The 115,343-nt window shown below is 37.2% G+C and carries 110 protein-coding genes, 3 tRNA genes, 1 pseudogene, 1 riboswitch and 1 other annotated feature (1 of these 116 only partly in view); of the genes and pseudogenes, 99 read left to right on the top strand and 15 right to left on the bottom strand.

Annotated elements, in window-relative coordinates:
- Positions 1-263 precede the first annotated feature (263 nt).
- The 44 genes from FGL89_RS01900 (at position 264) to FGL89_RS01685 (ending at position 48,527) form a co-directional block, all read left to right on the top strand.
- The gene (locus tag FGL89_RS01900) at positions 264-941 is read left to right on the top strand and encodes a VTT domain-containing protein (protein WP_041773145.1); all 678 of its coding nucleotides are present in this window, start codon (positions 264-266) and stop codon (positions 939-941) included.
- Between the two features lie 37 nt (positions 942-978).
- Positions 979-1,530, top strand: coding sequence for a hypothetical protein (locus FGL89_RS01895; RefSeq protein ID WP_014974097.1), 552 nt, complete (start codon positions 979-981; stop codon positions 1,528-1,530).
- Complete coding sequence (locus tag FGL89_RS01890) at positions 1,523-2,905, top strand: nicotinate phosphoribosyltransferase (RefSeq protein ID WP_014974098.1); 1,383 nt, start codon at positions 1,523-1,525, stop codon at positions 2,903-2,905. Before FGL89_RS01895 ends, FGL89_RS01890 begins: the two co-directional genes overlap by 8 nt.
- A 2-nt stretch (positions 2,906-2,907) precedes the next feature.
- Positions 2,908-3,243, top strand: coding sequence for a hypothetical protein (locus FGL89_RS01885; protein WP_041773146.1), 336 nt, complete (start codon positions 2,908-2,910; stop codon positions 3,241-3,243).
- A 57-nt stretch (positions 3,244-3,300) separates the two neighbouring features.
- Positions 3,301-3,476, top strand: a riboswitch (Lysine riboswitch).
- Between the two features lie 81 nt (positions 3,477-3,557).
- Positions 3,558-4,859, top strand: a complete 1,302-nt coding sequence (lysA, locus tag FGL89_RS01880) for a diaminopimelate decarboxylase (protein WP_014974100.1) — start codon at positions 3,558-3,560, stop codon at positions 4,857-4,859.
- A 73-nt stretch (positions 4,860-4,932) separates the two neighbouring features.
- Positions 4,933-5,640: a 2,3,4,5-tetrahydropyridine-2,6-dicarboxylate N-acetyltransferase gene (dapD, locus tag FGL89_RS01875; RefSeq protein ID WP_014974101.1), complete on the top strand. Its 708-nt coding sequence runs from the start codon at positions 4,933-4,935 to the stop codon at positions 5,638-5,640.
- Complete coding sequence (locus FGL89_RS01870; RefSeq protein WP_014974102.1) at positions 5,640-6,800, top strand: N-acetyldiaminopimelate deacetylase; 1,161 nt, start codon at positions 5,640-5,642, stop codon at positions 6,798-6,800. The genes dapD and FGL89_RS01870 overlap by 1 nt, the downstream gene beginning before the upstream one ends.
- Complete coding sequence (gene dapA / locus FGL89_RS01865; RefSeq protein ID WP_014974103.1) at positions 6,793-7,665, top strand: 4-hydroxy-tetrahydrodipicolinate synthase; 873 nt, start codon at positions 6,793-6,795, stop codon at positions 7,663-7,665. Before FGL89_RS01870 ends, dapA begins: the two co-directional genes overlap by 8 nt.
- Positions 7,666-7,667: 2 nt before the next feature.
- Positions 7,668-8,393: a 4-hydroxy-tetrahydrodipicolinate reductase gene (gene dapB, locus FGL89_RS01860; RefSeq protein WP_014974104.1), complete on the top strand. Its 726-nt coding sequence runs from the start codon at positions 7,668-7,670 to the stop codon at positions 8,391-8,393.
- Positions 8,394-8,452: 59 nt separating this feature from the next.
- Positions 8,453-9,253 carry a recombination regulator RecX gene (gene recX / locus FGL89_RS01855; protein ID WP_014974105.1) on the top strand — a complete coding sequence of 267 codons (801 nt, stop codon included), beginning with the start codon at positions 8,453-8,455 and terminating at the stop codon, positions 9,251-9,253.
- On the top strand, positions 9,253-9,531 hold the full coding sequence (locus tag FGL89_RS01850) for a hypothetical protein (RefSeq protein ID WP_014974106.1): 279 nt from the start codon (positions 9,253-9,255) through the stop codon (positions 9,529-9,531). Before recX ends, FGL89_RS01850 begins: the two co-directional genes overlap by 1 nt.
- Before the next feature lie 67 nt (positions 9,532-9,598).
- Positions 9,599-10,168, top strand: coding sequence for a nucleoside tri-diphosphate phosphatase (gene ntdP / locus FGL89_RS01845; RefSeq protein ID WP_014974107.1), 570 nt, complete (start codon positions 9,599-9,601; stop codon positions 10,166-10,168).
- A 126-nt stretch (positions 10,169-10,294) separates the two neighbouring features.
- Positions 10,295-13,807: a PD-(D/E)XK nuclease family protein gene (locus tag FGL89_RS01840; protein ID WP_014974108.1), complete on the top strand. Its 3,513-nt coding sequence runs from the start codon at positions 10,295-10,297 to the stop codon at positions 13,805-13,807.
- Positions 13,807-17,520 (top strand): helicase-exonuclease AddAB subunit AddA, encoded by a 3,714-nt coding sequence (gene addA, locus FGL89_RS01835; protein WP_135197275.1) that lies wholly within the window; start codon positions 13,807-13,809, stop codon positions 17,518-17,520. The genes FGL89_RS01840 and addA overlap by 1 nt, the downstream gene beginning before the upstream one ends.
- 69 nt (positions 17,521-17,589) lie before the next feature.
- Positions 17,590-18,279 (top strand): rhomboid family intramembrane serine protease, encoded by a 690-nt coding sequence (locus tag FGL89_RS01830; RefSeq protein WP_135198295.1) that lies wholly within the window; start codon positions 17,590-17,592, stop codon positions 18,277-18,279.
- The gene (locus FGL89_RS01825; protein ID WP_014974111.1) at positions 18,276-18,482 is read left to right on the top strand and encodes a YqgQ family protein; all 207 of its coding nucleotides are present in this window, start codon (positions 18,276-18,278) and stop codon (positions 18,480-18,482) included. Before FGL89_RS01830 ends, FGL89_RS01825 begins: the two co-directional genes overlap by 4 nt.
- 181 nt (positions 18,483-18,663) lie before the next feature.
- A complete protein-coding gene (locus tag FGL89_RS01820) occupies positions 18,664-19,623 on the top strand; it encodes an ROK family glucokinase (RefSeq protein ID WP_014974112.1) in 960 nt (319 codons plus the stop codon).
- 195 nt (positions 19,624-19,818) lie between these two features.
- Complete coding sequence (map, locus tag FGL89_RS01815; protein WP_014974113.1) at positions 19,819-20,607, top strand: type I methionyl aminopeptidase; 789 nt, start codon at positions 19,819-19,821, stop codon at positions 20,605-20,607.
- A gap of 16 nt (positions 20,608-20,623) precedes the next feature.
- Positions 20,624-21,259, top strand: a complete 636-nt coding sequence (locus tag FGL89_RS01810) for a sugar transferase (protein ID WP_014974114.1) — start codon at positions 20,624-20,626, stop codon at positions 21,257-21,259.
- Between the two features lie 2 nt (positions 21,260-21,261).
- Entirely contained in the window at positions 21,262-22,245 is a 984-nt protein-coding gene (locus tag FGL89_RS01805; RefSeq protein ID WP_014974115.1) for an ABC transporter ATP-binding protein, read from the top strand.
- A gap of 3 nt (positions 22,246-22,248) precedes the next feature.
- Positions 22,249-23,064 (top strand): ABC transporter permease, encoded by an 816-nt coding sequence (locus FGL89_RS01800; protein ID WP_014974116.1) that lies wholly within the window; start codon positions 22,249-22,251, stop codon positions 23,062-23,064.
- Between the two features lie 3 nt (positions 23,065-23,067).
- Positions 23,068-23,844, top strand: coding sequence for a DUF4422 domain-containing protein (locus FGL89_RS01795; RefSeq protein WP_014974117.1), 777 nt, complete (start codon positions 23,068-23,070; stop codon positions 23,842-23,844).
- 155 nt (positions 23,845-23,999) lie between these two features.
- Positions 24,000-25,574: a teichoic acid glycosyl transferase gene (locus tag FGL89_RS01790; RefSeq protein WP_147000319.1), complete on the top strand. Its 1,575-nt coding sequence runs from the start codon at positions 24,000-24,002 to the stop codon at positions 25,572-25,574.
- A gap of 175 nt (positions 25,575-25,749) precedes the next feature.
- Positions 25,750-28,863 carry a bifunctional glycosyltransferase/CDP-glycerol:glycerophosphate glycerophosphotransferase gene (locus FGL89_RS01785; RefSeq protein WP_147000317.1) on the top strand — a complete coding sequence of 1,038 codons (3,114 nt, stop codon included), beginning with the start codon at positions 25,750-25,752 and terminating at the stop codon, positions 28,861-28,863.
- Between the two features lie 54 nt (positions 28,864-28,917).
- Positions 28,918-30,105, top strand: coding sequence for a UDP-galactopyranose mutase (glf, locus tag FGL89_RS01780; protein ID WP_135197277.1), 1,188 nt, complete (start codon positions 28,918-28,920; stop codon positions 30,103-30,105).
- Positions 30,106-30,137: 32 nt separating this feature from the next.
- On the top strand, positions 30,138-31,097 hold the full coding sequence (locus tag FGL89_RS01775; protein WP_041773147.1) for a glycosyltransferase family 2 protein: 960 nt from the start codon (positions 30,138-30,140) through the stop codon (positions 31,095-31,097).
- A 13-nt stretch (positions 31,098-31,110) separates the two neighbouring features.
- Complete coding sequence (gene tagD, locus FGL89_RS01770) at positions 31,111-31,542, top strand: glycerol-3-phosphate cytidylyltransferase (protein WP_014974121.1); 432 nt, start codon at positions 31,111-31,113, stop codon at positions 31,540-31,542.
- 43 nt (positions 31,543-31,585) lie between these two features.
- Entirely contained in the window at positions 31,586-33,334 is a 1,749-nt protein-coding gene (locus FGL89_RS01765) for a CDP-glycerol glycerophosphotransferase family protein (protein ID WP_135197279.1), read from the top strand.
- Positions 33,331-34,239, top strand: a complete 909-nt coding sequence (locus FGL89_RS01760) for a glycosyltransferase family 2 protein (protein ID WP_135197280.1) — start codon at positions 33,331-33,333, stop codon at positions 34,237-34,239. Before FGL89_RS01765 ends, FGL89_RS01760 begins: the two co-directional genes overlap by 4 nt.
- Before the next feature lie 36 nt (positions 34,240-34,275).
- On the top strand, positions 34,276-36,003 hold the full coding sequence (locus tag FGL89_RS01755) for a putative glycosyltransferase family protein (RefSeq protein ID WP_147000316.1): 1,728 nt from the start codon (positions 34,276-34,278) through the stop codon (positions 36,001-36,003).
- A gap of 124 nt (positions 36,004-36,127) precedes the next feature.
- Positions 36,128-37,576: an NCS2 family permease gene (locus FGL89_RS01750; protein ID WP_014974126.1), complete on the top strand. Its 1,449-nt coding sequence runs from the start codon at positions 36,128-36,130 to the stop codon at positions 37,574-37,576.
- A gap of 74 nt (positions 37,577-37,650) precedes the next feature.
- A complete protein-coding gene (locus FGL89_RS01745) occupies positions 37,651-37,875 on the top strand; it encodes a cold-shock protein (protein WP_014974127.1) in 225 nt (74 codons plus the stop codon).
- Positions 37,875-38,426: an NUDIX hydrolase gene (locus FGL89_RS01740; RefSeq protein ID WP_135197282.1), complete on the top strand. Its 552-nt coding sequence runs from the start codon at positions 37,875-37,877 to the stop codon at positions 38,424-38,426. The genes FGL89_RS01745 and FGL89_RS01740 overlap by 1 nt, the downstream gene beginning before the upstream one ends.
- A gap of 1 nt (position 38,427) precedes the next feature.
- Complete coding sequence (locus tag FGL89_RS01735) at positions 38,428-38,736, top strand: hypothetical protein (RefSeq protein WP_135197283.1); 309 nt, start codon at positions 38,428-38,430, stop codon at positions 38,734-38,736.
- Positions 38,737-38,818: 82 nt separating this feature from the next.
- Positions 38,819-39,493 carry a 5'-methylthioadenosine/adenosylhomocysteine nucleosidase gene (locus FGL89_RS01730; protein ID WP_147000315.1) on the top strand — a complete coding sequence of 225 codons (675 nt, stop codon included), beginning with the start codon at positions 38,819-38,821 and terminating at the stop codon, positions 39,491-39,493.
- A gap of 81 nt (positions 39,494-39,574) precedes the next feature.
- Positions 39,575-40,231, top strand: coding sequence for a YtpR family tRNA-binding protein (ytpR, locus tag FGL89_RS01725; protein ID WP_147000314.1), 657 nt, complete (start codon positions 39,575-39,577; stop codon positions 40,229-40,231).
- 1 nt (position 40,232) lies between these two features.
- The gene (locus FGL89_RS01720) at positions 40,233-40,376 is read left to right on the top strand and encodes a hypothetical protein (protein WP_014974132.1); all 144 of its coding nucleotides are present in this window, start codon (positions 40,233-40,235) and stop codon (positions 40,374-40,376) included.
- A complete protein-coding gene (gene murC, locus FGL89_RS01715) occupies positions 40,376-41,710 on the top strand; it encodes a UDP-N-acetylmuramate--L-alanine ligase (RefSeq protein WP_014974133.1) in 1,335 nt (444 codons plus the stop codon). The genes FGL89_RS01720 and murC overlap by 1 nt, the downstream gene beginning before the upstream one ends.
- Positions 41,711-41,851: 141 nt before the next feature.
- Positions 41,852-42,565 (top strand): Bax inhibitor-1/YccA family protein, encoded by a 714-nt coding sequence (locus FGL89_RS01710; RefSeq protein WP_014974134.1) that lies wholly within the window; start codon positions 41,852-41,854, stop codon positions 42,563-42,565.
- Between the two features lie 70 nt (positions 42,566-42,635).
- The gene (gene polA / locus FGL89_RS01705) at positions 42,636-45,317 is read left to right on the top strand and encodes a DNA polymerase I (protein ID WP_147000313.1); all 2,682 of its coding nucleotides are present in this window, start codon (positions 42,636-42,638) and stop codon (positions 45,315-45,317) included.
- A 104-nt stretch (positions 45,318-45,421) separates the two neighbouring features.
- Positions 45,422-45,757: a MerR family transcriptional regulator gene (locus FGL89_RS01700; protein ID WP_014974136.1), complete on the top strand. Its 336-nt coding sequence runs from the start codon at positions 45,422-45,424 to the stop codon at positions 45,755-45,757.
- 52 nt (positions 45,758-45,809) lie between these two features.
- Positions 45,810-47,156 carry a type I glutamate--ammonia ligase gene (gene glnA / locus FGL89_RS01695; protein WP_014974137.1) on the top strand — a complete coding sequence of 449 codons (1,347 nt, stop codon included), beginning with the start codon at positions 45,810-45,812 and terminating at the stop codon, positions 47,154-47,156.
- Positions 47,157-47,342: 186 nt separating this feature from the next.
- Complete coding sequence (locus tag FGL89_RS01690) at positions 47,343-48,323, top strand: YitT family protein (RefSeq protein WP_135197288.1); 981 nt, start codon at positions 47,343-47,345, stop codon at positions 48,321-48,323.
- 18 nt (positions 48,324-48,341) lie between these two features.
- Positions 48,342-48,527 carry a 2-hydroxymuconate tautomerase gene (locus FGL89_RS01685; protein ID WP_014974139.1) on the top strand — a complete coding sequence of 62 codons (186 nt, stop codon included), beginning with the start codon at positions 48,342-48,344 and terminating at the stop codon, positions 48,525-48,527.
- 55 nt (positions 48,528-48,582) lie between these two features.
- Here FGL89_RS01685 and FGL89_RS01680 read toward each other — a convergent pair whose 3' ends face one another.
- On the bottom strand, positions 48,583-49,551 hold the full coding sequence (locus FGL89_RS01680; RefSeq protein ID WP_135197289.1) for a LacI family DNA-binding transcriptional regulator: 969 nt from the start codon (positions 49,549-49,551) through the stop codon (positions 48,583-48,585).
- A gap of 189 nt (positions 49,552-49,740) precedes the next feature.
- Here FGL89_RS01680 and FGL89_RS01675 point away from each other — a divergent pair, with 189 nt between their 5' ends.
- The 3 genes and pseudogenes from FGL89_RS01675 to FGL89_RS01665 form a co-directional block, all read left to right on the top strand.
- Complete coding sequence (locus tag FGL89_RS01675) at positions 49,741-51,705, top strand: sucrose-specific PTS transporter subunit IIBC (RefSeq protein WP_135197290.1); 1,965 nt, start codon at positions 49,741-49,743, stop codon at positions 51,703-51,705.
- A 9-nt stretch (positions 51,706-51,714) separates the two neighbouring features.
- Positions 51,715-52,980: a glycoside hydrolase family 32 protein gene (locus tag FGL89_RS01670; RefSeq protein WP_135197291.1), complete on the top strand. Its 1,266-nt coding sequence runs from the start codon at positions 51,715-51,717 to the stop codon at positions 52,978-52,980.
- A gap of 49 nt (positions 52,981-53,029) precedes the next feature.
- A pseudogene (locus FGL89_RS01665) lies at positions 53,030-53,156 on the top strand (fructokinase); the annotation flags it as partial.
- 74 nt (positions 53,157-53,230) lie between these two features.
- Here the strand turns inward: FGL89_RS01665 and FGL89_RS01660 are convergent.
- On the bottom strand, positions 53,231-53,620 hold the full coding sequence (locus tag FGL89_RS01660) for a ribonuclease HI family protein (protein ID WP_135197292.1): 390 nt from the start codon (positions 53,618-53,620) through the stop codon (positions 53,231-53,233).
- A gap of 216 nt (positions 53,621-53,836) precedes the next feature.
- Between FGL89_RS01660 and FGL89_RS01655 the strand changes: the two genes are divergently transcribed.
- From FGL89_RS01655 to FGL89_RS01630, 6 genes are all read left to right on the top strand, one after another.
- On the top strand, positions 53,837-54,238 hold the full coding sequence (locus FGL89_RS01655; RefSeq protein WP_135197293.1) for an EbsA family protein: 402 nt from the start codon (positions 53,837-53,839) through the stop codon (positions 54,236-54,238).
- Positions 54,216-55,130 carry an RluA family pseudouridine synthase gene (locus FGL89_RS01650; RefSeq protein WP_135197294.1) on the top strand — a complete coding sequence of 305 codons (915 nt, stop codon included), beginning with the start codon at positions 54,216-54,218 and terminating at the stop codon, positions 55,128-55,130. Before FGL89_RS01655 ends, FGL89_RS01650 begins: the two co-directional genes overlap by 23 nt.
- 53 nt (positions 55,131-55,183) lie before the next feature.
- The gene (gene pyrR, locus FGL89_RS01645; RefSeq protein WP_014974147.1) at positions 55,184-55,711 is read left to right on the top strand and encodes a bifunctional pyr operon transcriptional regulator/uracil phosphoribosyltransferase PyrR; all 528 of its coding nucleotides are present in this window, start codon (positions 55,184-55,186) and stop codon (positions 55,709-55,711) included.
- Positions 55,712-55,779: 68 nt separating this feature from the next.
- Positions 55,780-56,865 carry a carbamoyl phosphate synthase small subunit gene (locus FGL89_RS01640; protein ID WP_014974148.1) on the top strand — a complete coding sequence of 362 codons (1,086 nt, stop codon included), beginning with the start codon at positions 55,780-55,782 and terminating at the stop codon, positions 56,863-56,865.
- A complete protein-coding gene (locus FGL89_RS01635) occupies positions 56,840-59,353 on the top strand; it encodes a carbamoyl phosphate synthase preATP-grasp domain-containing protein (RefSeq protein ID WP_147000311.1) in 2,514 nt (837 codons plus the stop codon). Before FGL89_RS01640 ends, FGL89_RS01635 begins: the two co-directional genes overlap by 26 nt.
- Positions 59,346-59,639: a DUF7671 family protein gene (locus FGL89_RS01630; RefSeq protein ID WP_014974150.1), complete on the top strand. Its 294-nt coding sequence runs from the start codon at positions 59,346-59,348 to the stop codon at positions 59,637-59,639. Before FGL89_RS01635 ends, FGL89_RS01630 begins: the two co-directional genes overlap by 8 nt.
- A gap of 50 nt (positions 59,640-59,689) precedes the next feature.
- On the opposite strand, the gene FGL89_RS01625 is transcribed toward FGL89_RS01630, so the two are convergent.
- On the bottom strand, positions 59,690-60,916 hold the full coding sequence (locus tag FGL89_RS01625; RefSeq protein ID WP_135197296.1) for an MFS transporter: 1,227 nt from the start codon (positions 60,914-60,916) through the stop codon (positions 59,690-59,692).
- A 295-nt stretch (positions 60,917-61,211) separates the two neighbouring features.
- On the opposite strand from FGL89_RS01625, the gene FGL89_RS01620 reads away from it, so the two are divergent.
- Positions 61,212-63,449, top strand: a complete 2,238-nt coding sequence (locus FGL89_RS01620; RefSeq protein ID WP_147000310.1) for a RelA/SpoT family protein — start codon at positions 61,212-61,214, stop codon at positions 63,447-63,449.
- 22 nt (positions 63,450-63,471) lie between these two features.
- Positions 63,472-63,918, top strand: coding sequence for a D-aminoacyl-tRNA deacylase (dtd, locus tag FGL89_RS01615; RefSeq protein ID WP_147000309.1), 447 nt, complete (start codon positions 63,472-63,474; stop codon positions 63,916-63,918).
- Positions 63,919-63,960: 42 nt separating this feature from the next.
- Here dtd and plsY read toward each other — a convergent pair whose 3' ends face one another.
- Entirely contained in the window at positions 63,961-64,575 is a 615-nt protein-coding gene (gene plsY / locus FGL89_RS01610; RefSeq protein ID WP_135197299.1) for a glycerol-3-phosphate 1-O-acyltransferase PlsY, read from the bottom strand.
- 205 nt (positions 64,576-64,780) lie between these two features.
- Between plsY and parE the strand changes: the two genes are divergently transcribed.
- The 19 genes from parE to FGL89_RS01515 all read left to right on the top strand — a co-directional run bounded on the left by parE (position 64,781) and on the right by FGL89_RS01515 (position 85,068).
- Positions 64,781-66,880: a DNA topoisomerase IV subunit B gene (gene parE / locus FGL89_RS01605; protein WP_147000308.1), complete on the top strand. Its 2,100-nt coding sequence runs from the start codon at positions 64,781-64,783 to the stop codon at positions 66,878-66,880.
- 137 nt (positions 66,881-67,017) lie between these two features.
- A complete protein-coding gene (gene parC, locus FGL89_RS01600) occupies positions 67,018-69,456 on the top strand; it encodes a DNA topoisomerase IV subunit A (protein WP_147000306.1) in 2,439 nt (812 codons plus the stop codon).
- A gap of 49 nt (positions 69,457-69,505) precedes the next feature.
- Positions 69,506-70,411 carry a manganese-dependent inorganic pyrophosphatase gene (locus FGL89_RS01595; protein WP_147000305.1) on the top strand — a complete coding sequence of 302 codons (906 nt, stop codon included), beginning with the start codon at positions 69,506-69,508 and terminating at the stop codon, positions 70,409-70,411.
- A gap of 161 nt (positions 70,412-70,572) precedes the next feature.
- On the top strand, positions 70,573-70,722 hold the full coding sequence (rpmG, locus tag FGL89_RS01590; RefSeq protein WP_002815032.1) for a 50S ribosomal protein L33: 150 nt from the start codon (positions 70,573-70,575) through the stop codon (positions 70,720-70,722).
- Between the two features lies 1 nt (position 70,723).
- Positions 70,724-70,993 carry a 30S ribosomal protein S14 gene (gene rpsN / locus FGL89_RS01585; RefSeq protein ID WP_014974158.1) on the top strand — a complete coding sequence of 90 codons (270 nt, stop codon included), beginning with the start codon at positions 70,724-70,726 and terminating at the stop codon, positions 70,991-70,993.
- 349 nt (positions 70,994-71,342) lie between these two features.
- Complete coding sequence (gene rimP / locus FGL89_RS01580) at positions 71,343-71,819, top strand: ribosome maturation factor RimP (protein ID WP_147000304.1); 477 nt, start codon at positions 71,343-71,345, stop codon at positions 71,817-71,819.
- A gap of 124 nt (positions 71,820-71,943) precedes the next feature.
- Positions 71,944-73,047 carry a transcription termination factor NusA gene (nusA, locus tag FGL89_RS01575; protein WP_014974160.1) on the top strand — a complete coding sequence of 368 codons (1,104 nt, stop codon included), beginning with the start codon at positions 71,944-71,946 and terminating at the stop codon, positions 73,045-73,047.
- Positions 73,048-73,163: 116 nt separating this feature from the next.
- Entirely contained in the window at positions 73,164-73,460 is a 297-nt protein-coding gene (gene rnpM, locus FGL89_RS01570; RefSeq protein ID WP_014974161.1) for an RNase P modulator RnpM, read from the top strand.
- Entirely contained in the window at positions 73,450-73,770 is a 321-nt protein-coding gene (locus tag FGL89_RS01565; RefSeq protein WP_135197305.1) for a L7Ae/L30e/S12e/Gadd45 family ribosomal protein, read from the top strand. Before rnpM ends, FGL89_RS01565 begins: the two co-directional genes overlap by 11 nt.
- Positions 73,771-76,296 (top strand): translation initiation factor IF-2, encoded by a 2,526-nt coding sequence (gene infB, locus FGL89_RS01560; RefSeq protein WP_147000303.1) that lies wholly within the window; start codon positions 73,771-73,773, stop codon positions 76,294-76,296.
- Between the two features lie 95 nt (positions 76,297-76,391).
- Positions 76,392-76,745 (top strand): 30S ribosome-binding factor RbfA, encoded by a 354-nt coding sequence (gene rbfA / locus FGL89_RS01555; protein WP_014974164.1) that lies wholly within the window; start codon positions 76,392-76,394, stop codon positions 76,743-76,745.
- A gap of 97 nt (positions 76,746-76,842) precedes the next feature.
- Positions 76,843-78,024 (top strand): aminotransferase class I/II-fold pyridoxal phosphate-dependent enzyme, encoded by a 1,182-nt coding sequence (locus FGL89_RS01550; RefSeq protein ID WP_147000302.1) that lies wholly within the window; start codon positions 76,843-76,845, stop codon positions 78,022-78,024.
- Positions 78,025-78,033: 9 nt separating this feature from the next.
- Complete coding sequence (locus tag FGL89_RS01545; RefSeq protein ID WP_014974166.1) at positions 78,034-78,549, top strand: PTS sugar transporter subunit IIA; 516 nt, start codon at positions 78,034-78,036, stop codon at positions 78,547-78,549.
- Complete coding sequence (truB, locus tag FGL89_RS01540; protein WP_147000301.1) at positions 78,536-79,444, top strand: tRNA pseudouridine(55) synthase TruB; 909 nt, start codon at positions 78,536-78,538, stop codon at positions 79,442-79,444. The genes FGL89_RS01545 and truB overlap by 14 nt, the downstream gene beginning before the upstream one ends.
- Before the next feature lie 2 nt (positions 79,445-79,446).
- Complete coding sequence (gene ribF, locus FGL89_RS01535; RefSeq protein ID WP_147000300.1) at positions 79,447-80,394, top strand: riboflavin biosynthesis protein RibF; 948 nt, start codon at positions 79,447-79,449, stop codon at positions 80,392-80,394.
- Positions 80,395-80,525: 131 nt separating this feature from the next.
- Positions 80,526-81,554, top strand: a complete 1,029-nt coding sequence (gene hrcA, locus FGL89_RS01530) for a heat-inducible transcriptional repressor HrcA (RefSeq protein WP_014974169.1) — start codon at positions 80,526-80,528, stop codon at positions 81,552-81,554.
- Positions 81,555-81,595: 41 nt separating this feature from the next.
- On the top strand, positions 81,596-82,135 hold the full coding sequence (grpE, locus tag FGL89_RS01525; RefSeq protein ID WP_420844349.1) for a nucleotide exchange factor GrpE: 540 nt from the start codon (positions 81,596-81,598) through the stop codon (positions 82,133-82,135).
- Between the two features lie 101 nt (positions 82,136-82,236).
- The gene (gene dnaK, locus FGL89_RS01520) at positions 82,237-84,081 is read left to right on the top strand and encodes a molecular chaperone DnaK (protein WP_147000298.1); all 1,845 of its coding nucleotides are present in this window, start codon (positions 82,237-82,239) and stop codon (positions 84,079-84,081) included.
- A 78-nt stretch (positions 84,082-84,159) separates the two neighbouring features.
- Positions 84,160-85,068: a DnaJ C-terminal domain-containing protein gene (locus tag FGL89_RS01515; protein WP_147000297.1), complete on the top strand. Its 909-nt coding sequence runs from the start codon at positions 84,160-84,162 to the stop codon at positions 85,066-85,068.
- 157 nt (positions 85,069-85,225) lie between these two features.
- Here the strand turns inward: FGL89_RS01515 and def are convergent, their stop codons facing one another.
- Positions 85,226-85,807, bottom strand: coding sequence for a peptide deformylase (gene def / locus FGL89_RS01510; RefSeq protein WP_014974173.1), 582 nt, complete (start codon positions 85,805-85,807; stop codon positions 85,226-85,228).
- A gap of 58 nt (positions 85,808-85,865) precedes the next feature.
- Here def and FGL89_RS01505 point away from each other — a divergent pair, with 58 nt between their 5' ends.
- The 5 genes from FGL89_RS01505 to FGL89_RS01485 all read left to right on the top strand — a co-directional run bounded on the left by FGL89_RS01505 (position 85,866) and on the right by FGL89_RS01485 (position 89,764).
- On the top strand, positions 85,866-86,138 hold the full coding sequence (locus FGL89_RS01505) for a UPF0223 family protein (protein ID WP_135197311.1): 273 nt from the start codon (positions 85,866-85,868) through the stop codon (positions 86,136-86,138).
- Positions 86,135-86,920, top strand: coding sequence for an inositol monophosphatase family protein (locus FGL89_RS01500; RefSeq protein WP_014974175.1), 786 nt, complete (start codon positions 86,135-86,137; stop codon positions 86,918-86,920). Before FGL89_RS01505 ends, FGL89_RS01500 begins: the two co-directional genes overlap by 4 nt.
- 64 nt (positions 86,921-86,984) lie before the next feature.
- Positions 86,985-88,823, top strand: a complete 1,839-nt coding sequence (typA, locus tag FGL89_RS01495) for a translational GTPase TypA (protein ID WP_014974176.1) — start codon at positions 86,985-86,987, stop codon at positions 88,821-88,823.
- 39 nt (positions 88,824-88,862) lie between these two features.
- Positions 88,863-88,951, top strand: a tRNA-Ser gene (locus FGL89_RS01490).
- 183 nt (positions 88,952-89,134) lie between these two features.
- The gene (locus tag FGL89_RS01485) at positions 89,135-89,764 is read left to right on the top strand and encodes a pyridoxamine 5'-phosphate oxidase family protein (RefSeq protein WP_147000296.1); all 630 of its coding nucleotides are present in this window, start codon (positions 89,135-89,137) and stop codon (positions 89,762-89,764) included.
- Between the two features lie 543 nt (positions 89,765-90,307).
- On the opposite strand, the gene FGL89_RS01480 is transcribed toward FGL89_RS01485, so the two are convergent.
- Positions 90,308-91,339 carry a lactonase family protein gene (locus tag FGL89_RS01480; protein ID WP_147000295.1) on the bottom strand — a complete coding sequence of 344 codons (1,032 nt, stop codon included), beginning with the start codon at positions 91,337-91,339 and terminating at the stop codon, positions 90,308-90,310.
- Positions 91,340-91,469: 130 nt separating this feature from the next.
- On the opposite strand from FGL89_RS01480, the gene FGL89_RS01475 reads away from it, so the two are divergent.
- Genes FGL89_RS01475 through FGL89_RS01465 form a run of 3 tightly spaced genes read left to right on the top strand, consistent with a single transcriptional unit; the run spans position 91,470 to position 95,959 of the window.
- On the top strand, positions 91,470-92,642 hold the full coding sequence (locus FGL89_RS01475) for a metallophosphoesterase family protein (protein ID WP_147000294.1): 1,173 nt from the start codon (positions 91,470-91,472) through the stop codon (positions 92,640-92,642).
- Complete coding sequence (locus FGL89_RS01470; RefSeq protein WP_147000293.1) at positions 92,642-94,999, top strand: ATP-binding protein; 2,358 nt, start codon at positions 92,642-92,644, stop codon at positions 94,997-94,999. The genes FGL89_RS01475 and FGL89_RS01470 overlap by 1 nt, the downstream gene beginning before the upstream one ends.
- A gap of 12 nt (positions 95,000-95,011) precedes the next feature.
- Positions 95,012-95,959 (top strand): 3'-5' exoribonuclease YhaM family protein, encoded by a 948-nt coding sequence (locus FGL89_RS01465; protein ID WP_147000292.1) that lies wholly within the window; start codon positions 95,012-95,014, stop codon positions 95,957-95,959.
- A gap of 42 nt (positions 95,960-96,001) precedes the next feature.
- Here the strand turns inward: FGL89_RS01465 and FGL89_RS01460 are convergent, their stop codons facing one another.
- The 3 genes from FGL89_RS01460 to FGL89_RS01450 are packed head-to-tail and all read right to left on the bottom strand — an operon-like array spanning position 96,002 to position 97,643.
- Positions 96,002-96,913: a peptidyl-prolyl cis-trans isomerase gene (locus FGL89_RS01460; protein WP_147000291.1), complete on the bottom strand. Its 912-nt coding sequence runs from the start codon at positions 96,911-96,913 to the stop codon at positions 96,002-96,004.
- 54 nt (positions 96,914-96,967) lie between these two features.
- Positions 96,968-97,207 carry a hypothetical protein gene (locus FGL89_RS01455; protein ID WP_014974183.1) on the bottom strand — a complete coding sequence of 80 codons (240 nt, stop codon included), beginning with the start codon at positions 97,205-97,207 and terminating at the stop codon, positions 96,968-96,970.
- 13 nt (positions 97,208-97,220) lie between these two features.
- Positions 97,221-97,643, bottom strand: coding sequence for an HIT family protein (locus FGL89_RS01450; RefSeq protein WP_014974184.1), 423 nt, complete (start codon positions 97,641-97,643; stop codon positions 97,221-97,223).
- A 73-nt stretch (positions 97,644-97,716) separates the two neighbouring features.
- On the opposite strand from FGL89_RS01450, the gene FGL89_RS01445 reads away from it, so the two are divergent.
- The 3 genes from FGL89_RS01445 (at position 97,717) to trmB (ending at position 100,507) form a co-directional block, all read left to right on the top strand.
- Positions 97,717-98,460: an ABC transporter ATP-binding protein gene (locus FGL89_RS01445; RefSeq protein WP_147000290.1), complete on the top strand. Its 744-nt coding sequence runs from the start codon at positions 97,717-97,719 to the stop codon at positions 98,458-98,460.
- The gene (locus FGL89_RS01440; RefSeq protein WP_147000289.1) at positions 98,447-99,736 is read left to right on the top strand and encodes an ABC transporter permease; all 1,290 of its coding nucleotides are present in this window, start codon (positions 98,447-98,449) and stop codon (positions 99,734-99,736) included. Before FGL89_RS01445 ends, FGL89_RS01440 begins: the two co-directional genes overlap by 14 nt.
- Before the next feature lie 111 nt (positions 99,737-99,847).
- Entirely contained in the window at positions 99,848-100,507 is a 660-nt protein-coding gene (gene trmB, locus FGL89_RS01435; protein ID WP_147000288.1) for a tRNA (guanosine(46)-N7)-methyltransferase TrmB, read from the top strand.
- A gap of 163 nt (positions 100,508-100,670) precedes the next feature.
- Here trmB and FGL89_RS08595 read toward each other — a convergent pair whose 3' ends face one another.
- Both FGL89_RS08595 and FGL89_RS01430 read right to left on the bottom strand, forming a co-directional pair.
- Entirely contained in the window at positions 100,671-100,841 is a 171-nt protein-coding gene (locus tag FGL89_RS08595; RefSeq protein ID WP_019040266.1) for a hypothetical protein, read from the bottom strand.
- Positions 100,842-100,984: 143 nt separating this feature from the next.
- Positions 100,985-101,650 carry a DUF4767 domain-containing protein gene (locus FGL89_RS01430; protein WP_147000287.1) on the bottom strand — a complete coding sequence of 222 codons (666 nt, stop codon included), beginning with the start codon at positions 101,648-101,650 and terminating at the stop codon, positions 100,985-100,987.
- A gap of 330 nt (positions 101,651-101,980) precedes the next feature.
- On the opposite strand from FGL89_RS01430, the gene FGL89_RS08590 reads away from it, so the two are divergent.
- Entirely contained in the window at positions 101,981-102,136 is a 156-nt protein-coding gene (locus FGL89_RS08590) for a hypothetical protein (protein WP_186727197.1), read from the top strand.
- A 580-nt stretch (positions 102,137-102,716) separates the two neighbouring features.
- Here the strand turns inward: FGL89_RS08590 and FGL89_RS01425 are convergent.
- Positions 102,717-102,790 (bottom strand) — tRNA-Arg (locus FGL89_RS01425).
- 117 nt (positions 102,791-102,907) lie between these two features.
- On the opposite strand from FGL89_RS01425, the gene FGL89_RS01420 reads away from it, so the two are divergent.
- The 9 genes from FGL89_RS01420 (at position 102,908) to FGL89_RS01380 (ending at position 109,137) form a co-directional block, all read left to right on the top strand.
- A complete protein-coding gene (locus tag FGL89_RS01420; RefSeq protein WP_147000286.1) occupies positions 102,908-103,426 on the top strand; it encodes a molecular chaperone in 519 nt (172 codons plus the stop codon).
- A 38-nt stretch (positions 103,427-103,464) separates the two neighbouring features.
- A complete protein-coding gene (locus FGL89_RS01415; RefSeq protein WP_014974190.1) occupies positions 103,465-104,046 on the top strand; it encodes a TetR/AcrR family transcriptional regulator in 582 nt (193 codons plus the stop codon).
- A 53-nt stretch (positions 104,047-104,099) separates the two neighbouring features.
- Positions 104,100-104,183 (top strand) — a sequence feature (ribosomal protein L21 leader region).
- Positions 104,184-104,194: 11 nt separating this feature from the next.
- On the top strand, positions 104,195-104,494 hold the full coding sequence (gene rplU, locus FGL89_RS01410; protein WP_014974191.1) for a 50S ribosomal protein L21: 300 nt from the start codon (positions 104,195-104,197) through the stop codon (positions 104,492-104,494).
- A gap of 27 nt (positions 104,495-104,521) precedes the next feature.
- The gene (gene rpmA / locus FGL89_RS01405) at positions 104,522-104,839 is read left to right on the top strand and encodes a 50S ribosomal protein L27 (RefSeq protein WP_014974192.1); all 318 of its coding nucleotides are present in this window, start codon (positions 104,522-104,524) and stop codon (positions 104,837-104,839) included.
- Positions 104,840-104,969: 130 nt separating this feature from the next.
- On the top strand, positions 104,970-106,064 hold the full coding sequence (locus FGL89_RS01400; RefSeq protein WP_147000285.1) for an aminopeptidase P family protein: 1,095 nt from the start codon (positions 104,970-104,972) through the stop codon (positions 106,062-106,064).
- Between the two features lies 1 nt (position 106,065).
- Complete coding sequence (locus FGL89_RS01395) at positions 106,066-106,512, top strand: hypothetical protein (RefSeq protein WP_014974194.1); 447 nt, start codon at positions 106,066-106,068, stop codon at positions 106,510-106,512.
- A 66-nt stretch (positions 106,513-106,578) separates the two neighbouring features.
- A complete protein-coding gene (locus tag FGL89_RS01390) occupies positions 106,579-107,196 on the top strand; it encodes a metallophosphoesterase family protein (protein WP_147000284.1) in 618 nt (205 codons plus the stop codon).
- 41 nt (positions 107,197-107,237) lie between these two features.
- Positions 107,238-108,614 (top strand): bifunctional metallophosphatase/5'-nucleotidase, encoded by a 1,377-nt coding sequence (locus FGL89_RS01385; protein ID WP_147000283.1) that lies wholly within the window; start codon positions 107,238-107,240, stop codon positions 108,612-108,614.
- Between the two features lie 4 nt (positions 108,615-108,618).
- A complete protein-coding gene (locus FGL89_RS01380) occupies positions 108,619-109,137 on the top strand; it encodes a YutD family protein (protein ID WP_147000282.1) in 519 nt (172 codons plus the stop codon).
- 89 nt (positions 109,138-109,226) lie between these two features.
- On the opposite strand, the gene FGL89_RS01375 is transcribed toward FGL89_RS01380, so the two are convergent.
- The 3 genes from FGL89_RS01375 to FGL89_RS01365 all read right to left on the bottom strand — a co-directional run bounded on the left by FGL89_RS01375 (position 109,227) and on the right by FGL89_RS01365 (position 111,649).
- A tRNA-Glu gene (locus FGL89_RS01375) sits at positions 109,227-109,298 on the bottom strand.
- 122 nt (positions 109,299-109,420) lie between these two features.
- The gene (locus FGL89_RS01370) at positions 109,421-110,461 is read right to left on the bottom strand and encodes a branched-chain amino acid aminotransferase (protein ID WP_014974198.1); all 1,041 of its coding nucleotides are present in this window, start codon (positions 110,459-110,461) and stop codon (positions 109,421-109,423) included.
- A gap of 54 nt (positions 110,462-110,515) precedes the next feature.
- Positions 110,516-111,649, bottom strand: coding sequence for a PTS sugar transporter subunit IIC (locus tag FGL89_RS01365; protein ID WP_135197352.1), 1,134 nt, complete (start codon positions 111,647-111,649; stop codon positions 110,516-110,518).
- 414 nt (positions 111,650-112,063) lie between these two features.
- Here FGL89_RS01365 and FGL89_RS01360 point away from each other — a divergent pair, with 414 nt between their 5' ends.
- The 4 genes from FGL89_RS01360 to FGL89_RS01345 all read left to right on the top strand — a co-directional run.
- Complete coding sequence (locus FGL89_RS01360) at positions 112,064-113,005, top strand: NAD(P)-dependent oxidoreductase (RefSeq protein WP_135198106.1); 942 nt, start codon at positions 112,064-112,066, stop codon at positions 113,003-113,005.
- A gap of 35 nt (positions 113,006-113,040) precedes the next feature.
- Entirely contained in the window at positions 113,041-113,748 is a 708-nt protein-coding gene (locus tag FGL89_RS01355) for a glycerophosphodiester phosphodiesterase family protein (RefSeq protein WP_147000281.1), read from the top strand.
- Between the two features lie 112 nt (positions 113,749-113,860).
- Complete coding sequence (locus FGL89_RS01350) at positions 113,861-115,186, top strand: bifunctional folylpolyglutamate synthase/dihydrofolate synthase (RefSeq protein WP_147000485.1); 1,326 nt, start codon at positions 113,861-113,863, stop codon at positions 115,184-115,186.
- On the top strand, positions 115,186-115,343 hold the start of the coding sequence (locus tag FGL89_RS01345; RefSeq protein WP_147000280.1) for a non-canonical purine NTP pyrophosphatase. The gene runs 430 nt beyond the window's last position; the window shows 158 of its 588 coding nt (coding positions 1-158); its start codon is at positions 115,186-115,188; its stop codon lies beyond the right edge, outside the window. Before FGL89_RS01350 ends, FGL89_RS01345 begins: the two co-directional genes overlap by 1 nt.

The raw sequence follows: 115,343 nt of genomic DNA, 5'->3' as shown, positions 1-115,343 counted from the left end.
CTCCTTAATTTATGTCTATAATAACTTTACAACAGATTGTTTTTAATATGTTGTAATTTTAATACAAAGACAATTTTTGTCTAGTAGTAGTTCATCTGATAGTCAGTTTGAAAAAGAGATGGTAAAGTTTGTTGCAGAGATAGCAGTGGGGAACAAGTTATTTTCTAATAAATGGGCAATATGTGTTAAAATTAAGCTATTGTAAAAAATAAGTTAGGAGAACCGTACGTGCGAGTTTAAACACTAACACGTACCTTAATCATATGTTTTTAATTGACTTCATTCTTCATATTGATGCCCATATTGCGACACTAGTATCTCAGTTCGGACCATGGACATATCTCATTTTGTTTTTAATCATCTTCATTGAAACAGGTATTGTCATTATGCCATTCTTGCCAGGAGATTCATTGTTGTTTGCAGCTGGGGCTGTGGCAGCAACTCCTGCGGGTATCCATGCTGGACTAAATCATTGGGTATTTATGTTACTTTTTTTCTTTGCCGCGACCATTGGTGATTCACTTAATTTTTGGATAGGGCGCACTGGTGGCTATAAGTTAGTACGACATCCATTAGTTGGTCGATTTATTAAGGAAGAACATATTCGTGAAGCAGAAGGCTTTTTTGAAAAGCGAGGGGCGTTAGCTATCATCATTGGTCGTTACATGCCAATTGTTAGAACATTTGTGCCTTTTGTTGCGGGAATTAGTCAGTTTTCGTACGGTCATTTCTTGCGAAACAATATTATTGCTGCTTTTTCATGGAGTTTGATAGCAACTGGCGCCGGTTATTTATTTGGTAATATTCCTTTTGTTAAAGCTCATTTTTCAATTATCATACTAGGCATTGCGTTGGTGACATTGATGCCAACCTTTATTGGTATTTTCCGTTCAGTGATAGTCAATCGACGTGCTAAAAAAATAACTCAGAATATAAAGTAAAGCTGCCTTCAGGCAGCTTTTTTAGTATAATAGAATTATGAATAATTTAATTATATTACAACAGTTAACGGAAATAACAACAGAAGAAATTGCACAAGCACTGGATGCTGAGGTATCGTTGGTAAAATCTTGGCAAAATGAAGAGGCGATGCCAACAATTGCTGAATTTGAAGCCCTAAGTGGTATCTTTTCAAGCCAATTGGATGCTAAAGGCATTGAAGCGCAAACTGCAAACCATCCAATACATATTCGTTTATCAATGGATTACCTGATGAATTTAGGCCTGACAGTTTCTGATTGGATTTCATTAAAGTGGGCTTCCGAGGGTGAATGGCAAGGCGACAAATTAGCTGTGGGCTTTTTTGACCAAGGAAAGCTCACACGTGTAGCAGAATCGAGTGACGAATTTGTTGCAGCTTTTGCAGGGTACTTAATTTTGCAAACTGAGGGTGAATTTGAGCCATACATTGATGAATACGATGACGATAAAGTATATGATTGGCGTTTATTGCGTATGAGTGAGAATACTTATCGAGATGTCACCCGAGAATTTATCGCCACAGACTTACCGGAGATTAGTTATGAGTGAAAATATTATTTTAGCAACTGATGCCTATAAGTTAACCCATCATTTGCAATATCCTACTAATTTAACGAAACTATATTCATATGGTGAAGCTCGCGTTGGCGGGAAGTTTGACACGGTAAGTTGGTTTGGCTTATCAATGATTTTACACGATTATTTTCATGAGCCAATAACAGATACGATGATTGATGAGGCACAAAAGGTCGCTCACATGACTTTTGGCACTTCAGCCTATTTTAATCGTTCAGTCTGGGAAAAGGTACGCGATCTGGGCTATTTTCCAGTGAAAATAAAAGCACTGCCAGAGGGATTAGAAGTACCGACTGGTAATGCTTTATTTACTATTGAATCAACTGCTGATTGGTTTGCTACCAGTTTAAATGCTTTAGAAGTGGTTTTAATGCACGTCTGGTATCCGACAACTATTGCGACAAATTCGCTTAACATTAAAAAAAGGTTAAAACCATTGCTTGAAAAATCTGGGACCGTCGCTAATTTGTTTCTGGCAGTTAATGATTTTGGTTTACGTGGTGCAACGTCGCTTGAATCAGGTAAACGAGGTGGCGCAGCACATTTATTACACTTTCAAGGATCGGATAACATGGCTGCTTCACAATATTTTGAATCAGTTTATGGTGTTGCGGGTCGTGCGTTATCGGTGTGGGCAACAGAACATTCAGTTGCGACAGCTTACGGATCAGGGCAAGGCGAGTTCGATTATGTGAATGCACAACTTGATCGTACCCCAGATGACGCTGTGCTTTCAATTGTGATTGATTCTTATGATGCGTTACAGTTTATAACTACTGTTATTGGATCACCAGAGATCAAAGCACGTATTATGCAGCGTGAAGGACGTATTGTTTTGAGACCTGATTCTGGTGATCCCAAAACAATTGATTTACAGGTTTTGGATGCATTAGCGACTATTTTTGGTACAACCGTTAATCATAAGGGCTATCGTGTCCTTGATTATAATGTTGGTATTATTCAGGGTGATGGTATGAAGGCGGATACGATTGTCAGTTTGTATGAAGCCTTGATTGCAGCTGGTTGGTCTGCTGACAATCTGGTCGTTGGCTCTGGTGGCGGTCTGCTACAAGAAGGATTTACACGTGACACTGAGCGTTTTGCTATTAAAGCTGCATATGCTGAAAATTCAGCTGGTGAGAGAATCAATATTCAAAAAAACCCAAAAACGGATGTTAGTAAAGCATCAAAAGCTGGCTTATTGAAAGTTATCATGCGACAGGGTCAGATGGTGACGGTATCGCAAAAAGATAGTGGCGATGACTTATTGCAAACAGTTTATGACAATGGTGTTTTTTCACCAGTTGATGGTTCAGTAATTGTTCAACGCGCAGCCAATGAAGGGTAATGATGAATTATAATTTTAAAAAAACAACGGATGTAACCTCGGAAGTTAAAGTAGAACATTTGGACATTAAAGCTGCTGCGCAGGCTTATCGTGAACTTGAAGTTCGGGATAAGCAACCTGTCAGTGAAGAAGACACGACACTTGTCGGACATGGTGTTCAGGCATTAGGCACTGAGTCGGCGATTGGCAAGGACGAGCGTAAAGCACAAATGCAAGTATTGTTCAACCAAGGGATGACTAGCTATATTGATTTAGCGTTTGAACTGAACTTAGCAGAGTCCACCATTCGACAATATGGAAAGGAACTAGGACTCACATTTATCGATACATTATATTAAATGAAAAATTTGACATTATTTCGTCAGTAAGTTATGATAATTAAAATAAGAAATTAAGATTTACATAGAGGTTGCAATTGACATAAGTACCAAGACCAAGCTGTTGTAGCAGTGATGCGGTGTTGTGAAAGGGGATATTGCCGAAATAGTTTATCACTACCAAGATAGATTATTGGGACAATAGTTAATAACTGTTGGACTGTCGTTAGAGATAACGGTGAGCTATGGCAACTGTCAAAAATGCTAACACAAAAGCCTTTTGTCCGTGACCGTGGTCTCGAACGAGGGCTTTTTATGTGGATTTGGAGAACAAAATGACAAATTATTTAACTAATGAATTAGAACATTTAACAATTGACGGTGCCGATGCCGTTTCATTAGCAGAAACTTATGGCACACCGCTTTATGTGTATGATGTATCTAAAATTCGGCAAACAATGCGTGCTTTTAAAACGCTATTTGAAAAAGAAAACGTGCCTTACGTGGTGAGCTACGCTTCTAAAGCGTTTGCGACTAAGGCAATTTATCAAGTCGCTCAGCAAGAAGGGATACATGCAGATATTGTTTCTGGTGGTGAATTAGTTACAGCAATTAAAGCAGGATTTGATACCAAGCATCTTAGTTTCAACGGGAATAACAAAAGTTTTGATGAGCTGACGCTAGCAGTAGAAAAAGGTGTTGGGACGATTATTATTGACAACTTTCTGGAGTTAAAATTATTATCAACAATTGCACAGGAACATCAAATAAAGCAAGATATTTTGTTGCGCATTTCACCTGGTATTTCAGCGCATACACATGAATTTATTAGTACTGGACAACAAGATTCGAAATTCGGATTTGACTTACTTACGGGTCAGGCCAAAGAAGCTTTCCAAATAGCCAAAAATGACGATAATTTGAATTTGCGTGGATTACATGCGCATATTGGGTCACAAATTTTTGATGTGACTGGCTTTGAAAAGAATGCAGCTTTGCTTGCTGATACAGCGCAAAGTTGGGGATGGCAGCCCGCCGTTATTAATGTTGGGGGCGGATTTGGTATTCGATATACGGCCGATGACAAGCCGTTACCAGAAAGTGAATATGTTGCGGCTATTATACGCACACTTAAAGGCAAAGCAGCTTCATATGACTGGAAAATGCCTGAAATATGGATTGAACCAGGTCGTTCAATCGTTGGTCCAGCTGGACAGACGCTTTACACCATCGGTTCACGTAAGGATATTCCTGATATTCGTCACTATTTAGCTGTTGATGGCGGTATGGGAGATAATATCCGACCGGCATTATATCAAGCACAATATGAAGCGGTATTAGCTAACCAGCCTAATGCACAAACTAAAGAAGTTGTTCGTGTTGCAGGTAAATATTGTGAATCAGGAGATGTTTTGGTGTGGCAACAAGCCTTACCAGAAACACAGCCAGGAGATATATTATCAGTATTGGCTACAGGTGCTTATGGCTATGCTATGGCATCCAATTATAATCGTAACCCACGTCCTGCTGTTGTATTCGTAGAAAATGGCAAACATCAATTGGTTGTTGCCCGTGAGACTTATGAACATATTATGTCGCTGGACAAAGATTATACATTACAAAGTTCAACAAAATAGTAATGCGCTCTGTTTATTTTAGCTGTTACAGTTGAAGTAGACATCATTAAATGACAAAGAGGAATTGAAGAAGATGACAGAAGTACAAAATGATGCACAACGCTTGATTGATTTCATTGCCAATGCTAAAAAGATAACTATTGTAAAAGTGACTTATAAAGGCGTATTGAGTGGTGAAGTACCAGCCAGTGTTCAGCAATTCGGTGGTGTTGCTTTTGGTCAGTTAATTGGTGATTGGTCTGATATTCAACCATTGATTGCGAATTTACCTGCAGAAAATGTTTTTATTGAAAATGATGCACGCAACTCAGCTGTACCATTATTAGACAAAAAAGCGGTTAATGCACGTATTGAACCAGGTGCAATTATTCGAGAACAAGTTGAAATTGGTGACAATGCTGTTATCATGCTAGGAGCTGTGATTAATATTGGTGCTGAAATTGGGGCTGGTACGATGATCGATATGGGTGCTATTTTAGGTGGCCGTGCGATTGTTGGTGAAAATTCACATATTGGCGCAGGCGCAGTTTTGGCTGGTGTGATTGAACCAGCTTCTGCACAGCCTGTTCGGATTGGAAATAACGTATTAGTTGGTGCTAATGCCGTTGTCATTGAAGGTGTTCAAGTGGGTGATGGCGCAGTTGTTGCGGCAGGTGCTATTGTCACGAAGGATGTCCCAGCCAATACAGTAGTAGCTGGTGTACCTGCCAAAGTCATTAAGTCAATTGATTCGCAAACACAACAAAAGACAGCTTTAATTGATGCCTTAAGGGGACTTTGATGAGTGAAATTACTGGTGAAGTATTGCAACAATATCGACGTGATTTACACCGTATACCTGAATTAGCACTTGAAGAGTATGAGACACATGATTATTTGTTAAATAAAGTTAAAGGTTGGCAAAACGATACGATGACGATTCGTACAGTAGATGCTTTGCCAACAGCAATTTTAATTCGCTTTGAAGGTAAAGATCCGCAAAGAACATTAGGTTACCGCGCTGATATTGATGCTTTGCCAGTTGAAGAAAAAACTAATTTACCTTTTGCTTCTCAGCATGCTGGACGTATGCACGCTTGTGGTCACGACGTACATATGACGCTTGCGTTAGCAATGGTACAGTACTTTAGCCAACATCAGCCAAAAGATAATTTGATTATCTTTTTTCAACCAGCAGAAGAAGCTAAAAGTGGTGGTAAAGTCGCTTATGATTTAGGCTTGTTTGAAAATGAGTGGCGACCAGATGAATTTTATGGTATTCATGACCAGCCTGCTTTACCAGCTGGGATGTTAAGTACGTTAGCAGGGACGCTTTTCGCTGGCACAGCAGAATTGACAGTTGATGTTCATGGCGTCGGTGGACATGCTGCTTATCCACACTTACTTAAAGATCCTATTGTCATTGCTTCGGAACTAATTGTGCAATTACAAACAGTTGTCTCTCGCTCAGTTAACCCAATTAAGGGTGGTGTTGTTAGTGTTGGTAAAATCCGTGGTGGTTTTACTAACAATGTTATTCCTGACGATGTTCATTTTGAAGGGACTGTTCGTAGTATGACAAAATCAGGATTAGATGTCATGATGACACGCATTCGGCAAATTGCTGCTGGTGTTGCGTTAGCTAATGACGTTGTAATTGATGTATCACTAGAGAGTGGTAGCTATTTGCCGGTTGAAAATAATATTAAGTTAGCTAATAATTTGATTGATTTTATGACAACTCGTGATGATATCGCTTTTGAACTGGCAGAACCTGCGATGACGGGTGAAGATTTTGGTTATTTACTTCAACAAATTCCGGGTGTTATGCTTTGGCTTGGTGTCAATGATGTGACACATTCATTGCATAGTCCACAACTCAACATTGATGAAAGTGCCTTGTTACCTGGATTTACAGCTTTAAAAGACTTTATAGAATGGCGGATGAATCAAAATGTATAAAAATATTAATTTAATAACGGCAATTATTACACCGTTTAATGAAAAAAATGAAATTGATTACCCTGCACTCGACCACGTGATTGATCATTTATTGTCTCATGGGACACAAGGATTAGTTATTGCGGGGACAACTGGCGAATCGCCCACGCTAACACACGCTGAAAAATTAGCACTCACACGTCATATTGTTGACTATGTAGCTGATGATGTTTTGTTAATTGCTAATGCAGGCACAAATAACACTGTAGAATCAGTTCAAAATGCTAAAGAATTAGGGGCAATTGACGGCGTAGATGCGATTTTAGCTGTGACACCATATTATAATAAACCAAGTCAAGCAGGTATGATTGCACATTTTGAAGCGATTGCAGATGCTTCACCTAAACCTGTGATGTTATATAATATTCCAGGACGTTCAGCGGTAGGCTTAACAGTAGATAGTGTTGTTACATTAGCGCAACATCCTAATATTAACGCTGTTAAAGAAACAACTTCGGCAGAGTTTATTGGTGCAGAAGTTGAAAAAACACAAGCTGTTGATTTTTCAGTTTATACTGGTGAAGATGCGCAAACATTAGCTGCTTATTCTCAAGGTGGGGCAGGGACGATTTCAGTGGCTGCTCATTTATATGGGGATGATATTGCGGCATTGTTTACAGCAATGAACAGTGGTGACTGGCGTGAAGCTGGTCGTTTGCAACGTTATTTGACACCACGCATGAACGCACTATTTGCATTTCCATCTCCAGCACCTGTTAAAGCGAGTTTGAGTGCCATTGGTATGGTTAAAAATATTGCACGTCTACCAATTTTACCGTTAACGACTGATGAACAGACGCAACTTAACGAATTGTTGGAGGGGTAATTGTGACTAAAATTATTTTAGCTGGTGGATTTGGTAAACTTGGACAGGCAATCCAGAATGGTTTGGTTAATACAGACTATGAAATCGTTGGTATTTTAAGTGGCAAAAATCATGAAAGTGATTTTCCTGTTTGGACATCAGTAGAAGATATAACTGTTTCAGCTGATATTTTCTTGGATGTTAGTACACCAGCAAGTGTTTATGATAATGCACTTTGGGCGATTAAAAATAATATGGCTGTTGTCATTGGTGCAACAGGGTTACAAGATGATCAGATTAAGTCATTACAAAATTTGGCAACAAAGGGTGTTTTGATTGTGCCTAACTTCAGCTTGTCAGCTGTGTTATTGATGCAGTTTTCACAACTTGCTGCTAAATACTTTGCTGATGTGGAAATTGTTGAAGCACATAATCCTAAAAAAGTTGATTCGCCATCTGGTACTGCTGTACAAACTGCTAAGTTGATAGCAGAATCCAGAGTTGATGCCCCACAACAAACGCAGGTTGGACAAGCACGTGGTCAGCAGATTGATGACGTACCAGTCCATGCGATGCGATTACCAGGGTATATTGCGCAACAAACGGTTTATTTTGGTGGTAATGATGAGCAACTCACACTGAGCCAAAGTACAACAAGTCGTTCCGCTTTTGTGCCTGGTGTTTTATTAGCGTTAGATGGCGTTAAAAAAATAGATGGATTAGTCATTGGTTTGGATCATGTTTTGTAAAATTGATAAGCTAATATAAAAAATAAGCGCTCAGGCGCTTTTTTTCGTACAATAGAATTATGAAAACTATTACTAAAATTTCAACACAAAAGCAGGCAGGACGATATAGTATCGAATTGGATAAGCAATTTGCTTTTGGGGTCGCTGAAAGTGTTCTTATCAAATATGGTTTAGCAAAAGGGCGTGAGTTGGATGATCAATTAATTGAACGTATTAAGTATGATGATAATATCGCTAAAGCGCGTAATGCCGCCTTAAATTATCTTGGTCACGCCTTACGGACAGTCAAACAAGTACGACAAAAATTGACTGAAAAAGAGATTGAAGACCGTATTCAAGATGAAGTGATTGTGCAATTAACTGATCTCGGCTATTTGGATGATATGAACTATGCATTGCATTATGTGTCGACTAAGAAGAACATTAGCCCCAAAGGTCCGGTAGTTGTTAAGCGAGATTTACTACAGGCGGGGGTATCTGAGGAAATAGTGACCACAGCTTTAGCGACGTATACCATGGAAGAGCAATTAGCACTTGCTGAAAAAATGGCCCTAAAATTTTCGCATACTTACCGTCACGACGCAACGCGTAATAAACAACAAAAAATTTTACAGGCACTAGCAAATAAAGGGTTTTCATTTGATGTTGGACAAGAAGTTTTGCTTCAAATTGATACAGTTAATGATGATGCGTTAGAATTAGAAAATATTACACGCCAAGCAGAAAAACTTTGGCGTCGCTATCAAAAGGAAAATTTGAGTCAACGACAATACAAAACAAAAAATGGACTTTATGCTAAAGGCTACACAAGTGAATTAATTGATCGTGTAGTTTCGACATTAGTAACTGGTGAGGGTTAATGCAATTTTATGATATTAAAGTATTACAAAAAAGGTATGACACGGCTAAGAAACAACAGGAACAGATGAAAGCCGAGATCGTTCAACTTCAAAATCAAACAGAAAAAGCAGATGATATTTATAGATGCCAGCAACAAAAAGTGCTTACTAAGTCGATAACACAACTAGAAAATATTATTTCTCAATTGCATCGTCAATTGCTTAGTGCTCAGAAATCAAGTAAAAAAGCCAACACACATCACTTTTCACGGTCAAATACACATCGAAACGACTTGTAGTATATCATTTAGTCATGACATTTGGTACAATATAGTAGAATTCGGTGTTAGAAGAGTAGGTATGATCATGAGTTTGAATAAATCGAGTCGCGGTCCGCGCGAAGGCGATTTCATCACGATCAAAAGTTATAAACATGACGGCTCTTTACATCGAACTTGGCGTGATACCATGGTGTTAAAAACCAGTGAAAATGCTATTATTGGATTAAATGATCATACTTTAGTGACGGAAGATGATGGCCGGCGTTGGGTGACTAGAGAGCCAGCAATTGTTTATTTTCACAAGAAGTATTGGTTTAATATTATTGCAATGATACGTGATAATGGTGTGTCGTACTATTGTAACTTAGCGTCACCTTTCGTACTCGACAAAGAGGCGCTAAAATATATTGATTACGACTTGGATATTAAGGTATTTCCTGATGGTGAAAAGCATTTACTAGATGCAGATGAATATGCTGCACATAGCAAAAAGTGGCATTATCCACCAGAAATTGATAAAATTTTGAAAGCTCATGTTAAAATTTTAGTGGACTGGATAAACGAAAATACTGGACCATTTTCACAAGGGTATGTTGACATCTGGTATGCAAGATATCAATATTTGATGCAAGAGCGGTTGAAAGATCGTCGTTGAAAAAAAGACACGTAGTTTCTGCGTGTCTTTTCTGTATGATAAAATATAGTCAGTGTCAGCCAATATTGTGTATTCAAGTGAATGTCAGATAGTAACAGATTAACGTAATGATGAAAAGGGGCGTTCATGTCATTAACAATTTATATGAATAACGCGCAACAAGATTTGCGTAGCAGTTTATTAGAAAATATACAAGAAAAATTAACAAATGATTCGAACCTGACCGTTTATTACATTGTCCCCAATCACGTTAAATTTGATGGAGAAGTGGATGTTTTACGGCGATTTGCGCAACGCAATGGGAAAAATCCGGCAACAGATATATACGCTCAAAGTCGGTTACAGGTTTATTCATTAACTCGATTAGCTTGGGCTTTAATGAAGGATATACCAAATTTTCAACCCGAGGTTATTCAGCCAAGTGGTTTATTTATTATGGTATCAGATATTTTACGTGATTACGCGCAACAATTGCCAATTTTTGCCCGTATGCAAGCTAAATCTGGTTTTGTGTCAGCTTTGGTGTCGCAGTTAGTAGAATTACGGGCTAGTCGTATCACACCAGAAGATTTATTACAAATACTCAATGATGGCACAGACGATGAGAGTTTTTTACGTCAGTCATTAGCATATAAATTACGTGATTTAGCCATAGTAGCCGATGCGTTAGATAAAAAGCTTGGTGACACGTATATTATGTCTCAAGAAGTTTTACCTATTTTTGCAACGCATTTAGCTCAAACAAAATTAGAAAATGTTGCCTTTTATTTTGATAGTTTCAATGGTTTTACCAGCGCTGAATTAAGCGTTGTCAATCAATTAATCATTCAGTATCCTGTATCCATTGCATTTTGGGGCGATGCCACGAGGCTTGGTCAGCAGCAAGAAGGCGATGTTTTTTATAAACCAATGATGATGGCTCAGCAATTAATGGCAACGGCGCGTCAAGCTAATCAAGCAGTACATGTTGAGATACCGAAAATGCCGCGTGAAATCAGTGAAACTAGTCACCAATTGCTATCAGCTTGGGAAGCTTTGGGAGAATACAGACAATTCACTCCAAAAGATGGGTCAGTTGATTTAATGGCATTTGCAGCTGAAAATACAGTTGTGGAAATACAAGAAGTTGCGCGTCGTATTCGACAGTTACTTGTTCAAAACAAAACGCTACATTTACGTGACATCATTATTTTGTCACGAGACCTTAAGCCATACGAAACTCATATTCCAGAAGTTATGTCACAGTTTGATCTACCGTATTTTTTAGATACAGATCAGACAATGGCAAAACATCCTTTAGTTGAATTATTATTGACCTTACTTGGCCCCAAAAAATCACGATTTCAATATCAAAATGTGATGACTATTTTAAAGACTAGCCTATTACGTCCTTATCAGAATGGACAAATGGTACCAGAGGATGAATTTTTTGATATTGTGAGTTATTTTGATAATTATTTGTTTACAAATCGTCCTTACGAAGCGACTTGGCGGAATTTAGAACAACCTTTTGAACTATTTAAAATAGATGACCAATCTGGTGACGATGATGTCACAATTAGACCGGAAGATGCATTAATAAATCAACGTATCAACGTGTTACGCCGATTTATTTTAGAGGCGTTTGACGCATTAGAAAATCAGTTGGCTGCTGCTCAAACAATGCGTCAAGCTGCAACTCGTTTGGTTGATTGGTTGCAGCATTATCATGTGACAGATACAATTATTGTGCAACGTGATGATTTATTGGCACAGGGCGAATTAGTACGCTCACGTCAAGGCGAAGAAGTTTGGCAAATGTTTAGTCAAACGCTTGATGAAATTGTAGCGATTAATGGTGATGCAGCGTTTAAATTAGATCAATTTAGAGAAATATTAGTTGCTGGTTTTTCCGGTGCAAAGTTTGCTGGCATTCCAAATAATTTAGATCAGTTGACAATTTCGGAAGCAGGTATTGTTCAAAGTAATCGTTATCAGTATCTGTTTTTTATTGGTGGCACACGATCAAATTTACCAGCTACGGCTCGAACAATTGCCTTAATTAATGACTCTGAACGACTAATTGTTCAACCATCATTGCAAGCTGGGGATACGCCAAAGTACTTGCAAAATACGGCACAGCAACAGATGGCAGAAGAAAATTTGTTGTTTTATGGTGCCTTAGCATCAGCTACAGAAAATGTTACTTTGTCTTATCCGATTTTGGATTCTGGTGGTAAGATTGCTGATATGTCGCCATTTTTCAAACGATTGGTTGATACTTTCAACACTAATGTGCTGAAAATAGCTAGTGTACCAGAAACAAGTAGTCAATTGCTTAAACAATACGTTGGTACAGCACGGTCAACTTTGACAGAATTAGTTAAAATCTTACCGAAGCAACATGCAACCGCCGCTTTTAAAGCGCTACAAAACGTGGTCAGCCAACAAGAAGGCGAGCGATTAGCGCGTGTATTAGCTTCACCCAATTATCGTAATACAACCACAGTGTTGAAACCAGAATTTGTAAAAGCGTTATTTGGTGAGCATTTGAATGTCTCTATTTCACAATTAGAAAGTTATTATCAAAACCCTTTGGGCTATTTTTTGAAGTATGGTTTAAATTTAAAAGAACGTTTAACTAATGAATTGAATGTCGCACAGACAGGCACACTTTATCACGCCGTTTTAGAAAGTGTCATGCGAACGATTATTCAAGAAAATTTGACTTTACGTGACCTAAACGTAGCTGATCTGACGACGTTAGTATCTCAAAAGATGGCAGAACAATTACAATTATCCCAATATAATTTACTTCAAGAAACGGGTAAAATGCGTGCTACACGGGATTATTTACAGTCAGTGAGCATGACTTTGGTCAAAAATTTGCAGCGTGCCGCGATGGTTAATCAATCTAAACCAGAAGCAGTTGAAAAGCTATTTGGGTTCCCAGATGCGCAATCATTACCACCTTTAAAGTTTACTCATGGTAAAGGGTCAGTAACTGTCCGTGGTAAAATTGATCGTTTTGACACGCAAGATACACAGCATGCTTATGGTACGGTTATTGATTATAAATCCAATGGCAAAACATTTGATTGGGGACAAGCATTTGACGGCTTGCAGATGCAGTTATTAACTTATTGGCAAGCAGCGCAATTAGGCGCAGACCAACTAGGTGTTGAAGCGATTGGTGGCGCATTTTTTGCGCAAATAGCGCCTAAAAAAAGACTGATCACTGATTTTAAGGGTGACATTGATGATTTATTGGCTGGTAAAATCATACCAGACGTTTTTAAATATCGCGGTCTATTTGTGTCTGAAGATGCTTATATTGATAGTTTAGATGTCCTAAAAGATAGTCAGGGTTCTGATTTTTATCAATTGAAAAAAACAAAAGCGGGTACCTTATATGCGTCGAGTGATTTTGTGGCAGCTGATGATTTTGGTTTACTTTTGCAACGTAACATTGACAATATTCAACAGGCTGGAGAAAATATTTTGTCAGGAAAATTCCCGTTAGAGCCAACTACTGGTAGTCTCCAATTTACACCGTTTACTGATGTTTTGCGTTTTGACCGTGGTTTAGGGGATAATTATCGACCAGAATCGCCAAAAGGCAAAGACAACATTTTGAAGATATTAAAAGGAGAGGATTGATGGCAACACGATTTACCGAAAATCAACAACAGGCTGTTTATGAAACGGGACATAATATTTTAGTTGCCGCTTCAGCCGGTTCTGGTAAAACAACAGTACTTATTGAACGATTAATTCAAAAAATATTATCCGGTGTGAGTGTTGAAAATTTTTTGATTGTGACCTTTACTAATGCTGCGGCACAAGAGATGAGAGAACGTTTGGAAAAAGCTATTGAAAAACGGATGCACTCAGCTGATGCAGCGCAAAAGCGCTTTTTACAAGAACAATTACTGTTACTACCAGCAGCTAATATTTCAACAATTGATGCCTATGCTTTACGGGTTATTGAAAATTATTATCATATTATTGGGTTAGATCCACAATTCCGTTTATTGTCCGACACAGCTGAACGTGATATGCTACGGCAAGATGTTCTCAACGATGTATTTGCACAATTTTATGACGAATCACATGAACAAAATAGTGATTTCTTAGCACTGGTAGCAAATTTTGGTAATCCAAATAATGATAAATCTTTGCAGCAAATTGTCTTAAAATTAGCTGATTTTGCTGAAGCGCGACCAGATGGTGATCAGTGGTTAACTGAGCTCAGTGAAAATTATTTACCAATGCAACAAGATTTAACACAGACAACCATGTATCAAGAGGCAATTTTGCCTCAACTTTCAAGCGTTGTCCATCAACTACTAGTTCAAGCACAGAATGTGCTAATCACCATTGAAGGCGAACCAGTTTTTAACAAGACACAGCTCGCTTTTGAGGCACTTGTGAGTTATCTTTCCAATATTCAAAGTCAGTTAACAGAATCAAATTGGGATAGTTTGCGAGAATTGCTTTTGCAAATGCCAAAAGTAAGCATGGAAACAAAGAGCAAAAAAGCAATCAAAGAGGATGCACAATTACTAGATATTTTGTCGCAAGCAACGATCGTAAAAAATCAGATTATTGGTTCTGATTCTGAAATGAAGTCGTTAGCGCAAACTTTTTTTCAATTTAATCAACAGCAGTGGCGTCAAATTGAAGCATCAGCATTAAAATTGGTTAGCACCCTAATTGATGTGACACATACTTTTCGTGAGGATTTCTCAGTTGAAAAACGTAACGATAAGTTATTAGATTTCCCTGATTTAGGCACCTTGGCTTTACAAATTTTAGAAGATGATGCAACGAGACAGACGATTAGTAGCCAATTTTCTGAAATATTAGTTGATGAGTACCAGGATATTAATCAGTTACAAGAAAAGTTATTAACGCAAGTGTCAAATGGACATAATATGTACATGGTTGGAGATGTTAAACAGAGCATTTATGGCTTCCGTCAAGCGGAACCAACTTTATTCACGAGCAAATACAAACGCTTCGATAATTCAGCTAATGAAGATATTCGAATTGAACTAGCTGATAACTTTCGTTCGCAAAATAATGTGACCCGAGCAACCAACTTAATTTTTACGCAATTAATGGATGAAAAACTAGGGGATATTGCTTATACTGGGGAAGCAAAGTTAGTGCCAAAAGCAGCTTATCCTGAAATAGTACCAGCTATTTTTGATTTAGATATTATTCAGCAAGTGAATACAAAGAAAACTATTTCTGAGAGTCATGAGAGCGACGAACAAGCATTTGAAAAGCGGCAAGCACAGTATGCTTTATTAGCGAATAAAATTTTGGCTTTACGGCAGACTTCTATTTACGACCGTAAAGCTGATCCAGCTGGCATGCGGCCTGTTGAATATGGCGACGTTGCTATATTGACGCGTTCAAAATCGGGGTACATTGATCTTGTTGCGGCTCTTAGAGAAGCTGGCATTCCAACTCAAGTAGAATCAGTTGGTAACTACTTTCAAACAATGGAAGTTTATTTAATGTTAGATGTACTGCGTGTCATTGATAACCCACACCAAGATATACCATTAGCCGCTGTTTTACGTTCACCGATGTTTAATTTTAATGAAAATGATTTAGCTAGTGTACGTTTAGCAGATAAAAAGCATGACTATTGGACTGCTTTGCAGATTTTTGCTAAAAACGATCAACGTGGCGAAAAAATTTTGTCGTTATTTCAGAAATGGCATAAATTAGCCATTCAAAATGATTTAGTGACACTTATCTGGACTATCTTTGATGATACGGCGTGGTTAGACTATGTTGCTGGTATGCCTGGTGGTAGACAGCGTCAAGCTAATTTACACGCGCTATATGATTATGCGCGCACATATCAAACAAATACAAATGCTGGATTATTCCGTTTTGTACGTTATATTGAGCAATTACAAGAAAATGACGGACAACTTGGTGAAGCGCCACAAGAAGCTGATGAACAAGCAGTGCGGATTATGACTATTCATGCATCGAAGGGACTGGAATTCCCGATTGTATTTCTGCCTGAATTTGATAAAGCTTTTAATACGAAAGATATGACTAATCCCGTCTTGATTCAAAAAAATGAAGGGATTGGGATTGAATATCTTCAACCTGATGCCTTAGTGGCGATGCCGACACTACAAAAATTAGCCGTTAAAAATGCTTTAAAACGTCAAAGCTGGTCCGAAGAGATGCGACTCCTATATGTGGCTTTGACGCGTGCTGAACAACAATTACATATTATTGGTACGATCAAAGTAGATGATGAAGGTAGCAATGACCGACTAACTAGATTATGGGCACGTGCTAAAGAAACAACAGGTCAATTTTTACCAGAAGATTTACGTTTAGATGCAAAATCTTATTTAGAATGGGTGCTAATTAGTTTGGCACGTACTAAAAATGCAACACTAGAATCATGGTTAGGGGACGGTGAGACACCACATATGCTTGGCAGCGAGACGTCATTAGAAGCTCAATTCGATGTCAAATTAATCACTGAACAGGATATTGAGTCAGTATCATCCACTATTTCAGTAGATCAAGTCACACCTGTATCTGATAATTATGATGCCAAGGATTTTACCTTAGCAGAACAAACCATCAATTATCAGTATCCAAACTATCTGGCTACTAATACAGCGGCTTACCAATCAGTCAGTGAAATGAAGCGTCTCTTTGAAGATCCAGATCGTACTGAATTACAAGAATTAAAAGTACAGGAAGATGGACGTTTTGAACCAGCACGTGAATTGGTCAGTGATACCCTTGTTTTACCAAAATTCATGACAGATGGCTCACAAAAGCCTTCTAGTGCTGCAGTGGGAACAGCGACACATTTAATTTTACAATTGGTTGATTTTGATGAACCAATTACGCGAGACACTTTGGAAACTATACGAGACACACTAGTGACAAATGGCCGAATGATTGAACCAGTAGCAGCTCTGATTAATATTGATAGTTTATTGAGATTTTTGGACACACCATTTGCTAAATCACTGACACAGCACGCCAAAAGTTTAAAGCGTGAGGTGACTTTTGCTATGATTATGCCTGCTAAACATATTTATGCAGGCATTTCTGATGAGGCACCAGTCCTTGTTCACGGTATCGTTGATGGTTACTTTATTGATGAAGCAACTCATACAGTAACAATTTTCGATTACAAGACAGATTTTGTGCGGCACGATCGTTTAGCAGAGGATTTACAAAAGCTTGTTGCACGTTATAAAGGACAACTGAATATCTACAAAGCAGCACTCCAACAAGAATTTCCAACTTATCATTTCAATGCACCGCAATTAGTTGTACTGCATACTGGACAAGTTATTGACGTGAATTAATTTATGATGGTTTGTGAAAGATGGATTTTACTTGTCTCAAATACTTTTGAATAGTGTAAAATAGGTGACATGATAAATTCTTTTAAACAACAATTTAGAATCGCGCCGGTAACTATGAGTATTTTGGCAGTCACAATACTTGTGTTTATTGCTGAGGGGTTATTTAGTGGTGGGCAGACAGCCAATGGTGAGTTTTTAGTGTCATTTGGTGCAAAATGGGGACCATATATTCATCATTATGATCAATATTGGCGGTTACTAACACCTGTATTTTTACACGCAGGTTTTATGCATATTGCTACTAATATGCTGACATTATGGTTTATTGGGCCATTAGCAGAAGAAGCTTTTGGGCGTTGGAAATTTCTTGGCCTATATTTTTTTGGTGGCATATTTGGCAATATTATGTCCTACCTTTTTGCGCCATTAACTATATCAGTTGGTGCTTCAACAGCGCTATTTGCGATGTTTGGTGGTTTGATTTTATATGCTGTTCAGTTTAAGGAAGATCCACGTATTCGTTCACAAGGTACAATAATGATTCTATTTGTTGTCCTAAATTTAGTGACAGGTTTTGCTTCGACAGACATTGATATGTGGGGACATATCGGTGGGTTAATTGGTGGTATGATGTTTACTGTCATTTTTGGTTTCTATGGTCGTTCAGGGAAGTTTCCTTGGCATGTCCGGCTAGCCTTGGTTATTGTAACTATTATTGTGATAATTTTGACGGTTATATCTGGTGGAGGCACAGTATGAGAAATTTTTATGATGTATTATCAGTTTTAAAAACTTTTGGCGTTTATGTTCATGTTGGCAAGCGTTTGTGGGACATTGAAATGGCAGCATTAGAGATTGATAACTTATATAAGGCTGACGTCATTGATAATAAACAGTACGCGACAATGAAATTAATTTTAGCTCACGAACACCGTTTAGAGGAAGAATCACCAAGTGATTAATTTAATGGCAATTGTTACAGAAAATTGTGAAAACGTTTGCATTTGTAAGCGTTTTCTGTTAGGATAAATGGGTATTAAATTTTGTAGGAGGAAATGTGTTTGGTAATTAGGTGTCAGTTGAGCTTGCTGTAACAGGCTTTACAATAAACTGTAACCAATAATTACCACACATCTTGAGATTATGATTAAAGACAAATTAATAGGCGTTGATTTAGGTGGTACAACAATCAAGTTTGCGATTTTGACACAAGAAGGTGAAATTCAACAAAAGTGGTCAATTAAGACTAATATTTTTGATGATGGCTCACACATTGTGCCGGATATTGTAGATTCAATTAATCATCACCTAGATATGTATCAACTTGATCGTGAGCGTGTTATTGGTATCGGTATGGGAACACCCGGTACAGTAAACCGCACGGCAGGTACAGTTACCGGTGCTTTTAATTTAAATTGGAAAACAGAACAAACTGTAAAAGCTGATATCGAAGCCGGTACCGGCTTAACATTGACACTTGAAAACGATGCTAACTCAGCAGCACTTGGTGAGGCCTGGAAAGGTGCCGGCAACAATGATGATGAAGTATCGTTTATTACACTAGGTACTGGCGTTGGTGGTGGATTAGTTGCAAATGGTCGATTGATTCATGGTACAGCTGGTGCTGGTGGCGAAGTCGGTCATGTTGTTGTTGAACCTAATGGTTATTTGTGTACATGTGGTAACAAAGGTTGCTTGGAACAATATGCTTCAGCAACTGGTGTCGTTCATTTGGCACAAGACTTTGCTGAAGAGTATGTTGGTTCATCTCAATTGAAGCAATTAATTGCAAATGGTGATGAAGTTACATCTAAAATTGTATTTGATTTAGCTAAGGAAGGTGATTTCTTAGCTAATGAAGTAGTCAACAAAGTAGCTTACTATTTGGGTTATGCTGTTGCAGCAATGTCAAATATGTTGAACCCATCAGCAGTCGTTATTGGTGGTGGTGTGGCAGCTGCGGGTGAATTCTTACGTGCTCGTGTTGAAAACCAGTGGGAGGCATTTGCCTTTCCGACAGTTCGTACGTCAACTCGTGTGAAGTTAGCTGAATTGGGTAACGATGCTGGTGTTATCGGTGCAGCTTCATTAGCACGTATTTAAATTTCTTAGTAAAATAAAAAGTCACATTTATTGATACTAAATATAAAGATTAACTTAAGCAACCAACAGGTTGCTTTTTTGTTCTTTTATACTTTTTAACAATTTAAGTTTTATTTAGTAAAAAAAGGTATAATATATAGTGATTGTTATTCTAAATATCAACTAAAATAAACTTTTAACAGGAAGAAGTAAACAATGATTAGTTTGAAATCACCAAGAGAAATTGAAGCTATGCGTCAGTCAGGTCAAATTATTGCAGGTATGCATCACATGTTGCGTGATTTGATTAAACCAGGTCTTGATACATGGGAGATTGAAACAAAGAGTCGCGAATATATTGAAAGCCATGGCGGCGTACCATTACAAATTGGTTTTGAAGGCTTTAAATATGCGACAACAATTAGTATTAATAATGAAGTGGCCCATGGGTTACCTCGTAAGGGATTGAAACTAAAAAATGGTGATCTCGTTAAAGTTGATACAGTTGTTGGTTTGAATGGTGCGGTATCGGATTCTGCGTGGTCATATGTTGCTGGTGAAGCCTCTCCGGAAGTGAAAGAATTGATGGCTGTTGCTAAAAAATCGATGTATCTAGGCATTGATCAAGCTGTTGTGGGTAATCGTATTGGTGATATTGGTAACGCCATTGAGCAATATACTGAAGTAGAACATCATTATGGTGATGTGCGTCAGTACATCGGTCACGGTGTTGGTCCAACAATGCATGAAGAACCACAAGTACCACACTACGGTAAACCAGGACATGGTGTTCGTTTACGTGAGGGTATGGTTATTACTATTGAGCCCATGATTAATATGGGTGGCTGGGAAGTTGATACTGATAGCACTGAAGAAGATGGCTGGACAGTAAGCACTCATGATGGTTCATGGTCAGCACAATATGAACATACATTGGCAATTACAAAAGATGGGCCAAAAATTTTAACCAGTCAAGATCCAGAGTTTGATGCAAAATATTTGTAAAAAGTGAGCTAAGAATTTGAAAATTAAACCAAAATACAAATCATATTTAATTACTAAGCGACTTATTGATGTGGTTTTTGCTTTACTTGGATTAATCATGTTATCACCAATTTTTTTGATTGTGTTTATACTACTAAAGATTGATAGTCCAAAATCACCAGCTTTCTTTAAGCAAGAACGTATCGGGAAAGATTGGAAACCATTTTATATTTATAAGTTTCGTTCAATGGTCGCTAATGCCGAGGAAATATTAAAATCAGACCCAGTTTTGTATCAAAAATACGTGGCAAGTGGTTACAAATTACCTACTAAAGAAGATCCGCGGATTACAAAACTAGGTTCTTTTTTGCGACGCTCAACGATAGATGAGTTGCCCCAGTTTTGGAATATGTTAATTGGCGATATGAGTTTGGTTGGTCCACGACCAATTGTTGATGAAGAATTGAAAGAATATGGCGATCAGGTTGATATATTTTTGTCTGTACGACCGGGTGCACTTGGCTTGTGGCAAGCGAGTGGTCGCTCGCTTATCGAATATCCAGAACGTGCCAAAATTGAGTTAGAGTATGTTGCTAAAGCCGGTTTTTGGTACGATATTAGCATTGTTTTTAGAAATGTAATTGCTATATTTAAATCTAAAGGAGCTTATTAATTATGGGTGAAGAACACAAGTTAAAAGTCTCAGCGCGATATTTAACAAAAACATTTGATTTAGGTAAGAGTAAGTCTGAGAAAGTACGTGCGATTTTAAACCCACTGAGTAAAGGGCCAAAGAAATTTTGGGCTTTAAAAGGTATTAGTTTTGATGTGTACGAAGGGGATGTTGTCGGTATAGTCGGTGTTAATGGTTCTGGAAAATCAACCCTTTTGAATGTTTTAAGTGGCTTATTGTTGCCAGCGTCTGGTACGATGAAGATTGACGGTGAAACCAGTATGTTAACAGTGAGTGCTGGTTTACGTGCACAATTGACAGGGCGTGAAAATATACGACTTAAATCTCTAATGATGGGGAAAACAAATAAAGAAATTGATAATCAAATGCAAGAAATTATTGAATTTTCTGATTTAGGTGACTTTATTGACCAACCTGTTAAAGATTACTCATCTGGTATGAAATCTAAATTAGGATTTTCGATTGCCGTCCATCAAGACCCAGATATTTTAATTATTGATGAGGCTTTATCGGTTGGAGATCAAACGTTTGCTCAAAAAGCTTTAGCTAAAATGAATGAGTTTAAAGCACAAGGCAAAACAATTTTCTTCGTTTCGCACTCGTTGCAACAAGTTCGCCAGTTCACGGATAAGGTGATGTGGATTCAATATGGCGATCTGAAAGCAATCGGCAAAACAGCTGAAATTGCTGATGAATATGAGAAATGGACTAAGTGGTTTAATGGTCAGAGTAAAGACGAAAAGAAGAAGTATCAAGAGGAACAAAAAGCAAAACAAATAGCATTTTCTGAAGAAAAATTGACACGACGTGTACAATCTGATGAAAAATTGGCGATGGATGAAAAACAACATATTGTTTCTCATATTGCAGTTGGCGATTCAATGAGGCCACAAACTTGGGGATTACTGAGTTTATCAATTATAGGTGTGTTGTTATTTATTTATCAATACGCGATGTGGGGCTAAAACATGAAAGAAATTTGGTTAGTTTTAAAAGAACAGTTTAAATATTTTCCGGTGATGTGGCGCTTGGCGAATTATGAAAAAAAGGCACGCTATCAAAATCATGCGTTAGGAAACTTTTGGTTGTTCTTGAATCCATTTATGCAAGTAGCAACTTATTGGATTGTATTTGGATTTGGATTTAATACGCAGAGCCCGGTTAAAGATGTGCCTTATATGCCATGGTTAATTATTGGTTTAGCAACATGGTTATTTATTAATACATCATTTATGGATACAACTTGGAGTATTTCAGCTAATATCTGGCAAATTGCTCGCATGAAGTTTCCCATGAGCATTATGCCTATGATGCGTACCATTATGAACTTCAATGCTTTTATATACATGTTGGCCATTGGTGTTGTGATGGCAATGTTTTATGGCTTACCAGTGACTTGGTATTGGTTACAAGTTATTTACTATATTTTTGCTGCGTTTGTCTTTTTATACGCGGTAGGGATATTCAATGCCACAGTTACTGTATTACTAAGAGATTATCAGCAAATCATGCAAACAGTCATGCGATTTATCTTTTGGGTATCAGGGGCACTATTTTCTGTTTCTGATAAATTTGGTGCAGGTCATGAGCGTATAGTGCGCGCATTGGAAACTAACCCTTTTTATTATCTTGTAAGTGGTGTGCGTGACGCGTTTTTTGGACATACTTGGTTTTGGGAAAATACATATCCGACATTGATTTTTTGGGTGTTTACATTCGGTGTGATGCTTCTAGGCTCACATTTGCACATTAAATTCCGCGCTTATTTTGCAGACTTGGTATAATAAATGATTGAAAAAATTCAAATTTTGGTTGCTGCACATAAAGATGTTGAGATGCCAAAAGATAAAACAATATATGTACCTATTCAGGTTGGTACGGCATTAGCTAGTAAAAAGTTTGATGGTTTCATCTCTGATGATACTGGTCATAATATTTCTAAGAAGAATCTAAATTTTAATGAATTAACTGCATTATATTGGGCGCGACATAATAGTGATGCTGATGTCATTGGTTTAGTACACTATCGCCGTTTCTTTTCTTTAACAAAACAAAAAAGTATACAAAGCATATTGCCTGAAGAAGACTTGCGACGGCTATTACGGTATACAAACGTGATTGTACCTAAAAAACGGCGTTACTGGATTGAAAGTAGTGAATCACATTATCGTCACGCACATCATGGTGAGGCTTTAGATGTGTTACGTGAAGTAATCGCAACGCGACATTCTGATTATTTGGTAGCATATGATAATAATATGAAAAAGACATGGGCGCACATGTTTAACATGTTAATTATGCGTCGTGCAGAATTTGATGCGTATACAGACTGGCTGTTTGATATCTTATTTGCTGTAGAAGTACAATTACAAGATGAAGTAGATAATTGGGACACCTACGAAAAACGTGTCTATGGGTTTTTAAGTGAACGACTACTAGACGTGTGGTTAACAAAAAATCATATTCATTATACTGAAGTGCCTGTAATATTTATGGAAAAACAAAATTGGCTACTTAAAGGTGGTAAGTTTTTAGCACGTAAAATAGGTTTTGGTAGGGTTTAGAAAGTACAAATGAGCTTAAAAAGTGTATTTATTAAATGTTTCAGGAAAAAATTATATAAATTTCTTGAAATATTTCAATAGATATACTTTTTAAATAATAAAGTATATTAGAGCATGAATGTGTCAATGTATGGGTGGGGATCATGAGAGAAACAATGGCAACTAATAAAATAACATTAATTTGTAAAAAAATAATACCTATATTAATTCTTTTTGGGGCTAGCCTTACTAGTATTGGATCATCGCCATTGTACAGAACAAATCCTTGGGTAGATAGTAATGCAATGTTGACAATGGGACGATCTTTACTGCATGGTCTTATCCCATTCAAGGATATAATCGAGCAACGCGGTCCATTTTTATATGCAATATATGCTGGTGCGGCTGCCATCAAGGAAACAAGCTTTCTTGGATTATTCATCCTTCAAGTGTTTAATTTGTTTATTATTTATTGGATTTCATACAAAATAGCTAAAGATTTAAAGCCGGTTTTCTTGTCACCAGAGTGGATAGCTTTACTTGGCCCATTAGCGTTAATCTCAACAAGTTCTTTTAGCTTTAGTGGTGCACCTGAAGAATTTGCTTTTGGATCGATATTATATTTATTGTATATTTTGAATCACTGGCATTATAATGTTTTAGAGATCCCTTTAAGTAGCTTCTTTTTATTAGGATTAAATTTGTCTTTGGTTTTCTGGAATAAATATTCGTTAATAGGTACTTTTGTTTTTTTCTTTATATGGGTTGCAGGTGCATTTCTTTATAATCGACAATTCTTAAAATTATGTCAAGTTATATGCTTTTCAGTATTAGGCTTTCTGAGCATTTCGTCTATTATTATATTATTCTTCACTGTGAACGGTGCTTTCTTAGATTTGATACATATCTATTTTGTACAAAATATGACAGCTTATGGACAAACAGATACTTCTATACTTGCTAGGTTATGGCAATTGTTATATCTGATTTCCAAAGCATTTCGTACACATTATATTATTATAATTATTATTACTTTAAGTTGGGTAAAAGCTTTATATCAAAAAGTTGATATAAAAATCGAACTAATAATTTTTCTTGGATCACTAATATTTTTAGCAATGCCACATTGGATTATTAATTATTACAATCTAATTTGGATGCCTTTCTTTGCTTTGGCATTGATGAGGTTGGCATCGTCAGATTGTTCAGTACAAGTTGAAAATCACATATCAAAATTTTCAGCTAAATTTTTGATAGTGTCAGCATTGATTTTTTTGCCATTTATAAACAACCAAGATTTGAATCGGTTGGTTATTCGAGGTGAAACACAAGCGATTAATGGCAATAAATATAGGGCACAATTAACGCTAGCAAAACAGATACGTACTAATTTGCGCAAGGGCCATCAGCCATCGTTAATTGTTATTAACAATATAGACCCAGGTTTCTATTTAACAACTCAAACAATACCTAAAACGCAATATTGGCACCGTATGAATATGACGTATCAACAGCTGCCATCCATGTATCAATCATTTGAAAACACAATGGCTAAGAAAAAAGTGGATTTTATTATTGTTAGATTAAGGGTGCAGCCTAAAAGTGAAATAAGGGAATTAACCAATCAAATTAATGTAGCAATTGATCCTAGTTTGCGCAAAGCATTATGGAAAAATTATGAAATTAAATCAGTGTCTCAAAATAGCAAAGATGAGTCTTATGTATTATTGATACAGAATCTAACTGAATAAAAAGAGCCATTAGATTAACATATTAAAGTTAATCTAATGGCTCTTTTTATTATTAGTTATTAGGTTATATTGGAGAGATAAATATAATTATTAAAAAACAGTGTTTATTTTTGGTATAATTACTTGGATATATAGTTTCAATCTATTATACATAATAAAAATTAACGAGGTTTTCATGGATATTAAATTATCAATTATCATTCCTTTCTACAATGTGTCAGATTACCTAGCGGAGGCAATAGATTCAGTATTAGCACAGAAAGGATTTACATCCGAGATTATTTTGATAGATGATGGATCAACTGATGGTTCTCATGATATTGCGGTAAAGTATGCTAATGAATTTTCAAAAATTCGTTTAATAGTTCAAGAGAATAAAGGACTTGGGGCGGCTCGAAATGTAGGTGTAAGTCATGCTACTGGTGAATATATTGTTTTTCATGATTCTGATGATTTGGTAATTGAGAATGTATATAGCCAAATGTTATCACAAATTGATACATCGCAATCTGATTTTATTGTGGGAAACGTGGCACGTATAAACAATGGGGGAATATGGTATTCTGGTTTGCATAAGCATGCTTTTCCAAATACTGTATCTGGCGTAACTATTTTCTCCAATAATGAATTAATCAATGACACTACTGCTTGGAATAAAATTATTCGACGTAGTTTTTGGGAACAGCATCAGGCTAAATTCCCAGAAGGTGTCTTATATGAAGATATTCCAATTATTTTACCGATATATATTCACGCAACAGTAGATGTATATTCTAATTTAATGTATCTTTGGCGCAGCCGCCCGGCTGGAGATGCCTCTATTACGCAATCACATGATTATGATAATATTCATGATCGTATGTTAGCTGTGAATCATGTTTACAATGTTTTCCAGCAGGATGCACCATCTTTAATTACAACATACAATGAAAAAATTTTAACAAATGATTTTCAAATATACCTACGTGAGTTTTATAAACAAGATGAAGAGTTATTTGATTATGTTTATCTGCAGGTACAAGAGTATCTGAACCATGTGTCTATTGAGACGCTAGAAACACTATCGTTAAATTTACGTATCCAGTATTACTTGATTAAATCAGATAAAAAAGAGGAGCTTTTAACTTATCTGTATCAATATCGTAGTGGTGAAGTGGTTAATGTTTTAGTGAAATTCAAAAATCAGTCTGTTATTATGAATAGTTGGTCTAAAATATTACCTGAAGAATTAAAGTTTGTTAATGCTGATATAGATTTTTCAGCTAAAGTTAATCATGTTCATTTTGAAGATAATAGTTATGTCGTTAATTTTAGTCAAAAATTACCTTATTTATTTACAAGTGTGCCTAGTTTTACACCAGTATCTAGTGTAGCTAATAATACAATGGTTCTAAACAAACGACATTCTATTTTTAAAATGTTCTTAATTGAAGTATTTGCGGCTGAAGAAATTTCAAAGTTAAAAATTAATGGTGTTAAGACATTTCCTTTTAAAAATTTGATTGGTCAAGTATTAAAAAAGTTGTTAGGGTTGAAGAGATTCCAAAAAATGCGATTACAGACTCGAAAGCCTAGTTTACCTTATGAGTTGAGAATACCTCTGTCAAAAGATTTAATCGGAAATGTCGAATTAGTTAGCGAGACTGAAAAACATATCTATCTAAATGTGAATTCTGAAAGACCAGCTATTAGAACGATGCCGGTGGAAAATCCTATATCTATTGGTACCGGTGTAGATGCAGAATGGCAGTTTGTTTTCAAGAAGCAAAGTAACAATGATTTTGAATTGATTTATGATCGACGTAATGCTATAAATGTTGAAGCAATAATTGTATCAGATGGGTTTGATATTATATTTTTGGAAAATGAGAATACGGATTATGAATTAGTACTTGTGAACACAACGGATACAAATATTATTCATATGAATGACGACCATAAATATCACATTGGTGGTGAGTACAATGAAAAATATTATCAGATTTTTACTCGAAAAAGCCAAACTGATGAGCTATTGCCTATTAAATTAGTTAAAACGAAAAATCACTCCTATGAACAAACACTCGCTCTGAAAGACCGTGTGATACAGTTGCAAGAAAGGCAACTGGCAACAACGTTAGTATTCAAGCAATGGGAGCCTCTGAATTGGTATGAAGGAACTAGATTGCGTAGGCAGACGTATAAGGGAATAATCTATCCTCTATTACGGAAATTACCTTTAAAAAACGTTATGGTTTATGGGTCATTCTGGGGTAAAAACTTTTCTGATAATCCACGTGCTATTTATCAATTTGTAACTGAGAATAAATTATCATATAAGCAGGTTGTCGTATTGCAACATAATTTAGGGCAGTATGCTGATTTAGACAATGTTGATTTTGTAAAGCCTGGAAGTTTTAGATATTATGCGTATTTGGCGCGTGCTCGTTATTTGTTTAATAATGTTAATTTTGATGACGACTACATCAAACGTAATGATCAAATCGAAGTACAGACAATGCATGGAACACCACTTAAGAAACTTGGTCTGGATTCTCCAGGAGAAATAATGCCAAGTGCTGTGGACAAATATGTTGCAAAGAATCGTAGATGGGATTATCTGACTGTCCCAAGTGACTATGTTGCTGAAATTTCACATTCAGCATTCCAACATAACGCTACTATTCTACCGATTGGTTATGCTCGAAATGATGAACTTTTTATCAAAAATACTGATGAATATAAAGAAAAAATAAAAAAGAATATGGCGTTGCCATCAAATAAGAGAGTGGTACTCTATGCCCCTACGTGGCGTGTTAGAGGGGAGTTTATACCGCAAATTGACTTTGATGCCTTAAGAGAGCAAATAACAGAAGATACAGTTCTAATTTTAAAGTTGCATCAATTTATGTCTACCGCTAATATACCTGATAACCTTAAGGATTTTGTAAAAATTGTGTCTGACGAGATTGAAATTAGTGATCTTTATTTAATAGCAGATGTTCTCATAACTGATTATTCATCAGTTATGTTTGATTATGCCGTCTTGAAAAAGCCTATGATTTTTTATGTTTATGATTATGAAAAATATAGTGAAACTATGCGACCTTTGTATTTCGATTTTAAGGAAGAAGCTCCGGGTAAGTTAGCATACACACAAATAGAATTGGTTGATGCGTTGAATCATATTAATGATTACGAAAATGATTATTCAGATAAAATTAGTGCATTTAGGAAAAAGTTTATACAATATGATGATGGTAATTCACGTCAGAAACTATTAGAAACAATTGGGGCATTGAAAAAATAATTAATTAGCATACAGACGTAAAAAAACTAGTTATTCAGGTATAATAGGTATATTATGACAAATAAATTTAATACAAAAAACTATGACTACTTAATTGTTGGCGCGGGGCCTTTTGGGATGGTATTTGCCTATGAAGCAGCTAAGCGAGGTAAGAAATCATTAATCGTTGAAAAACGACCTTATATTGCTGGTAATACCCATACCCATACTGAACATGGCATCACAGTGCACGATTTTGGTGCACACATTTTCCATACAGATAATAAAGAGGTGTGGGATTACGTCCGTCAATTTGCTAATTTTAATGGTTTTCAAAACCAAGTTGTGGCTAACTACCAGGGCACGCTGTATAATTTACCATTTAATATGAACACATTCTACCAAATGTGGGGGACTAAAACGCCAGATGAGGCTAAAGCTAAGATAGAAGCTCAGAAAACGGCAGCTTTAACAGACCTTGGCGATCGACAACCACGTAATTTAGAAGAACAAGCGATTTCATTAATTGGTACAGATATTTATGAAAAGTTGATCAAAGGTTATACGGAAAAACAGTGGGGTAGAAAAGCTACCGAACTACCGGCTTTTATCATTAAGCGATTACCTGTTCGTTTTATATATGACAATAATTATTTTAATCATCGCTATCAAGGCATTCCAGTGGGTGGGTACACACAAATATTTGAGAACATGTTAGCGCAGTCTAACGGTCTTGTTGACGTGTTAACTGATACAGACTTCTTTGACCATAAAGAAACTTTGTTAGCAGAATTTCCACGTGTTTTGTATACTGGCATGATTGACCAATTCTTTGATTATCAATTTGGCGAATTAGAGTATCGGTCATTGCGCTTTGAGCATCAAGTGATAGATTCTGATAATTACCAAGGTAATGCCGTGATCAACTATACTGATGCTGAGACCCCATATACGCGTGTGATGGAATGGAAGCATTTTGATGGGTTGTCTGATCAAGGAAAAACGATTGTGACGAAAGAATATCCACAAGCTTGGAGTCGTGAGAAAGAGGCTTATTATCCAGTAAATGATGATAAGAATACTCAGATTTATAAGCAGTATGCGCAAGAGGCACGCAAGCATCATCCTGAAATTATCTTTGGTGGACGTCTAGGAAAGTACCGCTATTTTGATATGGATCAAGTATTTAATGATGCTTTCAACACGGTTCGTGAGGAATTTAGTATTACGCAAGAGTTTAATTTTGCTCATGATTTAGTATGATGATATAAGACGTTAGGGGATTTTAGGGCGATATGGCAGATCAAGTAAAAACCTATCAAACACAAAAGATGGATATTTTATCGATTATTGTGCCTGTTCACAATGAAGAAGAAACGATTGAAATTTTTTATAATACGGTAGAAAAGTTTAAGAAAGAAATAGCGGCAGTCATTCACTATCATTTTATTGATGATGGGTCAACGGACAAAACAATTAGTATTTTGCGGCAATTATCAGCAACCAATGATAATGTGCATTACATTAGTTTTTCTCGTAATTTTGGTAAAGAAGCTGGGTTGTATGCTGGTCTGCAACAAGCTGATGGTGATTATGTCGCGGTGATGGATGTTGATCTTCAAGACCCACCGGAATTGTTACCGCAAATGTTGCGTGAAGTACAAGCGGGTGACTATGATGCTGTGGGAACACGTCGTGCTGATCGTGATGGGGAAGCTAAGCTCCGCTCATGGTTTTCATCGCAATTCTATATCTGGATGAATAGAATTAGTCAGACACAATTGGTTGACGGCGCACGTGATTATCGTGTAATGACACGACAAATGGTTAATGCTATCTTGTCATTGAGTGAAAATCAACGTTTTAGTAAGGGAATATTTACTTGGGTCGGATTTAAGACAAAATATATTCCTTTTGAAAATCGTGAGCGAATAGCTGGTAATACGTCATGGTCATTCTGGTCACTATCTAAGTATGCGATTGAGGGAATTGTTTCATTTTCAACAGTACCACTAATGTTTATTACTTTATTAGGGTTTGTATCATTTGGTATTTCATTAATCAGTGCCGCCTTTATTGTGATTCGAGCATTAGTTGATAATAACAGTGTTGATGGCTGGCCATCACTGGTCACCATTATTTTGTTTATTGGTGGTATTCAGTTACTAAGTTTGGGCATTATAGGACGCTACGTTGCAGCAATATTCTTAGAAACCAAACATCGACCAATTTATATTACTAGAGAAGAAAAGTAATGAGGTGAACATTATGAAACGTGTTATTACATATGGAACTTTTGATATGCTACACTACGGGCATATTAATTTACTAAAACGTGCCAAGGAAATGGGCGATTATTTAATCGTTGCTTTATCGACGGATGAGTTCAATTGGAATTCAAAACAAAAGAAAACATATTTTTCATATGAAAAACGTAAGCAACTACTAGAAGCAATTCGTTATGTTGATTTGGTCATTCCAGAAGAGTCTTGGGACCAGAAAACTTCGGATGTTAAACTATACCAAGTTGATACTTTTGTTATGGGTGATGATTGGGCTGGACAATTTGATTTTATCCAAGAAGAAACAGATGCTAAAGTTGTTTATTTAGCGCGTACACCTGAGATATCAACAACACAAATTAAAAAAGATTTAAATCACAAAGATTTAGTAACAGAACACCAATCGAAAGTGGAATAGTACGTTAAATCAGGTATAATGAAAGGCGGAGACGTCTTTTTTTATGTTTAAAAAAACTTTAAATCATTTACGCTATCTTAAAAATGATCGTAAGTGGCAAAAAACACGGTATCTCAGTGTTCTTACACTAGAGGGTACCGCTAAACAGTTTTATGACACACATTATGATGATTGGCAAGTTGATCATCATTTATTTTTGTACGACGTGCGAGACGGACAGCAACTAGATGATTCACCTTTTGAGTTGCTACGCTATTATTTAGAAAAATACCCTAAAACATTGCATGTGATTGTAGCTGCTGAAAAGCATATCGATAATATTAAGCAAGTCTTATATTTTTGGAATTTACAGAATGATATTCGGATTATAATTGTTCAACAGTTTTCTAATCAACATATGCAATATCTTTTAACAGCAAAATGTATTATTACCAATGCCATGATTTTTTCCAATATTTTAGTTAAACGTGGGTCACAAATTTTGGTCAATACTTGGCATGGTACACCACTTAAAAAAATGGGATATGCTATGCCTGGTGGTGTCATGGGTTCTTGGAATGTTATTCGTACGCTGATGATGACGGATTATCTTGTATTACCTAACCAATATACAGCAGATATTTTCAAACGTGATTATCGTTTAACTGGTTTATTTAAAGGTGAGTTTGTAGTAGCAGGTTATCCTCGCAATGATGTTTTAGTCAATGGTATGCTGGATGATCAACTGAAAAAAATGCAAGTAGAATTAGCAACAGACCAACCTGTTATTTTATACGCGCCAACTTGGACGGGAGACTCAGCAACGTTAGATGGCACACATAATGGGCTTGAAAAATATCTTGATGTGTTACAGAAAATACAAGCTAACTATTCAAACTATGCAATTAAATTCAAACCACATCCATATGTTTACGAGTCCATACTTAACGATGACCGTTTTGCTAAGTATTTGATACCAAGTTGGTTAAATACAAATGCTTTATTAGCATACACGGCGATTTTGGTTACTGACTACTCATCGTTATTCTTTGATTTTCTGGTCACTAAACGACCAATTATATTTTTAGACATTACAGATAATTATCAAAGTGAACGAGGCACATATTTAGGATCAACCACATTACCTGGTCCTTTTACAACAAAAGTATCGGATGTGATAGAGTGGATTGGTCAGATAGATCAAGTTCAAATAAATCATCATGAGCAGTACCATCATTTTGTTAACGAGTTTGTATCTGAAGATGATGGCAACGCAACGCAAAGAGTTGGTGAATTAGTTCAGCATGAGCTCAAACTCAAAACACGGGGGAATTTATCTGTATTAGTTAATGGCGAAGATTTTTCTACTGACAAATTCAGCCCCCTTGTAGCAAAAAAAATCAGTAATAAAGTGGATGTTAGTATTGTGGTCTATGTCAGTCACTTATTGGATAATTGGTATGGGAAGCAATTTTTTAGTAATGTTGATGATACAGTGTCCAATACACGTATTTTCGTTAACGATGACATGATAATTGATGGTAATTGGCAGCAATTAAGTATTATCGGGCAACGTGTGGTAGGCACACAAGCTTTTGACGCCTTACTGATAGAGCAACAAGCTAGTAGCTTGCATCAAAAAACCTTACTCACTTTATCTGATACCGTAGTCATGGTACCAAACACACAACGTGAGCAGTGGTTGTTGGCGCTGAATTATCAATACATATCATCAATAAATGACTTAGCCATTTGGCAAACAACAGCGGCAAATCCTGCAATTTTGTCACAAATTAAAGAGGAATTAAAATGAGTGAAGCAACAGTATCAGCGGTTATTGTAACGTATAATCGTCTTGAACTTTTAAAAGTGTCTATTCAGAAAGTCTTAGGGCAAAATACACCAGCGCTAAAGCACGTGATTATTGTCAATGGTGCTAGCACAGATGGCACGCGAGAATATTTAGATAGTCTAGCAGATAATCGTTTGATTATTGAACATTTATCTGAAAATCTTGGTGGTGCCGGTGGCTTTAACTGGGGGATCCGACAATTCTATGAAAAGACACAGGATGATTTGGTTTGGGTAATGGATGATGATTCAATGCCTACAGAAACTGCGCTCTCAAAATTATTAACCATGTTTAACGCTAATTCAGATGCTGGTTGGGGTGCAAGTAAAGTCAATTGGATTGATGGCGAATGGTCGAAAATGAATGTACCAGCCCCAGCAGATGGTGGAAAAACGGCTGTTTTTTATGGCCAAGATAATTGGGTCCCTATTAAACATGCAACCTTTGTGTCAACGATTTTTAAACGTGAATTAATTCAAAAAACTGGATTACCACAAAAAGAATACTTCATTTGGGGAGATGACATTGAATTCACAGAACGCTGTTCACGTGAAATGACAGGCTATTTTGTACGTGATTCGATTGTTATTCATGCAAGTAAATCTAATCCTAATCCTGGCGATATTGTTGGTGAGTTAGATGAAGCGCGTTTACCACGTTATCTGCTAGAATATCGTAATCGTTTGCTAACATCACGTCGTCGTCACTCGTTATTCAAATTTATTAAGACATTGGGGCATGGTGTTTTAGATTTTATAAAAACATTGTGTCTTCCTAGCGTAAAATATCGTTGGCGTAAATTAAAGATTATAATTCGAGGTACAATCAATGGCTTTAAGTTTCATCCAGAGATTGAAAAGGTTTAAGTTCATATGATAGAACAATTTTCAAAGAGATTTATAATGTTAATAAAGGAAAAAGAAAATATTTTATATTTGAGTGCCACAGTTATCTTAACGGGGGTACTTTTTGGCATTAATATATCTGCACAGTCTATGACCTGGTCCCAAGATGTTTGGTTTCATCTTTCCAGAATACATGAGATAAATGTTGCTTTAAGTCATGGACAGTTACCATCTATGGTCAATTTTAATTCCTTTAGTTCAGTGGGACAAGCAGTCAATGCGATGTATCCTAACGGGACACTAATATTACTGGTATGGATGACGCAGTGGTTGTCCCCGATATCCCAGTACTTTGCAATTATGGTAATACCTATTCTAGTGGGAAGTGTATGTACATATGTAGTTGCTAAACGAATAGGTGCTTCATCTTTTCAGGCTTTTGCCTTCTCAATGATGATTTCTTCTCTTATGAGGCCTCAATTTAATAATGTGCAGACCTCACTTTCGATGATTTTCACCACTTATGCTATTATTTTATCATTTTATGCATTGATATTAATGTCTAAGAGCTTTAATATTTCGGCAATACTATTGCTCAGTATCGCTGTGTCTTTAGTGGTGAACACACATATACTTTCTACAATTTTACTAGTATTATATCTGATAGTTTTGACATTATATTTTTGGCATCAATCAGTAATTAAGGTTGATATGTTAAAACAAATTGGAATTGCAGCACTAATTTCAATAATACTAAGTGCGTATTCACTGTATAATATCTTTGTAATGATGGGGAACAAATTAACCCAACCATTCAATTTTAAACTAATTAATGGTACTTTGAATTTAGATAATCTATTTTCTAGTGCAATCAACTGGCAGTATTCAACTAGTTTTTCGCTCTTTTCTCTGATGGCTCTTTTTATAATTTGCATAAAATGGCATGAGCTAACTACCACTATTAGGTACTTGAGTATCATATCTGGTGGCTTAATATTATTAATGACTGCATTAGTACCATGGGGAGCCTTGCAAAATTCGTTATTTTCAATAATACAGTTTCCTACACGTTTTATGGTTTTTACCAATGTAACTTTGCTCATAGTTTTACTACTGATCATCATAAAATATGGTAATAATGCATCAAACTGGTTGATGATCTTTTTAAGCATCCTCATAATAGGAAACAGAATTGTTAATAATTGGCAGTATCGTCAAGAATCACTAGTAGATTTATCACCAAAAATATACCATCGAGGTGTATTTGATCTAATGAAGTCATCACGGATTAGTAATTCAATTATTAGAAGAGACGACTTTTTTGAATTACGTAAATATCCAGAGTATTTGCCACAGCAATCATTAGTAGTGAAATCAAACAGAAATAGCCTGTTGAAACCTGATAGTCAGCAAATGAGAACTTTTAACCATGAAGCATTGAATCAAGGAACGTTGATAAGAGGAAAAAAATTAGCTAGTACAGCAAATTCTGTTACATATTCTTTTGATAAAGTTAAATCTGGAGAGTTAGGTGTGCCATTCTTTGCTTTTACAAATTTAAATTATCAAATTCAGGTTAATAACAAAATCAGTAATTATAAAAAAAATGACCGTGGGACACTGAATGTGCATATAAAAAATTCAGGAGAACAAGTTATCAAAGTTTCCTTAATACAACCACTTGTTGTCAAACTTTTGTGGGTAATAGGTTTAATTGGGTGGTCTGTCACATTCATTGTACTATTACTGCCAAAACATAAATTGAAGTTAAAAAGTAATAAATAATTCTGACACAATTAACTTAGTTTTTTAAAATAAAGTATATTTATAATTAACTATTTAAACATGCGTAATTAATCATCACAATTAGTAGTCAAATTTTCACATATACGGGAGAAGTAACAATATAATGTCTAATTTTTTTAAGTTATCAGAAAATAAAACGACGATTCGTCGCGAAATTTTAGCTGGTATTACTACATTTGTCTCAATGGCCTACATTTTCTTTTTGAACCCACAAATTTTGGGTCAAACTGGTATTCCTACGCAAGCTGTTTTTCTGGCTGCTATTTTAGTAGCAGTATTTGGTACATTATTTATGGGATTATTTGCTAATGTACCTTTTGCTTTGGCGCCAGGAATTGGTATGCAGGCTTACTTCACATATACAATTGTATTTGGTTTTGGTTTTACATGGCAGCAGGCATTAGCGATTGTGTTCTTAGTTGGTGTAGTAGATATTGTTATTACATTAACGCATGGACGTAGAGCTATTGTTAAAGGCATACCAAACGAATTAAAAGCTGCCATTGGTGGTGGAATCGGTTTGTTTGTGACCTACATAGGTTTAAAAAATGCAGGGTTCATTAATTTTATTGTTGATCCTGAAAATATTAAGACGTTAAATGGACAACCCTTTACTGGCAAAGGGGCGGATAAAATACATACCATCTTAGCAAATGGGGGTGTTACACCTGAATTGAGTAAATTTAACGATCCATCTGTTTTATTAGCATTAATTGGTTTCATTATCTTAATCGTTTTAGTTATGCGTAAGATACCGGGCGCTTTTTTGATTACGTTAGTCGCCACGACCCTTATTGGTATTCCAATGGGTGTTACTAACACACATATTCAGCCCGGTACGTCAATTGGGTCTGCGTTTGATTCATTGGGTCATGTCTTCGGCCAAGCTTTGGGAGCAAATGGTATTGGATCGTTATTTACTGATTGGCATCAGGCATCGCTGGCAATTATCACAATTTTTGCTATGGGACTGACCGGATTATTTGACGCAATTGGCACTTTAATTGGTATTGGTAATCAAACTGGCATATTCTCGCAGGCAGATACGAAAGCATTCGAATCTGATACGGGTATCAATTCAAAAATGGATCGTGCGTTAGTTGTCGATACATTTACTACTGCATTCGCAGGTATTGCTGGTACGTCAAACACAACTACTTTTATTGAATCTGCCACTGGTGTTGCAGCTGGAGCCCGTACAGGTCTAGCTAACATTGTAACTGCGATTGGTTTTGCATTGATGATTGTTTTTGCGCCTCTAGTTGGTGTTGTGCCATCAGCAGCAACATCACCCTTACTCATTTTGGTAGGGATCATGATGATGGGAGAGTTTAAGAAAATTTCTTGGCAAAACCTCGAAGTTGCCATACCAGCATTTTTCACTTCAGTATTTATGGCATTTTCATATTCAATTTCATATGGAATTGCAGCCGGATTCATCATGTTTATTATCGTTAAGTTAGCTTTAGGCAAATTTAAAGAATTATCGCCTGTATTGCTGATTATATCTGCGTTTTTCTTAATCAATTTTATAGTACTTGCATTAATGTAAAACATTCTCATAATATTTGTACTTGTTTAAAAACTAAACCGCCTAACAGGTGGTTTTTTTGATACAATAAGAATATGAAAACAGGTACAGTAAAAATTTGGCAAAAAGAACGTGGTTATGGTTATATCACACCCGATGACGGTGGAGATGATGTATTTGTCCACTTTAATGGTATTGATATGGAAGGATTTAAATCCTTGAATCAAGGGGAACGCGTCAGTTATGTATTGGTAGCAGGTTACAAAACCTACCAAGCGGCACAAGTTCACCCTATCCTAAAAAAGGCATCAGAAGTATAATGGCAGAACGTGAAATTGTGATAGATTCAGAAATTGTCTATGAAGGTCCCATATTTAGTATTGAGACACAGCAAGTGACTTTATATAATGGGCAGCAGGCAGGACGCGATATTGTTCGGCATGTACCAGCAATTGCTGTCATAGCATTTACCGATGATGACCATATTATCGTCGAAAAACAGTATCGTGCGACAATTGGGGACTTTATTTTAGAAATTCCTGCTGGTAAGTTAGATGAGCGCGATTTTGATCAGCCTGAACATGCTGTAACCCGTGAATTGAACGAAGAATTGCGGATGACTGCTGGTTCAATTTCACGAGTTATGGGATTTTTTGAGACAGTTGGTTTTTCTGATGCGTATATGCATATTTATGTTGCGCGTGATTTACAACCGGTCGCTGAAGCAGAACAGTTACCGCGTGACCTAGGGGAATCACTTGATTTAGTCACCATGTCATACGATGAAATGAAGGCATTGTTTGATGCTGGTCAGTTAAATGACCAGAAGACAATTGTTGCATTCCTATATTGGTCATATTTGCGAGGTTAATATGTCTGAAGAATTAACACGAAAATCAGCGCAAAAAGCGACTAAAAAAGCGCAAAAATTACGTGATAAAGAACGCCGTCAAGCCGAAAAGCTTTATGCAAAGGAACATCCGACAGAAGTTACGGTTGTAACACCAGAAACACGCGAGGAAATGCGCTTAACCCGAAAGGGGCGTTATGAACTCGGATCAAATGGTAAATTAACAGCAAATGGTAAATCTAAACGGTTAACACATCGCTATAATTTAGCCATTGTGATTTTAGTATTTTTAATTATAGCTACGTATGCATTCTTTTTTCTGGTGAACTAATAAAAATTAGTGATTAGAAATTAAAGCTGTGTTTTAACATGTGAAAGGAATAAGCTTAAAATAGCTTGAAAGACTCAAAAAGATGAAAATTGGAATTATTACGCCAATGGCGGAAGAAAAAATAGCATTGATTGCTGCTTTAGAAAATAAGCGTACCAGGACACATGGTGGGGCAGAGATAACAGAGGGACAATATCGCGGTCATGATGTGATACTTACTGAGTCAGGTATTGGTAAAGTAGCAGCAGCTTCGGCAACTACCGTAATGATTGATAATTTTCAACCAGATTTGATTGTTAATACTGGTTCGGCAGGTGCATTGGATCCAGATTTAAAAATTGGTGATGAAGTGATTGGGACACGTGTGGCATATTCAGATGTGGATGTTACCGTGTTTGGTTATGAATTTGGTCAATTACCCAATAAGCCTTTATACTACGAAGCAGATGCAGCCGTTGTTCAAGCATTTGAAGCATTAACCAAAGTTAAAAAAGGACTTGTGGTCTCAGGTGATCAGTTTGTTCAAACAGAGGCACAGAAGCGCATTTTGGCACATTTCCCAGATGCTTTAGTGGCAGAAATGGAAGCTGCAGCTGTGGCACAAGTTGCTTACCAGTTTGGCACACCATTTATTATTTTAAGAGGTGTATCTGATTTGGCAGATGGTAATTCAGGTATTGTCTTTGACGATTATGTTGTCGAAGCAGGGAAAGCATCAGCTGCATTACTACTGTCATATCTTGACAGTCAGGAATGATTGAGACCGCGAGAGCGGTCTTTCGTGTTTTATGTATTCCTGTGATAAGATAAAAATAGATATAATTTTAAGGATTAAAAAATGATTACAAGCTATAATTTAAAAGCACTTGGGGATGTATTGGTTATTATTTTAGGACCAAATGCCGATGCGCAATATGTTACTACGCATGGTCAAGTGACACGTATTCAAGACAAAAAAACAAACAAGACAACAGGGTTCAATATTACTGGTGTTGGTCAGGCATTAGGCTTGACCGAACAGGCTGGGCAGATTTATTTAAACGAAGACCAAGTGACAATTCTAAATGACTTGATTAGAGCTGCTGACTTTGATTATGAATTGGTTGCGACAGCTTCAAAATTAGTTGTTGGACGTGTTGAAAGTATGGTATCACATCCTGATTCTGACCACCTGCACGTGACAACGACTGCAGTAGGTAACGGGGAAACATTGCAAATTGTGTCTGGTTCTCCAAACATGCGTGAAGGTATTAAAGTGGCTGTGGCACAACCTGGCACAATGATGCCTTCAGGTGCATTAATTTGGGACGGGGCGCTTCGTGGTGTACCTTCCAGTGGGATGATTGTTTCAGGTAGAGAGTTACACTTGCCTGAAGCACCCGATAAACCAGGCGCTTTAGTTTTGCCTGAAAATTTTGGTGAAGTGGGCGAACCATTTAATTTTATTAAAGCACAAACACTTTATACGGATGGTTTAGTGGATACAAACTATTAAAATGGTAACAAAAAATCAATTGCAAGATGCACCGCGAGTATATCGCACGCTAAATGATGAAAATGCGCAATATAAAAAATTAGTATTTGAACTGCGTAAGGGTGAGTTGCAATATTTTACGTTTAAAATGGACAAGGAGAAATAATGGCCAAAACATATTACTTTATTGGTATTAAAGGTACAGGTATGGGGCCGTTGGCACAAATCTTACATGACCAAGGCAATACGGTTCTTGGTTCAGATATTGATACTTATACATATACACAAGCACCTTTAGAAGCTGCAGGCATTAAAATTTTATCTTTTGATTCGAAAAATGTTGATGCTCACAAGGAAGCTATTTTTGTGAGAGGAAATGCATTTACGGATGATCATATCGAGGTTGCTCGGGCCCTTGCGCTTGGTGTGACAATGTTGTCATATCCGGATGCAGTCCAAGAACAAATTGCGCAGACAACTTCCATTGCTGTTGCGGGTGCGCATGGTAAAACATCAACGACTGGTTTACTAGCTCACGTGCTGAAAAACATAGCACCAACCTCTTATTTAATTGGTGATGGGACAGGACGTGGTGTTCCTAATTCACAATTTTTCGTTGTAGAGGCTGATGAGTATCGTCGTCATTTTAAGGACTATGCGCCTGATTATGCTATTTTGACTAATATTGATTTTGACCATCCAGATTACTATACGGGTATTGAAGATGTGACAAACGCTTTTTCTGATTTTGCTAATCATGTCAAGAAAGCTATTTTTGCTTGGGGCGATGATGCACATTTACGTACACTTCAACCAAATGCAGACGTCTACTATTATGGTACGAACGTTGAAAAAGATGATTTTGTGGCAACAAATATTCACAAATCAACACAAGGGTCACATTTTGATGTTGTTTTCCGTGGGGAGCAATTAGGTGAATTTGGTGTACCATTATTCGGGCAACATAGCATATTAAATGCTTTAGCTGTGATTGCTGTATCTTATATGGAACAAGTTGATTTGAACTTAATACGTGAGTACCTAATGACTTATCAAGGGGTCAAGCGTCGGTTCAGTGAAAAACAAATTGCAGATATTACAGTCATTGATGATTATGCACACCACCCAACTGAAATTGATGCAACATTGGATGCGGCGCGTCAAAAGTATCCAAATAAGCAAATTATTGCTATTTTCCAACCACATACTTATTCGCGGGTAATTGCTTATAAAGATGAATTTGCTAGAAGTTTAGAAGCTGCGGATAAAGTTTATTTAGTTAATATATTTGGATCGGCACGTGAAAAAAAGGGTAGCGTTACCTCAGCTGAAATCGGGGCCGAAATTAGTAAATTTGGTGGTATCGTTGACGAAAACGATATGAGCCTACTAATGCCTTATGAAAATGCTGTCATGGTATTCATGGGGGCTGGTGATATTGAAAAATATGAATTTGCTTATGAAAAGTTGTTGGGGCAACTACGTACGGATTTGCAATGATTTTTCTCTAGAAGCAGTCGTAGTATTAAAAGACGACTACATTGTGTTGGCCTTTTAATATTACTTTAATATCATTTCTGGTATAATAGAGATAACCAGAAATGATAGCTGGGAGATAAAAGTAATTATGAGGAGACTCAAATGGATAATTTTAATTTAAATGCCCGTCGTGATGTGACTGGTATGGATGAAGGTATGCGTGCATTTTTCAAGCAGACTTATTCATACATGGCATTGGCTTTACTTGTTTCAGCAGTGACATCTGTTGTTGTTAATCAATTCTTTTTAGCACAAGTGGCAGCACTGTTTACTAACTCAATTGGTGTGATTTCACTGATTGGTGTGCAGTTCTTGATTATGTTTATGATTGGACGTAACACTTTCAAAAATCCTGCGCGCGCGTTTGGGTTGCTAATGGCTTTTGCGATGGTTGAGGGTATAACGATAGGTATCTTACTAGCCATTTATAATTTTGGATCTGTGGCATTAGCTTTTGCTTCAGCATCTGCTGTCTTTGGTGGTATGGCATTATACGGTACCTTTACGAAGCGGTCACTCAGTGGTTTGCGCCCTATATTGTTTGGGTTGCTAATTGGTTTAGTGGTTGCCTCAGTGGTAAATGTCATTTTTTATAATGGTATTGTCATGTTGTTGATTTCATGGGTTAGTGTGTTTGTTTTCGCACTTTATACCGCATATGATCACCAAACACTCAAAGCAATGTATGCACAATCAGCTGGTATGGACACTCGTGGTTTGGCAGTTAATGGTGCTTTACGTTTATATCTTGACTTTATTAACTTGTTCTTCGCTTTGTTACGTATCTTTGGCGTAGCAGGTGGTTCAAGAGACTAATTTTAAAGAAAATTAGGACAGCCTTAGGGCTGTTTTTTTGTTACACTAGAAACAGGTAAAGGAAATAAAGATGACAAAAAAACTACTTTTAATTGATGGCAATTCACTAGCGTTTCGTGCATTTTATGCGATGTATCAGCAACTCGATCGTATGATATCTCATAACGGATTACATACAAATGCCTTGGTAGCATTTAATAACTTTTTAGACCAGATTGTTGATCCGATGCAACCTGATTTGGCACTTGTTGCTTGGGATGCAGGTTCTGGAAAAGACACTTATCGTGGGCAACTATTTCCTGAATATAAAGATGGCCGTTCAAAAACACCATCAGAATTTAAAGAACAGTTTCCCTATTTACGTGAAATGGTTGCGCTTCATGGCTTAAGAAATTACGAAAAAATAGGGCTCGAGGCTGATGACATTATTGGAACGTATTCTCGTATGGGTGAGGCAGCTGGTTATTCAGTCACCATTATCACTGGGGATCAGGATTTAATTCAGTTAGCAACGGATAACATTACTGTTAATGTGACTAAAAAAGGTGTCACAGAACTTGAACGCTATACGCCAGCTTACATCATGGAAAAGTATGGTTTGACACCACAGCAAATTATTGAGAAAAAAGCATTAACAGGTGATACATCAGATAATTATCCAGGTGTCACTAAAGTAGGTGAAAAAACTGCATTAAAATTGTTAGCGGAATACGAAAATATTGATAATTTGTATGCAAACATTGAAGACATGAAAAAGTCTAAAATGAAAGAGAATTTGATTAATGATCGTGAATCTGCGTTTCGTGCTAGAAAATTAGCAACAATTAGTACAGATGCAACATTAGATTTGCCATTGCAAGAAATCGAATATCGGGGCATAGATTATGATAAGCTTGTACTTTTTTATCAAGATTTAGATTTTAAACAACAGTTAGCAAAAATTAAAGCATTACGAAAATCGGGGCAAATAGCCGGTGGTGATGAACAAAAAGAAACCCAAGTTCATGTTGTGACATTGACTGACACTAATCTGCGAGCTGTGACCATGCTTGGCAAAAAAGTGGCTGTACATATTGAAACCACTGGTGATAACTATCATATTGATGAGATGATTGGATTTGTGATAGGAAATCCAGAAGTCGGTTATTATGCTAGTCGTGATATGACACTGTTACAAACAACAGAATTAAAGTCAATTATTGAAGATGAGAACGTTGTAAAAAATGTGTTTAATGTTAAAGCACAGTTGATCTTGTTTAAGCGTTTAGGTTTGCAACTAAAGGGCACCCATTTTGATTTTCTATTAGCTGCTTATTTATTGGATACGACGGATAATGATAATGAATTATCTACATTAGCCCAGCGTTTTGATGTTTATATGTCATCTGATGATGAAATTTATGGTAAAGGTGCTAAATTTGCTGTACCAGATGATGAGGGACGTGTTTTGATGCATCTCGCACATAAAGCTGATACGTTAATGCAACTAGAATTACCTGCGTTAGCTGCGTTAAAAGCACATGAGCAAATGCATCTTTATACTGAAATTGAGTTACCATTGGCGCACGTATTGGCTGATATGGAATACCAAGGTATTAAAATTAACCAAACGCGCCTATACGATATGGGTGTGGATTTGCAAGGACGTATTCATACTATAGAGGATGCTATTTATATTGAAGCCGGTGAAAAATTTAACATTAATTCACCCAAGCAGTTAGGTATTTTACTTTTTGAAAAGATGGGGCTTCCTGTCATTAAAAAAACAAAAACTGGTTACTCCACTGCAGTTGATGTATTAGAAAAATTGGCGTCACAAGCACCGATTGTTGACCATATACTGCAATATCGCCAATTAGCTAAGTTGAAATCTACCTACATTGATGGCATGTTGTCTGTTGTTTATCCACAAGATAGTAAAATTCATACACGTTTCTTACAAACTTTAACTCAAACAGGGCGATTATCATCAGTAGACCCTAATTTACAAAACATTCCCATGCGAACAGAAGAAGGGCGTTTAATCCGAAAGGCATTCGTACCGAGTGAACCAAATTGGCAAATATTTGGCGCTGATTACTCCCAAATTGAGTTACGCGTATTGGCTCACATCACTGGCGATAAAAACATGCAAAAGGCTTTCCTAAATGGTGAGGACATTCATGCTGAGACAGCTCGCGCTGTTTTTGGATTAGCTGATGACACACCGGTTGATGCTAACATGCGTCGTACAGCCAAGGCTGTTAATTTTGGTATTGTATATGGTATTTCTGACTTTGGGTTAGCTAACAACCTAGGTATTTCACGTGCTGAGGCAAAGCAATTTATAGACACTTATTTTAAAGAATTCCCGCAAATTCATGAATGGATGGATAAAATTAAACAAAGTGCGCACGAGTTAGGATTTGTTGAAACAATCGCGAAACGACGTCGTTATTTACCAAATATACAATCAAAAAATTTTAATTTACGTAGTTTTGCTGAACGAACTGCGATGAATTCTCCAATTCAAGGTTCTGCTGCAGATATTATTAAAATTGCTATGATTAAAGTGAATAGCGCATTGAAAGAAAATAACTTGCAAGCACGTATGTTGTTACAAGTGCACGATGAATTAATCTTTGAAGCGCCATCAAATGAAATTAGTGAATTATCGGAATTGGTGACTAGTGTCATGGATTCAGCTGTGTCACTGGATGTCCCAATGAAGGTTGACAATCATTATGGTGATACATGGTATGATGCCAAGTAAGTTGTGGGATCATATTTATAAAATTGATGTCAGGTTTCCTAACACGTATTTGCACAGTGCAAAAAAATCTATTACAATATAAGTATGTTAACGGAGGTTGTTCAATGAGCGAACGTGAATTGAGAAGAAACTTAGCAATTTTACCCATTGGCACAGTACGTGAGCTTACCTTATTGTCGGATCGTCAGATCCGCTATTATGAGCAGAATGAGCTTATTATGCCAAATCGTGGTGCAGGTGGTCAGCGCCGTTTTTCGTTAAATGACGTTGACCGTCTCCTAGAAATCAAGGATTTTCTAGATGCTGGTGATTCAATTAAAGATATTCAAGAAATATTTGCCAAACAACACCGTATAGCACTTGAAAAGCATGACTCCGAATTAGCGTTACGTCGATCATTGCAAAAAGAATTTGCACAAATTGGTCGATTTGGACGCTAGTTTACAACGTATCATATTAATCATCGCATGTTGCATAGAAGAAAGGGAAACCATGGCACGAAAATCATTTACCAAAGAAGAAATCAAACAGCTCGTAGAAGATGAAAACGTGGAGTTTATTCGCGTAACATTTACTGATGTTTTGGGTGCAATTAAAAATGTTGAAGTACCAACATCACAATTGGACAAAGTATTAGCTAACGATTTAATGTTTGATGGCTCATCAATTGAAGGATTTGTTCGTATTAATGAATCAGATATGTATTTATATCCTGATTTATCAACATTTATGATTTTCCCATGGGCTACAGACAGCCATGGTGGTAAAGTAGCACGTTTGGTTGCTGATATCTATACTGCTGATCGTGAACCCTTTGCTGGTGATCCACGACATGCCTTGCGTGAGGCATTAGCATCTGCTAGAAAAGCAGGGTTTACAGCATTCAATGTTGGGACTGAACCAGAGTTCTTTTTGTTCAAACTTGACGAATTGGGTAATCCGACAACTGAGCTTAATGATCAAGGTGGTTATTTTGATTTGGCACCACTTGATAGAGGTGAGAATGTTCGTCGCGAAATCGTATTGACGCTTGAAAAAATGGGATTTGAAATAGAAGCAGCTCATCACGAAGTCGCAGAAGGCCAACACGAAGTTGACTTTAAGTATGCTTCAGCACTTGAAGCTGCGGATAATATTCAAACATTTAAGTTGGTAGTTAAGACAATTGCACGTAAAAATGGATACTATGCAACATTTATGCCAAAACCAGTAGCTGGTATTAATGGATCAGGAATGCACACTAACATGTCATTATTCCGTGATTCAGAAAATTCATTTGAAGATGTTTCTGATGAAATGGGATTGTCAAAGACTGCTTATAACTTCTTAGGTGGATTATTAGCTCATGCAACTGCAATAACTGCCTTGGCTAATCCAACGGTTAACTCATATAAGCGTTTAACGCCTGGATTTGAGGCACCTGTCTATGTCGCTTGGTCAGCATCTAACCGTTCACCAATGGTACGTGTGCCTGCTTCACGTGGCAAGTCAACCCGTTTGGAATTGCGTTCTGTTGATCCAACTGCGAACCCATATACAACATTAGCAGCCATTTTGGTTGCCGGTTTGGATGGCATTAAAAATGAGTTAGAACCACTTGCTTCAGTTGACAAGAATATCTATTTGATGGATGAAACTGAACGCGTTAAGGCTGGTATTACGGATTTGCCTGATACATTATTGGCAGCTGTTCGTGAGTTATCGGCCGATCAAACTGTTATTTCAGCAATTGGTACACACATTGCAGATAAATTTATTGAAGCTAAGAAAATTGAATACACATCATATCGTCAATACGTTTCAGAATGGGAAACAGATGCATATTTTGAAAATTATTGATAATTAAAGATTATATAACTGGTCACGGGTGAATGTCGTGGCTTTTTTGTTTGTTTCGCATTGAAAACTGAAATAAGGTTGATGTTGTAATGATATTTTGTGTCAGTGCAAAATACTATAACTTATATATGTTTTTTGTTATGATATAGGGAGTCGTTTTATTTGTCTGAGGAGTAAGCTATCAACATGAAAAAAATTACAATTAATTGGCGGAAAATTTTATTAACTTCTATTATTTTTTTGGCGAGTTCCGCTATACAGGTGTTGTCATTGAATGCCTTTTTGATTCCTAATAAGGTTTTTTCAAGTGGCTTTAATGGTATTGCACAGTTACTATCATTATTATTTGTTCACGCGTTTAGTTTAGACCTACAAACTGGAATCTTTATTATGATTTTCAATATACCAATTGGTATTATTGGTTGGAAAATGATTGGTGGTCGATTTACCATACTGAGTTTTTTGAATTCAATCTTTGTTGCTGTCCTACAAATTGTAGTACCAACGCACTCACTTACCACTGATCCGCTATTAGCATCCTTATTTGGTGGCCTTTTGTTAGGTGTATCTATTGGCTTAGCCTTACGTTATGGCTTCTCTACAGGCGGCATGGACATTGTCGCGATGGTTGTTCAGAAGCGTACTGGTAAGTCATTAGGTGCACTGATGAATGCAATTAATTTTGGCGTCGTGCTTGTGGCTGGTGCATTTATCGGTTGGCAAAACGCCTTGTTCACGTTAATTGGTATCTATGCAACAGGTCGAGCAATCGACGCACTGTATACAGGTTACCAGAAATTAACTGCTTTAATTGTAACTTCTAAGGGTGATGACGTTGTTGAAGCACTGCATAGGGATCTGATCCGCGGTATTACAATATTACCATCAAAGGGTGCTTACACAAAGCTTGACTCGATGACATTAATGATGGTATTATCACGTTATGAATTAGTTGAAATGCAAGAAATTGTGCACGACGCAGATCCAAAAGCATTCATTAATTTAATTAGTACAGTTAGTGTATCTGGTGAGTTCTTTGATGCAGATCGGCAATTACAAATGAAAAAGGCGATAACGGTACCTAAAGTGGAAACCGTTGAAGCACAACTTGAAGCTGAACAGCAATTAGAGGCGCAGCTTGGTCAAGTAGAAGATAATAAAAATTAAGAAAATAGAGGGAAATTTATGCCTATCGTACAAGTAGAGTTATTAGAAGGACGTACACATCAACAATTAGCTAAGATGGTTAAGGATATTACCGATGCTATAGTAGAAGATGCCGGAGCTTCACGTGAAGCAGTCCATGTGATTGTACGCGAAATGCCAAAAGACCGTTACTCAGTTGGCGGCGTGTTGAAGAGCGATCAATAAAGTCTAAATAAAAAGCAGAACATGTAGGCACATGTTCTGCTTTTTATTTAGATTTTCACATTAAATCAGTCGAATCACGCACAACTAATTTTCCGTCCATTACAATACGTTGTATTTCTGTCTGTGGGTGATCACGAATGGTTAAAAACAAACGGTAGAGTTGCTTACCAGTTTCAAAAAAATCAAATTCAAAGCTAGTTAAATTAGGCGTGACAGTCTCACTGAAGTAAGATTTACCAAATCCAATAAAACGCGGTTGTTGATGAAGAGAAAATGCAGATTGCATGGCACCAACTACGATACGATCACTCGCACCAATTATGAGATCAAATTTTTCTTTTTCCATGGCTATTAACGCATCTGATTTGGCAACATCTAATTTAAAGTCAGTGACGACTTCTTTATGCGGAATACCTAAAAGAGCATCATCAATGCCGACAAATCTGTTATGTCCAACCGCACGATCTAATGTGGCATCAACCTTTAAGAGTAGCACATTTTTAGGTGTTAACTTTTTGAGGTACTGCCCAACAGCTTGACCTGCTTGAATATCATTTAAAATTACACGGTGAAAATCAGGTTCATCTTGTCCTTGAATAATAACTGGTAGTTGAGATTCTTTCAAAGCCTCACGAATATCATCCGTTAAATTAGCAGTTAAAACAATCAATCCACTAACATTTTGGGACTGTAATTTTTTGATTGCAGCTAGTTCACGTTGGCTGTTTTGATAAATATTAACAATTAAAAAAGTATCATTTTTGTTCAATTCATCTAGTCCACGCAACATGTCAGATTGCGCAATTGAATCTAATCTAGGAACAATCACGCCAATCGTGTGATTCACTTGTTGTTTTAGACTTTGCGCAAATGTATTTGGTGCATAGTTGTGTTCTTCAACAATACGATCGATTTTTTGTCGTGTATGCTGACTAACGGAACCGCCATTAAGGTAACGTGAAACCGTACTTTTTGCAACACCAGCTAATGTTGCGATGTCATTAATTGTGATTTTTTTATGCATAATTTAATAATATCAGAAAAAGTGTATATTGAGGTCACAAATTCACGACAAATAAAATTAAAATAAAGGCTTGCAAAATATTATGTAAGCGGTTACAATATAAAGTGTAATAAAGAACCGGTTCCAAAGTGCACTATCATACGTTGTTATATAAGGCATGTTTTGTTGACATGTATAGAGGAAAGAAAAATGAACCATAAAGAAGTCGCAAAGCGCGTGGCTAAAGCGTTACAAAAAGACAATATTGTCGCAGCAGCTCACTGCGCAACTAGATTACGGTTGGTAGTTAAAGATATTAAAAAGATCGATCAAACAGCATTAGATAATGATCCTGATCTTAAAGGTACTTTTAATGCCAATGGACAATATCAAATTATCGTTGGACCTGGGGATGTTAATCATGTCTATGATGAATTTGTGAAATTAACTGGTGTGAAACAAGCATCCACTGATGACTTGAAAAACATTGCTGCAAAATCTGGTAAGAAAAACCCATTAATGGATTTAATCAAAGTATTATCAGACATTTTCGTACCATTAATACCGGCCTTGGTTGCTGGTGGTTTGTTAATGGCCTTGAACAACATTTTGACTGGACAAGGGATGTTTGGTCCTAAGTCATTGGTCGAAATGTTTCCACAAATAACAGGGTTATCGGAAATGGTTAATTTAATGGCTAGTGCGCCATTTGCCTTTCTGCCCATTCTGATTGGTATTACAGCTACACGTCGTTTTGGTGGCAGTGAAATCCTTGGTGCAGCTGCTGGTATGATGCTGGTTATGCCAAGTTTGATTAATGGTTATAACGTTTCTGAGGCAGTAGCCACTGGAAAAATGCCGACTTGGGATTTGTTTGGTTTATCAGTTGCTCAAGCAGGTTATCAAGGGCAAGTGCTACCAATCATCGGAGTTGCTTTTATCTTAGCTACTCTGGAGAAGTTCTTTCATAAGCACCTTAAAGGTGCTATTGACTTCACATTTACACCAATGCTATCAATGTTGATTACTGGCTTTGTGACTTTCATCGTCGTTGGTCCATTACTACGTATTGTATCAAACGGTATTACTGATGGATTAGTTTGGTTAGTCACAACATTTGGCTTTGTCGGTTATGCGGTATTTGGTTCATTTTATTCAGCTATTGTTATTACTGGATTGCATCAAAGTTTCCCAGCTATTGAAACCCAACTATTAGCCAATATTGCAAAAACAGGTGGTGATTTCATTTTCCCAATTGCCGCAGCTGCCAACGTTGCGCAAGGTGCTGCTACATTTGCAATTTACTTCTTGGCTAAAGGCAATGTGAAGTTACGTGCCTTATCATCATCAGCTGGTGCTTCAGCAATGTTAGGAATTACTGAACCTGCGTTGTTTGGTGTTAACTTGAAATACAAGTTCCCATTCTTCATTGCATTGGGATCATCTGGTATTGCAAGTTTGGTGATGGGATTATTCCAAATCATGTCATCATCACTTGGACCGGCTGGTCTGATTGGATTTATTGCTATTCCCGCCAATAAGTGGGTGGGATTCTTCATCGCAATTGCGATTAGTTTCATATTAGCTTTCACACTGACTTTGGCTTATGGCCGTTCACACATGCCAGAAATGGATCAACCACAAAATAATGATGATACAATAGTTGATCAACATGATGACGGTTTCGAGGTGGCTGCACCGATTGCTGGTCAATTGGTAGATATTGCCTCTGTTAATGATCCAGTATTTTCAAGTGGTATGATGGGACAGGGTGTAGCTATTGAACCAACTGATAATCGGGTGCTTGCACCGGCTGATGGTGAAGTTACAGTTGCTTATGCGACAAACCATGCTTATGGTTTGAAAACAACAGATGATGTAGAAGTACTTATCCATATTGGGATTGATACAGTTAACCTTGATGGTAAAGGATTCGAGAGTCAAGTGACACAAGGTCAACAGGTTAAAAAAGGCGATGTTTTGGGAACGTTTGATAAACAAATCATTGTCGACGCTGGATACCCAGTGACAACAATGGTGATTGTCACTAATACAAAAGAATTTGCAGATGTTGCATTAGATGAATCATATGGCACAGAAGTGGTACCTGGTAATGCGATTTTGACAGCTGTACCAAAAGTTGTTAATGAAAACGTCAATATGGCAAAGGCGTAAGGAGATTGAATGTTAGTAACAAATGACGAAACTGCTTTTGAGCAGTTTCATTTATATCCAACAAATGGTTTGTTGAATGACCCTAATGGTTTGGTATTCTTTAAAGGTCAATATCATGTATTTTATCAGTGGAACCCATATGCTTGTGACCATAAATATAAAGAGTGGGGACACTTTGTTTCAGATGATTTAAAAACATGGCAGCGGGTGGCATCCGCGCTAAAACCATCACTTGAAAACTTGGATAGTGCTGGTATTTATTCTGGTGCAGCCTTTATTCATGAGGATCGTTTATATCTTTTTTATACGGGTAATGTCCGTGATGAAGCAGGGCACAGTGTGAAGTCCTCGCAAATGTGGGCTGTCAGTGATGATGGGATTCACTTTGAAAAGCTAGGTGAATTATTCCCACATCCAGAAGGTTTCACGAAAGATGTTCGTGATCCCATGGTTTGGCAAGGCAAGAATGGTCATTATTTTTTAATCCTTGGTGCGCAACATGATAATAAGATTGGTGATATTATTATTTATGAATCAACCGATTTCAAAACATGGCAATACAAAGGGTCGCTAATTGAAGATCAATTATTAGATGTACGTGGTTATATGCTGGAATGTCCAGGATTTGTCGACGTTGATGGGAGACAAGTTTTAATGTTTTCACCCCAAGGGCTAACTCCTGATCTAAAAAATCATCGTTTTGAAAATATTCATAATACGGGTTACGTCATTGGTCGTTTTGATGAAAAAACAGCACGATTTCATGTAGAGACAGAATTTAAGGAAGTTGACCAAGGGTTTGAATTTTACGCGCCACAAACAATGAGTTTACTCAATGGTCGCCGTATTATGTGGGGATGGGCTGGGATGATGACGCCAGAACGTGAAAGTGCTGTACCCACCATTAAAAGTAACTCATGGGTACATGTTCTAACGGTACCGCGTGAATTACATGTCAACGACCATAATCAACTCACACAGCAACCTATTTCAGAGATTTTAGATCCTGAAGAGGTAGATAACGTCGAGAATATTAGTGTTGGACAATACCGGCTAAATATTACCGATGATTGGCAGTTACAGCTGGGCCAAAATGTTACGATTACCCGACAATCAGATACTTTGAAGTTAAAAAGGCGTCAATGGGAATCTGATGTGGTAGAGAGTCGTCAATTTACAGGTGATTTGGATAATTTGTTGTTAATTGTTGATGTGGATATTATTGAAATTTATACTAGTGATGGACTTAATGTCCTGACCAGTCGCTGGTTTTAGCAAAAAATTGAAAGAGATATATAAAAGAGAGAAAAAATTAAAGCAGGTGGAAGAAAGTTTTGCTGAACAAATGAGTGATTACTTAAACGTACCAGATTTAGATGAGTATATTGTCCTTGTTGCCAACGGTGACAATACTGGGCTGCTTCTACCTAGCTAAGACGCTTGTTAAATAAGCAGTATTAAAGAAAGTATGAATAAAAAGGATAACGCTTTCAGCAACTTTGTTGAAAACGTTATCCTTTTTTCATTAAGACAATTTATGCTGTTGTAATGCCTGTAGAGCTAGATGATGTGCACCTAAATTTTCTTTTTCAGGCAGCCATTGATTTAAGACTAACGGATATGGTGATAATAACTTGATAATATTGTCTACAAATGGTTGATAATGTTTAGCATATTGTTTATCAATGGCATCAATCAATATCTGAGAGTCACTATAAATTTTTAAAATATCGATTTTTTTTGGTAATTGCTGTAGTGCCCAAATCAGAGCACAGAACTCAGCTTCATGATTGTCTTGAGTAATAGGAAGGGCAGCTTTTTGTTGTGACTGTATTTTATCGATGATAATCACAGTACCGGCAGCTGTTTGACCAGTATGTATATCACGTGCGGCATCAACATAGAGTGTAATCATCAAGTTAGCTCCTTTATTCTACAATAATATATTAACATCATAATTTAATTCATTCTAGCCAAAGATTATTTGACATAATGAGGGTTGCTTAAAATTGTTCTTAAAACGTAATTGAAATCCATGGTAAAATAAAGAAGAACAATTTGAAAAGCATAATCAGTTATATTTTTATACAGTAAACAAGTTATGTTAATAAAGTAGGGGTAATAGAAAAGTATGATACCAAAGCGCGGATTTTTCCAACCAGTAGATTCAACAGGGCAAATTGGATGGCTGTGGTGGCTTATTTTTTTGATGGCTGGCATTATCTTTTGGAGTGAAATAGGCTTTAAAATTCAAATTATACCGATTGCTTATATTGTAGTGATGTTAGTTTTGGCGATCGTAATTATTTTACGTCGACGGATATATGTTGCAGGAGCACAACTTTTCCTGGGGCGGGTTTTTGGTGCAGAATATGAAAAAATATCATTACTTCAAATTGATAATTGGCAATTAAATGGACATACTTTATCATTTACACGTGCTGGAAGATTACGTAAATATTGGTTAAGCGCCAATATTGCACAACAAATTAAGGAATATATGAATACGCATGGCGGAAAAAATAACAATTAATATCAAAGAACAACAAGGACGTCTGGATGCTATTTTAGCAAAGGAGGATATTCCTTACTCACGTACAGTTTTAGCAGATTGGATACAAGATGGCACCGTTTTAGTGAATCAGAAAAAGGTGAAACGGTCTTATAAGGTCGTATCTGGAGATACTGTGACACTGACACCGCCTGAAGTACAAAATACGGCAATTGTTGCAGAAGACATACCACTAAGTATTGTCTATGAAGATAATGATCTGATAGTGGTTAACAAACCGCAAGGCATGGTGGTACATCCTGCTGCTGGACATACTTCTGGGACATTAGTGAACGCATTGTTGTATCATGCACCATTGTCAACTATTAATGGTGAATTTCGTCCTGGTATTGTTCATCGTATTGATCGAGATACGAGTGGATTACTTATGGTAGCTAAAAATGATGAAGCACATCAAGCCTTATCAGCTCAACTTAAAGATCATAAAAACCAACGTATCTATTATGCGTTAGTGCGCGGCGAATTTACAGAAGAATCTGGTACGATTAATGCGCCTATTGCAAGGCACAAAGTAGATCGTAAGAAACAAGCAGTACAATCAGGCGGTCGTGAGGCAATCACGCACTTTGAAGTATTAAAACGCTATGTTGGTTATACTTTATTAAAGGTGCAACTTGAGACCGGTAGGACGCATCAAATTCGTGTACACATGACCTATATTGGACACCCTGTAGTTGGGGATCCGGTCTACGGTTCTGCACAAAAACTGCCTGGTGTGAATTTAGAAGGGCAGTTATTACATGCGAAAACAATAAGCTTGATACAGCCAAAAACGCATGAAGAACTAACATTTAATAGTCCTTTGCCGGCCTATTTTGAGGCAGCATTAGACACATTGACACCGATTATCTAAAATGAAAGGAATGTGTGGCAACAATTGATTAGGTCTGCCATATACAGATGATTATGACTAATAAAGAGGTACTTGATAATGCATCGTTGCAACGAGCACTGACACGTATTACTTATGAAATAATTGAACGCAATAAGGGTGGTCAAGATTTGGTTCTTGTGGGTATTAAAACACGAGGTGAATTTTTAGCACACCGTGTGGCCGATCGTTTAGAGCAATTGGAAGACGTTAATATCCCTGTCATGGCGATTGATGTGACAAATTACCGTGACGATGTCTTGAATCGTGATGATAATTTGGGTTTAAATGATGAAGAGAAAACTAACATTGCCAATAAAAATATTGTGTTGATAGATGATGTGCTATTTACCGGGCGCACGATTCGTGCAGCACTGGACGCATTAATTCATATCGGACGTCCCAGTACAATTGCTTTGGCTGTATTAGTAGATAGAGGGCATCGCGAGTTGCCAATTCGTGCCGATTTTGTAGGTAAAAATATTCCTACGGCACAAAATGAAAAAATAAAAGTACTTGTACAAGAAATCGACGGACGTGATGCTGTTGAAATTGTACATTGAATTAGGAGAACAAAACGGTTTGCTGCTTAACTAGTAATTTACTAGGAACAGTCCGTTTAGAAATTATGATGCAACGCCATTTAATATTAGAAGACGGTACGACATTCCAAGGCATGAGCTTTGGATCACCGGCAACGACTTTTGGGGAAATTATTTTTCATACAGCCATGACAGGCTATCAAGAAATCATTACCGATCCAATTTACGATGGGCAAATGATTGTTTTTGCGACACCTATTGTTGGTGCGGCTGGTATTCATGCGGAAGCATATGAGTCTGTTAAACCTACAATTCGTGGCATGATAGTTAATGATTTAGCAGAGGTTTCTGTCAATCGTCAACGCCGTATGAATCTAGATCGTTTTTTAAAGCAACATAATATACCTGGTCTGTATCAAGTTGATACGCGGCAATTAATTCGACATCTACGTGAAACAGGACCACAGAAAGCTACGATTGTTGATTATGCTGATGAGCATGCAGTTGATCAATTGGTTGCAACTGTTTTGACTAATAAACAGGTGCAGAATATGGCAACACCTAAACCTTATGCTAATCCAGCGCGTGGTCGACATATTGTTGTGATTGATTTTGGATTAAAACATGGCATTTTAAGAATGTTAGGTGATTATGATGCTAATGTTTCTGTTTTACCGTACACAACTAGTGTTGACGAGGTGTTGACACTAGATCCAGATGGGATTATTTTATCTACTGGACCTGGTGATCCTCGAGCATTGCCAGAAAGTGTTTTGACACTCATTCGGGTACTCCAGTCAAAAGTACCAATGCTTGGCATTGGTCTTGGACACGAATTATTTGCACTAGCAAATGGTGCAGAACTCATGCCATTGCCATCAGAACATCATGGTATGAATCACCCAATCCAAGAAATTATTTCACGTCAGATTTTTTATGCGATGCAAGGGCAAGGCTATGCCGTTGATGAGAAAACAATCGATCGTAAGAAACTATTTGTCACATACCGTGACCTAGTGGACGGTGCGGTACAAGGATTGCGTCATCGTGATTTCCCGGCATTTAGTGTACAATTTTTCCCAGATGCAGCCCCAGGACCACTAGAAGCAACAACAGTATTTGCAGACTTTTTTGAAACGGTAGAAGATTATGTCGAACACTATAACCAACAATAAAATAAAAAAAGTATTGTTTATTGGTGCTGGCGCAAATGATTTTGGTCGCGAAGGTGAACATGATGCAGCGATTTTTCAAGTCATGCCAGAATTGCGTGGTCATGGTATTGAAATTTTTATCATTGATGATAATCCTTATGCCTTGTCTCTTGAAAGTTTAGCAGCAACTGTTTTTTGGCAACAATTGACAGTTGATAATCTAAAAAAAGTTGTTCGTGAAAATAATATTGATACAGTTGCACCTTTATTTGGTGGTGAATCTTCTCTGCGCTTGTGGGCAGAGGTTGTACAAAGTTGGGCGCACGGCGATGGTACGGTGCCAAGTACTTTAGGACTTAGCATTGACATGCTACTTAAAGTCAATAATATTCCTGCTCTAACAGCCATGATGGCTGATATTGGATTACCAGTCATTAATAATTATGTTTTAAAAGCACAAGATGAAGCCAATGAACTATTGCGTGAATTGCATTTACCATTAATGGTGCGCGCGCTACATCCCAATCAAACAAACACACGACAAATTGTTGAGCGCTTGGATGATTTTGAAGATGCTATTAATCTGGCAAAAACGCAATCAGTCACACAAGAAGTGATTATTTCGCGTGCGATTAATGGTTTAAAAGAAGTTAGTATAGAAATATTGCGAGATGTCCGTGGTAATAAAATGCAAATTGGCGCTAGTGAAGATATGGATCCAATAGGTATTCATACAGCTGACTCGCTAAGCGTCTCGCCCATTCTAACAATTCAAGATCAACTCATTGGTCGTATGCGTGACTATGCTTTTAGAATTGCAGATATGCTGCAATTGAAGGGCGTGATGCATGTGCAGTTTGCAGTAGATGATGACACGCATACAATTTATGTGATTAAAGTTTCGCCATACATTGATCAGATGGCTACGCGCATGTCGCTGGCAACGGGTTATCCAACAATGCTTGTGGCAATTAATTTAGCTATTGGTGTACCGCTTGAAGAAATTGTATTGCCACATGATTTTGGAAAGCATGTGGCTATGATGGAGCCTATGATGGATCATGTTGTGGTCAAGCTACCGGTATTTCCTTTTGGTGAACTTGAAGCGGCAGGGGTACATGTCAATCGCCAACTGAACAGTGTGCAAAAATCTGTTGGTTCAACGTTAGGATTGGGGCGTACTTTTATTGAGGCTTTGGAAAAAGCAATTCGCTCTGCTCACTTTAATAATGCCAGTTTTTCACCGACAAATATGAAGCATATTAACGATGATGAATTAATCCAGCAGTTAATTCATCCGCAAGATAACCGAGTTTTGTTACTAATCGAAGCTATCAAGCGTGGCTATGAAATTGACGAATTAGCTGAATTAACAGCTATTGACGAATTTTATTTTTACCAATTGAAATATCTTCATCAACTCGAGAGTGAAATTGAAACCAATATCGATAACATCGATGCCTTGCGATTAGGTAAAAAGTATGGCTTATCAGATGGTTTAATTGCTCGTTTTTGGCACACTGATTTTAATATTATTCGAACACTAGCTAAAGAAAACGGGATTAACGTGACCTATAAATCTGTGGAGCCCTCAGCAGGTGAGTTTCCAGAAAATGCTCGGCAGTACTATGCGACATATGAATCTGAGAATGAGTCGGTTCAAATTAGCGATAATACGGTATTAGTCATTGGCTCAGGTGCTTTTCGAATGGGGGATGCTGCAGCTGGGGGTTATGCCACAACAGTTGTCATGTCAGAGCTGCGTCGTCTGCAGTATCCAACAATCATTATGAATAACAATCCAAGTGATGCAACATTATTGCCTCATCTTGCGGATAAGCAATATTTGGAACCTTTAGAAGTTTCAGATGTTATGAAAGTTGTGGAATTAGAAAAACCCAAAGTTATTGTTATTCCAGGTAATCGTCGTAAACTCATTAATGCTTTACGTGATTTGAATCAAAATGTTGTCATATTACCAAAAACAAAACATATACCAGGTGGTCCAAATGAGAATCAATCTGAATTTGCGTTGAACATATTTTATGATGGTCAGCAAGCTTATCCAATTAATTTGACACAGCATATGGCTGGCGAAATGCGGGTCATTCCACAAGTGGCCCATATTCCAGATGCTATTTTATCGACAAATTTTGAAGCTCCTGGTGTTTACCAAGTTATCTACTATCAGAGTATAGTTCATTGGGTTGATCGTATTGGTTTATCAAATATGGGTTATGATTCATGGATACGACCTATGCCGTTTGGTCAACTGGCTTATTTGTCAAAGGCCATGCAAACACAATGGTTAAGATTGACAATACGTGCAGCTATGGATGACTTAACTAGTCGAGACATCGAATTATTGCAAACAATTAATGAACGTCCAATTGTTTATCCATACAGCATGATAGCAGCTGATATTAACTATCGTCTACATTTACAGCCTCATGAAGTGATTGATGGGACTAGATTTGAAATGGGTGTTGGTGTGAAAGACTATGGCTGATAGTAAAAAATATGAAACACACTTATATACTGGCATTGTTGTGACACCAAATGCTTCTGGCAAATATGAACCAAAGGTAGACGCAAAGACGCATGTTTGGCGCACTGGAAAACATACTAAAGGTAAATATCAACGAATTGGTCAGGTGTTTTTGACAGAAAATAATCAAGCGGTCGCGGTTTTAACAGTTGAAAAATTAGCTTTTAATAAACGACATCAATATACAGCTTTACAGCGTTGGACTAATGAGCAAGTTGAATTAACATTACTTACTAATTGGTTATAAAAACACCCAAATGTGAGCATGATAAACATTTGGGTGTTTTATAGTGAAGTTTAGGATTTTAAATTTCGAGTATTGAAGTTAAACAATATGGCATTAATAATAATGATTATTGCGCTGAATATAAAAATACCACGATAATCATATATACTGGCTACCAAAGCACCAAGCATGGGACCTAGTACAGAACCAATAGCCTGAAAACTTTGATTATAACTAAATATACGGCTTGTCATTGCTGTTGGTGTATGTCTAGATAGTAGTGTTTGGACTGCTGGCATCATAGTGGCATCACTAATTCCTACAATGAATCTTAGTACCATAAGTATTGTTATACTCGTGACAAATGCAGTTGGAATAAAAGCAATAACGGCAATCATAAATCCAATTTTGATCATGCGCTCTGTACCAACACGATCTCCGATACGACCAAACGATGGCGCAACAAGCACCGTAGCAATACCAGGCATTGCTGCAACGACGCCAGCAATAAAAGTGGTGTTCCCAGCATTATTGGTTAATTCTCGAACGAATAAACTGACAACCGGATTGATAGATGTATTGACCATCTGTACAAACATTGTTGTAATAAATAATCCAATAATAAATTGTTTATTGGGTACTTGTTGCCATAATTCTCTGGTGGATGACTCAGCGATATGTGATATTTTAGGTTGAGGGTCTTCTTTGACTAAAAATAGGGTGAGAAAAAAAACTAAGAGTAGAATGGCACCAGTAATATGAAATGACATTCGGTAGTCAAACACAGTTGCCAGTATACCACCAAATAGTGGGCCCAATAAGTTACCCGCTGTCATCCCCGTAACCAAAATACCAAGTGCTCGTCCGGCGTGTTGTTTTGGTGTTTGTGTTGCAATTAAGGCATTAGAATTGGAGACAAAGCCACCCATCGCACCTTGTAGTGCACGAAGGGCAAACAACTGCCAAACATTTGTGACAAAGCCCATTAAAAATAAAATAATGGCCATACCGAGCGCAGCACGTAAGAGCATCAATTTTCGGCCTTTACGGTCAGCTAATTTCCCCCAAAGAGGTGAGACAAAAGCCGTGACCAGAAAGGTAATTGCAAATACTGCACCAGAATAAAAAGTTAATTGGTTTTTATTGAAATTACCAAGTGTGTCGATATACAACGATAAAAAAGGCATGACTTCACTAAGTGCAATACCAGTCATAAACACACCAAACCAAAGTACAAAAACATTGCGGTGCCACAATGAATCAGAAGATTCTTGCGACGTGTGATTGTTTTCAGACATGGTGTCCTCCTTTGCAAATAAAATGATATTAATAGTTTATGCTTATTTTTAAAAATAAGCACGTTATAATACTTAACTTGTGAAAATATTATAATTTTATTATAATTGAACTACGTATAAAAGCGTATTAAGGTATGTTGCGGTTATGATAACAGTGACGTATCTTCCGGAATAAATGAAGGGAAAAGTCCATGTAGATGCGAATTGATTATTCAATATGCAACGTTTTTTTGTAGCTGAAACTGTGTTGTGTCATGGGTCGTTAATAGTTTATTTATGGGCAAATATAATTAATATGGCAAAAACAAAAAATTACACAGGCGAAGAAGTACTTGATTTGGTCGGACAATACATGTCAGATGCCGATACGGCTAAGGTGAGAGAAGCTTATCTTTGGGCAGCTGCTTTGCATGAATCGCAACGCCGTAAATCAGGCGAGCCATATATTGTTCATCCGATTCAAGTTGCTGCCATACTAGCAGAATTAAAAATGGATACAGCAACAATTATTTCTGGCTATTTACACGATGTTGTTGAAGACACACCAGCAACACTGGCTGATGTTGAAGCAAAATTTGGTGCGGTAATTGCTCAAATTATCGATGGTGTTACTAAAATTAGTAAAATAAAATATCAAAGTTCACAAGAACAACTGGCGGAAAATCACCGTAAGTTGCTTTTAGCCATGTCTAAAGATATTCGTGTGATAATTGTTAAACTAGCTGATCGTCTGCATAATATGCGGACTCTCGGTGCGTTAAGACCAGATAAACAACGGCGCATCGCTAGTGAAACATTGGATATTTATGCACCTCTAGCGGATCGCTTGGGTATTAGTGCAATTAAGTGGGAACTTGAGGATCTGTCCCTAAGCTATCTTGATACTGAAAAGTATCATGGTATTGCCTCACAAATGAACATGAAACGTGATGAACGTATACGTTATGTTGAAGAAGCTGTTGCTGAAATAGAGAAGACCATTCATGAACTAGAATTAAAAAATGTTGATGTTTACGGTCGGCCAAAGCATATTTATTCAATTTATCGTAAGATGACAGATAAACACAAAGCATTTGAAGAAATTTATGATTTATCAGCTGTGCGTGTTTTAACTGATACAATTCCTGATACTTATGCAGTACTAGGGGCCATTCATTCAAAATGGATGCCTGTACCAGGCCGATTTAAAGACTATATCGCTTTACCAAAAGCAAATGGTTATCAAAGTTTGCATACAACTGTTGTTGGACCTGGTGGTCGGCCGCTCGAAGTACAAATTCGAACACACACCATGCATGAAGTTGCCGAATATGGTGTTGCAGCCCATTGGGCCTATAAGAAAAATAAAAACTCCAATAAAGAGGCTAATGTCACTGATAAAAATGAGCATGCGCTCAATGTCATTCAAGGTATTTTAGAGTTACAAGAAGATGCTAAAAATGCTGAAGATTTCATGGCAAGTGTTCAAGGCGACTTATTTAGCGATCGTGTCTATGCGTTTACTCCGCGTGGCGATGTTTTTGAGTTAGCAAAGGGCGCTGGCCCATTAGATATGGCCTTTTCAATTCATACTAATGTCGGCATTAAGACCGTGGGCGCAAAGATTAATGGACGTATTGTGCCACTAGATTATAAGATTAAAACTGGTGATATTATTGAAATTATTACCAGTGCGACTGCCAAACCAAGTCGCGATTGGTTGGATCTAGTATCTACGCGTCGTGCGCGCAATAAAATTAAACAGTACTTTAAACAATTAGATCGTGATGATAATATTTCTGCTGGTCAGGATTTATTGGCGCGTAGTTTACGAGACACAGGATTTGATCCAGTCACTGTTTTGACGGCAGATAAATTGACCAAAACTGCCGAGAGTATGCATTTGAATTCTTCAGATGATTTACTCGCAGCCATTGGGTATGGTGATGTCGCTTCGCCAGGTGTAGCTAACAAATTAACTGAAGACATTCGCGAAGCACAGCAAGAAGAAGCCACAGCAGAGTTACAACGTGAATTGCTTGAAGAAGGTCATGAAATTAAGCGTGAAAATACAGCATTGACACAGCGGCAAAGAGCTGTGGCTGATGATATTGTCATTGCCGGTGTTGATAATTTATTGATACGTTTAGGTCGTTGTTGTACACCGGTACCTGGCGATCATGTGAAAGGATACATTACTAAAGGACGCGGTATTTCCGTTCACCGCATTGGCTGCCCGAATATTCGAGCTGCCGAAGCCCATGGTCAACGTTTGATTGATGTCCAATGGGAAGATGATAAAGGCTTAAAACCAAATTATGATGCTGATTTAAAAGTGCACGGTGAAAATCGCAATGGCTTGCTAAATGACGTGTTAAGATCAGTTAATGGTCGTACGAAATATGTTAATTCAGTTAATGGTCATGTGACAAAGAACGGCATGGCACAGGTTTCATTGTCCATTGGTGTCAAAAACAGTGAACAATTAGACCAAATTATGGATTCATTAAATAACTTGCCTGCGGTTTATGATGTTGAACGGACTTTCCATTAAAAAATATTGAGGAGCAGGTCGCATGAAAGTTGTGTTACAGCGCACTTTAGAAGCAAGTGTAGAGATTGATAACCAAACCATTGGTCAAATTAATCATGGTTTTTTATTATTAGTAGGTGTATCAGATGATGATACACAGCAAGACATCGATTATCTAGTTCGCAAAATAACACAATTACGTGTTTTTGAAGATGAACAAGGTCGATTAAATTTAAATATTAATGAAGTAGCCGGTCAGATACTTTCTGTATCGCAGTTTACGTTGTTTGCTGATACCAAGAAAGGTAACCGACCAAGTTTTACGAAAGCCGGTTCACCAGATTTTGCTAAAATGATGTATAATAAATTCAATACTAGCTTACAAAATACAGGGTTGTATGTTGCAACAGGTCAATTCGGTGAAGATATGAAGGTATCATTAGTGAATGATGGTCCTGTGACTATCATTTTTGATACACATGATAAATAAAAGGCATTACGTTCATTAGTTGAACGTAATGCCTTTTATCTACTATTGACGGCGTTTGCGGATGGTATGGTATAAACCAAATGGTATGGTACTTTCAGTACCATTTTTGATACGCAAGATATTCGTACGGTGTCGGTAAAAAACGAATGTTGTGAGTATAATTGATACGACCAGTAGAATCCAATCGTGATAGAAAAAAGAAAATAAAACTGCTGAGCTAAAGGCAACCATAGAACTAGCTGAAACCATTGATGTTAGTAATAGCACAACAATAAAAACAGCTATAACAAAAATAAAGAAGGGGGGGTTGTATGCTAGCAAAACACCAGCAGAGGTTGCGACTGCCTTACCACCCTTGAATTTAATCCAGATTGAAAATGTATGGCCTAAAATTGCGGCAAGTCCAACCAGCATGGGATTAATGTTATTATTAAATAATAGCGGCAAGCAACCTGCAGCTGTTCCTTTAAGTAAATCAAGAACAAGTGTAATACTTCCCGCAATAGGACCTAGTACACGAAAAGAGTTGGTTGTGCCGATATTTCCTGAACCCTCATCTAAAATATTTTTGTGATAGAATATTTTTCCAATCCAATAGCCGGGGATCAGAGATCCTAAAAAATAAGCAATGATGAACATTAGTATAGTTACAAACATGATTTGAACTCCTCTTATCAGTGCGATAACGCAAATCTTATTTTATCATAAAAAGCGATAGTAGATGGGGTTAATTAATAAAATTGAAACATTTATACTTGTCAGATGGGAAAAATTAATCTATGATAGGATAGGCTGACACATGAAGGTGGACAATTGTTCTCTGATGTCAATAAGTTTTAATACAAGAAAGATATGAGTATTCATGGCAGAAAAAAATCACTATGATTCAGATTCAATAAAAATTTTAGAAGGGTTAGAAGCGGTTCGTAAGCGGCCAGGTATGTATATTGGCTCAACAGATGGGCGTGGTTTGCACCATTTAGTTTATGAAATCGTTGATAATGCTGTTGACGAAGCACTTGGTGGTTATGGTAATGATATACGTGTAACCATTCACGCTAATAATGCTATCACTGTTCAAGACTTTGGTCGTGGCATGCCAGTTGGTATGCATGAATCAGGAAAACCAACACCTGAAGTTATCTTAACAGTCTTGCATGCTGGTGGTAAATTTGGGCAAGGTGGCTATGCTACCTCAGGTGGATTACATGGTGTAGGCTCATCTGTTGTTAACGCATTGTCTGAAAGCTTACAAGTGACCATTGTACGTGAAGGTCATAAATGGCAAGAAGATTTTAGTAACGGTGGTCAACCAGTTGGGACGTTACGTGATTTAGGTAAAACAAAAGAATCAACCGGTACCACGCTAACCTTTAAGCCGGATTCAAGCATTTTTAGTGCGACCGTGTATAAATACGATACATTGTCCGAGCGTTTACGTGAATCCGCCTTCTTAATGTCGGGCGTTAAGTTTACTTTAACTGATGAGCGTGTTGAACCCAATCGTGTTGAAGAATATCACTACGAAAAAGGACTTGAGGCATTTGTTAGTTTTCTAAATGAAGACAAGGAAACAATTGGTCCTGTCATGGCTTTTGAAGGGCAACAAGATAATATTGTTGTGGATGTTTCAGCACAATACAACGATGGCTATTCTGAAACATTATTATCATTTGTTAACAATGTCCGTACACAAGATGGCGGGACACATGAAGTTGGTTTCCGCACAGCTTGGACAAAGGCTTTTAATGAATATGCACGTAAAGTTAATCTTTTGAAGGATAAGGATAAAAATCTTGAAGGTTCTGATGTGCGAGAAGGCTTATCGGCAGTGATTTCTTTGCGTGTGCCCGAACAATTCTTACAATTCGAAGGACAAACAAAAGACAAGTTGGGTACACCTGAAGCACGCGGTGTGGTTGATAATGTAGTTAATGAAATTTTAGGTCGCTTTTTGATGGAGAATGGCGATTTCGGTCAAAACTTGATTCGTAAAGCTTTGAGGGCGCGTGAGGCACGTGAAGCCGCTCGTAAAGCACGTGAAGAAAGTCGCACAGGAAAATCAAAGGGTCAAAAAGAACGGTTATTATCAGGGAAATTAGCACCTGCACATTCAAAAAATTCAGAACGTAACGAATTGTTCTTAGTCGAGGGTGATTCAGCCGGTGGTTCTGCTAAGCAAGGCCGTGACCGTAAATTTCAGGCGATTTTGCCATTACGTGGTAAAGTACTAAACACTGAAAAAGCCAAGTTGGCTGATATTTTGAAAAACGAAGAAATTTCAACATTGATTTATGCAATTGGTGGTGGCGTTGGTACAGATTTTAAGGTAGAAGATGCTGCTTTTAGTAAAGTCATTATTATGACCGATGCTGATGATGATGGTGCGCATATCCAGACACTATTGTTAACATTTTTCTACAAATATATGCGGCCATTAGTTGAAGCTGGACGTGTATTCATTGCCTTACCACCGCTTTACCGTATTAAGTATACTTCAAAGAAGCATGCAGATCAGTTTGCTTGGACAAATGATGAATTAGAAAAAATAACGAGTCAAAATGATGCACGTTACGAATTAACCCGATTTAAAGGTTTAGGGGAGATGAATGCCTCATTACTTTGGGATACAACGATGGATCCCGAATCAAGGACATTGATTCGGGTAAAAATTGATGATGCAGTCTTAGCAGAAAAGCGCGTCACAACATTGATGGGGGACAAAGTCGAGCCACGACGTGATTGGATTGAAGCTAATGTTCATTTCACTATGGACGAAGCAGGCTCCATCTTAGATACAGTTGAAGGTGATGATGCTAAGGCCAGTGATGTATTTGAGAAGATACGTCAACACGAAACTAAAGGCTCAGCAAAGAATAAGCCGGCATCTAAAAAAAGCCCTGTCATCACAAGTTGGCAGGATGATGATGCTGGTCAAACTGGACCAATGGACTTATTTTAATCGTGATGAATGTTAATGTTAGTAACATCGTTTGATATCATAACAATGATATTTTGTTAGTTTAAACATTTCAATATTTTAGAAATACATCAAACGAAGGATTTGTTGGAGTCTTGCAAAAGGAGACAAGGAGTTAAATGGCAGATCGGATAACCGACCTTTCACTTGAAACAGTGATGGGAGAGCGCTTTGGGCGCTACTCAAAATATATTATTCAAGAACGTGCGCTACCAGATATCCGCGATGGTTTAAAACCAGTGCAACGTCGTATTTTGTTTGCGATGGATCAGGACGGTAATACTTATGATCACCCTTATCGTAAGTCTGCTAAGTCTGTTGGTAATGTGATGGGTAACTTTCATCCGCATGGTGATTCATCAATTTATGAAGCGATGGTTCGTTTATCACAGGATTGGAAAGTTCGTGAACCACTGATTGATATGAATGGTAATAACGGATCAATTGATAATGATCCAGCAGCAGCAATGCGTTATACAGAAGCGCGATTGTCTAAAATTGCTGGTGAAATGATGGCAGATTTGGGACAAGAAACGGTTGATATGGTGTTGAATTTTGATGACACAACCTATGAACCAACAGTATTGCCATCACGTATTGCCAGTCTATTTATCAATGGTGCCACAGGTATTTCAGCAGGCTATGCAACTGAAATACCACCACATAACTTAAAAGAAATCAATGCCGCATTAATTTATTTACTCGACCATCCCGAAGCACCGTTATCAGCTTTGATGCGGTATGTCAAAGGACCAGATTTCCCAACTGGTGGTATTATTCAAGGCCGAGAAGGCATTAAAAAAGCTTATAAAACTGGTCGTGGTAAAATTATTGTTCGATCAAAAACTGAAATTTCTGACCTTAAGGGTGGTAAGAAAAAAATTGAAGTAACAGAATTACCTTACGAAATTGTGAAATCAAATCTAGTAGCTAAAATCGATACAATTCGTTTGAATAAAGATGTTGCAGGTATTTCAGAAGTGCGCGATGAATCAGATCGTGAGGGGATGTCAATTGTTATTGAATTGGCAAAAGATGCCAACGCAGAAGGTATCTTAACCTACTTGTTTAAGAAAACCGACCTGCAAATTTCTTATAACTTTAATATGGTCGCGATACATGATCAACGCCCAGTTCATGTGAGTTTACAGCAAGGATTACAGGCTTTTTTGGATTTCCGAAAGAATATTGTCCTTAAACGATCAACTTATGAGTTAGCTAAGGCACAAACACGTCAACATATTGTCGAAGGTTTGATTCGCATGTTGTCCATTTTGGATGAAGTTGTGACAACAATTCGCTCTTCCAAAAACCGTAAAGATGCTACACAAAATTTGATTCAAACATTTGACTTTACGCAACCACAAGCAGAAGCAATTGTGACATTGCAATTGTATCGTTTAACCAACACTGATGTCACACAACTAGAAGAAGAATTTGCTGAGTTAACAAATAAAATCAATCGTCTGAATTTAATCCTTCATGAAGAATCCGCATTGAAAGATGTCATTCGTGACGAAATTACTGCAATCACTAAAACATATTCATCATCTCGTCAGTCTGTTATTCAAGCAGATATTGAAGACTTGGTCATTGATACGGCAGTAACGATTGCTCAAGAGGATGTTCAAGTTCTTGTTTCTCGCAATGGTTATTATAAGCGTGCCTCGCTACGCTCTTATAAAGCATCAGATGATGAAAATGGCTTAGCTGATGATGATCTTGTTGTTTTTGAAGGCAAACTAAATACAACGCAACATCTGTTTATGTTTACTAACAAAGGCAATGTTATTTATCGACCTGTACATGAATTACCTGATTCAAAGTGGAAAGATACTGGCGAACATTTTTCTCAGCAACTTGCTAATTGGCAGTCAAACGAGTGGGTGATTAATGTGATAGCCGTTGATAACCTTGAGCAAGGGGGAACCTTCACACTAGTATCCAATGATGGCTTTATTAAACAAACGACACTAAGTGATATGTTACCCAAAGCTTACAAGAAGAAAACGGCTATGGCAATGAAGTTAAAAGCCACTGGCAGTTATGTCGTCAATGTGGCATACTTTAATAAAGTTACTCAGCAAGAAATTTTATTATTGTCGCATAATGGTGTTGGATTAAGATTTAGTTTAACTGAGGTACCGGAAATTGGGGCACGTACAGCCGGTGTTAAAGCAATGGAATTACGTGATGCAGATACGATTATGTCAGCATTATTTATTACTGATACTAGCCAATTGGTAGCCATTGTAGCGGAAAATGGTGCATTTAAATATATGCCAGTTTCTGAAATAACGCATTCAACAAGAGCCAGAAAAGGTCTTTTGATTTTCACGCAAAAGAAGACAGTAGCTTATCGCGTAGCGACAGCGACAATTTTCAACAAAGATACTAAAGCACTTGAAATTTTAACGCAACGTTGGCAAGTTCAAGATTTACAATTGAGTGATTATCGTGCGTCACAACGCGTTGGTAATGGGCAATATGTTGTTGATGTTGATAAGAATGGTACACCATGGTTTATTAAACCGCTTACAATATCAGCGACAAAATAACCTTTTTTTGATAAGATAGATGTATAAAATCTTAGGAGATATAAGAATAATGGCGAATACTTTAGTTTTCGGGCACAAAAACCCAGATACTGATACAATTGCTTCAGCTATTGCTGCAAGTTATTTACTAAATAAAACAGGTAATGATACGGAAGCTGTCGCACAAGGAACACCTAATGCTGAAACACAATTTGCACTAGATTATTTTAGTGTTAAGGCACCACGTGTCATCACATCAGCAGACACAAGTACTGTAGTTTTGGTTGATCATAACGAAGAAGCACAGTCAATTGATAATTTAGCAGATGTGACGGTTGAAGCGATTTATGATCATCACAAGTTCTCATTTACAAATACAACCCCTTTGTATATTACAGCCAAACCTTGGGGTTCAGTAGCAACTATTTTGTATTATGAATTTAAACAAGTTGATGTCACGATTCCGGCTGATATTGCTGGTTTAATGGCTTCTGCAATTATCTCTGATACATTATTGTTAAAGAGTCCAACGACTACAACCTATGATCAACCAGCTCTGGAGGCTTTAGCACAAATTGCTGGCCTTGAAGATTATGAAAATTATGGGTTAGATTTACTCAAAGCAGGTACAGATTTATCATCACGAACTGACAAAGAATTAATCGATGGGGATGCAAAGTCATTTGATATGGGTGGTCATCAGTTCCGCATCGGACAAGTTAATACTGTTGATATTGATGAAGTCTTATCTCGTCAGGATGGGATTCAAGCTGCTATTCAAGAGGAAAACTATGAAGATTTTCTCTTCGTCATTACAGATATTTTAAATTCAAATTCAAAAGCTTTGTATTTGGGTGATGCTAATCAAGCCATTGAAGGTGCCTTTAATGGTAAACTAGTAGATAATATCATTGACTTACCTGGTGTTGTTTCACGTAAAAAACAAGTTGTGCCACCTTTAGAAAAGCAATTTTAAAATTGTGAGTTATTGATTTGATAACAGTTATTCACACTAATATCGAACATATTTTCGTGGATTTATACAAATCCTCTTTACAGTGTTTGCAAGTTCATGTATAATAGTTACTTGTATTGACAAGCAAATAATTTTAACAAACCACACTAAGGAGTAAGAATATGCGTATTCACGTTGTTCTAGGAAATGATGAAACTGGTGAACGTATTTACTTGACGTCTAAAAACCGTCGTAATACACCAGATCGTCTTGAGTTGAAGAAGTACTCACCAAAACTTCGTAAAGTTGTAACATTTAAGGAGATTAAGTAATATGGCAAAAAAGTCAAAGATTGCTAAAGAACAACAGCGTCAAGTTTTGATTGCAAAGTATGCTGCAAAGCGTGCTGAATTAAAGGCAGCTGGAGATTTCATCGGTTTGGCTGCTTTGCCAAAGGACTCATCTCCAGTTCGTACACATAACCGTGACTTGATTGATGGTCGCCCTCATGCTTATATGCGTGAGTTTGGTATGTCACGTTTGAACTTCCGCCAATTGGCACACAAAGGTCAAATTCCTGGTGTCCGTAAGGCTTCTTGGTAAAGTAAAGTTTCGCAAAAGCGAAGAGCGTAACTTACTTTTGTAAGCATTGCGTGGGCGCGTTAAAAGTCAATTATTATAGCATCAGCTAAATACAGTGACTGCCTCAATGAGCATAGCGAATGGGGTCATAAAGGTTCACAAACTAGTAAAGATCACTTCTACGTGGTCTTTTTTATGTATTACAAAAGTAAAAATTTGCAATTCCTTAAAAATTAGGTTATACTAGGAGTTGTTAATTTACATAATAAATTGTAAATGAGCGGGTTGCAGTCATGTAGCCGGCTCATTTTTTATGGGATTGGCACTTGCTTGCAATATAATTTAATATGTCATCAAAGGAGGGGATATCATGGTAAATAAAGTTGAACAAACAATGATAGATTTGATTCAACCACTTGTTGAACAACAGAATGATCTATTGTGGGATTTGACATATACTAAAGAAGGTGGGCAAAAAGTTTTGCGCATTTTATTAGATAAGGCAAATCATGAGTTTATTACGATGGAGGAACTAACATTATTCACCCAAAAAGTTAATGAACTGTTGGATGCTGTCGAACCTGATCCTATTCCAGAAGCCTATATGTTAGATATTTCATCACCGGGTGTTGACAGACCATTAAAAGCGCCTTGGCATTTTCAATGGGTAAAAGAATCTGACGAGAATATTTTAATATCACTTTTTGTAGCAAAAGATGGCCAAAAAAAGTGGCAAGGGAAAATTAAAGCGTTAAATGATAACGGATTAATTTTGACAACGGAAAATGGCGAATTATCACTTGATTTTGATGAAATTGCTAAAGCAGTGCTGGACATCCAGTTTTAACATCAACCAGATTGCCATTGCCTGATAATTAGCTAGTACATTACGTTATCTCAACATAATGTGTTCAGTATGATACAATCAATTTTGGCAGAGGTAATAATTAATAATAGATGAGGATAGGCGAATGAGTAAAGAATTAGTTGACGCGCTCGATGCCCTTGAAGCCGAACGTGGCATTGATAGAGCGGTCGTGGTTGAAGCATTAGAAGATGCTTTACGAGCTGCTTATAAAAAGCAGTATAATGCTGAACAAAATGTTGAAGCGGTGTTTGATACCAAAAAAGGTAATGTTGCCATTAAACAAGTAAAAAATGTTGTTTTGGCTGAAGACTTCGAAAACGAAGACACCGAAATTACATTAGAAGATGCTTTGGTCATTAACCGAGCTTATGAGCCTGGTGATGAAATTCGCTTTGACGTTACACCAAAGGACTTTGGTCGTATGGCAGCTCAGGCAGCTAAACAGGTGATCGTCCAAAAGATTCGTGAAGCGGGTCGTGAAGCAATCTTTAATAAATTTTCTGATTACCAAGATGAAATCATCACGGCAGAAGTTGATCGCCAAGATACACGTTTCTTGTACGTGACACTACCAGGTAGTCAAGAAGCTGCCATGGCTCCCAATGACCAAATGCCAAACGAACATTACCGTATGGGAGATCGTATTAAGGTTTTGGTTAATAAAGTTGAAAATAATTCAAAGGGGCCACAAATTTTTGTATCTCGTACAGCACCGGACTTAGTTAAACGTTTGTTTGAACAAGAAGTCCCAGAAGTGTATGATGGTACTGTTGAAATTATGAGCATTTCACGTGAAGCTGGCGATCGTTCAAAAATTGCTGTCTATACACACGACACTGACTTAGATCCCGTTGGTGCCATGGTGGGACAACGTGGTGCACGTGTTCAGGCTGTTGTTAATGAGCTTGGCGGCGAAAATATGGATATCGTTGAATGGGTTGAAGATGAGGCGCAGTATATTGCAAATGCTTTGAACCCTTCAGAAGTAACGGATGTCATTTTTGATACTGAAAATGAACGCGCAGTAACAGTTATCGTCCCAGACAATCAATTGTCATTAGCTATTGGTAAAAAGGGTCAAAATGCCAGATTAGCTGCCCGATTAACTGGATTTAAGATTGATATTAAGTCAGAAAGCGAAGCAGCAAATACATTATCAAAGTCTGATGCGGTAGCAGATAAAGCAGTAACCGAGGAATCTAATTAATTTTTAGGAGGAAAGTGTTGATCCTATAAGACTAGTAGCAGATAGTATCTATAATTGTCAATTTAACGGCAAATATAGTCAGGTATTAGTTTTTTGAATGCAGCATCATAAAGAGAATGAAACCTAGAAAAATACCAATGCGAAAAGACATTGTAACAGGTGAGATGTTTCCTAAAAAAGAACTTGTGCGTGTTGTTCGTGACAAAGAAGGACACGTTAACTTGGATCCAACATCTAAAGCAAATGGGCGAGGCGCCTATATTGGTTTGAACCGTGATATTGCGGCAGAAGCTAAGAAACAGCGTATTTTTGATAAAGCGTTTGATGTGAAAATTCCTGATGAATTCTATGATGAACTTATCGCATATATTGACCATCAGCAAGCGCGTCGGGAGTTGTTTGGTGATAAGTAAAGACGACCAAATTTTAAATCTTTTGGGCTTGGCGATGCGTGCCGGAAAACTCGTGTTAGGTACTGATTCAACACTGACAGCTATTCGAGCTCAGAAAGTGCAATTGGCATTTTTCCCGAGTGACGGGGGTCAAAGTCAAGCTAAAAAATTTATTGATAAATCAAGCTTTTATCATGTAACACTAGTTCAAGACTATACTAAATCACAATTAATCGATGCCATTGGTGTCAATCGAAGCGTATTTGCTATTGCTGATCGTGGTTTTAGTCGGAAAATTAAACAATTAATTTTAGAAAAGGAGCGGAACTAAATGACAGAAGAAAAGAAATTCTCAGACTCAAACCGTCCTGCAAGAAAACAGGCAGTTCCAGAACGTAAGGAATTACCTGCATCACAACGTCGCCATGCGGCTAAATTAACAGGGGGATCTTCAACTCCCACAACAGGTGGCACGTCATCAGAACGTCCAAGCCGCCCAGCACGTGCAAATAACAATCAAAATCGTAATGGACAATCACGTAATAGCACCCAAAGTCGTCCAAATGGACAAGGGCAAGGTGGCAATCGTTCAAACACTAGCAATGGTGGGCAAAATCGTAATCAACGTCCAGGAACACGTTCACAAACTGCAGAGGGACGCCCAGCAGTGCGCGAGAAGAAAAATTGGTCAACACAACCACGTGAAGGTCAAGTTGATTATTCTAAGCAAAAAGATAATAGTTTAAAACAATATGTGAATGAAAATCAGAAACGTAAGCAAGCTGCAGAAGCTGCTAAGGCACCTAAAAAGCCGGCAGCTAAACCAGCAGAGGCACCTAAAAAAGCAGCAACTAAACCAGCGGCTAAAACGGCAACTACAACAACTGCAACTAAAAGTGCGGGTGCTGGTAAGTTCGGTGGTGCATTAGCATCAGGAAACAATTCAGCGCGTAATAATTCACGTAAGCGTAATACATCCGGTACTGGTCAACAAACACCACGCCGAAATGATAAGCCACGTGGTTCAAAGAAGTCGCGTCGTATAGCAGCTAAAAGAGGTCCAGTAGTACCACCTACTGAACGTAAAGAACAGCCATTGCCAAAGGTATTAGAATATCGTATTGGTATGAACGTTCAAGATTTGTCAAAGTTGTTGCACCGCGACACAGCTGAAATTATTAAAAAACTTTTCTTACTTGGTATTGTAACGAACCAAAACCAATCATTAGATGGAGATACCATTGAAATTTTGGCAGCGGATTATGGTATTGATGCACAAGTTAAAGAAGAAGAAGATGTGGCTGATATTGATCGATTCTTCATTGATGAAAACATCGATGAAGGTAAGTTAGTATCACGTCCACCTGTTGTAACAATTATGGGTCACGTTGATCACGGTAAGACAACTTTGCTGGATTACTTGCGTAACTCACACGTTACAGAAGGTGAAGCTGGTGGTATTACACAACATATTGGTGCTTATCAAACACAACTAAATGGTAAGACAATCACATTTTTGGATACACCAGGGCACGCTGCCTTTACAGAAATGCGTGCGCGTGGTGCTAATGTTACTGACTTAACTATTTTAGTGGTTGCTGCTGATGATGGTGTTATGCCACAGACTATTGAAGCAATTAATCATGCTAAGGCAGCACATACACCAATTATTGTAGCTGTTAACAAAATTGATAAGCCAGGTGCAAATCCTGACGAGGTCATGAACCAATTGATGGCATATGATTTGGTACCTGAACAATATGGTGGTGATACAATTTTTGTTAAGATTTCAGCTAAGTTTGGCCAAAATGTTGATGAATTACTTGAAATGATTTTGTTGCAAGCTGAAGTTCTTGAATTAAAGGCTAATCCTGATATGCCAGCACGTGGCTCAGTTGTTGAAGCACGTTTGGACAAAGGACGTGGTCCCGTTGCAACAGTATTGGTTCAACAAGGAACGATGCATGTAGGTGACCCAATTGTTGTTGGTAATACCTATGGCCGTGTGCGTACAATGACTAATGAGCGCGGTACCGAACTTGCCGAGGCTTTGCCAGCAACACCTGTACAAATTACTGGATTAAATGATGTACCACAAGCTGGTGATCGATTTATTATCATGCCGGATGAAAAGACAGCGCGTGCTGCAGGTGAAGAACGTGCCAAGCGAGCTCAAGAAGCGGTTCGTAATTCTGGTTCAGTTGTTACATTGGACACATTATTCAGCACCATGTCTGAAAAGGCTATGAAGACAGTGCCAGTAATTGTTAAGGCTGATGTGCAAGGCTCTGTAGAAGCACTTTCTGGTTCATTAAAGAAAATTGAAGTCGATGGTGTACGTGTAGATATTATCCACACAGCTGTGGGTGCAATTAACGAATCAGATGTAACGTTAGCTGAAGCATCTGGTGCTATTATTATTGGATTTAATGTTCGTCCAACATCTTTGGCAAAGTCTCAAGCTGATTCTGAGAAAGTCGATATGCGATTCTACAATGTTATTTATAACGCTATTGACGATGTTGAAGCGGCTATGAAGGGACAGTTGGAACCAGTTTACGAAGAAAAGATTATTGGAACTGTTGTCGTTAAAGAACTCTTTAAGTTCTCGAAGGTTGGTATTATCGCCGGTGCAATGGTTGAAGAAGGTAAAATCACTAAAGAAGCCAAAGTACGTATCATCCGTGATAGTGTTGTCGTTTATGATGGCGAAGTCGCTTCGCTGCAACGTGGAAAAGATTCTGTCAATGAAGTTAAGATGGGATTTGAATTTGGATTCACAGTTTCAAAGTACAACGATATTCAAGTCGATGATACTGTAGAAGCTTATGTGATGGAAGAAGTAAAAGTGAAGTAATTAATCTTGTATGTGGTAAAAATATGCAAGTAATAGTTACCTAGTTTGTTTAGACACTATAACAGATAACTTTTGTATAAAGAAAGAGGCACACCATGGCTAACCCACAACGTGCAGGTCGTCTAGCACAAGAAGTTCAACGTGATGTGACTGATTTATTGCTAAAGCGGATTAATGATCCGCGCGTGCAAGATGTCACCGTTACAAGTGTTGAATTATCTGGCGATTTGCAGATTGCTACAGTTTATTATTCAATCTTATCGGATTTAGCTAGTGATGGTAAAAAAGCTCAAGCTGGATTGGAAGCTGCAAATGGCCTTATTCGTAAAGAATTAGGGGCACGATTAACAGTATATAAGACACCAGAGTTGAAATTTGTTCGTGATCAGTCAGTTCAATATGGTAACCATATTGAAGACTTAATTCGCAAGTTGCATTCTGAAAATTAATAAATTGTGAATGAATTAACGCTACAATCAAAGTGTAGCGCTTTTTTGTGTTAAAATGGAAATACATTAAACTTAAGTAAAAGTAAGGATTTCAAATATGACTAGCTCAAATCAACCTTTAAACCCAATAATTACTAATATGGCACCAGATAAACTACTAAATTTTCAACAAACTGTCCGTGATATTCCTGGTGTTTTAAAATTGACATTGGGTGAACCGGGATTTGATGTTGATGACCGTATTAAGCAAGCAGCCACAGATGCAATCACTAACAATCGTTCACATTATGCCGAGAGTCAAGGTGAATTAGCCTTACGTTTAGAAGCTGTGAAATACTTTAATCAAACGTATCATTTAAATTATCAAGATGAGAATAATGTGATTGTAACACTTGGTGTAAGTGAAGCTATTAATGTTGTTTTAAATACGTTACTTGGGGTGGATGACGGTTTACTAGTACCTGAACCAACCTATGGTCCATATTTTTCATCCTTACGCTTGGCTCATGGCACTAAAATTACGATTGATACAACTAAAAGTCATTTTAAATTGACACCAGAAATGGTCGATCAGGCTGTTGCACAAGCTACTGTGCCAGTTCGCGCAATCTTGATGAATTATCCAACCAATCCAACTGGTGTCACTTATTCAAGAGATGAGATTCATGCTTTAGCTGAAGTATTTGTCAAACATAATATTTGGGTAATATCTGATGAAATCTATTCAGTTTTGACCTATGATCAAGAACACGTTTCATTTGCTGAAATTATTCCTGAGCAAACTGTTTATATTAACGGCTTATCTAAATCACATGCTATGACAGGGTATCGTGTTGGCTTCATTTTAGGATCAGCTAATGTCATTGCGGAAATGCAAAAAGTTCACGGTACGCTAACTTTTGCAATTCCGACATTTATTCAAGATGCAGCATTAGTTGCGTTACGAGATGTGACGGACACACCGCTAACTATGCGTGAAGTTTATAAAGCACGTCGAGACCGCGTTGTGCCAAAATTGCAAGCGTTAGGATTTGATGTGGTTACGCCGCAAGGTGCATTTTACCTTTTTGCTAAATTACCAGCAGATTTAGGTGAGGATGGCGATTCCTTTGCGTTAAAATTAGCACAAGAAGGTAAGGTAGCGGTTATCCCAGGTTCTGGTTTTAGTGAGGCAGCGAAGGCATATATCAGAATTTCATATGCAGCATCAGATGCGGATCTTGACGAAGGCATACATCGTTTATCGACATACATCGATCAATTACGTAGAGATAATTAAGAGGAATATATGAGTTGGTGGCAAAATTTATTCAGTAGAAAAAGTCAATACGGAAATTTGAGAACAACTGGGCAAATTAATGCTGTTCAAATTTCACGTCAATCCGAATTAACGGTTATAGTAGCACCTGTTACCGGTCAGTTACAAAAAATTGATGATGAAAATGACCAAATCCATAGTAAAAATGGATTTATGATGTTACCAAATGGTTATACTATTCTGTCACCAGTGTCAGGTATCGTTGTTGAATCTAAAAAAAATATGTTAACAATTAAAAGTGTTAATCACGCTGAAGTCGTAGTGAGTGTTGTGACGCATGATACTGACAACGCACGTTTAGCGCTGTATAGTCACGGACAACAATTACATGCTGGCGATATGATTGGTACAATTAGCGCCAAAAATAGCAATGCAACAGTTTATGTTATTTTTGAAGAAAATGTGATACCGCGAGTACGATATGGTGCAGTATATGCCGGACAAAATGTTTGGCAAAATCAAGAGGTTGTTAATGAATCCAAGTAATATAATTGATGGTATCATTGTCATTGATAAACCGAAAGGTGTGACATCATTTGATGTTGTAGCCAAAGTACGTCGAGCAATTGGCCAACGAAGAGTTGGACATGCAGGCACATTAGATCCAAATGTTGATGGTGTTTTAGTGGTTGCATTAGGCAAGGCAACTAAATTAATTGATGAGCTACAAACTCGTCCAAAGCGTTATATTGGTGAAATCACGTTGGGTTTTGCAACGGAATCGGAAGATTTGGACGGCGAGGTGGTTGAAGAGACAACCATCACAACACCATTTTCCAATCGGGTGATTGATGAAGCTATTGCAGAGCTGCAAGGACATATTAAACAGACACCGCCCATGTTTTCAGCGGTAAAAGTAAATGGTAAGCGATTATATGAATATGCACGTGCTGGAGAAAGCGTTGATCGGCCAATTCGTGATGCCATTATTTATAATTTTAAACGGACATCTGATGTGATCTATGTAGATCAACGCCAGCTATTTAACTTTGAAGCTACTGTATCAAAAGGGACATATATTCGTACGCTTGCTGTTGATGTTGGTAAGAAAATAGGCGTTCCGGCGACAATGACTAGTTTAACGCGCACAATGGGCAGTGGTATTACTCAAGAAGACGCTATAACCTTGGAATCGTTAAAAACATTATCACGTGAAGAACTATTGCAACATATTATATCCATTCAAGATATACTCACATGGCCAATAAAATCATTGTCTGATGACGAATGGTTTGCGGTTAAAAATGGTCAGAAGATTAGCCAATGGGAACCTAGTAATGATTATTTGCAACTTGTTTATCATGGTGAACTTAAGGCAGTATATGCTTATGATAGGGAACAAAATGTGTGGCGCTCTCGCTACGTATTTACGAATGAATAAAAATGACTAAAATCGTTAAATTACATTATCCAATTAAAAATTTTCAAAAGCCGGTTCGACAAGTTGTTGCAATGGGTTTTTTTGACGGTGTTCATCGTGGACATCAGGCTGTTATTCAACGCGCAAAGACTACAGCTAATCAATTGGGCGTGCCTCTAGCCGTACTGACATATGACCCACATCCAGTAGTTGTCTTTAAAACTTTGACTGAACCCTTACGTTATTTAACGACGCTATCTCAAAAAGCAGCTTTGCTTACGGAACTTGGTGTCGATACTATGTATGTTATGCAATTTACATCTCAATTAGCACAATTATCCCCACAGACGTTTGTAGATGACGTTGTGATGCGCCTTAACCCAATCATTGTTGTTGCTGGATTTGATCATTTATATGGCGGTAATCCAGATATATCTAATATGGATCGTTTATCTGACTATGCTCAGCAGAGATTTGATGTGGTTCAAGTGCCGGAGTTTACTGACAGTAATCAAAAAATTGGTTCAACGATGATTCGTTGTGCCTTAGAACAACATGATGTTGATAAAGCTAACCGACAATTAGGACGTATTTATACAACGACTGGTCTGATAGTTCATGGGGAAGCGCGTGGTAGAGAGTTAGGTTTCCCCACTATCAATGTCAAAACGCCTGAATTAGAGTGGTTACCTGGCATAGGTATCTATGCCGTAAAGGTAAAAATTTCAGATACTTGGTATATGGGTATGGCCAGTATCGGACGTAATATTACTTTCGGTGACGAACATCCAATTACTGTAGAAATTAATATATTAGATTTTAAACAAGATATTTATGGTGAAGAAGTAGTGATTGCTTGGCATCATTATCTTCGTGGTGAAGTTAAGTTTATTGGCATTGATGGTTTAATTGAACAACTGAAACAGGACGAAATAGCGACACGTCAATATTTTAAAAGCACGCAACAATGATTGAGTGCTTTTTTATTTAGCACTCATATAAAAAGAGTGCTAAAAAGGGTTGCGTTATTTTGAAAAAGGTGTATCATAATAACTGTTAGCAGTTAGATGCAAAGAGTGCTAATATAAATGGAGGTGATGGTATGCTAACAGCACGGCAAAAGTTGATTTTAAATGCCATCATCTATGAGTATACGCAGACGGCGCATGCAGTTGGGTCAAAGAGTCTACAAGAACAACTAGATATTAAAGTTAGTTCGGCAACCATTCGTAACGAGATGGCAGCATTAGAATCTGAGATGCTTATCAAAAAACTGCATACTTCAGCTGGACGTGTACCGTCACGATCAGGTTATCGATACTATTTAGATAATTTAATGTTGGCACGTCATGCAACACAGCAAGATGTTGTGATGGTCATGCAGTCGTTTCGCGGTAACTTCCATGAAATTGATGATTTACTTGATGAATCAGCCAGAACGTTATCTGATTTTACTGGCGCGACAGCTTTAATTTTAAAGCCAAAGCGTTCCGGGGTTAAAGTATCAGGTTTTCGTTTAGTGCCATTAGAAAACCAGCAGTTGATCGCGGTATTGGTGACCAATGATGGTAAAGTTACGAGTCAGACTTTCAAGTTACCACGTGAACTCGCTGTGGCATCTTTAGATGGTATGGTGAAATACATTAATGATCAGATGACAGGGCAGCCTGTATTGGAAGTTTTACGAATGATGCAATCAGATGAGCTGCCGACGCAAATGAGTCGTGTGATTGAAACACCTGCAGCTTTTTTACAACTGTTTGGTGATGTGCTGGCACGATCAATTGGTGATAATGTGCATATTGGTGGTCGGTTGAATGTTTTGGACTTTAGTGATGACGATGTCGAAACGAAAGATTTGAAGCGTTTGTTAGAGTTTTTAACATCGGCTTCCGGCATACGCAGAGTTTCACCGACTTACGGACGACGCGTTACAGTAAAAATTGGCTCTGAGATTGGGGAACCATTACTCAAACCGTTTAGCTTAATGACAAGAGCATTTACCGTCCCTAATCAAGGTGAGGGGATCATTGCTTTGCTCGGACCAATTCGCATGCCATATGCGCATCATACATTGCTTATGGATGCTTTTGGTGAAGCATTGAGTCAGAAAATGATTGAATATACATAAATTAGGAGGTCACTTACGTGGCAGATAAAAGTCAAGAAGAAATAAAAGATGAAGCAGTTGTTAATGAAGATGTGGTCATCGAGGAAAATGAATCAGACGTTGATGCATTAAAAGAAGACGTTGATCCGCAAGAACAAAAAATTAATGAGTTGACATTAAAAATATCAGAATTAGAAGACAAGCTACTCCGTTCACAAGCTGAAATACAAAATATTCAGCAACGCAATGCGCGTGAGTTACAAAGCATGCGTAAATATGAGGGACAGAAGTTGGCTACTGCAGTATTGCCAGCCGTAGATAACTTAGAACGTGCTTTACAAGTCGAAGCAGACGATGCTGTTACTAAGCAAATTAAAACTGGTGTTGAAATGACACTTAAAACTTTGGTTCAAGCGTTAACAGATAATGGTATTTCTGAAACAGGTCAAGTTGGGGAAACATTTGATCCAACAAAGCATCAAGCCATTCAAAGTGTTGAAACAGATGAAGTTGAATCAGATGCTATTGCCTCTGTCTTGCAAAAGGGTTATATCCTGCAAGATCGTGTTCTCCGTCCTGCAATGGTTGCGGTAGCAAAGTAAATCAACGTCAGCATATCATTAATAATCATGGTGATTCAGCGCAACGCACTACACCTTAAAAAGCTTAAACTCGATTAAAAAAGTAAAGGAAGAATATATTCATGTCAAAGATTATCGGTATTGATTTAGGAACAACGAACTCAGCAGTTGCTGTCCTTGAGGGTGGCGAACCAAAGATTATCACAAACCCAGATGGTGGTCGTACAACACCATCAGTTGTGTCATTTAAAAATGGCGAAAACCAAGTTGGAGATGTGGCTAAACGACAAGCGATTACCAACCCAGATACAATTATTTCTATCAAGTCACACATGGGTGAAGCAGGATATAAGGTTAGTGCTGGTGGTAAAGATTACCAACCACAAGAAATTTCAGCAATGATTTTGCAATACATTAAAGGTTATGCTGAAGATTATTTAGGTGAAAAGGTTGAAAAGGCTGTTATTACAGTACCAGCTTACTTTAACGATGCACAACGTCAAGCTACTAAAGATGCCGGTAAGATTGCTGGTTTGGAAGTAGAACGTATTATTAACGAACCAACCGCTGCTGCTTTGGCATATGGTTTGGACAAGTTAGACAAAGATGAAAAAATCTTGGTTTATGATTTAGGTGGTGGAACATTTGATGTTTCTATACTTGAATTAGGGGACGGTGTCTTTGAAGTTTTGTCAACAAATGGTGACACACACTTGGGTGGTGACGATTTTGATGATAAGATTATTGACTTCTTGGCTGAACAATTCAAATCAGAAAATGGTGTTGATTTGAAAGATGATAAGTTGGCATTGCAACGTTTGAAGGATGCTGCTGAGTCAGCAAAGAAGACTTTGTCTTCAGCCAATGAAGCACAAATTGATTTGCCATTTATTGCTTCAGGTGAACAAGGACCATTGCATTTACAAACATCATTGTCACGTGCAAAGTTCAATGAATTAACTGCTGAATTGATTAAGCGAGCTGAACAACCTGTATTGCAGGCGCTTAAGGATGCTGGTTTATCATTCTCAGACATCGATGAAGTGATTTTGAACGGTGGATCAACACGTATTCCTGCAGTTCAAGAATCTGTCAAGAAATTGACAAGTAAGGAACCTAACCACTCAATTAACCCTGATGAAGCTGTTGCTTTGGGTGCTGCTGTACAAGGTGGTGTGATTACTGGTGATGTTAAGGATGTTGTTCTTTTGGATGTAACACCTTTGTCATTAGGTATTGAAACAATGGGTGGTGTGTTCACTAAATTGATTGACCGTAACACAACAATTCCTACTTCAAAGTCACAAGTATTCTCAACTGCTGCTGACAATCAACCAGCCGTAGATATTCACGTGCTTCAAGGTGAACGTTCAATGGCTGCTGATAACAAGACTTTGGGTCGTTTCCAATTATCAGATATTCCTGCTGCTAAGCGCGGTGTACCACAAATTGAAGTAACATTTGACATTGACCGTAACGGCATTGTATCAGTTTCTGCTAAAGATTTGGGTACGCAAAAAGAACAAAAGATTACCATTCAAGCTGCTGGTGGTTTGTCAGATGAAGAAATCGAAGCAATGATGAACGAGGCCAAGGCTAATGAAGAAGCTGATGCAAAGAAGAAGGAAGCTGTTGATATACGTAACGAAGCTGACCAATTGATCTTCTCTACAGAAGCAACATTAGAAGAAGTTGGCGACAAGTTGGGTGATGACGATAAAAAGCCTACACAAGACGCTTTGGAAGCTTTGAAGAAAGCTAAAGAAGAAGCAGTTGCTGAAGATGCTGATTTGGCAGACTTGAAGGCTAAATCAGATGAATTAGCAAAAGTAGCACAAGAATTAGCTATGAAGTTATATCAACAAGCAGCACCACAAGAAGGTGCTGAAGGTGAAGCTAAGTCAGCTGATGATAATACGGTTGATGGTGATTTTGAAGAAGTTGATCCTGATAAAGACAAGAAGTAATTTAATAGTTTAATCTATTTAAACAAACCGCACGCCACTGAATGCGGTTTGTGTACATAATTTAAAAGGAGCGGGTAATTGAACAATACAGAATATTATGAGCGTCTTGGTGTTGATAAGAATGCGACGCAAGATGAAATTAAAAAAGCTTATCGTAAGTTATCTAAAAAGTACCATCCCGATTTAAACCATGAAGCAGGGGCAGAGGAAAAGTATAAAGAAGTACAAGAAGCCTTTGAAACGCTTGGTGAAGAACAGAAGCGTGCGCAATATGACCAATTTGGACCAGCAGGAGCCAATGGTGGTTTTGGTGGACAAGGCGGATTTGGTGGCTATCAGCAAGGGCAACAAGGCGGGTTTGGTGACTTTTCCGATTTGGGTGATATTTTCAGCCAAATGTTTGGTGGCGGTTTTGATCCTAATCGTCCGCGTAAAGGTCAAGATTTACAGTACCGCATGCGTCTAAACTTTGAAGAAGCTATTTTTGGTAAGAAAGACACAATCAAGTTCAATCGTGGTGATGGTGCTCATGAAATTGAAGTTACCGTACCTGCAGGTGTTGAAACTGGTCAACAAATGCGTCTTGCTGGTCAAGGTGAAGAAGGTGCTAACGGTGGTCCACGTGGTGATTTGTTTGTTGTTTTCCAAGTTGCACCATCTAAAGATGGATTTGAACGTGACGGCGCAGATATTTACTTAGAAGAGAAGATTGATTTTGTCAGCGCTACATTAGGTGATGAAATTCAAGTCAAATCAGTTCATGGGGATGTTAGTTTAAAGATACCAGCTGGAACACAAACTGGTACACGATTCCGCTTGCGTGGCAAGGGAGCACCTCGCTTACGTGGTACTGGAAACGGTGATCAGTATATTATTGTCAAAATTGATGTACCAACTAAGTTAAACAAGGGTCAGAAGAAGGCTTTGGAAGCATTCCAAGAAGCAACTGATGGCACAAAAAAGAAAAGTTTCTTTGATAAATTGTAAAGTTAGAAAATCGGTTTTTTGGGCGTTTATGTTGCCTGAGACACCGATTTTTAGTCTATAACAATTTGCACAACGTCAAGACTATCAATATTATAAAAATTAACTATAATTAATGCTAAATAAAAAGCAGATACTTAGTTGGTAACTGCTTTTTTGGTTAATCTATATATTTTGTATCATCATTGACTTGCCAAGGGGCTTTTAAATCAATATGGTCATAGTATAAGTGGCCATGCAGATGATCGATTTCATGTTGAAACACAATAGCTGGGTAATCCTTTAACTTAATGGTATGTGTGTCACCACTTTCATCTTGGTAGCGGACTGTAATACGATTGGCGCGGGGAACAAATCCAGGGATATCTTCATCAACGGATAAGCAACCTTCACCGACTTCCAACGCACTTCTTTTCACTGATTCTGAAATAATGACAGGATTGAAAATAGTACCTTTAAAATAGGGGGTTTCTTCATCGTGCTCGTGTGGATCTAATGCCGGGATTAAGACTGAACTCATTTTTAATGAATAACCGACTTGTGGGGCAGCAAGTCCAACACCAGGGCGTAAACCGTATTTTTCATTTTTTTGGTCATCTTGCGAAACAACAAGATAAGTCATCATATCTTTGGCTAGTTGTGCATATTCGTCACTTAGTGGGAATTTAACTTCTGTTGCTATTTGACGTAACACAGGATCCCCATCGCGTGTTATCTTGTCCATTGTAAATCTAATTGTCATGTTTTTTTTCACCTCATTTATTAGTATATCAAACTAAACAACATGTTAAAATAGAAGTATGAATGAAAATTATACATTACCAATTGATGGCAATTGGACCACTGAAGATATAGTAACAATCTCAAATTTTGTAGATAGTGTACTTAACGTGTATGAAACTGGTGTTTCAAAAGCAACACTAATGTCACGTTATAAGGCTTTTCGTGATGTCATTGTTTCAAAAAGTGAGCAGAAACAATTTGATAAAAATTTTGAGCGGCAAACGGGGCATAGTATTTATCAAACGATGAAACTCGCCCAACAAACAACAAAAGATAAGGTACGCGGATGACTTTACGCCGATTTGAAATTCAAGACATTGATCAGACAGTATTATTATGGCTTGAAGAATTACGAACAAAAACAATTGCTGCTATGCAAGATGAATTAACTGTTGGAACAAAAAGTGACGTCCGTGATTTAGTCACAAATGTGGATCGTGCCAATGAAAAGTTGATTAATCAAAAAATTCGTGCTTATGATTCAGAGGCACACATTGTGAGTGAAGAAGGTTTTGGTGATCAGCAACGCGATATGAAAGGGCATGTTTGGTTTGTTGACCCGATTGATGGCACAATGAATTTTGTGAAAGAACGTGAAGAATTTGCAATTATGATTGCCTTGTATATTGATAATCAGCCAGTTTTAGGGTGGATTTTAGATGTTGTCAATAATACAGTGTATCATGGTGGACCGGAAATTGGTGTTTTTGCTAATCAATTACGATTAACGCCTCCTATGGATGAATCGCTTGCTCAAGGCATCGTATTACTCAGTGGCGCTCGGCTACTTTACGGTATGTTTGGGTACGATCATATTGCGAAGGCAGCTTTAGGTTATCGCGTGATAGGTGCTGCTGGACCGTCCTTCATTCGTGTGATTAGAGGTCAAGCTGTCGGCTATTCGTCTAAAATGATGCCATGGGATTTTGCTGCTGGTCAAGTTTTAGCAAAAACATTAGGTTTATCCGTTTCAGATATTGACGGACAACCATTAGATATGTTATCATCAAACATAGTATTAGTGGCTACAAATCGTGCGCATCGTGATATTTTAGCGTTGCATAAAAGCTAGGGCGCAACTGACCCTAGCTTTTACTATGAGATAAGTGGCATTAAATTAAAGGAGCACTAGGAAATTGGCAAATCGCGAAGATATTCGTAACATCGCTATCATTGCCCACGTCGATCATGGAAAGACGACGTTGGTTAACGAACTTTTAAAACAATCAGATACATTGGACTCACGCAAAGAATTGGGTGATCGTGCAATGGATACAAACGATATCGAAAAAGAACGTGGTATCACCATCTTGTCAAAGAACACAGCCGTTAAGGTTGGAGACAAGCAAATCAACATTTTGGATACACCTGGACACGCTGATTTTGGTGGTGAAGTTGAACGTATCATGGGTATGGTTGATGGTGTCTTGTTGGTTGTGGACGCCTTTGAAGGTACCATGCCACAAACACGTTTCGTTTTGAAAAAAGCGTTTGAACAGAACTTGACACCAATTGTGGTGGTTAACAAAGTTGATCGTCCTGGTGCACGTCCATCAGAAGTTGTCGATGAAGTTTTGGATTTGTTTATTGAACTAGGTGCTGATGAAGAACGCTTAGACTTCCCAGTTATTTTTGCTTCAGCTATGAATGGAACATCATCATTGTCACCAATAGTTGAAGATCAAGAACACACAATGAAGCCCGTCTTTGACAAGATCTTTGAAACAATCCCAGCACCTGTTGATAATTCTGATGAACCATTACAATTCCAAGTTGCTATGTTGGACTATAATGATTTTGTTGGTCGTATCGGTATTGGACGTGTTAAACGTGGCACAATCAAGATGGGTGATAACGTTGAAGTGTTGAAGCTTGACGGTACAACGCAATCATTCCGTGTTACTAAATTAGCTGGATTCATTGGTTTGGATCAAGTTGATATTAATGAAGCTAAGGCTGGAGATTTGATTGCTGTTTCTGGTATGGATGATATTTCAGTTGGTGAAACTGTTGCAGATCCTGCACATCCAGATCCACTACCAATCTTACGTATTGATGAACCAACTTTGCAAATGACTTTCCGTCAAAATGACAGTCCCTTTGCAGGTCGTGAAGGAAAGTTTGTTACGGCTCGCCAAATTGAAGATCGTTTGCGTCGTGAATTGCATACTGATGTATCTTTGCGTGTTGAAGATATAGGTCAAGCTGGGGCTTGGTTAGTATCAGGACGTGGTGAATTGCATTTGTCAATCTTGATTGAAACAATGCGTCGTGAAGGCTTCGAAATACAAGCTTCACGTCCACAAGTTATCTATCGTGAGATTGATGGTGTACAGTCAGAACCTTATGAATCTGTACAAATTGATACACCCGATGAATATGCATCAACTGTTATTGATTCATTGAACCAACGTAAAGGTGAAATGGAAAACATGGAGTCAGTTGGTAATGGTCAAACACGTTTGACATATATGGCACCTTCACGTGGATTAATTGGTTATTCAACTGAATTTATGTCAGCAACACGTGGTTATGGTATTTTTAACCATACTTATGCTGAATACCGCCCAGTTGTTCGTAATTGGGAGCCTGGTCGTCGTAATGGTGCTTTGGTTTCAATTACTCAAGGTACAACTACAAACTATGCGATTATGGGTGTTGAAGATCGTGGGCAAATGTTTATCGGTGCTGGTGTTGATGTTTATGAAGGCATGATTGTTGGTATGAATGCACGTGACAATGATATTTCTGTTAACGTGACAAAGTTAAAGCCACAATCAAACGTTCGTTCATCAAACAAAGACCAAACTTCATCAATCAAGACACCTCGTTTGATGAATTTGGAAGCTAGTTTAGAATTTTTGAATGATGATGAATACGTTGAAGTAACGCCTGAAAACGTACGTATCCGTAAGGCAATTTTGAACACAGCAGAACGTGAAAAGTCAGCTAAACGTCGTAAGGCATCTAACTAAATTTAACATGTATTGAAGGACATTTTTGTTCTTCATTATGGAGATATGGCACAATCTGGTACTGCAACGGACTCGAAATCCGTCGAGCCGCTTTTGGCGGTGTGCGGGTTCAAATCCCGCTATCTCCTTTGGTATACTCTTTTCGCATATAGAGAGAAAAATATTTCTTGGGTACAACTTCAATTTTAATTCATAAAAAAGTCAATTCTAATAAATATTAGGACTGACTTTTTTATTTAGTTTTTTTCATGATATTTTATATTTAGAGAAAGTATGATAGTATTTACATTGTGAAGTGGAGGAGTATGATAATGTATGCAAAAAGGTTTATTCAATTGTTTATTATTTTTTTAATAACAGTATTTGTTGCAATGTACTGTGTGAAAGTGATTGGTGTTGAAGGCTATTTTTATCAATCGCTTATTTTAACTGTTATCGGTTATATTATTTTAATTGTGCCATTAACTGCTTTAACGATTATGAAGCAAAAAAAGAAATTTAGTTTAAGCACCAATACTAATCAACAGCATGCTTTCCAATCAGCATTAGAAAAGTTAGAGAACATTGTAATTCTATCAACGCTTTCAAATGATGGGGTGATGACATCAAGTATTCTAACTTTCAAACAGTCAAAACAGCAAGAAAATGTCTGGTATGTGGTCACTGATAAAAAATCAAAACGTGTTCAGAACATCCATGATACTAAAAAAGTCTCTTTAACAACGTGGTTTGACAAAGAAACGGGTATAAGGATAAGTTCTAATAATATTATGCCAACAGTACTTGAAAATGATGCCCTAAAAGACGAGATCGTGAAGCACAGTGAGATAAAAGAACTAGCAGATAATTTCAATAACAAAGTAATTATTAGACTAGATATCCAATCTGTTTTAGTTGAGTCATTTCGGACTAATCCAACTGTGATATCATTTCAAGACTAAAGTAATAGGAAGTCGTTGAATCATTTGCACTTTTAATCTAGTGAGAGTGCTTTTATATTGTAAGCGCTTGCAAATATAAATTATAGATGTTATACTATAGACATAGGTTAGGGGGAAGTCCTCATAACAACTTAAGTTGTTGCAATCATTCTTGACGATGATTGGAATGGATTTCTTTCAATCCGATGACAGTTTACTCGAAGCTTGAACTAAATAGTGGCAAATGGATGCGTTGAGCATTGGTTTAGCAGACAAGTTTGAGCGTAATGGAAACGTTGTATGAGATGTAAGTCTCATAAATGTTGACTTAGAGTAGGCTGTTTTTAATGTTTCATGAACCAGTGGCGTATCTCAAAAATCTGAGTGGAATGGGTTATGATTGTGCCAACTAAAGAAGTAGAATGACTTGTAGAGCAGAAAAAGATACAATCATTGATGCTAAAAACTCAGTTAAAAACAGTTTTGGTAATATAAAAAAGTAACTGACCAAATTATTTGGTTAGTTACTTTTTTTATTTGATAGCGAACAATAATATTTTAAAATTAATATTCAAAAGTGACGCGCACGCCCTCTGGAATAGCAAAATCTTTTTGTAGGAGTGATAATTCACCAGTGGTTTCATCTCGATCGTATAATGAAACATTATCAGTGTCCTGGTTAGCAACGACTAAGAAAGTTTCATCTTTATCCCAATTCATGTCACGTGGAAATTCACCTTCAGTACTAATGAGCTGAATACGTTCAATCTCGGTACCGCCATTAACAATTTTGAAAACAGCAATTGAATTGTGACCGCGATTAGTAGCATAGATAAAGCGACCATCATGGCTTAAACGTAGGGCAGCTGAGCCATTATGTTCAGTCCAATCAGAGGGAATTGTCGAAGCAGTCATAATATGCTCAAATGAACCATCATCAGAGTTGTACTTTAAGACACTTAACAGGCTTGAAAGCTCACCAAGCACGTAAGCATACTGACCGTTTGGTGAGAAACGAATATGACGTGGACCAAAACCTTCTTCTGTTTTAAAGCGTGAGTCTTCTGTTAGTTGACCGTTGTCGGTGACATCAAAAGTGATGATTTCGTCACTACCTAGATCCACCGCTACTAGCCGTTTATCGGGTGTTAAGTTAGCAAAATGGATATGTGATGAACTTTGCTCTGGTCGGGGACCTGAGCCTTCGTTTTGCCAAGTATCACTTAGTGATAGTGAGCCATCAGCATTAATAGTATATGATTCAACAGTACCGCGGTGATAGTATCCAGCAAAGAGCAGTTGACGGTCCTCATCAATGCCCATATAAGCTGGTGCGGAACCTTCAGTCAATTTGGCGTCAAGTTCAACCACAGGACGTTTTGCATTATCCAATGTGACTACACCGCCTTGACCATTACGGTTTTCAACAGCGTAAATTTTATTAGCTTTTGAAAGGGCTAAATAAGTAGGATTAGTTAATTGACCAATGAAAGTTGGATTTTGAAGCTGTTTTTTGTCTGTGTCCAATTCTGCTTCATATAAACCTTTTGATAGACGTTTGGTATACGTACCAAACAAAATTTTGTGGATTGCCATATTTATTGTCTCCTTAGTTAAACTACTTCTATAATAGCATATATGTAAGGGGTTTCACAAGTTGAGAAAACGGTTTATTTTCAGTATAATAACATTAAACGAACATTTGTTCAAAAATTAGAGGTTGGTTATGAAATTTATCCATGCAGGCGACATTCATCTAGGAAATCCATTTTTAGGATTAGATCAACAATTACCAGAGCATTTAAAACCAATAATACAAAATGCGACACTGACAGCCTTTGAAAAGTTGATTGATTCAGCTATTGCTGAAAACGTTGATTTTGTATTATTTCCAGGGGATTTATACAATTCATCTGAAAGTGGACCACAGATTCAAGAAATGGTGAGTGTACAGTTTGAGAGATTACATGCTGCTGCGATACCTGTATATTTGAGTTTTGGGAACCATGATTTTGAGGCAAATAAGCAAAAACATTTACCTTGGCCGGAAAACATTCACATATTTGCACAATCTATAGAAACTAAGTATTTATCTTTAAACAGTGGGGAACAGATAGCTCTGACAGGCTTTAGCTATCAAACACAACGTCAAAAAGAACAACTTATTGATAATTTCCCGCCTAAGGATATAGCAGCAGATTATCATATTGGCTTATATCATGGTGCACTTGGCGTTGACGGTGAAGCATATGCGCCATTTTCTGTTAATGATATGTTAGTCAAAAACTATGATTACTGGGCTTTAGGACATATTCACGTTCGGCAAACATTAAATGATTCGCCTTTTATTGGGTACTCGGGCAATTTACAGGGATTAAATCGCAAAGAGGTCGGACCAAAAGGTTATTATTTAGTTACTAGCCATAACAATAAGTTAATACCCGAATTTAAACCCGTTGCAGCTGTTATATGGGAAAATCTAACCATTTCAGAAATGGTTGATGAAGATGATTTAGTCACACAAATTGTAAATTATCAAACAGAAAAAACAACACTATTTTCAGTTGATATTACCGCAAAATTAAATAATACATTGATTGAACGCGTGTTAAGCGGGTTAACGTTAGAAAAAGTACGTGCTAAATTGCCAGATAATTTGTGGGTTGTACGTCTTGGGTTGAAAAAAGCACCAACAGCTGTATTGGCTGAGGACAATATTGATCAGAAATATTGGAAATCATCGTTACAATCAATTTTTGAAAATTTTAATGTATCAGATTATTTATCGAATCAAGCACCTGTTTTTGTTAGAGAGTATTTCATGAGTGAAGATGGACAAGCCGTGTTACAAGAGAAAATGTGGCAAATTATGCAGGCTAGAAAGGCACGTGATGAATAATGAAAATCAAAAAAGCAGAAATTAGTGGGTTTGGACGATGGTCACAGCAAACCTTCGATTTTTCCGATGGTTTTCAAGCGATTGTTGGTCAAAATGAGTCTGGTAAGTCTACGCTACGTGCTTTCATTATCGGCGTTTTATTTGGTTTTCCAACAAAAAAAGGGCAAAATAATGTATATGATCCTAAAGATGGTAGCAAATATGGCGGTAGTTTAGTTATTACTGTGAGTCAAAATGACTATAAAATTACGCGCATTAGTCGAACACAATCTGAATTGACAATTACAGATATGTCTAGTCAAATAGTGATAGAACACCCGGAAGAATGGTTATCACAACAATTACTACCGTTAACAAGGGCATCGTTTGATGATATCTTTAATTTTAGCCAACGCGATTTAGCACAAATTGCTCAATTAAAACCTATTGAACTACAAAAACTACTGTTAAATATAGGTGCTGTGGGTAGCACAAGTTGGCTTGATGTGGCTAATGATGTTGTCAAGCAAGCTGATAAGCAATTTGCTCAGCGTTCGACAGGGAAAAGACCTTTGAATTTAGCCACAAGACGTTATGAGAAGAATAGTGAAGCATTACATGATAAAAATGATGCTGTAGCGGATTATGTAAATGGACAATCAGATATCGAATTGCAACAAAAAGCATTAAATAAGAAACAATCTCAAATATTAGATTTATCAAAAAAAATGCAGAATTTACAATATTTAATGCAACAATATACGCTTTATAAAAAAGCAATGGCATTGAGGGAGACGCTGACCTCTGAAACTACGTTAGTGTCAGATGAGGATATTGATGAAGTCCGGCGTCTAGCAATTATGACTGAAACTAGTCGAAAATCTTTGCAAAATCTTAATGAAGAAAAGCAACAACAATCGACAAAAAATAAGCAAGCACCATATGATCAGTCAACTATTGCAAATCTGGAAGTTGAAAATCATCACCTTCAAAATTTAGAAAAAGAACGTGCTGTTTTAATCAACGAAGTTGATGGTATACGATCCAATTTTAAAATTGAGGTACCCAAGCCCCTAACAGACAGTGAGAAAGATGCACTATCTGAAAAAGACTATGGCTTGATAATTATCATTGTTGCCGTCTTATTTGGCGCAGTAATGTATTTTATCTTCAAACCAGCTTTAATTTTAGCTGCGCTCATAGCCGGTCTCGGTTATTTCTTTCTAAAACAACATCGAGATAAGCAGTCTAAAATACGACAACGTTATGGTATGTTGTCAATTACGGAAATTAACGCAGCTCAGTCCGATATTCGTAGAATGCTACAGAAAGAGCAACAGATTAGTGAGTTGGATGCTAATATTGATGCAACTAGAGATACGCTTGTCAATAAACTAGAACCAATTACTAACTTTCTAAATATAGTGGTACGCCCTGATGACCTTGAAATGACAATGTCACAATTAATGCATAGCAATGATCAATGGCAGTTACGTTTACAAAATAACGAATTACTATTTGCACAAAGGCAACAACAAATTTTAACTGAAATTCAAAAAATGCAATCCTCACTGTTAGAGTATTCAACTGCAAAGCAAGCTATTTTCAAAAAGTATCAGGTTCAAGATAGTGAGTCATTGATGGCTTTAAAGCAACAAGCAACAGCGCAGTTGCGTAAAAATCAAAGATTCAATGATATGATGCAACAGATCAAGCCAGAGATGATGGAACAATTACAACAAATTGATAGTATTACTGATTTGCAGGAACAATTAGATAACGTAGAAAAAGAGTACAATCAAGCTCAGCAAGCTGCATTTACTAAACAAGCCCAGTTATCAGATTTACAAGCACAACAACAACAGCGCACCAGTAGTGACCAATTTTTAGCTTTACAGCAAGAATTAGCTAACGAACAGACGATGTTAAACGATCAGTTTGGTGAATATCTTGCTGAAAGATTGACGGTGGATTGGATTAATCGCGCGCTGCAAGCAGCCTCACAAAATCGTTTCCCAAAAATGCAAAAAATTGCTACGCAATATTTTACAAGGTTAACGCAAAATAATTATATTGACACACAATTCGTTAAAGATGATCTGTCACTCGTACAGAAAGATGGTCACAAGTTTGGTGTAAGTGAGCTATCAACTGGCACGCAAGAACAGCTCTATGTTGCTCTGAGATTAGCCTTAAGTCAAGTCATTGCAGATATTGTGTCAGTCCCTTTGCTGATTGATGATGGGTTTGTTAACTTTGATGATGATCGGCGAGCAATCATGCTAGATATTTTACAAGAAATAGCGCAGCAACAGCAAATTTTTTATTTTACCACAGCATTTTCAGACCCACATGTTAAACAAATAATAGCATTATAAAGGGAGTATATTATGGTTAAATTGTTGACAGATTTTCAAGATACTGAGCACATTGATAGTTTTGCGCTAATTAAAAGTGCTGATATACGATTAACTAAAAATGGAAAAACTTATTTAAGTATGGTATTTTCAGATCGCTCAGGCGATTTACCTGGGAACTTATGGGATGCCACTGAATCCCATATTAGTACATTATTACCTGGTAAGATTGTACAATTACAGGGTGTACGAGGTTCATATCAAGATAAACCACAAGTACAAATTACAAATATTCGTCTGTCCGGTGTTGGGGAACCTGACAACCCAGCTGAGTTTATGGCTCATGCACCAATTAAAGAAGATGACATGGATGATGAGCTGAACGACTTTATCCTGATGATTACTAACCCAACTTGGAATCGGTTAGTACGTAAATTATTTAATGTTTACCATGATCAGTTTTTACGTTATCCTGCTGCCAAAATGAATCATCATGCGTTTGCAGGTGGGTTAGCTTTTCACTCATTGTCAATTGCGAAATTAGCCAAAAGCGTATCAGCACAGTATACACAACTGAATCAAGACTTACTGATTGCTGGTGCGTTATTACATGATCTAGGCAAAGTAATTGAATTATCTGGACCGATTGCAACAAAATACACAGTTGTTGGTAGTTTAATTGGCCATATCACGCTGATTGATGAACAAATCGTTTTAGCAGCAAATGAATTACACTTTGATTTACAATCAGAAGATATGGTTATATTGCGACACACCATTCTATCTCATCATGGTCAGTTAGAATATGGGTCACCTGTACGCCCCAATATATTGGAAGCAGAAATTTTGCATCAAATCGATGAGATGGATGCTAGCATTCAAATGATAACAGGTGCATTAGAAAAAACGGCTGATGGTTCATTTTCTGACAGGATTTTTGGTTTAGATAACCGGCGTTTCTTTAAATCATCATCAGAGTAAAATAAAAAACGTAACCATTTTGGTTACGTTTTTTATGTATTATTATTTACCAGGTGATGAAATACCTGCAGTAAGGTAGGTGTTCAATGCAGTTTTCAACTGCGCATCTTTAACATTAACATTTTCTTTACGTAAGACTTTACCGATGATAGCTTGAACCTTTGATGTATTTTTTTGATCAGTTAAGAATTTTGATACAATTTGGTCTGACAGTTTACTACGAACACTGTTTAGACTAGGTTTTGTAGTTGTTTTATCTAATTTAATGACATAGTAACTACCAGTTGATCCGGTAATGGGAGAAGTTGTATAGTCTCCAACTTTACTTAATTCAAATGCAGCTTTTTGTACTGCTGGATCAACAGTCGTACTTGTTGAGTCAAAAGCTGGCAACTGACCATTGCTTTTTTCATATGTTTTATCAGTTGTATACTTCTTATAAACAGTTTCCCAACTATTATCAGACTTTAAATCGGCAATAGCATTTTTAGCACTTGCTTCATCTTTAGCCGTAATCATCGATATTGTTGTATTTTGGTGGTAATCTTTATAGGCTTTTTGAATTTCTTTATCAGTGATTTTGTAGTTCGCCTTAACCGCTTCGGTAACAATTAGATTATTTTTAATACTTGTCTTAAATTGTTCTTCAGTTGTGTTGTTTGATGCTAGTGTCGATTTAAACGCGTCACCATACTGTGCTTTCTGTGTATCAAAGGCATCTTGAACGTCCGACTTTGATACATTAGTACCATATTGTTCTGCAAGTACCTTATTAATGACCATGTTAGCGAATTCTTGTTGACCAGCTGATGATTTCTTCAAGTCAGTCATGAATTGTTTTTCTGTAATTTTACCTGAATCTGATGTCATCAAAGTTTTTGATGAATTTAAACTAAGGAAGATAAGACCGCCACAAAAAATTACGACGATTAATCCCCAAATGAATTTACGCATATCTTGTTTCCTTTTCTGATTAGTATTCTAAATATTCTACCACAAAATAAACAACTACGCTTTAAACTTAGATAGTTGATCATTTAAATGTTCTGTTGTTTCTTTGATACGATCTAAGTGTGGCTTGTTTTTGAAATTCATTTTTTCAATTTCTACTTGAATTTCATCACTTGTAGTTTTGATTTGATCAACTTGCTCAACTAAATTTTTTTGCTGTGCTTTGAGTTGATTAAGTAAGCGACTAATTTCTTTAAGTTGAGCTGATAAATTTTTGATATTATCTAAAATTTTCATTTATATACCTCAATTAGAATTGTGATGCGATTGCGTCAGCAATTGTTTGATATTGTTCCGCTGAGAAGTTAGCACTATTATCGATAGTAGGTGCGAGTTTGTCATTTAAATTGTCATCATCATAACGTGGGATGAGATGCCAATGTGAGTGACGAACAGTTTGACCAGCTGACGTACCATTATTTGATTGAATATTGATACCAGTGATGTCGTCATCACTTGCTTTGATAGCACGTGCAATGATAGGTAATTTAAGCAGCACGGCTTCAGAAATATCCTTGTCATAATCAAAAATATCATCCACATGTTTTTTTGGTACAACGAGTGTGTGCCCAGGTGTTACTTGAGAAATGTCTAAGAAAGCAACAACGTCATCATCTTCGTATACTTTATAACTTGGAATTTCACCGACAATAATTTTATCAAAAATATCCATAATTAATCCCCATTCATGATTGTACTATCTTTATTATATCAAATAAAGCGCCCAGCCTGTTATAATAGTAGGTATGGGATTAAAAATAAAAAACTTATCTGGCGGTTATGCTGGTAATCGTATCTTAAAAAACGTGTCATTTAACGTCGATAACGGTAAAATTGTTGCGCTAATTGGTTTGAATGGTGCCGGTAAATCAACAACAATGAATCATATTATTGGTGAGTTGCAGCCAACTTCAGGCACAATTGTACTGAATGGCACTAACATTGTGCAAGAACCAACTGCTTTTAAATCAAAAATTGCTTATATTCCGGAGCAACCGATTTTGTATGATGAGTTGACATTAGCTGAACATCTACATCTCATGTTAGCGGCGCATGGGTTGGATGATGATGAGACGTGGGAGAATGTTCTATCATTGCTCCGACGTTTCCGTCTTGAAGACAAGCTACATTGGCTACCAATTCATTTTTCAAAAGGGATGCGTCAAAAAGTCATGCTGGTGTCAGCATTTATGTTACAGGCACCACTTTTAATTGTTGATGAACCTTTTCTGGGCTTAGACACTTTGGCGCAACGTGATGTTGTTGAATTGATGCGTCAACAGGCTAATCAAGGTGATAGTGTGTTGATGACGACACACTTACTTAGTTCAGCAACAGCGTTCGTGGATGAATTTGTTGTGCTTCGTGATGGTGAAGTACAGTTCATTGGGACACCAACATTATTAGCTGATAGCTATCAATTGCCACTTGCTAAACTAGATGATTTGTTTGATATGATGCAAAAGGAGTCAGCAGATGGTGTTGAATAAATTATTCATGCAGCGGTTTGCTAGAAATCAACGAACAAATTTAAAGTATTTACGCTTACTATTCAATGATCATTTTATTGTATTCTTAATGATTGCTATTGGTGGTTTGCTATTGGCTTACCGGCAACTATTTGTCACACAGCAGTCAGATGAGTTTTGGCATCAGCTTTGGTGGGCATTATTTAATACACTTTGGTTAGTAATTGGCTTAAATATGGGACATTTGGTGACCTATTTTAAACCAGCAGATCGTTTATTTTTGTTAGGCAGCGATCAATTGATTATAAAAAAATATTTAAACTATTCAGTCATTCTGAGTTGTAGTTATGCATTTTTGTGGCAGATTATATTTATGGCTACAATTATACCGATATTTTGGAAAATTTATAATGGTGATATGACACGACTAGCCTTACTAGCAGGTTTTATCATGACTTATAAGTGGCTATCATTATTGGGTGAGCGTGATAGTTTACTGATTAAGACACGGCAATCGTTTAATTCATGGCTCATGACACATCCGATGATGAACATCTCCATTTTTAGGTTCAGCATACCGGTGATTATGATAGCTATAATATTATTGCTATCGATTCAATGGCTTTTGGTATTGACAGTTAGCTGGCTGCTAGTGGCAGTCATAATAGCTAAAATGTTTTTCATTAGCCAAGGGATGGCCGCAAAGATTGGAATTGATTGGCATAAAGCCAACTTACAAGCCCAGAAACATGAGCAACGCGTGTTACATTTTTATGCGATGTTTGCCAATGTACCACATCAACCAAAGACGATCAAACGTCGACGATACTTAGATTATGTCGTTTTCAAACTTGCAAAACATCGTTCTGTCATGTATCGTTTATATATTACACGATTGGCTCGTGATGTAGAAATTTTACCACTGGTGTTACGTTTGATAGCAGTCGGTGCCATTATGGTGTATGCGCTCCAAGCAGCACCTAGTTGGTTAATTGCTATTGTCGGTGCATTGACTGTTTATTTAGTTGTTTTTCAAATGTTACCATTATATGATGAGACACAGAAAAATATGTGGACACGTCTATTACCGATTGATATAAGAGCAAAGCAAAAAGCGTTCCGACTATTGAGTGGTCAATTGATGGCACTAGCTACTATAATTATGATCATAGCGAGTATCATACATGGTTTACAAGCAGTTGGTATGACGATTATTAGTTTAGCTGTTATCATAGTATTTTTAAATAATATATATATTCCCAGACAATTTAGTAATAAAAAAAGCAATCAAAAATAATAAAAGAAAGCAGGAACGTTGAAATATCATCCGATTATTTTTTGCAGTAAACTTTGAATATTTAAAAGTGTGCTGACTAATTGATTGGTTATGACAACGTTGAGATTAATTATGCATCTTAGATCAAAACCTTGGGCAGGAGAGTGGTTAACTAATCATTCAGACATCGTGATTGACCAAGAACATGCGGCTTTACAGATTGGAAAGTGGCAGTCGTTGTTTGACCAAGAACAGCCTATCCATATTGAAATTGGATCTGGTAAAGGGCAATTCATCTTGGGCATGGCGCTCGCACATCCAGAAATTAATTATATTGGGATGGAAATTCAAGAAACGGCTGTCGCCGTTGCTGCACGTAAAAGTTTTGATTCAGTTGGTAAGTTACCAAATTTACGGTATATCTATGGGAATGGGAATGGTGTAGAAACCTATTTTGAAAAGAACGAAGTTTCAAAACTGTATTTAAATTTTTCAGATCCATGGCCTAAGACAAGGCATGAATCACGACGATTGACTTATAAAAGCTTTTTGCAGTCATATGAGGCTATCTTACCAGAAGCGGGTGAAGTTGAATTTAAAACAGATAACCGACATTTATTTGAATATTCAATGGTGAGTTTTATGGATTACGGCATGCGCTGGACATCAGAAGATTTCACTTTAGATTTACATGCTGATGAAGATAAAGTTGCTGGTAATATCGAAACAGAGTATGAACAGAAGTTTATGGCCAAGGGTCAACCTATTTATAAGATTAAGGCTCACTTTTAGAGCAACAAGGGTTACAGGGTATTGTAACATTAAAAAACACTACTAAATTTTAGTAGTGTTTTTATTATTTGAGGATAAAAAATAATTGATTTATTCCATACTTATTTTTAAAAATGGGGGATGCGTTACTCTGGTGTTGAGTTATCAACGAACTCGCCTAATGTTAACTGTAAAAAGGGAACCAAAAATAGCACCACAGAATAATGATTGCTACCTGAATAATGACACCAATCACACCACCAATGATCATATATTTATTATGTAATATCAGTCCAATAATTAAAATAGACATCATTAGGACAGAAAAAGTAAACAACAATGTTAATGGTCCCATAATAATCTCCTAAAACTTGTTGCTTTAGTTCTAGCACCAATAGTGTATCTCAAACAAAAAACTTAAACGTTTGATACTTTATGACTATTATAGCATTAACAAAAAAATCTATCATACCAAGGAGAAGGCAAATAATAGATTTTTTAATCATTAAAGATATCAGTGAAACCATTTTGAAGATCAGTATTTTTTGTTTCAGAGAAATATAGATCATCGCCATTTGTTGTCTGTGATACATAAACTATCGGCTGGTTATTTTCTATAACAAAGAAATATAGTGCTAAGTTAAAATTATCATTTGATATTTTTCCAGAAGCAATTGCCACGAGCTTGTGGGTTGCGTGGGCTGAACCATCTGGAGACCATTTAACATCAGTCGTAATATCATTGAATTTAATATGGCCATTCAAGTGCCCATTGGTTATGCTTGTTGGAAATTTGAGGCCATAGTAATTTGGTTGTTGACCATTGTAAGTTCCGACGAATGATTGATTCATACGAGATTGCCATTCTGCCATAAACAATGACAGTTCGTGTTGCTTGTTAGATGACCAGCCAATTTTTGAACTATTATCGCTTGAAAATTTTGGTTCATCAGTGGCACTGCTGCTCGATGAATTATTATTATGCGATGAACTACTATTTGAAGACAGAGCACTTTGTGAACGAGTAGAGTGGATCTTTTTAGAAGTATTTTTGTTGTTGGCGTCCAAGCCTTGTTTAACTGGCTGATTTATTTTATAGATAATACCAATAATAACTATTATAGGCACTATGGTAATGATGGTATTTTTGTTAATGAATTTCATGGTGATCTTTCCTTTGTGGTGTATGAATGTTGCTTTTATTTGTAAGCCTTGCCTTGTTATTATAATGTATCTAATAGGGGATAGTCTAGCCGTCCATTTTTTGACTGTTTTTATGCAAAAGATATTTTATGATTATTTCAGCTGATTATTAGCTTAGTTCAGAGTCATACTTGAGAGACGTGAATTGAACTCACGCGATACACGATATACAAGTAGGGAATACCAGTAAAGTATAGCACTTACATGTTATTAAAATATTAGAAGAGGTCGCCATATACCATAATAAATATAGGTGACAACCTGAAAATCAAAGAAGGAAACGCACAGGTAATGTTTGATTCAAGAATGATAGCCATTGACTTAGAAATGTCACGTGTTGCTGCAAGTAGCAATAGTTCAGTTCGTGGGACCGAGTTAATAGGTATCTGTTCGTATCCAACAGTACGGCACGCTGAGGGTTGGTATGGTTTATTTCACATAAGTTGATTTTACTTTTGGCAAGATTAGTGATACAATATATTAGTTAGCCCAGTGATTTTACAATCGCCATACTTCTTTTATCTAAATTGAAGTATATTCCAGGGGCTGACGTATATAGTAGTTGTCAGCTAATAGTTTGCAATTACAGCACCTTAACGGGTGCTTTTTTATTACATAAAAATAAGTGCTCTGAGTTCCCGTAGCTGGGGTAAATTCACTCGTTGGGTCGTTTTATATTAATTTTTAGCTAATTTAAGGAATTATTGCGCTACTAATATTGATAAAACAATGTTTACAAACAAAAAACGTTCCACCAACAAAGTTGATAAAACGGTTAAAATGTGTTTTAGCAGCATGTTGTTTACAGATTTCTTATTCATAATTATCACCTCTAAAGTATGATACGTTATGAAAAATAATTGCTCTTAAATACAGATTACGTTATTTTTATTTGTAGCCTTAATATTGTTTTTACGTACTTATTCATGACAGCTAAAGAACACTGGTGACAAGTCATAAACCCAGTCATACCAATGCATTTAACTAAAAAAACGTTTTACCAACAAAGTTGATAAAACGGTTAAAATGCGTTGAGGGGGAGTCGAACCCTCGACCTGCCGGGTAGAAACCGGCTGCTCTATCCAGCTGAGCTACCAACGCAATACTCTATCTATATTATCATATATTTTGTGAATATTAAAGATCCAAACTGCATGTTTTTAAAATTTAGGATTCATAGTATACTAGACATATGGAAAGTATGGAGAAATTTAAAATATGAGAAAAGCTTTTATTGCTTTAGGTGTCGTGATTATCGCACTGCTCGCGGCGTTTGCAACTTTTAATCAACAACCAAAATATGCAGGCGTTTCAATGCCAAAAACAGATTATCGTCATTTAGAAGATTCACGTCAAGATATTAATGAGTTGATTACTGCACTAAGCGATTTTGATTATACAAAACCGAAAACGATGGTAACGATTGAAAAAGCGAGTGACACTATTGTGAAAAATAACAGTAGCAATTTAAGTGGACCTGATGCGCAATCTTTACGTGAAGCTTTGTATGGTCGCCAAGGGATCGTCACAATCGTGCAGGCGGCTAAAAAAGGGCACTACAATATCGATGGTAGTGTTGCCTCACGTTTTCATAATGGCTTTAATACGATTATCACCATGTCAGTTAACGCAATTAACAAAAGTTCAGCACAACGTGCAGATATTGTTACTCAAATGAAAACTGACCTAAATATCGAGTCAGCAATTTATAAGATCGGTGCCAAAAATGAAGAATAGGTATGAATCTGTGCTTATTCGTAAATCTTGAGGGAATTATGGCTGAAAAAGAAGATGCACGTGTTATTCGGACAAGGAAAATAATAGAAGAAACAACAATTATATTATTGACTACACAAACGGATTTTTCAATTACTGATTTGTTGAAACGTGCCAATGTAACGCGCGGTACATTTTATAAATATTATAGGAACAAAGATCACTTAATTTCTGAAGTTAATAACGTGTTATTGTTAGAGTTTACACAACATATTCATGGCAAATTTAATTTAGTCAAGATGATTCAAGCCGTTAGTGAAAGAGCAGCATTTTATAATGCTGTTTTGAACTTAAATAAGGATAAAGATTATTTTGCGGCCCTGATGTCACGTATGAGAACACAAATGCAAGCACAATTATCAACATTGGATGATGAAAAAGTACGACGTCGTCAGACATTTCAATGGGAAATTGTGACTGGTGGTTTTTGGGCGTTAATTGCTAAATGGTTGCTAGAAGACATGAACTTACCACAGCCTGACTTACTTTCTGATTTGATTGAGATTTTGCGTATCAATACGAGCGGATGGACACAAACAGGATTAAGTTTATTTGATTTTGAATTATCCGATAGTAAATGAAATTTGCTGTCTTGACGGGATAATAAAGTTTTGGTATAATTTAAAGGTTGTTAGCATAGCTACAACCACTCAGAACAGGTTGAAGCACGAGTCAGACTAGAGCTGGCCCGCCTGGGATGGTGAGTCTAAGTATAAGGAGAATTCAATAATGGCATATGCAGTTATTGTAACAGGCGGTAAGCAGTATAAAGTCGCTGAAGGTGATACAATTTTCGTTGAAAAGTTGGATGCAGCTGAAGGCGAAAAAGTAACTTTTGACCAAGTTGTTTTGATTGACGGTAAGGTGGGAACACCTTTCGTTGAAGGCGCTAAGGTTTCAGGTACTATTGAAAAGCAAGGTAAGCAAAAGAAGGTTATTACTTTTAAGTATAAAGCCAAGAAGAACATGCATACCAAGCAAGGACATCGCCAACCATATACACGCGTGAAGATTGATTCAATCGCGTAATCACTACTTGTAAAGGAGAATAGACTTATGTTGATGAATCAAGAAAACTTACAAATGTTCGCTCACCACAAAGGTGGCGGATCTTCAGCCAACGGTCGTGACTCAGCTGGTCGTCGTTTAGGAACTAAGGTTGCTGATGGACAAGATTTGACAGCGGGCTCAATCATTTATCGCCAACGTGGTACACATATTTATCCAGGTGTAAACGTGAAAAAGGGTGGAGATGACACTTTGTTTGCTTTAACAGACGGTGTTGTTAGATTTGAGCGTAAAGGTCGCGAAAAGCGTCAAGTATCTGTTTACACACGTGAACAGTATAACGAAATTTTGGCTGCTGCAAAGTAATCAAAATTACAAACCAGAACAATTGTTTCTGGTTTTTTTGTTGTATTTAAATTAATAGTAACGAGCTAATAGCTCATAAATAGGTGTGCTATAATGAAGATACTGATTTATTTAAAAGGACTAATGGTACATGACTAATTATTTTAAAATGCGAATAGTAAAATTACAAAAGTTGTTAAAAAAAATGGATCTGGAAGCTTTGATTGTTTATAATGGTATCAACATGAAATATCTGACCGGTTTTGACGGTGGGACTGGTGATGGACTAGTTGTAGTGACTTTAGATAATGCACGTTTAATCACTGATTCACGGTATGAAGAAGATTACAAAAATCGATTACCAGAAGGCGTTGATTTTAAAATAACACGTTCTTATTATGAAGAGGCCATCGCTACAGTAACAGAATTTCATATTAAAAAATTGGCTTTTGAAGCTGACTTGCCATACAATATTTATGATTATATTGACGACTTATTACCAGCTGATATTGAATTTGACGCATTACCTTCAGCTATTGAAGCTTTGCGAGAGGTGAAGGATGAGTCTGAATTAGTTGCATTACGTGAAGCGGCCGCAGTTTCTACTAAGGCTTTCAATGAATTAATACCTCTTATTCAACCAGGTATGACCGAACGACAAGTGGCCAATGAACTGGATCGTTTGCAAAAAAAATATGGTGCTGAAAAGGCATCGTTTGATACAATTGTTGCATCCGGATATCGTTCGGCTTTGCCTCATGGTGAAGCAACTGACAAAGTTATTGAGAATGGAGAATTAGTAACCATTGATTTTGGCTACTATGTTGATGGCTATACATCAGATGTTACACGTACCATTGCTGTCGGTCCAATTAGTGACGAACTCAAGGCCATATATCATGTTGTTTTGCAAGCAAATGAAAATGCTATTGAAACCGTGAAACCTGGTATTTCTGGCAGCGAAATTGATCGTGTTGCGCGAGATTATATTACAGAGCACGGTTATGGTGAGGCTTATAATCATTCGACAGGTCATGGTGTTGGACTTGATATACATGAAGGTCCAGCATTAAGTGCACATTCAAGCGACGAGTTGCAAGTGGGACATTTATTAACGATTGAACCAGGGATTTACTTAGCTGGTAAAGGTGGTGTCCGTATTGAAGATGATGTCATTGTAACAGATAGTGGTTATGAGAATTTAACCACAGGCATCAGTAAAGACTTGATAATAATTGAGGGCTAATATGGGGCAAGCACGACTAGATTTTTTAGTATTTTATCGCGGTAACTTAGCTAGCGGATTTAACTATGTGTATGTTAAGCGCCATGAAGGGCACGCTTTTTGGCAAAAGGATGATAAAAGTCAACAAGCTAAAGATATTTTAGATACTCATTTTGATTTTTATAACCCCCACTTCAATGAACAGGGTGAACCGTTTAATTGGCGATATCGTGACGAATGGGTTGATATGACAAAAGTGTGGGATCATTTTGCTGAGGAGTCATTGGCGTTTATTAATACATGGATGTCTGAATATCGTGGTCCATCTCATGATGATCCTAGCTTGAATGACGAATGGGGCGTTCGGTTTAAAATTCCAGGACAACCAGAAAAAATTATCTGGGGTCTAAATGCTTTTCCGGCAAATTTATCTGACTTTATTGACTTTTTGTATGGCTTTGGTAAATGAGACGCGGCATTTTGCAGCGTCTTTTGCTATTTTAGGTGTAGAATGGTATTAATAAAGAGGTGTTATATGAATTTTTATACGTCGGATACACATTTCTATCATGAATCATTATTAAATAGTCCAGTGTTTTCACCACGTTCTCAATTTATAACTTCCGAAGAGATGAATGAGAAAATTATTGAAAGTTGGAACAATAAGGTTAAACAAACCGATACAGTTTATCATTTGGGTGATATTAGCTTGGCATTTACTAAGCCATCTCACTTGATTATGACGAAGACGTTAGAAATATTAAATCGATTAAATGGTAATTTGGTTATCATTAAGGGTAATCATGATAATATGTCATTATTGAAATTTCTCATGGCTAATAATTATGTCACTGTTAATGGCAATCTTAAATTTACGATTCATGAAGTGGGAACACGTATTAAATTCAATCATTATGAAGTTTTTTTGACACACTATCCATTGATGTTTGGCATAACAAAGAACAAAATCAATTTACATGGGCATATACATAATTATAGTGTTCATCAAAAGGAAAATATTAATGTTGGTATTGATTCACCTGAAATTGATTATCTGCCATCTGGTAGTGTTAGTTTTGGTGCACCCTTGAGTGAGTCAGAAATCATTCATATTATTCAGGCTAAAAGAACTGATTATTTACAGCGAGTTTAGATATTAATTACAATTATGGTATGAACTAGGAGAGGTATTAAATGGTATCGGAGACAATACATTTATTACATACAAATGATATTCATTCACATTTGGGGAATTGGCCGCGACTCTTACGTTTTTTAAACACTAAGCAGGCAAAATATTCAGAGAGTTATACTTTTGATATTGGCGATGCGATTGATCGCTTACACCCGTTAACTGACGCCACAATGGGCCGAGGTAATGTTGAGCTCATGAATGCAGCTCACTATACGGCCGTTACTATCGGCAATAACGAAGGTTTGGTATTGTCTCATGAAGCCATGAATCATTTATATGATCAAGCTAACTTCGATGTACTATTAGCTAATTTAAAAGAATTACCTAATAAAAATCAACCAAAATGGGCGAATGAATATAAAATATTAACAACAAAACAGGGAACCAAAATAGGTGTTTTTGCATTAACTGCGCCTTATCAACTGACTTATCCGTCGCTTGGTTGGCAGCCTTATTCAGTTGATAATACGATTGATCGATTGCTACCAAAATTACGGGCAGAATCAGATATTGTGGTATTGCTTTCCCATTTAGGATTGCCAACGGACCAACATATTGGTGAGAAATATGATATTGATGTCGTTATTGGTGCGCACACGCATCATTTACTGGATCATGGTAAAATGGTTAATGGGACATTACTTGCAGCCGCTGGTCGATATGGTGAGCATGCCGGGGATATTACACTGACAGTATCTAATAATCATCAGATTATAAAAAAATCGGCCGTGACCACACCAACCTATGAAATGGCTGAAGAGGATGAGGATTATCACCTCATTCGTGGTTGGTTACAAACTGGGAAGAAATTATTAGAATCTCATAAAGTTGCCAAAATTCCGCGTGATATTACATCTGATGAGCAGACCTATGATGCATTACGTGCTTTAAAAAAATACTTTGATGTGCCAGCTGCAATGGTATCCACAGGTATGTTTGTAGATAATTTACCATATGGGGAACTGACGCAGTATGAATTACTTGAAAGCATGCCGCATGCTATTAATCCTATGCTAATGACACTAACTGGGGCTGAGATAGTTGAATTATTAAATGAAATAACATCTCAGCAACAATGGTTGTCAACTCTGGACATGAAAGGGAGTGGCTTCCGAGGGAAGACATTTGGTTATCTGAGATTCGATGGGGTTGATCGTCAACGTAATGGTGAAATATTATATCAAGGGCATCAGATAGAATTGACCGGTAGATATCAGATTGCAACATTGGACCATTATAAATGGGTACCTTTTTTTCCAGTTATTCAGTCCGCACCAATCCAAATTAAATTAAATATTTTGCTACGTGAACTCATGGCAAAGTATTATCAAGACAAATACAGTCGCCGACCGGGCGATTTTTACGAGAAGAGGTGAACATATGGATCATGAAACATTGAAAGAACGGACAATATTACAACAAGAAGAGCGAAAAAAAGCCTATCAAGTCATTGTGCAAGATAATGAGGTGGAAATTGATAAACTAATATTAATATTAGTTGAAAATTTCAAATCAGCTTTTGATGCGGATAAGTTAGCTATTCGTTATACGCCATTGTTAGCACAATATGATTTTCTTGTCGGTGATATTTCAGCAGGTCAGCTACGATTAAAGGGTTTTTATAATAATAGCAAAACAAATGTCAAACAAGATCAGATTGATGCATTGCAAGATTATTTATATGAATATGTTAACTTTGGTGCACCATACTTTGTTTTAGAAAATATAAATCCGCGTAAAGTTGAAAAAGAAAAGCCATCAAGAAATAAACGTCGGTCTCGTGATAAAAATAGACGTGACACAGCTAATCATCATACTAAACCAAAAGTAACACACAAAACAGTTGTGTCTAATAAAAAACAACCAGCTAAAAGAGTATTTACAATTAAACAAAAATAGAAGCAATAAGCGACTTATACGCCTTGCTTCTATTTTTGTTTGGATTTAAGAACAACATAAAAAGCCGCAACCGAAGTTGCGACTTGATATAGCTCGTGAGAGAATCGAACTCTCGATTCCGCCGTGAAAGGGCAGCGTCTTAGCCACTTGACCAACGAGCCATGGTCAGTGATGTCCGATATCTCTATCAGACAACTATATAAGTATAGCAAAAAAAATTAAATGCGTCAATAAGCAAAATAAAAAAGCTACTTTAATGCAAGTAACTTTTTTATTTTGCTTATTAGTTAAGTGGAACGTCTACAGCCCAGCCTTCAGGACCTTTTTCATCACCATATTGGATAGCTGTCAAACGATCATATAGCTTTTGAGTCCATGGACCAACTTCTGTTTCTGAATAGAAAACATGCTTATTGCCATTGTGTGTGATAGAACCAACAGGAGAAATCACAGCTGCGGTACCCATTGCACCAGCTTCAGCAAATTGATCCAAGTCATTGATTGAAATCGTTGTTTCTTCAGCTTGTAGTCCTAGTTCCTTAGCAACCTCAAGCAATGAATATTTTGTTACTGATGGCAAAATTGAAGGTGACTTTGGTGTTAGGAAGCGGCCATCTTTTGTGATACCAAAGAAATTAGCTGAACCCAATTCTTCAATATTTTCATGTAAACGTGGATCAAGGTAAACAACATCTGAGTAACCAGCTGCATGTGCTTGATTACCAGCCATCATTGAAGCGCCATAGTTTCCGCCAGCCTTAGCAGCACCGGTACCACCATGAGCGGCACGATCAAAGTGATTTGTTACATAAGCTGTTGGTGTTAAGCCACCTTTGTAGTAGGCACCAACTGGTGTTGCGTAAACCTCAAAGACATATTCATCAGCTGGGTGAACACCAACCACGGGACCATCTCCAAATTCAAATGGGCGAAGATATAAAGTTGCGCCTGTGCCATATGGTGGGACAAAGTCTTTGTTGGCCTTTGTAACTTCTTTCAAAGCACGTAGGAATAATTCTTCAGGAACTGGTGCCATCATTAGACGGTCAGCTGAGTTTTGGAAACGTTGTGCATTACGATCTGGGCGGAAAATATTAGCGCCACCATCTTTACGACGATAAACTTTCAAACCTTCAAAAATGTTTTGACCGTAATGAAGACCTGTTGCGGCTTCGTTAACTGGCAGATTTGAGTCAGTTTCAAGACCACCTTCACTCCACTTACCATCTTTGTAGTAAGCACGGAAGCGATAAGGCAAGTCGTGATACTCAAAACCAAGTTCTGACCAATTAAAATCTGAGGGTTCTGCTTTTTTCTGTGACATAGTCAATCTTCTTTCTTATAAAAATATAATAATACTATAACGCTTAATTTGAATTTAAACAACATCTAAATGCAAATCGTTTGTCTTTGTCTTACCAGACTTTTTAAGTAGGTAATAAAAAACCAAACTGCTGATAGTAGGAACAACAATACCAAAGATAGCAACCAGTAATAAACCACGAGGGTTAGTGGCAGCCAATGCTAAGGGGGCAATGAAGCCATTTAATCCAAGGCCGGCAATAGCAAAAGGTACTTTTAAATTAAAGACACCAACTGCAAACATAGCTGAAACGCCTGCAATCATTGCAGGACCAAGGAACAATAAGGGACTTTTTAATAGGTTTGTGAATTGAACTTTTGGTGTGACAATTGTTTGAGCAAAATTAGCACCCAAATTATTTTGCGTCCAGCCCATCGCAGTATAAACGACAAATCCAGCAGTTGTACCGATTAACGCAGCACCACCAGACAAAGGATCAAGCATAACGGCAATCGCAAGAGCTGCTGACGAAGCGGGTGTCATCAGGAACATAAACCAAACAGTAGAAACAACGAATGCACCAAGCAATGGGTTAACCTGCATTGTTGAAGCCAAATTTTCAGATACCCAATTTAGAAATGGTGTTGTCACTGCGGCAGCACCGAGTCCAAAAAATGTACCAGCAAGCACAGCACCAAGCGGCACAAGCATCATGTCCAACGGTGTTTTTCCGGTTAGCCAATTACCGACTAAAACTGCCATTAGCGCAGCCAGAACAGCGGAAATAGGTTGACCAGAGGTCATAACTAGTGACCCGGCAGCTTGATCAGCCACCCAACCAGTAGCAGTGTGGGCTGCTGGGGAGGCAGTTGTTGTAAAATACACTGCGTTTGATCCAACTGTTGCAGAGATTAATGCAGCTCCAGTCGTTAAGATATTGGCACGCATCATAATGGCAATTCCAACGCCAAGTCCTGGAGCTAACATTTTTTGACCCATGAGGCCCGCCTGAACAAGTGGCGTGAAATTAAATAAATTACCAATTGATGACATTAGGAGTCCCATGCCAAGAACCGCGAGAATGATATTAGAAATACCGGTCGAAACATCAAACACGACGTCACGTGTAGAACGTGGTGGATTTTTTTGGTCGATCAAGGTTTTTTCGTTTTCGGCCTTTTTTGGCGCATTTGTTGCAGCTGCATTCATAATTGAATCCTCCGTTTTTTGGTGTATGTGAGTGATGAGATATCAGTCGCATACGTGCTTGTATTTTAAAGAAAAAAGAAAAAAGGCGCTAGATACTACTAGCGCCTTTTAAGATATTGAGAAGTTCAACATCTTCACGCCAGTTGAGAGTACTTCTCAACTGGCAACCAAAAGTAGACCAGCGAGAAGTCAGATAATAATGACGACGCTGATCGTAATGAGGTTTGTGAAGTTGTATGAACTTGACATATGCATTAGTTTCTTTTTCCTTTGAGTTGATGTTTAAATTATGGCATAACTATAATTAAATGTCAACATTTTAATTATAAACTCATTTATTAATTTTTTTTACATTAATAGTGCTATTAATCCAAAAGTTTAATATAATTAAAGAAAATAGATTGGAGATTAGTGATGTTACTTCTAGCAGTCAAAGTTTTAAATACTGAAAATCGCAATTTTTTAGCAAAATATGGCATTGAAGTGGTGACGCCTGATACGATTAAGGCAAGTCAAATTTCAGAAATTGTAATTAGTTATGGTTGGGACAATGCTATTGGTGAAGAGATATTAACGAATCCATCATCTAAACTCAAGTGGATTCAAGCACAGTCTGCTGGTGTAGATTACTTACCATTAGCGCAACTCAAAGCACGGGATATCACTGTTACAAATGCTAGTGGTTTGAAGGCGCTGCCTATTGCGCAGACAGTTTTGAGTTATATTTTATACTTTGCTCGTGGGTTGCACATGTATGCAACGCGAACACATTGGGAGCCATTCACTGATCAATATCTTGTCAGTGAATTACCAGTATTAGTTTTTGGCACTGGTAGAATTGGACAACAAATTGCTAAATTAATTAAAAGTTTTGGTGGTACTGTTTATGGTGTGAACCGAACGGGTCACCAAGTGCCAAATTTTGATCGAGTTTATGCTATGACAGATTACCAAGAAGGCTTAGCTAAGGCAGATATCGTGGTAGATGGTTTACCAGGTACGACAGAAACTGACAATTTCTTTGATGAACGTTTTTTTGAACAAATGAACCAACTTTTTTTGTTTATTAATATTGGCCGTGGAACAACATTGAATCAGTCAGCATTGCTATCGGCAATTGATGACTCGCGCGTTAAGTACGCTGCACTAGACGTGACGACACCAGAACCATTGCCAAAAAATCATCCATTATTTGAACGATCACAAATCTTATTAACACAGCATACAAGTTGGGGTGAGAATGCGCAAACTGGACGTGCAGGTGGACTATTTACATTTCTCGAAAAGAATGTGCCTTCATTTGTAACCGAGGGTACATTTGTACAAAATGTTGTTGATCTCGATAGAGGTTATTAGTTCATAAATTTAAAAAATAGAAACGGGATAGAATTATGATAAAAATTGCACATCGTGGTATTTCAGCACAAGCACCAGAAAATACACGTGCAGCTTTTAATAAAATGTTACCTTTAGGTGTTTCATGGCTTGAAACAGATATTGATATATCTTCAGATAATCAGTTGATTTTAATTCATGATAATCAAGTTGATCGGACATCGGATAGTGAGGGTGAGGTTAATCATAAATCATTCTCAGAATTACAAAAAATAGATTTTGGTGGCTGGTTTGGGACTGATTTTGTCGGAGAACACATTGTTACACTGGACTGGTTAATTGATTTTATTAATGCTAATCAGCTAAATGTTAATTTCGAATTAAAAACAGCAGTGACTGAAGACAATCAACAATACTATTTAAAACGTGTGGTATCAGCTTTAAATCGAGTGAATTCTGGTAGTGACATGATTGTATCAAGTTTCAACCTTGAATTACTGGAAAAATATCATCAATTAATGCCGCAAGTAGCAATTGGTGTTTTAATTGAGGGACCATTGCCTGATAATATTTTAGCATTAGCTCAAAAAATTGATGCTAAATACATTCATCCAGATGTGACATATTTAACACAAAATCAAGTTAGTTATTTAGTGGCGAATCAATTAGCAGTTAATGTCTGGACTGTTGATGATGATTTGATGGCAATAGAATTAGAAAAATGGGGTGTTAATGCGATATTTACTGATTTTCCTGAAACATGATAATCTGTGCTTACAAAAGAAAATTATCAGTAGGGTCTATTGATAGTTGATTTTTTGTTTAGTAATAAACTTATGATAAAATAAATGGCAGAAAACTTTTCGGAGAATGACAGTGGATAAACAACTAGATAAACATGAAGCTAAGATTCAGGCACGTTATAAAAAAGTGATTAAAAATTTAGACAATACATGGCGTTTACTAGATGATACACGTGTACCTAAGTTGCAGCAGATTTTGAGTTGGTTAGGTCATCCTGATCAAAAATTAAAGATTATTCACATTAGTGGTACGAATGGGAAAAGTTCTACTGGTACTATGACAGGGGCTGTTTTAAAAGCAAATAATTATTCATATGGTCATTTCTCAAGCCCTTTTATTTTGACAGATCGTGAACAGATTTGCATTAATGGTGTCATGATAACACGGGCTGATTTTTTAAATTATTATGACAAAGTAACTGCTTGTCTTGCTAAATATGATAAAAAAACTAATTATTTATCTTATTTTGAGTACTTTACAATTATTTCTCTTTTATATTTTGTTGATCAACAAGTTGACTTTGTCATATTTGAAGCAGGTTTGGGTGGTTTGCGCGATGCAACCAATACCATTGAGTCACCGATGTTGACTGTATTTACTAAAATCAGTATGGATCACCAAAATATACTCGGGCGTAATGTTACTGAAATAGCAGAAAATAAGTCAGCTCTCATTAAACCAGGCACTTGGGTCATTGATTATGCTGGACAAAATTTAACAGCAAGCAAAGTTTTGAAGGCACGTACTTCGGCAGTAGGGGCACGTTGGTTTGAACATGAAAAAGATAGTATTATTATCGTCAGTACGACACCTAAAGGGTTAGATTTGATCATAAATGGGACACCAGGATATTTTTTGAGTATGCCGGGTGCTTTTCAAGTTCATAATTTTAGTATTGTTTTGCAAATTATGGATGCACTGACTGAAAAGGGCTATATGTTTGATCAGGACAAAACACGTGAAGGTCTCGCAAAAGTTAAAATGTTAGGTCGTATGAATTATCATGAGGACACAAATATTTTATTTGATGCGGCGCATAATGTTGATGGCATTGAAGGATTAGTTGCGGCGTTAAATGCTTGGCATTTGAAAATCAAGCCGACTTTGGTTTTAGGTGTTTTAAAAGATAAAGATTACCACGGTATGCTAGATGCTATCATACCCGTTGTCCAACGCGTGATTACCGTTACGCCAAGTAATAAGACACGGGCGCTATCTGCTGATGAACTGGCAGCAGAGATTATTACACTTTATCCATCTGTTGATGTTGAAATAGCCAATGATGCCTCTGCGGCCATTTCTTTGGCGATGCGTGTTCGTGAATCGTCGCAGGCGTTAATTGTTGTCACAGGCTCATTTTACACATTGAGTGCGATACAAAAGGAAGGACGGATTTGATGCGCTTCATATTAGCTTCAAACAATTCTGCTAAAACTAAAGAGATTCAAATTTTAGCGACACAGATGGGTCATGAAATCATCAATTATCGTGAGTTATTGGGTGAAAAGCTGTCTTTTCCTCAAGAAACAACGACGTCACAAACGCAAAATGCAAC

It is taken from the genome of Leuconostoc carnosum (genome assembly GCF_007954525.1).
Taxonomy (GTDB): Bacteria; Bacillota; Bacilli; order Lactobacillales; family Lactobacillaceae; genus Leuconostoc; species Leuconostoc carnosum.
Note: the sequence above shows the minus strand (reverse complement) of the source record. Positions and strands in the feature narration are given on the sequence as shown.

Bases quoted from the DNA above. Each gene is read 5' to 3' on its own strand.
- FGL89_RS01900 (WP_041773145.1), top strand. From the start codon at position 264: ATGTTTTTAATTGACTTCATTCTTCATATTGATGCCCATATTGCGACA.
- FGL89_RS01895 (WP_014974097.1), top strand. From the start codon at position 979: ATGAATAATTTAATTATATTACAACAGTTAACGGAAATAACAACAGAA.
- FGL89_RS01890 (WP_014974098.1), top strand. From the start codon at position 1,523: ATGAGTGAAAATATTATTTTAGCAACTGATGCCTATAAGTTAACCCAT.
- FGL89_RS01885 (WP_041773146.1), top strand. From the start codon at position 2,908: ATGAATTATAATTTTAAAAAAACAACGGATGTAACCTCGGAAGTTAAA.
- lysA (WP_014974100.1), top strand. From the start codon at position 3,558: ATGACAAATTATTTAACTAATGAATTAGAACATTTAACAATTGACGGT.
- dapD (WP_014974101.1), top strand. From the start codon at position 4,933: ATGACAGAAGTACAAAATGATGCACAACGCTTGATTGATTTCATTGCC.
- FGL89_RS01870 (WP_014974102.1), top strand. From the start codon at position 5,640: ATGAGTGAAATTACTGGTGAAGTATTGCAACAATATCGACGTGATTTA.
- dapA (WP_014974103.1), top strand. From the start codon at position 6,793: ATGTATAAAAATATTAATTTAATAACGGCAATTATTACACCGTTTAAT.
- recX (WP_014974105.1), top strand. From the start codon at position 8,453: ATGAAAACTATTACTAAAATTTCAACACAAAAGCAGGCAGGACGATAT.
- FGL89_RS01850 (WP_014974106.1), top strand. From the start codon at position 9,253: ATGCAATTTTATGATATTAAAGTATTACAAAAAAGGTATGACACGGCT.
- ntdP (WP_014974107.1), top strand. From the start codon at position 9,599: ATGAGTTTGAATAAATCGAGTCGCGGTCCGCGCGAAGGCGATTTCATC.
- FGL89_RS01840 (WP_014974108.1), top strand. From the start codon at position 10,295: ATGTCATTAACAATTTATATGAATAACGCGCAACAAGATTTGCGTAGC.
- addA (WP_135197275.1), top strand. From the start codon at position 13,807: ATGGCAACACGATTTACCGAAAATCAACAACAGGCTGTTTATGAAACG.
- FGL89_RS01830 (WP_135198295.1), top strand. From the start codon at position 17,590: ATGATAAATTCTTTTAAACAACAATTTAGAATCGCGCCGGTAACTATG.
- FGL89_RS01825 (WP_014974111.1), top strand. From the start codon at position 18,276: ATGAGAAATTTTTATGATGTATTATCAGTTTTAAAAACTTTTGGCGTT.
- FGL89_RS01820 (WP_014974112.1), top strand. From the start codon at position 18,664: ATGATTAAAGACAAATTAATAGGCGTTGATTTAGGTGGTACAACAATC.
- map (WP_014974113.1), top strand. From the start codon at position 19,819: ATGATTAGTTTGAAATCACCAAGAGAAATTGAAGCTATGCGTCAGTCA.
- FGL89_RS01805 (WP_014974115.1), top strand. From the start codon at position 21,262: ATGGGTGAAGAACACAAGTTAAAAGTCTCAGCGCGATATTTAACAAAA.
- FGL89_RS01800 (WP_014974116.1), top strand. From the start codon at position 22,249: ATGAAAGAAATTTGGTTAGTTTTAAAAGAACAGTTTAAATATTTTCCG.
- FGL89_RS01795 (WP_014974117.1), top strand. From the start codon at position 23,068: ATGATTGAAAAAATTCAAATTTTGGTTGCTGCACATAAAGATGTTGAG.
- FGL89_RS01790 (WP_147000319.1), top strand. From the start codon at position 24,000: ATGGCAACTAATAAAATAACATTAATTTGTAAAAAAATAATACCTATA.
- FGL89_RS01785 (WP_147000317.1), top strand. From the start codon at position 25,750: ATGGATATTAAATTATCAATTATCATTCCTTTCTACAATGTGTCAGAT.
- glf (WP_135197277.1), top strand. From the start codon at position 28,918: ATGACAAATAAATTTAATACAAAAAACTATGACTACTTAATTGTTGGC.
- FGL89_RS01775 (WP_041773147.1), top strand. From the start codon at position 30,138: ATGGCAGATCAAGTAAAAACCTATCAAACACAAAAGATGGATATTTTA.
- tagD (WP_014974121.1), top strand. From the start codon at position 31,111: ATGAAACGTGTTATTACATATGGAACTTTTGATATGCTACACTACGGG.
- FGL89_RS01765 (WP_135197279.1), top strand. From the start codon at position 31,586: ATGTTTAAAAAAACTTTAAATCATTTACGCTATCTTAAAAATGATCGT.
- FGL89_RS01760 (WP_135197280.1), top strand. From the start codon at position 33,331: ATGAGTGAAGCAACAGTATCAGCGGTTATTGTAACGTATAATCGTCTT.
- FGL89_RS01755 (WP_147000316.1), top strand. From the start codon at position 34,276: ATGTTAATAAAGGAAAAAGAAAATATTTTATATTTGAGTGCCACAGTT.
- FGL89_RS01750 (WP_014974126.1), top strand. From the start codon at position 36,128: ATGTCTAATTTTTTTAAGTTATCAGAAAATAAAACGACGATTCGTCGC.
- FGL89_RS01745 (WP_014974127.1), top strand. From the start codon at position 37,651: ATGAAAACAGGTACAGTAAAAATTTGGCAAAAAGAACGTGGTTATGGT.
- FGL89_RS01740 (WP_135197282.1), top strand. From the start codon at position 37,875: ATGGCAGAACGTGAAATTGTGATAGATTCAGAAATTGTCTATGAAGGT.
- FGL89_RS01735 (WP_135197283.1), top strand. From the start codon at position 38,428: ATGTCTGAAGAATTAACACGAAAATCAGCGCAAAAAGCGACTAAAAAA.
- FGL89_RS01730 (WP_147000315.1), top strand. From the start codon at position 38,819: ATGAAAATTGGAATTATTACGCCAATGGCGGAAGAAAAAATAGCATTG.
- ytpR (WP_147000314.1), top strand. From the start codon at position 39,575: ATGATTACAAGCTATAATTTAAAAGCACTTGGGGATGTATTGGTTATT.
- FGL89_RS01720 (WP_014974132.1), top strand. From the start codon at position 40,233: ATGGTAACAAAAAATCAATTGCAAGATGCACCGCGAGTATATCGCACG.
- murC (WP_014974133.1), top strand. From the start codon at position 40,376: ATGGCCAAAACATATTACTTTATTGGTATTAAAGGTACAGGTATGGGG.
- FGL89_RS01710 (WP_014974134.1), top strand. From the start codon at position 41,852: ATGGATAATTTTAATTTAAATGCCCGTCGTGATGTGACTGGTATGGAT.
- polA (WP_147000313.1), top strand. From the start codon at position 42,636: ATGACAAAAAAACTACTTTTAATTGATGGCAATTCACTAGCGTTTCGT.
- FGL89_RS01700 (WP_014974136.1), top strand. From the start codon at position 45,422: ATGAGCGAACGTGAATTGAGAAGAAACTTAGCAATTTTACCCATTGGC.
- glnA (WP_014974137.1), top strand. From the start codon at position 45,810: ATGGCACGAAAATCATTTACCAAAGAAGAAATCAAACAGCTCGTAGAA.
- FGL89_RS01690 (WP_135197288.1), top strand. From the start codon at position 47,343: ATGAAAAAAATTACAATTAATTGGCGGAAAATTTTATTAACTTCTATT.
- FGL89_RS01685 (WP_014974139.1), top strand. From the start codon at position 48,342: ATGCCTATCGTACAAGTAGAGTTATTAGAAGGACGTACACATCAACAA.
- FGL89_RS01680 (WP_135197289.1), bottom strand. From the start codon at position 49,551: ATGCATAAAAAAATCACAATTAATGACATCGCAACATTAGCTGGTGTT.
- FGL89_RS01675 (WP_135197290.1), top strand. From the start codon at position 49,741: ATGAACCATAAAGAAGTCGCAAAGCGCGTGGCTAAAGCGTTACAAAAA.
- FGL89_RS01670 (WP_135197291.1), top strand. From the start codon at position 51,715: ATGTTAGTAACAAATGACGAAACTGCTTTTGAGCAGTTTCATTTATAT.
- FGL89_RS01660 (WP_135197292.1), bottom strand. From the start codon at position 53,620: ATGATTACACTCTATGTTGATGCCGCACGTGATATACATACTGGTCAA.
- FGL89_RS01655 (WP_135197293.1), top strand. From the start codon at position 53,837: ATGATACCAAAGCGCGGATTTTTCCAACCAGTAGATTCAACAGGGCAA.
- FGL89_RS01650 (WP_135197294.1), top strand. From the start codon at position 54,216: ATGGCGGAAAAAATAACAATTAATATCAAAGAACAACAAGGACGTCTG.
- pyrR (WP_014974147.1), top strand. From the start codon at position 55,184: ATGACTAATAAAGAGGTACTTGATAATGCATCGTTGCAACGAGCACTG.
- FGL89_RS01640 (WP_014974148.1), top strand. From the start codon at position 55,780: ATGCAACGCCATTTAATATTAGAAGACGGTACGACATTCCAAGGCATG.
- FGL89_RS01635 (WP_147000311.1), top strand. From the start codon at position 56,840: ATGTCGAACACTATAACCAACAATAAAATAAAAAAAGTATTGTTTATT.
- FGL89_RS01630 (WP_014974150.1), top strand. From the start codon at position 59,346: ATGGCTGATAGTAAAAAATATGAAACACACTTATATACTGGCATTGTT.
- FGL89_RS01625 (WP_135197296.1), bottom strand. From the start codon at position 60,916: ATGTCTGAAAACAATCACACGTCGCAAGAATCTTCTGATTCATTGTGG.
- FGL89_RS01620 (WP_147000310.1), top strand. From the start codon at position 61,212: ATGGCAAAAACAAAAAATTACACAGGCGAAGAAGTACTTGATTTGGTC.
- dtd (WP_147000309.1), top strand. From the start codon at position 63,472: ATGAAAGTTGTGTTACAGCGCACTTTAGAAGCAAGTGTAGAGATTGAT.
- plsY (WP_135197299.1), bottom strand. From the start codon at position 64,575: ATGTTTGTAACTATACTAATGTTCATCATTGCTTATTTTTTAGGATCT.
- parE (WP_147000308.1), top strand. From the start codon at position 64,781: ATGGCAGAAAAAAATCACTATGATTCAGATTCAATAAAAATTTTAGAA.
- parC (WP_147000306.1), top strand. From the start codon at position 67,018: ATGGCAGATCGGATAACCGACCTTTCACTTGAAACAGTGATGGGAGAG.
- FGL89_RS01595 (WP_147000305.1), top strand. From the start codon at position 69,506: ATGGCGAATACTTTAGTTTTCGGGCACAAAAACCCAGATACTGATACA.
- rpmG (WP_002815032.1), top strand. From the start codon at position 70,573: ATGCGTATTCACGTTGTTCTAGGAAATGATGAAACTGGTGAACGTATT.
- rpsN (WP_014974158.1), top strand. From the start codon at position 70,724: ATGGCAAAAAAGTCAAAGATTGCTAAAGAACAACAGCGTCAAGTTTTG.
- rimP (WP_147000304.1), top strand. From the start codon at position 71,343: ATGGTAAATAAAGTTGAACAAACAATGATAGATTTGATTCAACCACTT.
- nusA (WP_014974160.1), top strand. From the start codon at position 71,944: ATGAGTAAAGAATTAGTTGACGCGCTCGATGCCCTTGAAGCCGAACGT.
- rnpM (WP_014974161.1), top strand. From the start codon at position 73,164: ATGAAACCTAGAAAAATACCAATGCGAAAAGACATTGTAACAGGTGAG.
- infB (WP_147000303.1), top strand. From the start codon at position 73,771: ATGACAGAAGAAAAGAAATTCTCAGACTCAAACCGTCCTGCAAGAAAA.
- rbfA (WP_014974164.1), top strand. From the start codon at position 76,392: ATGGCTAACCCACAACGTGCAGGTCGTCTAGCACAAGAAGTTCAACGT.
- FGL89_RS01550 (WP_147000302.1), top strand. From the start codon at position 76,843: ATGACTAGCTCAAATCAACCTTTAAACCCAATAATTACTAATATGGCA.
- FGL89_RS01545 (WP_014974166.1), top strand. From the start codon at position 78,034: ATGAGTTGGTGGCAAAATTTATTCAGTAGAAAAAGTCAATACGGAAAT.
- truB (WP_147000301.1), top strand. From the start codon at position 78,536: ATGAATCCAAGTAATATAATTGATGGTATCATTGTCATTGATAAACCG.
- ribF (WP_147000300.1), top strand. From the start codon at position 79,447: ATGACTAAAATCGTTAAATTACATTATCCAATTAAAAATTTTCAAAAG.
- hrcA (WP_014974169.1), top strand. From the start codon at position 80,526: ATGCTAACAGCACGGCAAAAGTTGATTTTAAATGCCATCATCTATGAG.
- dnaK (WP_147000298.1), top strand. From the start codon at position 82,237: ATGTCAAAGATTATCGGTATTGATTTAGGAACAACGAACTCAGCAGTT.
- def (WP_014974173.1), bottom strand. From the start codon at position 85,807: ATGACAATTAGATTTACAATGGACAAGATAACACGCGATGGGGATCCT.
- FGL89_RS01505 (WP_135197311.1), top strand. From the start codon at position 85,866: ATGAATGAAAATTATACATTACCAATTGATGGCAATTGGACCACTGAA.
- FGL89_RS01500 (WP_014974175.1), top strand. From the start codon at position 86,135: ATGACTTTACGCCGATTTGAAATTCAAGACATTGATCAGACAGTATTA.
- FGL89_RS01485 (WP_147000296.1), top strand. From the start codon at position 89,135: ATGTATGCAAAAAGGTTTATTCAATTGTTTATTATTTTTTTAATAACA.
- FGL89_RS01480 (WP_147000295.1), bottom strand. From the start codon at position 91,339: ATGGCAATCCACAAAATTTTGTTTGGTACGTATACCAAACGTCTATCA.
- FGL89_RS01475 (WP_147000294.1), top strand. From the start codon at position 91,470: ATGAAATTTATCCATGCAGGCGACATTCATCTAGGAAATCCATTTTTA.
- FGL89_RS01470 (WP_147000293.1), top strand. From the start codon at position 92,642: ATGAAAATCAAAAAAGCAGAAATTAGTGGGTTTGGACGATGGTCACAG.
- FGL89_RS01465 (WP_147000292.1), top strand. From the start codon at position 95,012: ATGGTTAAATTGTTGACAGATTTTCAAGATACTGAGCACATTGATAGT.
- FGL89_RS01460 (WP_147000291.1), bottom strand. From the start codon at position 96,913: ATGCGTAAATTCATTTGGGGATTAATCGTCGTAATTTTTTGTGGCGGT.
- FGL89_RS01455 (WP_014974183.1), bottom strand. From the start codon at position 97,207: ATGAAAATTTTAGATAATATCAAAAATTTATCAGCTCAACTTAAAGAA.
- FGL89_RS01450 (WP_014974184.1), bottom strand. From the start codon at position 97,643: ATGGATATTTTTGATAAAATTATTGTCGGTGAAATTCCAAGTTATAAA.
- FGL89_RS01445 (WP_147000290.1), top strand. From the start codon at position 97,717: ATGGGATTAAAAATAAAAAACTTATCTGGCGGTTATGCTGGTAATCGT.
- FGL89_RS01440 (WP_147000289.1), top strand. From the start codon at position 98,447: ATGGTGTTGAATAAATTATTCATGCAGCGGTTTGCTAGAAATCAACGA.
- trmB (WP_147000288.1), top strand. From the start codon at position 99,848: ATGCATCTTAGATCAAAACCTTGGGCAGGAGAGTGGTTAACTAATCAT.
- FGL89_RS08595 (WP_019040266.1), bottom strand. From the start codon at position 100,841: ATGGGACCATTAACATTGTTGTTTACTTTTTCTGTCCTAATGATGTCT.
- FGL89_RS01430 (WP_147000287.1), bottom strand. From the start codon at position 101,650: ATGAAATTCATTAACAAAAATACCATCATTACCATAGTGCCTATAATA.
- FGL89_RS08590 (WP_186727197.1), top strand. From the start codon at position 101,981: ATGTTTGATTCAAGAATGATAGCCATTGACTTAGAAATGTCACGTGTT.
- FGL89_RS01420 (WP_147000286.1), top strand. From the start codon at position 102,908: ATGAGAAAAGCTTTTATTGCTTTAGGTGTCGTGATTATCGCACTGCTC.
- FGL89_RS01415 (WP_014974190.1), top strand. From the start codon at position 103,465: ATGGCTGAAAAAGAAGATGCACGTGTTATTCGGACAAGGAAAATAATA.
- rplU (WP_014974191.1), top strand. From the start codon at position 104,195: ATGGCATATGCAGTTATTGTAACAGGCGGTAAGCAGTATAAAGTCGCT.
- rpmA (WP_014974192.1), top strand. From the start codon at position 104,522: ATGTTGATGAATCAAGAAAACTTACAAATGTTCGCTCACCACAAAGGT.
- FGL89_RS01400 (WP_147000285.1), top strand. From the start codon at position 104,970: ATGACTAATTATTTTAAAATGCGAATAGTAAAATTACAAAAGTTGTTA.
- FGL89_RS01395 (WP_014974194.1), top strand. From the start codon at position 106,066: ATGGGGCAAGCACGACTAGATTTTTTAGTATTTTATCGCGGTAACTTA.
- FGL89_RS01390 (WP_147000284.1), top strand. From the start codon at position 106,579: ATGAATTTTTATACGTCGGATACACATTTCTATCATGAATCATTATTA.
- FGL89_RS01385 (WP_147000283.1), top strand. From the start codon at position 107,238: ATGGTATCGGAGACAATACATTTATTACATACAAATGATATTCATTCA.
- FGL89_RS01380 (WP_147000282.1), top strand. From the start codon at position 108,619: ATGGATCATGAAACATTGAAAGAACGGACAATATTACAACAAGAAGAG.
- FGL89_RS01370 (WP_014974198.1), bottom strand. From the start codon at position 110,461: ATGTCACAGAAAAAAGCAGAACCCTCAGATTTTAATTGGTCAGAACTT.
- FGL89_RS01365 (WP_135197352.1), bottom strand. From the start codon at position 111,649: ATGAATGCAGCTGCAACAAATGCGCCAAAAAAGGCCGAAAACGAAAAA.
- FGL89_RS01360 (WP_135198106.1), top strand. From the start codon at position 112,064: ATGTTACTTCTAGCAGTCAAAGTTTTAAATACTGAAAATCGCAATTTT.
- FGL89_RS01355 (WP_147000281.1), top strand. From the start codon at position 113,041: ATGATAAAAATTGCACATCGTGGTATTTCAGCACAAGCACCAGAAAAT.